This window comes from Thermus sp. CCB_US3_UF1, assembly GCF_000236585.1.
Classification (GTDB): Bacteria; Deinococcota; Deinococci; order Deinococcales; family Thermaceae; genus Thermus.
Window position 1 is genome coordinate 753,859 of record NC_017278.1, and the last position, 107,195, is coordinate 861,053.

Annotated in this window: 107 protein-coding genes, 1 tRNA gene and 1 pseudogene (1 of these 109 running past the window's edge); 39 read left to right on the forward strand and 70 right to left on the reverse strand. The window is 69.1% G+C overall.

Annotated elements, in window-relative coordinates; all coding sequences use genetic code 11:
* Positions 1-21 precede the first annotated feature (21 nt).
* Together TCCBUS3UF1_RS03795 and TCCBUS3UF1_RS03800 are read left to right on the forward strand one after the other, a co-directional pair.
* Positions 22-981, forward strand: a complete 960-nt coding sequence (locus TCCBUS3UF1_RS03795; protein WP_014515180.1) for a sodium-dependent bicarbonate transport family permease — start codon at positions 22-24, stop codon at positions 979-981.
* Positions 981-1,283, forward strand: coding sequence for a hypothetical protein (locus TCCBUS3UF1_RS03800; RefSeq protein WP_014515181.1), 303 nt, complete (start codon positions 981-983; stop codon positions 1,281-1,283). Before TCCBUS3UF1_RS03795 ends, TCCBUS3UF1_RS03800 begins: the two co-directional genes overlap by 1 nt.
* A gap of 4 nt (positions 1,284-1,287) precedes the next feature.
* On the opposite strand, the gene TCCBUS3UF1_RS03805 is transcribed toward TCCBUS3UF1_RS03800, so the two are convergent.
* Together TCCBUS3UF1_RS03805 and TCCBUS3UF1_RS03810 are read right to left on the reverse strand one after the other, a co-directional pair.
* Positions 1,288-1,806, reverse strand: a complete 519-nt coding sequence (locus tag TCCBUS3UF1_RS03805) for a VTT domain-containing protein (RefSeq protein ID WP_014515182.1) — start codon at positions 1,804-1,806, stop codon at positions 1,288-1,290.
* Position 1,807: 1 nt separating this feature from the next.
* Entirely contained in the window at positions 1,808-2,503 is a 696-nt protein-coding gene (locus TCCBUS3UF1_RS03810) for a membrane protein (RefSeq protein ID WP_014515183.1), read from the reverse strand.
* A gap of 158 nt (positions 2,504-2,661) precedes the next feature.
* Here TCCBUS3UF1_RS03810 and TCCBUS3UF1_RS03815 point away from each other — a divergent pair, with 158 nt between their 5' ends.
* From TCCBUS3UF1_RS03815 to gcvPB, 8 genes are all read left to right on the forward strand, one after another.
* Complete coding sequence (locus TCCBUS3UF1_RS03815) at positions 2,662-3,021, forward strand: metal-sulfur cluster assembly factor (RefSeq protein ID WP_014515185.1); 360 nt, start codon at positions 2,662-2,664, stop codon at positions 3,019-3,021.
* 58 nt (positions 3,022-3,079) lie between these two features.
* A complete protein-coding gene (locus tag TCCBUS3UF1_RS03820; protein WP_014515186.1) occupies positions 3,080-4,810 on the forward strand; it encodes an NAD-dependent malic enzyme in 1,731 nt (576 codons plus the stop codon).
* 4 nt (positions 4,811-4,814) lie between these two features.
* Positions 4,815-5,699, forward strand: a complete 885-nt coding sequence (locus TCCBUS3UF1_RS03825; RefSeq protein WP_014515187.1) for a DNA double-strand break repair nuclease NurA — start codon at positions 4,815-4,817, stop codon at positions 5,697-5,699.
* The gene (locus TCCBUS3UF1_RS03830; protein ID WP_014515188.1) at positions 5,700-7,424 is read left to right on the forward strand and encodes an ATP-binding protein; all 1,725 of its coding nucleotides are present in this window, start codon (positions 5,700-5,702) and stop codon (positions 7,422-7,424) included.
* Between the two features lie 15 nt (positions 7,425-7,439).
* Positions 7,440-8,489, forward strand: coding sequence for a glycine cleavage system aminomethyltransferase GcvT (gcvT, locus tag TCCBUS3UF1_RS03835; RefSeq protein WP_014515189.1), 1,050 nt, complete (start codon positions 7,440-7,442; stop codon positions 8,487-8,489).
* An 18-nt stretch (positions 8,490-8,507) separates the two neighbouring features.
* Positions 8,508-8,894 carry a glycine cleavage system protein GcvH gene (gene gcvH / locus TCCBUS3UF1_RS03840; RefSeq protein ID WP_014515190.1) on the forward strand — a complete coding sequence of 129 codons (387 nt, stop codon included), beginning with the start codon at positions 8,508-8,510 and terminating at the stop codon, positions 8,892-8,894.
* A 113-nt stretch (positions 8,895-9,007) separates the two neighbouring features.
* Positions 9,008-10,324, forward strand: a complete 1,317-nt coding sequence (gene gcvPA / locus TCCBUS3UF1_RS03845; protein ID WP_014515191.1) for an aminomethyl-transferring glycine dehydrogenase subunit GcvPA — start codon at positions 9,008-9,010, stop codon at positions 10,322-10,324.
* Positions 10,321-11,745: an aminomethyl-transferring glycine dehydrogenase subunit GcvPB gene (gene gcvPB, locus TCCBUS3UF1_RS03850; RefSeq protein WP_014515192.1), complete on the forward strand. Its 1,425-nt coding sequence runs from the start codon at positions 10,321-10,323 to the stop codon at positions 11,743-11,745. The genes gcvPA and gcvPB overlap by 4 nt, the downstream gene beginning before the upstream one ends.
* Positions 11,746-11,793: 48 nt before the next feature.
* Here gcvPB and TCCBUS3UF1_RS03855 read toward each other — a convergent pair whose 3' ends face one another.
* The 10 genes from TCCBUS3UF1_RS03855 to TCCBUS3UF1_RS03900 all read right to left on the reverse strand — a co-directional run bounded on the left by TCCBUS3UF1_RS03855 (position 11,794) and on the right by TCCBUS3UF1_RS03900 (position 20,657).
* Positions 11,794-12,237 (reverse strand): rhodanese-like domain-containing protein, encoded by a 444-nt coding sequence (locus TCCBUS3UF1_RS03855; RefSeq protein WP_014515193.1) that lies wholly within the window; start codon positions 12,235-12,237, stop codon positions 11,794-11,796.
* A gap of 37 nt (positions 12,238-12,274) precedes the next feature.
* Positions 12,275-13,036 carry a hypothetical protein gene (locus TCCBUS3UF1_RS03860; RefSeq protein ID WP_014515194.1) on the reverse strand — a complete coding sequence of 254 codons (762 nt, stop codon included), beginning with the start codon at positions 13,034-13,036 and terminating at the stop codon, positions 12,275-12,277.
* Positions 13,029-13,616 (reverse strand): 4Fe-4S dicluster domain-containing protein, encoded by a 588-nt coding sequence (locus TCCBUS3UF1_RS03865; protein ID WP_014515195.1) that lies wholly within the window; start codon positions 13,614-13,616, stop codon positions 13,029-13,031. The genes TCCBUS3UF1_RS03860 and TCCBUS3UF1_RS03865 overlap by 8 nt, the downstream gene beginning before the upstream one ends.
* Positions 13,616-15,913 (reverse strand): molybdopterin-dependent oxidoreductase, encoded by a 2,298-nt coding sequence (locus tag TCCBUS3UF1_RS03870; RefSeq protein ID WP_014515196.1) that lies wholly within the window; start codon positions 15,911-15,913, stop codon positions 13,616-13,618. The genes TCCBUS3UF1_RS03865 and TCCBUS3UF1_RS03870 overlap by 1 nt, the downstream gene beginning before the upstream one ends.
* Entirely contained in the window at positions 15,885-16,412 is a 528-nt protein-coding gene (locus TCCBUS3UF1_RS03875) for a molecular chaperone (protein ID WP_014515197.1), read from the reverse strand. The genes TCCBUS3UF1_RS03870 and TCCBUS3UF1_RS03875 overlap by 29 nt, the downstream gene beginning before the upstream one ends.
* A 121-nt stretch (positions 16,413-16,533) precedes the next feature.
* Entirely contained in the window at positions 16,534-17,130 is a 597-nt protein-coding gene (locus tag TCCBUS3UF1_RS03880) for a response regulator transcription factor (RefSeq protein ID WP_196793726.1), read from the reverse strand.
* Entirely contained in the window at positions 17,127-18,092 is a 966-nt protein-coding gene (locus TCCBUS3UF1_RS03885) for a sensor histidine kinase (RefSeq protein ID WP_014515199.1), read from the reverse strand. Before TCCBUS3UF1_RS03885 ends, TCCBUS3UF1_RS03880 begins: the two co-directional genes overlap by 4 nt.
* 38 nt (positions 18,093-18,130) lie before the next feature.
* A complete protein-coding gene (gene ribF / locus TCCBUS3UF1_RS03890) occupies positions 18,131-19,015 on the reverse strand; it encodes a riboflavin biosynthesis protein RibF (RefSeq protein ID WP_014515200.1) in 885 nt (294 codons plus the stop codon).
* Complete coding sequence (locus tag TCCBUS3UF1_RS03895) at positions 18,993-19,481, reverse strand: NUDIX domain-containing protein (RefSeq protein ID WP_014515201.1); 489 nt, start codon at positions 19,479-19,481, stop codon at positions 18,993-18,995. The genes ribF and TCCBUS3UF1_RS03895 overlap by 23 nt, the downstream gene beginning before the upstream one ends.
* A 60-nt stretch (positions 19,482-19,541) precedes the next feature.
* On the reverse strand, positions 19,542-20,657 hold the full coding sequence (locus TCCBUS3UF1_RS03900) for a cytochrome c3 family protein (protein WP_014515202.1): 1,116 nt from the start codon (positions 20,655-20,657) through the stop codon (positions 19,542-19,544).
* Between the two features lie 81 nt (positions 20,658-20,738).
* Between TCCBUS3UF1_RS03900 and TCCBUS3UF1_RS03905 the strand changes: the two genes are divergently transcribed.
* Positions 20,739-22,109, forward strand: coding sequence for an amidohydrolase (locus TCCBUS3UF1_RS03905; protein ID WP_014515203.1), 1,371 nt, complete (start codon positions 20,739-20,741; stop codon positions 22,107-22,109).
* A gap of 25 nt (positions 22,110-22,134) precedes the next feature.
* Positions 22,135-22,641 (forward strand): 2'-5' RNA ligase family protein, encoded by a 507-nt coding sequence (locus TCCBUS3UF1_RS03910; RefSeq protein WP_014515204.1) that lies wholly within the window; start codon positions 22,135-22,137, stop codon positions 22,639-22,641.
* On the opposite strand, the gene TCCBUS3UF1_RS03915 is transcribed toward TCCBUS3UF1_RS03910, so the two are convergent.
* The 3 genes from TCCBUS3UF1_RS03915 to TCCBUS3UF1_RS03925 are packed head-to-tail and all read right to left on the reverse strand — an operon-like array spanning position 22,625 to position 25,917.
* Entirely contained in the window at positions 22,625-23,446 is an 822-nt protein-coding gene (locus TCCBUS3UF1_RS03915; protein ID WP_014515205.1) for a DMT family transporter, read from the reverse strand. The genes TCCBUS3UF1_RS03910 and TCCBUS3UF1_RS03915 overlap by 17 nt on opposite strands.
* 18 nt (positions 23,447-23,464) lie before the next feature.
* On the reverse strand, positions 23,465-24,772 hold the full coding sequence (rpoD, locus tag TCCBUS3UF1_RS03920; RefSeq protein WP_014515206.1) for an RNA polymerase sigma factor RpoD: 1,308 nt from the start codon (positions 24,770-24,772) through the stop codon (positions 23,465-23,467).
* A 23-nt stretch (positions 24,773-24,795) separates the two neighbouring features.
* Entirely contained in the window at positions 24,796-25,917 is a 1,122-nt protein-coding gene (locus TCCBUS3UF1_RS03925) for a class I SAM-dependent methyltransferase (protein WP_014515207.1), read from the reverse strand.
* Between the two features lie 88 nt (positions 25,918-26,005).
* On the opposite strand from TCCBUS3UF1_RS03925, the gene TCCBUS3UF1_RS03930 reads away from it, so the two are divergent.
* Complete coding sequence (locus tag TCCBUS3UF1_RS03930) at positions 26,006-27,223, forward strand: aspartate kinase (RefSeq protein ID WP_014515208.1); 1,218 nt, start codon at positions 26,006-26,008, stop codon at positions 27,221-27,223.
* Positions 27,224-27,281: 58 nt separating this feature from the next.
* Here TCCBUS3UF1_RS03930 and TCCBUS3UF1_RS03935 read toward each other — a convergent pair whose 3' ends face one another.
* Genes TCCBUS3UF1_RS03935 through TCCBUS3UF1_RS03960 form a run of 7 tightly spaced genes read right to left on the reverse strand, consistent with a single transcriptional unit; the run spans position 27,282 to position 35,859 of the window.
* Complete coding sequence (locus tag TCCBUS3UF1_RS03935) at positions 27,282-28,265, reverse strand: malate dehydrogenase (RefSeq protein WP_014515209.1); 984 nt, start codon at positions 28,263-28,265, stop codon at positions 27,282-27,284.
* A gap of 39 nt (positions 28,266-28,304) precedes the next feature.
* Positions 28,305-28,703, reverse strand: a complete 399-nt coding sequence (locus tag TCCBUS3UF1_RS12420; RefSeq protein WP_369791724.1) for a hypothetical protein — start codon at positions 28,701-28,703, stop codon at positions 28,305-28,307.
* Positions 28,700-30,034: a DNA primase gene (dnaG, locus tag TCCBUS3UF1_RS03940; RefSeq protein WP_014515210.1), complete on the reverse strand. Its 1,335-nt coding sequence runs from the start codon at positions 30,032-30,034 to the stop codon at positions 28,700-28,702. Before dnaG ends, TCCBUS3UF1_RS12420 begins: the two co-directional genes overlap by 4 nt.
* Positions 30,013-32,601, reverse strand: coding sequence for an adenylate cyclase (locus tag TCCBUS3UF1_RS03945; RefSeq protein ID WP_041433747.1), 2,589 nt, complete (start codon positions 32,599-32,601; stop codon positions 30,013-30,015). The genes dnaG and TCCBUS3UF1_RS03945 overlap by 22 nt, the downstream gene beginning before the upstream one ends.
* Positions 32,602-32,603: 2 nt before the next feature.
* Positions 32,604-33,008, reverse strand: coding sequence for a hypothetical protein (locus TCCBUS3UF1_RS03950; RefSeq protein ID WP_014515212.1), 405 nt, complete (start codon positions 33,006-33,008; stop codon positions 32,604-32,606).
* Between the two features lie 9 nt (positions 33,009-33,017).
* Positions 33,018-35,219: a DEAD/DEAH box helicase gene (locus TCCBUS3UF1_RS03955; protein ID WP_014515213.1), complete on the reverse strand. Its 2,202-nt coding sequence runs from the start codon at positions 35,217-35,219 to the stop codon at positions 33,018-33,020.
* 16 nt (positions 35,220-35,235) lie between these two features.
* Complete coding sequence (locus tag TCCBUS3UF1_RS03960) at positions 35,236-35,859, reverse strand: GNAT family N-acetyltransferase (protein WP_014515214.1); 624 nt, start codon at positions 35,857-35,859, stop codon at positions 35,236-35,238.
* Between the two features lie 39 nt (positions 35,860-35,898).
* On the opposite strand from TCCBUS3UF1_RS03960, the gene TCCBUS3UF1_RS03965 reads away from it, so the two are divergent.
* Positions 35,899-36,975: a PIG-L deacetylase family protein gene (locus TCCBUS3UF1_RS03965; protein ID WP_041433957.1), complete on the forward strand. Its 1,077-nt coding sequence runs from the start codon at positions 35,899-35,901 to the stop codon at positions 36,973-36,975.
* Here the strand turns inward: TCCBUS3UF1_RS03965 and scpB are convergent.
* A complete protein-coding gene (scpB, locus tag TCCBUS3UF1_RS03970) occupies positions 36,922-37,443 on the reverse strand; it encodes an SMC-Scp complex subunit ScpB (protein ID WP_041433748.1) in 522 nt (173 codons plus the stop codon). The genes TCCBUS3UF1_RS03965 and scpB overlap by 54 nt on opposite strands.
* Positions 37,436-38,029, reverse strand: a complete 594-nt coding sequence (locus TCCBUS3UF1_RS03975) for an L-threonylcarbamoyladenylate synthase (RefSeq protein WP_014515216.1) — start codon at positions 38,027-38,029, stop codon at positions 37,436-37,438. Before TCCBUS3UF1_RS03975 ends, scpB begins: the two co-directional genes overlap by 8 nt.
* Here TCCBUS3UF1_RS03975 and TCCBUS3UF1_RS03980 point away from each other — a divergent pair.
* Positions 38,028-39,248, forward strand: coding sequence for a type II secretion system F family protein (locus tag TCCBUS3UF1_RS03980; RefSeq protein WP_014515217.1), 1,221 nt, complete (start codon positions 38,028-38,030; stop codon positions 39,246-39,248). The two genes, TCCBUS3UF1_RS03975 and TCCBUS3UF1_RS03980, sit on opposite strands and share 2 nt — an antisense overlap.
* On the opposite strand, the gene TCCBUS3UF1_RS03985 is transcribed toward TCCBUS3UF1_RS03980, so the two are convergent.
* The gene (locus tag TCCBUS3UF1_RS03985; protein ID WP_014515218.1) at positions 39,223-39,675 is read right to left on the reverse strand and encodes an EVE domain-containing protein; all 453 of its coding nucleotides are present in this window, start codon (positions 39,673-39,675) and stop codon (positions 39,223-39,225) included. The genes TCCBUS3UF1_RS03980 and TCCBUS3UF1_RS03985 overlap by 26 nt on opposite strands.
* Before the next feature lie 348 nt (positions 39,676-40,023).
* Here TCCBUS3UF1_RS03985 and TCCBUS3UF1_RS03990 point away from each other — a divergent pair, with 348 nt between their 5' ends.
* Positions 40,024-41,373, forward strand: coding sequence for an FAD-binding oxidoreductase (locus TCCBUS3UF1_RS03990; protein ID WP_014515220.1), 1,350 nt, complete (start codon positions 40,024-40,026; stop codon positions 41,371-41,373).
* A gap of 50 nt (positions 41,374-41,423) precedes the next feature.
* Positions 41,424-42,389 (forward strand): diguanylate cyclase, encoded by a 966-nt coding sequence (locus tag TCCBUS3UF1_RS03995; protein ID WP_014515221.1) that lies wholly within the window; start codon positions 41,424-41,426, stop codon positions 42,387-42,389.
* Here the strand turns inward: TCCBUS3UF1_RS03995 and TCCBUS3UF1_RS04000 are convergent.
* The 9 genes from TCCBUS3UF1_RS04000 to TCCBUS3UF1_RS04040 form a co-directional block, all read right to left on the reverse strand.
* A complete protein-coding gene (locus TCCBUS3UF1_RS04000; RefSeq protein WP_014515222.1) occupies positions 42,374-43,453 on the reverse strand; it encodes a prephenate dehydrogenase/arogenate dehydrogenase family protein in 1,080 nt (359 codons plus the stop codon). The genes TCCBUS3UF1_RS03995 and TCCBUS3UF1_RS04000 overlap by 16 nt on opposite strands.
* Complete coding sequence (aroF, locus tag TCCBUS3UF1_RS04005) at positions 43,450-44,484, reverse strand: 3-deoxy-7-phosphoheptulonate synthase (RefSeq protein ID WP_014515223.1); 1,035 nt, start codon at positions 44,482-44,484, stop codon at positions 43,450-43,452. Before aroF ends, TCCBUS3UF1_RS04000 begins: the two co-directional genes overlap by 4 nt.
* A 139-nt stretch (positions 44,485-44,623) precedes the next feature.
* Positions 44,624-45,391 carry a VOC family protein gene (locus TCCBUS3UF1_RS04010; protein ID WP_014515224.1) on the reverse strand — a complete coding sequence of 256 codons (768 nt, stop codon included), beginning with the start codon at positions 45,389-45,391 and terminating at the stop codon, positions 44,624-44,626.
* Positions 45,391-45,927 carry a YceI family protein gene (locus tag TCCBUS3UF1_RS04015; protein ID WP_014515225.1) on the reverse strand — a complete coding sequence of 179 codons (537 nt, stop codon included), beginning with the start codon at positions 45,925-45,927 and terminating at the stop codon, positions 45,391-45,393. The genes TCCBUS3UF1_RS04010 and TCCBUS3UF1_RS04015 overlap by 1 nt, the downstream gene beginning before the upstream one ends.
* 64 nt (positions 45,928-45,991) lie before the next feature.
* A complete protein-coding gene (locus TCCBUS3UF1_RS04020) occupies positions 45,992-46,804 on the reverse strand; it encodes a menaquinone biosynthetic enzyme MqnA/MqnD family protein (RefSeq protein WP_014515226.1) in 813 nt (270 codons plus the stop codon).
* Entirely contained in the window at positions 46,804-47,922 is a 1,119-nt protein-coding gene (gene mqnE / locus TCCBUS3UF1_RS04025) for an aminofutalosine synthase MqnE (RefSeq protein ID WP_014515227.1), read from the reverse strand. The genes TCCBUS3UF1_RS04020 and mqnE overlap by 1 nt, the downstream gene beginning before the upstream one ends.
* A 9-nt stretch (positions 47,923-47,931) precedes the next feature.
* Positions 47,932-48,597 (reverse strand): hypothetical protein, encoded by a 666-nt coding sequence (locus TCCBUS3UF1_RS04030; RefSeq protein ID WP_014515228.1) that lies wholly within the window; start codon positions 48,595-48,597, stop codon positions 47,932-47,934.
* 2 nt (positions 48,598-48,599) lie between these two features.
* Complete coding sequence (locus TCCBUS3UF1_RS04035) at positions 48,600-49,043, reverse strand: YqhA family protein (RefSeq protein WP_014515229.1); 444 nt, start codon at positions 49,041-49,043, stop codon at positions 48,600-48,602.
* A gap of 8 nt (positions 49,044-49,051) precedes the next feature.
* Positions 49,052-50,086, reverse strand: coding sequence for a substrate-binding domain-containing protein (locus TCCBUS3UF1_RS04040; RefSeq protein WP_014515230.1), 1,035 nt, complete (start codon positions 50,084-50,086; stop codon positions 49,052-49,054).
* An 87-nt stretch (positions 50,087-50,173) separates the two neighbouring features.
* Here TCCBUS3UF1_RS04040 and TCCBUS3UF1_RS04045 point away from each other — a divergent pair, with 87 nt between their 5' ends.
* Genes TCCBUS3UF1_RS04045 through purD form a run of 5 tightly spaced genes read left to right on the forward strand, consistent with a single transcriptional unit; the run spans position 50,174 to position 54,539 of the window.
* Positions 50,174-50,707: a glycerol-3-phosphate acyltransferase gene (locus TCCBUS3UF1_RS04045; protein ID WP_041433958.1), complete on the forward strand. Its 534-nt coding sequence runs from the start codon at positions 50,174-50,176 to the stop codon at positions 50,705-50,707.
* A gap of 9 nt (positions 50,708-50,716) precedes the next feature.
* Entirely contained in the window at positions 50,717-51,511 is a 795-nt protein-coding gene (locus TCCBUS3UF1_RS04050) for a fumarylacetoacetate hydrolase family protein (RefSeq protein WP_014515232.1), read from the forward strand.
* Positions 51,505-52,398 carry an MBL fold metallo-hydrolase gene (locus TCCBUS3UF1_RS04055; protein ID WP_041433749.1) on the forward strand — a complete coding sequence of 298 codons (894 nt, stop codon included), beginning with the start codon at positions 51,505-51,507 and terminating at the stop codon, positions 52,396-52,398. The genes TCCBUS3UF1_RS04050 and TCCBUS3UF1_RS04055 overlap by 7 nt, the downstream gene beginning before the upstream one ends.
* A gap of 3 nt (positions 52,399-52,401) precedes the next feature.
* A complete protein-coding gene (gene purN, locus TCCBUS3UF1_RS04060) occupies positions 52,402-53,292 on the forward strand; it encodes a phosphoribosylglycinamide formyltransferase (RefSeq protein WP_014515234.1) in 891 nt (296 codons plus the stop codon).
* Positions 53,289-54,539 (forward strand): phosphoribosylamine--glycine ligase, encoded by a 1,251-nt coding sequence (gene purD, locus TCCBUS3UF1_RS04065; protein WP_014515235.1) that lies wholly within the window; start codon positions 53,289-53,291, stop codon positions 54,537-54,539. Before purN ends, purD begins: the two co-directional genes overlap by 4 nt.
* Here the strand turns inward: purD and TCCBUS3UF1_RS04070 are convergent.
* The 10 genes from TCCBUS3UF1_RS04070 to TCCBUS3UF1_RS04110 form a co-directional block, all read right to left on the reverse strand.
* The gene (locus tag TCCBUS3UF1_RS04070) at positions 54,529-56,418 is read right to left on the reverse strand and encodes a 3'-5' exonuclease (protein ID WP_014515236.1); all 1,890 of its coding nucleotides are present in this window, start codon (positions 56,416-56,418) and stop codon (positions 54,529-54,531) included. The two genes, purD and TCCBUS3UF1_RS04070, sit on opposite strands and share 11 nt — an antisense overlap.
* Positions 56,415-56,774 (reverse strand): response regulator transcription factor, encoded by a 360-nt coding sequence (locus TCCBUS3UF1_RS04075; protein WP_041433750.1) that lies wholly within the window; start codon positions 56,772-56,774, stop codon positions 56,415-56,417. The genes TCCBUS3UF1_RS04070 and TCCBUS3UF1_RS04075 overlap by 4 nt, the downstream gene beginning before the upstream one ends.
* A complete protein-coding gene (locus TCCBUS3UF1_RS04080; protein ID WP_014515238.1) occupies positions 56,749-59,238 on the reverse strand; it encodes an ATP-binding protein in 2,490 nt (829 codons plus the stop codon). The genes TCCBUS3UF1_RS04075 and TCCBUS3UF1_RS04080 overlap by 26 nt, the downstream gene beginning before the upstream one ends.
* Positions 59,235-59,411: a hypothetical protein gene (locus TCCBUS3UF1_RS11880; protein ID WP_014515239.1), complete on the reverse strand. Its 177-nt coding sequence runs from the start codon at positions 59,409-59,411 to the stop codon at positions 59,235-59,237. Before TCCBUS3UF1_RS11880 ends, TCCBUS3UF1_RS04080 begins: the two co-directional genes overlap by 4 nt.
* Positions 59,408-61,156, reverse strand: coding sequence for a putative nucleotidyltransferase substrate binding domain-containing protein (locus TCCBUS3UF1_RS04085; RefSeq protein WP_014515240.1), 1,749 nt, complete (start codon positions 61,154-61,156; stop codon positions 59,408-59,410). Before TCCBUS3UF1_RS04085 ends, TCCBUS3UF1_RS11880 begins: the two co-directional genes overlap by 4 nt.
* Positions 61,110-61,481: a hypothetical protein gene (locus TCCBUS3UF1_RS04090; protein WP_014515241.1), complete on the reverse strand. Its 372-nt coding sequence runs from the start codon at positions 61,479-61,481 to the stop codon at positions 61,110-61,112. Before TCCBUS3UF1_RS04090 ends, TCCBUS3UF1_RS04085 begins: the two co-directional genes overlap by 47 nt.
* A 50-nt stretch (positions 61,482-61,531) precedes the next feature.
* A complete protein-coding gene (locus tag TCCBUS3UF1_RS04095) occupies positions 61,532-63,202 on the reverse strand; it encodes a sodium:solute symporter family protein (RefSeq protein ID WP_014515242.1) in 1,671 nt (556 codons plus the stop codon).
* 9 nt (positions 63,203-63,211) lie between these two features.
* On the reverse strand, positions 63,212-63,463 hold the full coding sequence (locus TCCBUS3UF1_RS04100; protein ID WP_014515243.1) for a DUF4212 domain-containing protein: 252 nt from the start codon (positions 63,461-63,463) through the stop codon (positions 63,212-63,214).
* Between the two features lie 191 nt (positions 63,464-63,654).
* Positions 63,655-65,538: an acetate--CoA ligase gene (locus TCCBUS3UF1_RS04105; protein ID WP_041433751.1), complete on the reverse strand. Its 1,884-nt coding sequence runs from the start codon at positions 65,536-65,538 to the stop codon at positions 63,655-63,657.
* Positions 65,516-68,068, reverse strand: a complete 2,553-nt coding sequence (locus TCCBUS3UF1_RS04110) for an AMP-binding protein (RefSeq protein ID WP_014515245.1) — start codon at positions 68,066-68,068, stop codon at positions 65,516-65,518. The genes TCCBUS3UF1_RS04105 and TCCBUS3UF1_RS04110 overlap by 23 nt, the downstream gene beginning before the upstream one ends.
* A gap of 127 nt (positions 68,069-68,195) precedes the next feature.
* Here TCCBUS3UF1_RS04110 and acs point away from each other — a divergent pair, with 127 nt between their 5' ends.
* Complete coding sequence (acs, locus tag TCCBUS3UF1_RS04115; RefSeq protein ID WP_014515246.1) at positions 68,196-70,142, forward strand: acetate--CoA ligase; 1,947 nt, start codon at positions 68,196-68,198, stop codon at positions 70,140-70,142.
* Between the two features lie 48 nt (positions 70,143-70,190).
* Here acs and TCCBUS3UF1_RS04120 read toward each other — a convergent pair whose 3' ends face one another.
* The 3 genes from TCCBUS3UF1_RS04120 to TCCBUS3UF1_RS04130 are packed head-to-tail and all read right to left on the reverse strand — an operon-like array spanning position 70,191 to position 72,275.
* Positions 70,191-70,577 carry a nuclear transport factor 2 family protein gene (locus tag TCCBUS3UF1_RS04120; RefSeq protein WP_014515247.1) on the reverse strand — a complete coding sequence of 129 codons (387 nt, stop codon included), beginning with the start codon at positions 70,575-70,577 and terminating at the stop codon, positions 70,191-70,193.
* Positions 70,578-70,580: 3 nt separating this feature from the next.
* Positions 70,581-72,125, reverse strand: a complete 1,545-nt coding sequence (locus TCCBUS3UF1_RS04125; protein WP_014515248.1) for a methylmalonyl-CoA mutase — start codon at positions 72,123-72,125, stop codon at positions 70,581-70,583.
* Positions 72,126-72,134: 9 nt separating this feature from the next.
* On the reverse strand, positions 72,135-72,275 hold the full coding sequence (locus TCCBUS3UF1_RS04130; protein WP_155983257.1) for a hypothetical protein: 141 nt from the start codon (positions 72,273-72,275) through the stop codon (positions 72,135-72,137).
* Between the two features lie 85 nt (positions 72,276-72,360).
* Between TCCBUS3UF1_RS04130 and TCCBUS3UF1_RS04135 the strand changes: the two genes are divergently transcribed.
* The 9 genes from TCCBUS3UF1_RS04135 to TCCBUS3UF1_RS04175 are packed head-to-tail and all read left to right on the forward strand — an operon-like array spanning position 72,361 to position 78,987.
* On the forward strand, positions 72,361-72,669 hold the full coding sequence (locus TCCBUS3UF1_RS04135) for a helix-turn-helix domain-containing protein (RefSeq protein ID WP_014515250.1): 309 nt from the start codon (positions 72,361-72,363) through the stop codon (positions 72,667-72,669).
* The gene (gene minD, locus TCCBUS3UF1_RS04140; protein WP_041433753.1) at positions 72,666-73,469 is read left to right on the forward strand and encodes a septum site-determining protein MinD; all 804 of its coding nucleotides are present in this window, start codon (positions 72,666-72,668) and stop codon (positions 73,467-73,469) included. The genes TCCBUS3UF1_RS04135 and minD overlap by 4 nt, the downstream gene beginning before the upstream one ends.
* Positions 73,469-73,690, forward strand: a complete 222-nt coding sequence (minE, locus tag TCCBUS3UF1_RS04145; RefSeq protein ID WP_014515252.1) for a cell division topological specificity factor MinE — start codon at positions 73,469-73,471, stop codon at positions 73,688-73,690. Before minD ends, minE begins: the two co-directional genes overlap by 1 nt.
* Positions 73,691-74,770: a rod shape-determining protein RodA gene (gene rodA, locus TCCBUS3UF1_RS04150; RefSeq protein WP_014515253.1), complete on the forward strand. Its 1,080-nt coding sequence runs from the start codon at positions 73,691-73,693 to the stop codon at positions 74,768-74,770.
* Positions 74,771-74,810: 40 nt separating this feature from the next.
* Positions 74,811-75,881 (forward strand): ABC transporter ATP-binding protein, encoded by a 1,071-nt coding sequence (locus tag TCCBUS3UF1_RS04155; protein ID WP_014515254.1) that lies wholly within the window; start codon positions 74,811-74,813, stop codon positions 75,879-75,881.
* Positions 75,874-76,734: an ABC transporter permease gene (locus TCCBUS3UF1_RS04160; protein ID WP_014515255.1), complete on the forward strand. Its 861-nt coding sequence runs from the start codon at positions 75,874-75,876 to the stop codon at positions 76,732-76,734. The genes TCCBUS3UF1_RS04155 and TCCBUS3UF1_RS04160 overlap by 8 nt, the downstream gene beginning before the upstream one ends.
* Positions 76,731-77,510, forward strand: a complete 780-nt coding sequence (locus TCCBUS3UF1_RS04165; protein ID WP_014515256.1) for an ABC transporter permease — start codon at positions 76,731-76,733, stop codon at positions 77,508-77,510. Before TCCBUS3UF1_RS04160 ends, TCCBUS3UF1_RS04165 begins: the two co-directional genes overlap by 4 nt.
* The gene (locus tag TCCBUS3UF1_RS04170) at positions 77,507-78,562 is read left to right on the forward strand and encodes a spermidine/putrescine ABC transporter substrate-binding protein (protein WP_014515257.1); all 1,056 of its coding nucleotides are present in this window, start codon (positions 77,507-77,509) and stop codon (positions 78,560-78,562) included. The genes TCCBUS3UF1_RS04165 and TCCBUS3UF1_RS04170 overlap by 4 nt, the downstream gene beginning before the upstream one ends.
* 35 nt (positions 78,563-78,597) lie before the next feature.
* Positions 78,598-78,987: a cytochrome c gene (locus TCCBUS3UF1_RS04175; RefSeq protein WP_014515258.1), complete on the forward strand. Its 390-nt coding sequence runs from the start codon at positions 78,598-78,600 to the stop codon at positions 78,985-78,987.
* Here the strand turns inward: TCCBUS3UF1_RS04175 and ilvD are convergent.
* Genes ilvD through leuC form a run of 6 tightly spaced genes read right to left on the reverse strand, consistent with a single transcriptional unit; the run spans position 78,984 to position 85,016 of the window.
* Positions 78,984-80,651 carry a dihydroxy-acid dehydratase gene (ilvD, locus tag TCCBUS3UF1_RS04180; RefSeq protein WP_014515259.1) on the reverse strand — a complete coding sequence of 556 codons (1,668 nt, stop codon included), beginning with the start codon at positions 80,649-80,651 and terminating at the stop codon, positions 78,984-78,986. The genes TCCBUS3UF1_RS04175 and ilvD overlap by 4 nt on opposite strands.
* Positions 80,648-81,382, reverse strand: a complete 735-nt coding sequence (locus TCCBUS3UF1_RS04185) for an SDR family NAD(P)-dependent oxidoreductase (RefSeq protein WP_014515260.1) — start codon at positions 81,380-81,382, stop codon at positions 80,648-80,650. Before TCCBUS3UF1_RS04185 ends, ilvD begins: the two co-directional genes overlap by 4 nt.
* Positions 81,379-81,912, reverse strand: coding sequence for a Uma2 family endonuclease (locus tag TCCBUS3UF1_RS04190; RefSeq protein ID WP_014515261.1), 534 nt, complete (start codon positions 81,910-81,912; stop codon positions 81,379-81,381). The genes TCCBUS3UF1_RS04185 and TCCBUS3UF1_RS04190 overlap by 4 nt, the downstream gene beginning before the upstream one ends.
* 38 nt (positions 81,913-81,950) lie before the next feature.
* A complete protein-coding gene (leuB, locus tag TCCBUS3UF1_RS04195) occupies positions 81,951-82,988 on the reverse strand; it encodes a 3-isopropylmalate dehydrogenase (RefSeq protein WP_014515262.1) in 1,038 nt (345 codons plus the stop codon).
* A complete protein-coding gene (gene leuD / locus TCCBUS3UF1_RS04200; protein WP_014515263.1) occupies positions 82,985-83,590 on the reverse strand; it encodes a 3-isopropylmalate dehydratase small subunit in 606 nt (201 codons plus the stop codon). Before leuD ends, leuB begins: the two co-directional genes overlap by 4 nt.
* A 10-nt stretch (positions 83,591-83,600) precedes the next feature.
* The gene (gene leuC, locus TCCBUS3UF1_RS04205) at positions 83,601-85,016 is read right to left on the reverse strand and encodes a 3-isopropylmalate dehydratase large subunit (RefSeq protein WP_014515264.1); all 1,416 of its coding nucleotides are present in this window, start codon (positions 85,014-85,016) and stop codon (positions 83,601-83,603) included.
* A 191-nt stretch (positions 85,017-85,207) separates the two neighbouring features.
* Here leuC and TCCBUS3UF1_RS04210 point away from each other — a divergent pair.
* The 3 genes from TCCBUS3UF1_RS04210 to TCCBUS3UF1_RS04220 all read left to right on the forward strand — a co-directional run bounded on the left by TCCBUS3UF1_RS04210 (position 85,208) and on the right by TCCBUS3UF1_RS04220 (position 86,999).
* A tRNA-Leu gene (locus tag TCCBUS3UF1_RS04210) sits at positions 85,208-85,294 on the forward strand.
* A 47-nt stretch (positions 85,295-85,341) separates the two neighbouring features.
* Positions 85,342-86,355, forward strand: coding sequence for a tryptophan--tRNA ligase (gene trpS / locus TCCBUS3UF1_RS04215; RefSeq protein ID WP_014515265.1), 1,014 nt, complete (start codon positions 85,342-85,344; stop codon positions 86,353-86,355).
* Positions 86,352-86,999 carry a chromosome segregation protein ScpA gene (locus TCCBUS3UF1_RS04220; RefSeq protein ID WP_014515266.1) on the forward strand — a complete coding sequence of 216 codons (648 nt, stop codon included), beginning with the start codon at positions 86,352-86,354 and terminating at the stop codon, positions 86,997-86,999. Before trpS ends, TCCBUS3UF1_RS04220 begins: the two co-directional genes overlap by 4 nt.
* Here the strand turns inward: TCCBUS3UF1_RS04220 and TCCBUS3UF1_RS04225 are convergent.
* The 6 genes from TCCBUS3UF1_RS04225 to TCCBUS3UF1_RS04250 are packed head-to-tail and all read right to left on the reverse strand — an operon-like array spanning position 86,996 to position 93,498.
* Entirely contained in the window at positions 86,996-88,141 is a 1,146-nt protein-coding gene (locus TCCBUS3UF1_RS04225) for a glycosyltransferase family 4 protein (RefSeq protein ID WP_014515267.1), read from the reverse strand. The genes TCCBUS3UF1_RS04220 and TCCBUS3UF1_RS04225 overlap by 4 nt on opposite strands.
* Positions 88,138-88,944, reverse strand: a complete 807-nt coding sequence (locus tag TCCBUS3UF1_RS04230) for a glycosyltransferase (RefSeq protein ID WP_014515268.1) — start codon at positions 88,942-88,944, stop codon at positions 88,138-88,140. Before TCCBUS3UF1_RS04230 ends, TCCBUS3UF1_RS04225 begins: the two co-directional genes overlap by 4 nt.
* Positions 88,937-89,848, reverse strand: coding sequence for a glycosyltransferase family 2 protein (locus TCCBUS3UF1_RS04235; protein WP_231291414.1), 912 nt, complete (start codon positions 89,846-89,848; stop codon positions 88,937-88,939). The genes TCCBUS3UF1_RS04230 and TCCBUS3UF1_RS04235 overlap by 8 nt, the downstream gene beginning before the upstream one ends.
* Positions 89,838-90,959 carry a UDP-galactopyranose mutase gene (glf, locus tag TCCBUS3UF1_RS04240; RefSeq protein WP_014515270.1) on the reverse strand — a complete coding sequence of 374 codons (1,122 nt, stop codon included), beginning with the start codon at positions 90,957-90,959 and terminating at the stop codon, positions 89,838-89,840. Before glf ends, TCCBUS3UF1_RS04235 begins: the two co-directional genes overlap by 11 nt.
* Entirely contained in the window at positions 90,956-92,176 is a 1,221-nt protein-coding gene (locus tag TCCBUS3UF1_RS04245; RefSeq protein ID WP_014515271.1) for an oligosaccharide flippase family protein, read from the reverse strand. The genes glf and TCCBUS3UF1_RS04245 overlap by 4 nt, the downstream gene beginning before the upstream one ends.
* Positions 92,173-93,498 (reverse strand): sugar transferase, encoded by a 1,326-nt coding sequence (locus tag TCCBUS3UF1_RS04250; protein ID WP_155983258.1) that lies wholly within the window; start codon positions 93,496-93,498, stop codon positions 92,173-92,175. The genes TCCBUS3UF1_RS04245 and TCCBUS3UF1_RS04250 overlap by 4 nt, the downstream gene beginning before the upstream one ends.
* A gap of 12 nt (positions 93,499-93,510) precedes the next feature.
* Here TCCBUS3UF1_RS04250 and TCCBUS3UF1_RS04255 point away from each other — a divergent pair, with 12 nt between their 5' ends.
* Positions 93,511-94,884, forward strand: coding sequence for an O-antigen ligase family protein (locus TCCBUS3UF1_RS04255; protein ID WP_155983259.1), 1,374 nt, complete (start codon positions 93,511-93,513; stop codon positions 94,882-94,884).
* Here the strand turns inward: TCCBUS3UF1_RS04255 and TCCBUS3UF1_RS04260 are convergent.
* The 9 genes and pseudogenes from TCCBUS3UF1_RS04260 to TCCBUS3UF1_RS04295 all read right to left on the reverse strand — a co-directional run bounded on the left by TCCBUS3UF1_RS04260 (position 94,816) and on the right by TCCBUS3UF1_RS04295 (position 101,385).
* Positions 94,816-96,396, reverse strand: a complete 1,581-nt coding sequence (locus TCCBUS3UF1_RS04260; protein WP_014515273.1) for an O-antigen ligase family protein — start codon at positions 96,394-96,396, stop codon at positions 94,816-94,818. The genes TCCBUS3UF1_RS04255 and TCCBUS3UF1_RS04260 overlap by 69 nt on opposite strands.
* A gap of 8 nt (positions 96,397-96,404) precedes the next feature.
* The gene (locus TCCBUS3UF1_RS04265; protein ID WP_050802035.1) at positions 96,405-96,689 is read right to left on the reverse strand and encodes a hypothetical protein; all 285 of its coding nucleotides are present in this window, start codon (positions 96,687-96,689) and stop codon (positions 96,405-96,407) included.
* A gap of 18 nt (positions 96,690-96,707) precedes the next feature.
* Positions 96,708-96,758, reverse strand: a pseudogene (locus tag TCCBUS3UF1_RS12425) (prepilin-type N-terminal cleavage/methylation domain-containing protein); the annotation flags it as partial.
* Between the two features lie 69 nt (positions 96,759-96,827).
* Complete coding sequence (locus TCCBUS3UF1_RS04270) at positions 96,828-97,187, reverse strand: type II secretion system protein (RefSeq protein WP_014515275.1); 360 nt, start codon at positions 97,185-97,187, stop codon at positions 96,828-96,830.
* Positions 97,188-97,403: 216 nt separating this feature from the next.
* Positions 97,404-99,071: a pilus assembly PilX N-terminal domain-containing protein gene (locus TCCBUS3UF1_RS04275; protein WP_014515277.1), complete on the reverse strand. Its 1,668-nt coding sequence runs from the start codon at positions 99,069-99,071 to the stop codon at positions 97,404-97,406.
* Between the two features lie 9 nt (positions 99,072-99,080).
* A complete protein-coding gene (locus TCCBUS3UF1_RS04280) occupies positions 99,081-99,785 on the reverse strand; it encodes a PilW family protein (protein ID WP_014515278.1) in 705 nt (234 codons plus the stop codon).
* Positions 99,782-100,390 (reverse strand): prepilin-type N-terminal cleavage/methylation domain-containing protein, encoded by a 609-nt coding sequence (locus TCCBUS3UF1_RS04285; RefSeq protein WP_014515279.1) that lies wholly within the window; start codon positions 100,388-100,390, stop codon positions 99,782-99,784. The genes TCCBUS3UF1_RS04280 and TCCBUS3UF1_RS04285 overlap by 4 nt, the downstream gene beginning before the upstream one ends.
* The gene (locus TCCBUS3UF1_RS04290) at positions 100,387-100,860 is read right to left on the reverse strand and encodes a GspH/FimT family protein (RefSeq protein WP_041433756.1); all 474 of its coding nucleotides are present in this window, start codon (positions 100,858-100,860) and stop codon (positions 100,387-100,389) included. The genes TCCBUS3UF1_RS04285 and TCCBUS3UF1_RS04290 overlap by 4 nt, the downstream gene beginning before the upstream one ends.
* 54 nt (positions 100,861-100,914) lie before the next feature.
* A complete protein-coding gene (locus TCCBUS3UF1_RS04295; RefSeq protein WP_014515281.1) occupies positions 100,915-101,385 on the reverse strand; it encodes a GspH/FimT family protein in 471 nt (156 codons plus the stop codon).
* A gap of 66 nt (positions 101,386-101,451) precedes the next feature.
* On the opposite strand from TCCBUS3UF1_RS04295, the gene TCCBUS3UF1_RS04300 reads away from it, so the two are divergent.
* Complete coding sequence (locus TCCBUS3UF1_RS04300) at positions 101,452-102,642, forward strand: thiolase family protein (protein WP_014515282.1); 1,191 nt, start codon at positions 101,452-101,454, stop codon at positions 102,640-102,642.
* Here TCCBUS3UF1_RS04300 and TCCBUS3UF1_RS04305 read toward each other — a convergent pair.
* Positions 102,639-102,947, reverse strand: coding sequence for a DUF503 domain-containing protein (locus tag TCCBUS3UF1_RS04305; RefSeq protein ID WP_041433963.1), 309 nt, complete (start codon positions 102,945-102,947; stop codon positions 102,639-102,641). The two genes, TCCBUS3UF1_RS04300 and TCCBUS3UF1_RS04305, sit on opposite strands and share 4 nt — an antisense overlap.
* 286 nt (positions 102,948-103,233) lie before the next feature.
* Positions 103,234-105,699, reverse strand: a complete 2,466-nt coding sequence (locus TCCBUS3UF1_RS04310; RefSeq protein ID WP_041433964.1) for an outer membrane protein assembly factor — start codon at positions 105,697-105,699, stop codon at positions 103,234-103,236.
* A gap of 45 nt (positions 105,700-105,744) precedes the next feature.
* On the opposite strand from TCCBUS3UF1_RS04310, the gene TCCBUS3UF1_RS04315 reads away from it, so the two are divergent.
* Complete coding sequence (locus TCCBUS3UF1_RS04315) at positions 105,745-106,572, forward strand: purine-nucleoside phosphorylase (RefSeq protein ID WP_014515285.1); 828 nt, start codon at positions 105,745-105,747, stop codon at positions 106,570-106,572.
* Positions 106,572-107,195, forward strand: the 5' portion of a protein-coding gene (locus tag TCCBUS3UF1_RS04320; RefSeq protein ID WP_014515286.1) for a YggS family pyridoxal phosphate-dependent enzyme. The gene runs 12 nt beyond the window's last position; only the first 624 of its 636 coding nucleotides appear in the window; it begins with the start codon at positions 106,572-106,574; its stop codon lies beyond the right edge, outside the window. Before TCCBUS3UF1_RS04315 ends, TCCBUS3UF1_RS04320 begins: the two co-directional genes overlap by 1 nt.

Consider the following 107,195-nt stretch of genomic DNA (forward strand, 5'->3'; position numbering starts at 1 on the left):
GCCCGTGGTAGAAGGCGGGGTATGGACGCCCTGGAGCTCCTGAGGCTCAACCTCCTCTCCCCCATGGTCCTGGCCTTCGCCCTGGGGGCCGTGGCCCGGCTGGTCAAGAGCGACCTCGCTTTCCCTGAGGCCATGTACACCGCCCTCTCCGTCTACCTTCTCTTCGCCATTGGCTTCAAAGGGGGGGTGGAGCTCTCCAAGACCCCTTTGGCCGTCCTCCTCCTTCCCGCCTTGGCCACCTTGTTCCTGGGCCTCTTCCGCCCCCTGGTAGCCTACGGGCTTTCCCGGCGCTTCCTACGGGTGGGGCGGGCGGACGCCGGGGCCCTGGCCGCCCATTACGGCTCGGTTTCCGCGGTCACCTTCCTGGCCGCCCTTACCTTCGCCCAAGGGGTGGGCCACCGCCCCGAGGGCTTCCTGCCCACCCTGGTGGCCCTCCTAGAGGTTCCGGGCATCGTTCTGGCCCTTCTTTTGGCCAAGCGGGGGGGCGGGAGCCTGGGGGAGGCCCTCCAGGAGGTGCTCACCGGCAAGAGCGTGGTCCTCCTCCTGGGGGGGCTATGCGTCGGGGCCCTTTCCGGGGAGGCGGGGATGGAGCGGGTCAAGCCCTTTTTCGTGGACCCCTTCTACGGGGCTCTCACCCTCTTCCTCATGGACCTCGGCATGGTGGCTGCCTCCCGCTTCGCCGCCTTGAGGCAGGTGGGCTTCCGCCTGGTCCTCTTCGGCACCCTCCTGCCCCTCTTCCATGGGGCCCTGGGGGTTTACCTGGGCCACCTGGTGGGGCTTTCCGTGGGGGGGGCCACGGTGCTTGGGGCCATGGCGGCCAGCAGCAGCTACATCGCGGCCCCGGCGGCGGTGCGCATCGCCCTGCCCGAGGCCAACCCCAGTTTGTACCTGGCGGCCAGCCTGGCCGTGACCTTTCCCTTTAACCTGGTCTTGGGCATTCCCCTGTACCATGCCCTGGCGGTCTGGATGGGAGGCCGGTGATGGACCTGGTGCCCTTGAAGCTGGTGACCATCGTGGCGGAAAGCCTTTTGGAGAAGAAGCTGGTGGAGGAGATCAAGCGCCTGGGGGCCAAAGGGTACACCATCGTCCCCGCAAGGGGGGAGGGTTCCCGGGGGATGCGCAGCGTGGACTGGGAGGGCCAGAACATCCGCTTGGAAACCATCGTGCCCGAGGAGGTGGCCCTGAAGATCCTGGCCCGGCTTCAAGAGGCCTACTTCCCCCACTACGCCGTCATCGCCTATGTGGAAAACGTCTATGTGGTGCGGGGGGAGAAGTACGTGTGAGGCCTCAAGGCCGCTTCCGCAGCAGGGGGAGGAGGGCCAGGAGGAGAAGGGCGGGCCATAGGAGCCAGGCCGGTACCTTTTGCCCCAGGACGTAGGCCAAAAGCACCAGGCCCTGGGTCCAAAGGAGGCTGCCCAGGGCGCTCAGGAGGAGGTAGGGGAGGAAGGGGAACCCCAAGGCCCCCAGGAGGAGGGGCAGGGCGGTGCGCAGGCCCGGCACGAAGGGGGCAAGGAGGAGGGCCGAGGGGCCAAAGCGGAGGAGGACCCGCTCCCCCCGTTGCCAGAGGTCCTGGGGCAGGCGGGGCTTGAGCCTACCCCCCAGAGCCCGTCCCAGGGCGTAGCCCAGAAGGTGGCCCAGGGCGCTTCCCAGGAAGAGGAGGGGCAGAAGGGGGAAAAGGGATAGCTTCCCCTCTCCCGCCAGGGCCCCCAGGAAGAGGAGGAGGGTATCCCCCCCGGGCACCAGGAAGCCCAGGGGGAAGCCCACCTCCAGGAAGAGGACCAGGGCGGGGAGGAGGTAGGCCAGCATCTCAGGAAGGCTGGGGCGCGGGCTTTCTCAGGGCCCAGAGGCTTCCCAGGAGGAGGACGGCCAGGATGAGGAGGCTAAAGGCCTCCTTGTCCAGGCCCAGGGCCAGCTCGGGCCGGTGCAGGGTTTCCTTGGCCAGCTTGTCCCAGCCGCCCAGGAGGAGCTTCACCCCTGCCAGGCCCACCACCACGTAGGCCAGGTGCTTGAACCGGGGGTAGCGATCCAGGAGGCTCACCACCAGGCTGGCCAGCATCCTCAGGGCCAGGATGCCCAGGAAGACCCCGGTGTAGATCACCCAGAGCTTATCGGAAAGGGCCACGGCCACCAGGACCGAGTCCACGGCGAAGGCCAGGTCCATGAGCTCCACCTGGGCCACCACCTTCCAGAACTGGGCGGCGCTGACCTCCAAGGGGGGTGGGGCGTGGGCCTCCTCGGGCTTGAGGAAGTGCCGTAGGGCGATGTAGAGCAGGTAGGCTGCCCCTAGGACCTGGACCCACCAGAGCTTGATCACCAAGGCGGCGAAGAGGAGGGCCAGGCCCCGGAGCACGTAGGCCCCCAGGATGCCGTAGAAGAGGGCCCTGCGCCGTAGGGAGGGGGGGAGCTTCTGGACGATCACCCCCAGGATGAGGGCGTTGTCCGCGGACAGGATGACCTCCAGGGCCACCAGGATGAGGATCACCGAGAGTACGCCGGCTTCCATGCTCTACCTCCAAAAGAAAAGGCCACCGCTCCTTGCGGTGGTCTTGCCCAGGACCCCTTGGGCCCTCCGGTCCCCCGGGGCCTCGTGCCCGTCCTGACGAGGGACCGGCTTGGGGCTACTCCCCAACCGGGGCCATTATACCAAGCCCGCAAAAGGAGATGGGCTTTCCCGGGTATACTGGGGCCATGGACGCGCCGGTGCAGGTGCCCACCAAGGAGCAGGTCCTCGAGGCCCTGAAGGTGGTCTACGACCCGGAGATCCCGGTGAACATCGTGGACCTGGGCCTGGTCTACGACGTGCAGGTACACGAAAACGGCGTGGTGGATGTGACCATGACCCTCACCGCCATCGGCTGCCCGGCCCAGGACGTGGTCAAGGCCGATGCCGAGATGGCCGTCATGCGCCTGCCCGGGGTGCAGGGGGTGAACGTGGAGTTCGTCTGGACCCCCCCTTGGACCCCCGCCAAGATGACCGAGGAGGGCAAGCGCATGATGCGCATGTTCGGCTTCAACGTGTGAGCCCCCCTGGGGCGTTCCTCCCCTGGCGGAAGGGCAGGGGCGGTGGGAGAATGGGGCCATGCCGGTCAGCCGCTACTACGACGTCAAGCGGGACGAGCGGGGCGAGCGTTACCTGGAGCCCTACGTGACGGGCTTCCTCCTCCTCAGGCTTCCCCTCCTCAACAAGGGCACGGCCTTCACCGAGGAGGAAAGGCGGGCCCTGGGCCTGGAGGGCCTTCTTCCTCCCCACGTGAACACCCTGGAGGAGCAGAAGGAGCGGGTCTACCGCCGCTACCGCCTCATCGGCACCCCCTTGGAGAAGCACATCTACCTGCGCCACCTCCAAGACCGCAACGAGGTCCTCTTCTACGCCCTCCTGGTGGACCACCTGGAGGAGATGCTCCCCATCCTCTACACCCCCACGGTGGGGGAGGCGGTGCGGGAGTTCTCCCACATCTACCGCTACCCCCGGGGCTTTACCGCCAGCACCGAGAACATCCAGCGGGTGGAAGAGGCCCTGGCCAACGTCCCCCTGGAGGAGGTCCGCCTCATCGTGGCCACCGACTCCTCGGCCATCCTGGGCATCGGGGACCAGGGGTACGGGGGGATGGCCATCAGCATCGGCAAGCTCACCCTCTACACCGCCGTGGGAGGGGTAGGGCCCGACAAGACCCTGCCCGTGGAGCTGGATGTGGGCACGGACCGGGAGGACCTCCTCAAGGACCCCCTCTACCTGGGGGTGCGGCACCGGCGGCTTAGGGGGGAGGCCTACTACCGTTTCCTGGACCGCTTCGTGGAGGCGGTGCGCAAGCGCTACCCCAAGGCCCTCATCCAATGGGAGGACTTCGCCAAGGAGGCCGCCTTCCACGTGCTGGAGCGCTACCGCAAGGTGGTGCCCTCCTTCAACGACGACATCCAGGGCACGGGGGCGGTGGCCCTGGCGGGGGTGCTCTCCGCCTGCCGCCTGAAGGGGGAGAGGCTTTCCGGCCAGGTGGTGGTGGTTTACGGCGCGGGGGCCGGGGGGATCGGGGTGGCCTGGGCCCTGGTGGAGGGGATGAGGCGGGAAGGGCTTTCCGAGGCCGAGGCCAAGGCCCGGGTGCTGGTCTTGGACTCCAAGGGCCTCCTGGTGGAGGGCCGCAGCATGGAGGCTTACAAGAGGCCCTACGCCCAGGCCCAGGAGCGGCTTGCGGGCTGGCGGTTCGCCGGACCTTACCCAAATCTATTGGAAACCATACAGAATAGCCGGGCCACCGTTCTCCTGGGCCTTTCCGGCCAGGGGGGAAGCTTCACCGAGCCCCTGGTGCGGGCCATGCTGGAAAACACCCAGCGCCCCGTCATCTTCCCCCTTTCCAACCCCACCTCGGCCTCCGAGGCCCTGCCCGACGACCTCGTCTACTGGACGGAGGGAAGGGCCCTGGTGGCCGCGGGAAGCCCTTTTCCCCCGGTGGGCTACATGGGCCGGACCATCCCCGTGGGCCAGGGGAACAACGCCTTCATCTTCCCCGGGCTGGGCCTGGGGGCGGTCCTGGCCCGGGCCCGGGAGGTGACGGACGGGATGGTCCTGGAGGCGGCCTACGCCCTTTACGACTACACCCGCACCCACTTCCCCGAGCTCCTCTACCCCCCTGTGGGGAGGCTGCGCGAGGTCTCCCCTTATGTGGCCGCCCGGGTGATGCGCAAGGCCCTGGAAGAGGGGGTGGCTGAGGAAGAGAGGGTGCAGGGCCTTTCCCTGGAAGGACTCCTGGCCTTTGTCCAGGGCCGTTTCTGGGAGCCCAGGTACCTCCCCTACCGCCCGGCCCCGGTAATCTAGGGGCATGGCCTGGCGGCTTTACACCCTGGGGCTTCCCCCCCTCGAGCCCAGGGAAGGCTTCCCGCAAGGGGCGGAGCCCGAGGGGTTTTTCCCCCTCGAGGCCCCCTGGCAGGCCAGGGCCGCCCCGCCTGTACCCTGGCCGGAGCCCCTTTACTTCCTGGATGGCCGGGAGCGGGCCGAGGCCCTGGTGGCCCAAGGGAGGCGGCTCGCCCTCCTGGGGTGTGTGGCCGCGGGGGCGGTGGTCTTCTCGGGGGGCAGGATGCGGCTTCTCTCCCCGGTGGTCCGCCGGGTGGGGGTGGGGCTCGAGGAGGCCTTAAGGGTGGGGGAACTCCTTTACGAGCCGGCTCCCCCAGCGGGGGAGGGCCTTGAAGGCCTGCAGGAGGGGCTTGGGCAGGCCCGGGCCGCCCTGGAGGAGGAGGTGGCCCGGGGCTTGGCGGAGGGGCTTTTGGTGGTGGATGGCCCCGTGCGCTTTACCCGGCCAGGGCCGGTCCTGGGGTACATCAAAACCCACTGGGCCCGCTACCTGCCCCAGGCGGAGGAGGCCCTCCTCCCCGCCCTGGGCCCTGGGGAACGCACCCCTGCTTTCCGGGTGCGCCGGCGGGGGTTGGAGCTGGCCAGCTGGTACCTGCGCCTTCCCCTGCCCCCCGAGGGGGTGCGCCCCCCCCAGGCGGGGCTTCTCCGGGTGGAAACCCCCTTGTCCGGGGATTTCCGGGCCTTGGCCGACCTCTCCTTGGCCCTGTTCCCGGCCCTGGCCTCCCATCCGGTCAAGGACCCCCGGGCCCCCCAGAACCTCCTGCCCGTGGGGGGGTTGGAGCGGGAGCTCTCGCGCCGCATGGGAAGCCCGGAAGTGGTGGGCCGTATCCTGGCGCGGCATCTGGGAGGTGGGTAGGTGGAGCGGATCGGTGTGGTCTTGGGTAGCCGCGAGGCCACCCCCCTGGGGTTCTGGGTGGGGGTGGCCGAGGAGGGGCTTTTGCGCCTGGACGATCTGGTGGTGGCCGAGGGCTTCCACCCCAGGCTGGGCCGGGTGCGCTACTTCGGCATGGTGGACCACGTGGCCAAGGTCCACGAGGGGCAAAGCTACGATACCGACGTCTTCCTGGCGGTGGAGGGCCGCATCCCCGTGAGCCTGGCCTATGTGGCCCACGTGAGCGTGACCCGCATCCTCCCCGAGGAGTACCTCCCCCCCGACCCTGGTTCCCCCGTCTACCTGGCCCAAGGGGCCGACCTGGAGCTTGCCCTCTACTACGAGGCCATGCGGAACCAGCGGGGGAGCACCAAGCTCCCCGCCGGCTTCCTCAAGAACGGGGAGGTGGCCTACCTCAACCTGGAGTTCCTCAACGGGGCCAAGGGGGGGCATGTGAACATCTCCGGCATCAGCGGGGTGGCGGCCAAGACCAGCTACGCCACCTTTCTCCTCAAGAGCCTCCTGGAAAGCGGGGTGCTGGCCGAGGCCCACCAGGCCAAGGTGCTCCTCTTCAACGTCAAGGGGGAGGACCTCTTCTTCCTGGACAAGCCCAACGCCCGCCTCACAGAGGAGGCCAAGGAGGAGTACCAGCGGCTTGGGCTTTCCCCCACCCCCTTCGCCAGCGTGGCCTTCCTGGCCCCGCCCAAGAAGGAGGGGTACCTGCCCGACCTGGATACCCGGCTGGAAGGGGTGCGGGCCTACCACTGGGACCTGGTGCAGTTCGCCCAGCGGGGCCTCCTCCCCTTCCTCTTTGCCGACAAGGGGCTCATGAGCAACCTGGGCTTCCTCCTGGTCCACGTGACGGAGAAGCTGAGGCGGCTTGCCAAGGACCAGCAGGGCCCCCATCTCCTGGTGGAGGACTGGCCGGGGGAGGACCTGCCCGAAGGGATGACCTTTGACGCCCTGGGGAAGGTGCGCCTGAAGAGCTTCCCCGAGCTGGTGAGCTACCTGGAGTACAAGCTCTTGGGCCCGGAAACCGGGGAGGGGGAGGGGGACAGGACCTGGACCGCCCGGCAGGCCCGCCCCACCCTCGAGGCCTTCCTCCGCCGCCTGCGGGCCAGCGTGGAGAACGTGGCCCACCTCATCCGCGGGGACCGGCCCGGCAACCCCCCAGACCCCCTCTCGGGGCCCCAGGTGCACGTGGTGGACCTGGCCAAGCTCTCCCCCCAGGGGCAGATGTTCGTGGTGGGGAGCCTGCTGCGCCAGATCTTTGAGCGGAAGGAGCGGGGGGAGTACAGGGGGCCGGTCTTCATCGTCTTGGACGAGCTCAACAAGTATGCGCCCCGGGAGGAGGAAAGCCCCATCAAGGACGTGCTCCTAGACATCGCGGAACGGGGCCGCTCCCTGGGGGTGATCCTTATCGGGGCCCAGCAGACCGCAAGCGAGGTGGAGCGCCGGGTGGTGGCCAACGCCGCCATCCGGGTGGTGGGCCGGCTGGATGCCGCCGAGGCCGAGCGCCCCGAGTACCGCCACCTCCTCCCCTCCTTCCGCCAGCGGGCCCTGATCCTGCCCCAGGGCTCGGTGATCCTCTCCCAGCCGGAGATCCCCGTGCCCCTTTTGGTGCGCTTTCCCTTCCCCGCCTGGGCCACCAAGCGGGAGGAGGTCTTGGAGGACAACTCGGCGGAAACCCTCAGGCGCGAACTCCTTTAGTAGGATGGCCTTGCCATGAAGCGGACCCCTCTTTACGAGGCCCACCTGCGCCACGGAGGGCGCATGGTGGCCTTTGCCGGCTACGCCCTGCCCCTGCAGTACACCTCCATCGTGGAGGAGCACCTGGCCGTGCGCCGGGGGGCGGGGGTGTTTGACGTGAGCCACATGGGGGAGTTCCTGGTGCGGGGGGAGGAGGCCCTGGCCTTTTTGCAATGGGCCACGGCCAACGATGCCTCCAAGCTCAGGGTGGGGCGGGCCCAGTACTCCATGCTCCTCAACGCCCAGGGCGGGGTGGTGGACGACATCTACCTCTACCGCCTCGAGGAGGCGGCCTACCTCCTGGTGGTGAACGCCGCCAACATCGCCAAGGACTGGGCCCACCTCCAGGGGCTGGCCCAGGGGTTCCGGGTGGAGCTTGAGGACCTTTCCGAGGGGACGGCCCTCCTGGCCCTGCAGGGCCCCAAGGCGGCGGAGATCCTCCAGGGCCTTACGGAGGCGGACCTCTCAAAGAAGCGCAAAAACGACGTCTTCGCCGCCCAGGTGGCGGGCCGGCCCGCCCGGCTTGCCCGCACTGGGTACACGGGGGAGGATGGGTTTGAGCTTTTCCTGGCCCCGGAGGACGCGGAGGCGGTCTTTGAGGCCCTGCTGGCGGCGGGGGCGGTCCCGGCGGGATTGGGGGCCCGGGATACCCTCCGCCTCGAGGCCGGCTTTCCCCTCTACGGCCACGAGCTCACCGAGGCCACCAACCCCCTCTGCACCCCCTGGGCCTGGGTGGTGAAAAGGGAGAAGGCCTTTTTCGGCAAGGAGGCGGCCTTGGCCCAGGCCTGCCAGGAGGAGGTGGTGGGCCTGGTCCTGGAGGTGGGCCTGCCCCGGGAGGGATACCCTGTGCTTTCGGGAGGCCGCCCCGTGGGCCGGGTGACCAGCGGCGGCTACTCCCCCCTCTTGGGAAAGGGCATCGCCCTGGCCTGGGTGGAGCGGGGGGCCCAGGGGCCCTTCTTCGTGGAGGTGCGGGGGAAACCGGTGGGGGCTTCCCTTAGCCCCTTGCCCTTTGTGCCGCTAAAATAGCGGGGGTTAGGAGGCGCTATGGACATACCCAAGGACCGCTTTTACACCAAGAGCCACGAGTGGGCCCTGCCCGAAGGGGACACGGTGCTGGTGGGCATCACCGACTACGCCCAGGATGCTCTGGGGGACGTGGTCTATGTGGAGCTCCCCGAGGTGGGACGGCGGGTGGAAAAGGGCGAGGCGGTGGCCGTGGTGGAAAGCGTCAAGACGGCTTCTGACATCTACGCCCCCGTGGCGGGGGAGGTGGTGGAGGTAAACGCCGCCTTGGAGAAGAGCCCGGAGCTCATCAACCAAGACCCCTACGGGGAGGGCTGGATTTTCCGCCTGCGTCCCGTGGACATGGGGGACCTGGACGAGCTCCTGGACGCGGAAGGCTACGGGGAGGCTTTGGCAAGCGAGGCCTAGGCGGGTATGGTCGGGTGGGGACCGGGCTTCCTCCCGCGGCCCTTAGCCGGGGAAGCGGTCCCTCTGTGGGCCCGGGCCAAATGACCCGGGCCTTTTGTTTGAAGGATAGACCTATGGACTATACGCCCCATACGGAAGACGAAATCCAGGAGATGCTGGCCAAGGTGGGGGCGGCGGGGCTGGAAGACCTCTACCGGCACCTGCCCGCCGGGATCCTGAACCCCCCCCTGCATCTGCCCGAGCCCATGCCCGAGTGGGCGGTCTTGGAGGAGCTGAGGCGGCTGGCCGAAAGGAACCGGCCCGCCTTCAAGGCCTTCCTGGGGGGCGGCATCCGCAGCCACCACACCCCGCCCGTGGTCCAGGCCCTGGCCTCCCGGGGGGAGTTCCTCACCGCCTACACCCCTTACCAGCCCGAGGTGAGCCAGGGGGTGCTGCAGGCCACCTTTGAGTACCAGACCATGATCGCCGAGCTCACGGGCCTCGAGGTGGCCAACGCCTCCATGTACGACGGCGCCAGCGCCCTGGCCGAGGGGGTCCTCCTCGCCCTGAGGGAAACGGGCCGGATGCGGGTCCTGGTCTCCCAGGGGGTCCACCCCGAGTACCGGGAGGTCCTCAGGGCCTACCTGGAGGCGGTGGGGGCCGAGCTCCTCCTCCTCCCCTTGCGGGAGGGCCGGACCCCTCTGGCGGAGATTCCTGAAGGCGTGGGGGCGGTGGTGGCCCAGAACCCCAACTTCCTCGGGGCCCTGGAGGACCTGGCCCCCTTGGCCGAGGCCGCCCACGGGGCGGGGGCGCTCTTTGTGGCGGTGGCGGACCCCCTTTCCCTGGGCCTCCTCAAGCCCCCTGGGGCTTATGGGGCGGACATCGCCGTGGGGGATGGGCAGACCCTGGGCCTGCCCATGGGCTTTGGCGGCCCCCACTTCGGCTACCTGGCCACCAAGAAGGCCTTCGTGCGCCAGCTCCCTGGCCGCCTGGTTTCGGAGACCCGGGACGCGGAGGGGCGAAGGGGGTATATCCTCACCCTCCAGGCCCGGGAGCAGTACATCCGGCGGGCCAAGGCCAAGAGCAACATCACCACCAACGCCCAGCTCACGGCCCTCATGGGGGCCATGTACCTGGCGGCCTTGGGCCCCGAGGGGCTAAAGGAGGTGGCCCTCAAGGGGGTAGCCATGGCCCACCGCCTCCACGCCCTTCTCCTGGAGATCCCCGGGGTTTTGCCCTTCACCCCCAAGCCTTTCTTCAACGAGTTTGCCCTGTGGCTGCCCAAGCCCGTGGGGGCGGTGCGCCGCGCCCTCTTGGAGCGAGGCTTCCACGCCGCCACCCCCGTGCCCGAGGAGTATGGGGCCAACCTGGCCCTCTTCGCCGCCACCGAGCTGCACGAGGAAGCCGATCTCCTGGCCCTGCGCCAGGCCTTGGCGGAGGTGTTGGCATGAACTACCCCACCCTGTTTGAGCGGAGCCGCAAGGGGCGGAGGGGCCTCCGCCTGGTAAAGGAGGTGCCCCAGGCGGAAGACTTGATCCCCAAGGCCTTTTTGCGGGAGACCCCGCCCCGCCTGCCCGAGGTGGATGAGCTCACCCTGGTGCGCCACTACACCGGGCTTTCCCGCCGCCAGGTGGGCGTGGACACCACCTTCTACCCCTTGGGCTCCTGCACCATGAAGTACAACCCCAAGCTCCACGAGGAGGCGGTGCGGCTTTTCGCCCACCTCCACCCCTATCAGGACCCGGGGAGCGTCCAGGGGGCCTTGGCCCTCATGTGGGAGCTGGGGGAGTACCTGAAGGCCCTCACGGGCATGGACGCCATCACCCTGGAGCCGGCGGCGGGGGCCCACGGGGAACTCACGGGAATCCTCATCATCCGCGCCTACCACGAGGACCGAGGGGAGGGGAGGGCGCGGCGGGTCGTCCTGGTGCCGGACTCCGCCCACGGTTCCAACCCCGCCACGGCCAGCATGGCGGGGTATGCGGTGAAGGAGATCCCTTCCGGGCCCGACGGGGAGGTGGACCTCGAGGCCCTCAAGCGGGAACTCGGTCCCCACGTGGCTGCCATCATGCTCACCAACCCCAACACCCTGGGCCTCTTTGAGAGGCGCATCCTGGAGATCGCCCGCCTCAGCAAGGAGGCCGGGGTCCAGCTCTACTACGACGGGGCCAACCTGAACGCCATCCTGGGCTGGGCCCGTCCAGGGGATATGGGCTTTGACGTGGTGCACCTCAACCTGCACAAGACCTTCACCGTGCCCCACGGCGGGGGCGGGCCCGGGTCGGGTCCGGTGGGGGTGAAGGCCCACCTGGCCCCCTACCTCCCCGTGCCCCTGGTGGAACGGGGGGAGGAGGGGTTCTACCTTTCCTTTGACCGCCCCAAGACGATCGGCCGGGTCCGGAGCTTCTACGGCAACTTCCTGGCCCTGGTACGGGCCTGGGTCTACATCCGCACCCTGGGGCTCCCCGGCCTCAAGAAGGCCGCGGCCCTAGCCGTCCTCAACGCCCGCTATCTGCAGGTCCTTCTCAAGGAGAAGGGCTACCGGGTGCCCTACGAGGGGCCCTGCATGCACGAGTTCGTGGCTCAGCCCCCCCAAGGTTTCAGGGCCTTGGACCTGGCCAAGGGCCTCCTGGAGCTCGGCTTCCATCCCCCCACGGTCTACTTCCCCCTGATCGTCAAGGAGGCCCTGATGGTGGAGCCCACGGAGACGGAGAGCAAGGAGACCCTCGAGGCCTTCGCCGAAGCCATGGGCGAGCTCCTGCAAAAGCCCAAGGCCTGGCTGGAAGGGGCCCCCTACTCCACCCCCGTCCGCCGCCTGGACGAGCTTCAGGCCAACAAGCACCCCAAGCTTACCCACTTTGACGAGGGCTAGATCCCAAGGGGGGCGGGGCCAAGGCCCCGCCCCCCTTGGGCCTGGGGGTTACTTCTCCACGGGCAACTTGGCGTCGCTCCAGGCCTTGAAGCCGCCGATGATATTCTTCACGTTGTAGCCTTGGCCCTTCAGGAAGACCAGGGCCATGCCGCCCCGGTGGCCGCTGCCGCAGTAGACGATGATGGGCTTAATGCCCTTGGGCAGCTCGCCCATCCGCTTGGGCAGCTCCCGGACGGGGATGTTGACCGCTCCGGGGATCCTGCCGGCCTGGAACTCGTTGGGCTCCCGCACGTCCAGGATGAACACCTCCATGGTGTCCATCATCTGCTTGGCCGCGGCGGGCTGCAGCCCGTAGAAGTCCGTGGGCAGGTTGGTCAGGAAGCTGCCCACCTCCCGCACCGTGAGGGCGGAGAAGGTCACCGTGGTGGCCTGTGCCAGAACCGGAAGAGCCAGGAGGAGACCGAACCAAGCCAGCTTCTTCATGCCTTTCATCGCGTACCTCCTTTGCATTCCTTAGGGGTTTCCTCCCCTAAAGGCCAAGACCTTGCCACTGGCCCACGAAGACCAGGAGGGCCCGCAGGCCAGCCGCCCCCAAAAGCCCCGCCCAGGGGGCGAAGCGCTCGTGCCAGAAGGTGCCAAGCCCCAGGAGGAGGAAGAGGCCATAGAGAAGCCCTCCCTCCTCCAGCAGATGCTCCCGGGCCTCCCCGGTAAGGGTGAAGGGGTAGAGGAGGGCCAGGAGCAAGGAGGCCCCCGCCAGAAGGCGCAAGGGGTAAAGGGCCCAGGGGCTTTGCAGGAGGGCCGCCAGGCCCAGGGCCAGGACCAAGGCGGTGAGGGGGAAGAGGCCGGCCATGAGCCCGTTCCACAAGGGACGGTTCAGGTTGACCGCCAGGGCCATGCCCGGGTAGGAGAGGGCCACCAGGCTGAAGAGGAGGAGGGCCCAACTGAGGATCCTCTGGGGCCCTTTCCCCAGGTAGAGGAGCCCCCCGGAGAGGAAGGCCAGGGCCAGCCCCCAGGCCCCCCACCAGATGGGGCTTTGGGGATGGAAGGAAAGGAAGAGCCAGACGTGGGTGAAGCGGAAGCGGGCCGGGGACTCGGCCCAGAGGACGAAGAGGTCCAAGGCGATGAGCCCAAGGGCCAAGAGGGTGTAGCGCCGGGCCTCCTCCTGCCCCCTTAGGTGGAGGAGGGCGGCCAGGAGGGCCACGCCTCCCGCCAACCCCACCAGGACGAAGTGGAGGGCGTTGGTCCAGTGCCAGAACTCGCCGGCGTTGGGGAAGCCGTAGAACTCAGTCATGGCGCACCTCGCTTTCCCGGGAGAGCCCCTTCTTGGAGGGGGCGTTGAGATAGAAGAGCTTGGGCCTTGTCCCTTGTTCGGGCCGGAGCACGTCTACCCGTTCCGCTGCCCGCAGGGCCTGGGAGACCGGGCTTTCTGGGTCGTCCAGGTCGCCGAAGGTGCGGCAGTAGGTTGGACAGGTCTCCACGCAGGCGGGCACCTTTCCCTGGGCCAGGCGGTGGGCGCAGAAGGTGCACTTGCTCACGTAGCCTGCCGGGTGGAGGTAGCGGGCATCGTAGGGACAGGCAGCGATGCAGGCCCCGCAAGCGATGCACTTCTTGGGATCCACCAGCACCAGGCCCTCCTGCGTCTGGTAGCTGGCCCCTGTGGGGCAGACGGGTACGCACGGGGGGGTTTCGCAGTGCAGGCACTGCTCGGGGCGGAACTCCACCACGGGGTGGGGGTAGCTTCCCAGCTCCCGTTCCCGGATCCAGAGGTTGAAGACCCCCGGGGGAACCTCGTTTTCCATCTTGCAGGCCACCGCACAGGCAGCGCAGCCCACGCAGAGGCTTAGGTCAATGGCCATGGCGTAGCGGGGCATCACATCCTCCTTTCGTCAAAGGGCCGCTTGGCCAAGGCGGTGAGGGCGGGCAGCTTGGGGCGCTCGGCCTTTTCCAGCTTCACGAAGTTCACCCGCAGGCCGGCGCCGCCCGAGATGGGATCCAGCTTGTACCGGGTCTGCAGGTAGCTATCCGAGGCCCCGCGGCCATGGGCGATCCGCATCAAGGGGGCCTTGTGGCCGAAGCCGTGGACGATGAAGACGCAGTCCTTGCGGATCCTCTCCGTGGCCTTCACCCGTACCGGCCCTTCCTTGGCCCCGTCCTGGTTCACCAACATCACGTAGTCGCCGTCCTTTAGGCCCAGCTTCCGGGCTTCTTCCCTGTGGATCCAGACCTCGTTCTCCGGATCCATCTCCATCAGGACCCAGTTGTTCTGGGTACGGGCAAAGGTGTGGACAGGGCTTCTGCCGTAGAGGAGCCGGTAGAAGCCTTCCGGAGGCTCCTCAGGCGGGGTGAAGACCGGCAGGGGTTGGTGGCCGGCTTCCTTGAACTTCTGGCAGTAAAGCTCGATCTTGCCCGAGGCGGTGCCGAAAGGCAGGCGGCCTTCCTTCTCCCAGTCCTCCAGCCAGGGCTTGCCCTTTTGCACCAGGGTGCCCATCCCCTTGAGGGTTTCCAGGTCAAACCCGACGCTCTGCAGGCGGGTGTTCAGGTACTCCTCGATGTCCTTCCAGGGGAAGTAGGGTTCCAGGCCCAGGCGCACCCCCAGCTCCCGGGCGATCCACCAGCCCGGCTTGGTGTCAAAGAGGGGCTGGTGGGCGGGGGCCCGGAGCTGGATGAAGGGGGTTTTGTGGGCGATGGCCACCAGGTCGTCGTAGCGCTCCAGGTAGGTGGCCTCGGGCAGGATCACGTCCGCCCACATGACGTGTTCCTGGGGCAGGATGTCGATGGCCACGTAGAGGTCCAGGTTCTTCAGGGCTTCCTTGGTGCGGGGCACGTTGGGGATGGAGTGGAAGAGGTTGATCCCGTAGGCGATGAGCCCCTTGATGGGGTAGGGCTGCCCCGTGATCATGGGCTCAATCAGCTCCTGAATGGCGGTGGTGCGGGCGAAGAACTTGCCCTTGTCCGCCCGGGGCTTGAAGCCTTCGGGCTCGTGGTCCCCGCCGGAAGGCCCCGAGCACCCGCCCGCTGCCGGCTCCAGGGGCAGCGGCGGGGTGGGGTACTTCTCCAGGTAGGGGCTTTGGGCGATGTAGAAGCCCCCGGGGCGGCCGTAGTTCCCCAGGAGGACGTTCACGTAGTAGAGGGCCATCATGCGGTAGGTGTCGTCCCCGTACCAGACGGTGTGCCGCGTGGGGGGAAGGACGGCCTGGGGCTTGTGGGCCGCCAGCTCCCGGGCCACCTCCCGGATCACCTGGGCGGGGATCTCCGTGTGCTTCTCCGCCCATTCGGGGGTGAAGTCCTTCACGTGGGCCTTCAGCTCCTCAAATCCCGTGGTGTACTTGGCCACGTAGGCCTTGTCGTACAGGTCCTCGTAGATGAGGACGTGGATCCAGGCCAGGAGGAGGGCGGTGTCGGTGCCGGGCTTGATGGGGAGCCAGCGGTGGGCCTTGGCGGCGGCGGTGGAGAAGCGGGGGTCCACCACCACCACCTTGGCCCCCCGCTTCAGGGCCAGGGCGAAGTCCTGGAGCTGGGTGTTGTGGGTGTCCTCGCCGATGTGGTGGCCGATGAGGACGATGTAGCGGGCGTTTTCCCAGTCCACGGGTTCGTGGCCGCCGATGGGCCTGCCAAAGACCCACTGGGAGGCCACCTCCCGGGGGGCGGTGCAGAGGGAGACCGAGGGCTTGGCGGCGTTGGGGCTGCCCCAGGCGGCGGGGAGGAAGTCCACGAACCAGGTGTCCCCGGTGCCGTGGCCAAAGAAGGCGATGGCTTCTGGGCCGTACTTTTCCCGGATCTCCAGCATCTTCTTGGCCACGTAGTCCAGGGCTTCCTCCCAGGTGGCCACCCGGTACTTGCCCTCGCCCCTGGCCGACCCCTCCACCCGGATGAGGGGCCGTTTCAGGCGGTCGGGGTCGTAGGTGGTCTGGGGCATCCCCTGGCCCCGGGGGCAGAGGCGGCCCCGGCTTTTGGGGTTGCCCTCGTAGCCTTCCACCTTGTACACCCGGTTGCCCACGGCGTGGGCCACGATGCCGCACCGCCAGAAGCACCCCTCGCAGATCTGGTAGACGGTGCGGACCTCCTGGGCGTGCCAGGGGGCCTTCACGGCCTTGGCGGGACCGCTGCCTCGCAGGGCCAAGGCTCCCGCGCCCAGGGCGCTAAGCTTCAGAAACTCCCGTCTTTGCATGGACAGCCTCCTCTAAAAGGGCCACCAGCGCAGCGTAGAAGCCGGTGGGATCATGGTCCTTTACCGCTTGGCCATAGCGTTCCAGCCAGGGCCTCAGGAACTCCTGGACCAGGCGGCGGGCGAGGTCGGGCCGCCTAGGGTTCAGGAGGGCGATGGCTTCCCCCAGGGCGGCCAGGTGGTCGGGGAGGTCGCGCCAGGTTTCCTGGACCTCGAGGCCCCCCTCCCGGTAGAGGGCCAGGAGGCGGTGGTAGGAGGGGCCGAAGAGCTCCCCGTCCAAGGCGTAGCCGGCGTAGGGCGGGGCGGGAAGCCCACGGGGATGGGTGACGAACAGGGTGGTGTAGGCCGCCTGGAGTTCCCCAGGGGCCACCTGGGGCAGGGCCACGGGGTGGCCGGTGAGTTCCTCTAGGGCCTCCTCCAGGGTGCCGGCGGCCAGCTCCCGGAAGAGGGCTTCCCCCGGTGGGGAGAAGAGGCTTGCCGCGACCCAGCCCAGGAGTTCCATGCTCCACCTCCTGGCCCTAAGGGTAGACCTTGCCCTTTCCCTCACGAGAGGGAAGGTTTCCTCGCCTCCTGTCGGAAGGCCTCCTAAGGCAAATGTCCTTGGGAAAAATGTCCCAAAAGGCCTAGGCCAGGCCGTGCTCCCGGGCCCAGCGGACCAGGTCCGGGGTGTCCAGGAGACCCAGCTTGTTGAGGGCCCGCTGCTTGTAGGTGGAGGCGGTTTTCACCGAAAGCCCCAGGCGCTCGGCGGCCTGGGAGAGGGTATACCCTTGGGCCAGGAGGGCCACCACGGCCCGCTCCCGCTCGGAGAGGGCCTCGGGGCCGGGCGTGCTCTGGCCGGCAAGGAGGGCCTCGGTGAGGCTAGGGTGCAGGTAGCGTAGGCCCCGCCCCAAGCGGTCCAGGGCCTCCAACAGGTCCTGGTCCAGGGCGTGCTTGGGCAGGTAGCCCCGGGCCCCCAGGGCAAAGGCCCGGGCCACGTAGGCGGGCTCGTCGTGCATGGAGACCACCAGGACCTTGGCCCGCTGGGCCAGCTGGGGGAGGGCCTCCAGGCCCCCCATCCCCGGGAGGTTCAGGTCCAAAAGGACCAGGTCCGCCTCCCAGGGGGAGGCCAGGGCCTCCTCGGCGGTGGCGAACTCGGCCACCACCGGGTGGCCGGCCTCCTCCAGGAGGAGGCGGAGGCCTTTGCGCACCAGGTGGTGGTCTTCCACCAGCACCGTCCTCACAGGGGCACCCCGAACTCCACCCGGGTCCCGTGGCCGGGGCAGGAGCGGAGGTGGAGGCTTCCCCCCAGGCTCTGGACCCGTTCCTGCATCCCCAAAAGCCCCACCGAGGGCGGGGTTTTTTCCGGGTCAAAGCCCATGCCGTCGTCTTCCACCACGCCAAAAAGCCGGTCCCCGTCCCGCCATAGCTCCACCCTGACCCTCTGGGCGTGGGCGTGGCGCAGGACGTTGGTCAGGGCCTCCTGGACCACACGGAAAAGGGCCACCTCCTTTTCCTTGGGCAGGGGGGGGAGGTCCAGCCTGGCCTCCACCTGTAGGCCGCTTTTGCCGTACTCCTCCAGATAGCGCTGGAGGGCCTCCTTGAGGCCCAGGTCGTCCAGGAGGGGCATGCGCAGTTCCCGGGAGAGCCGGCGCACCTCCTCCAGGGCTTCGGCCACCCGGGCCCGGGCCTCGGGAAGCTTCTCAGGCCGCTTCTCCGCCACCTTCAGGGTGAGGAGGGCAGCGGTGAGCAGGCTGCCCACCCCGTCGTGGAGTTCCCGCCCCACCCGGCGGCGTTCCTCCTCCTGGGCGGAAAGGAGCTTGCCGGCCAGCTCCAGTCCTGGGCGCCTCAGGGCCAGTTGCAGGAGGGCCGGCAGGGCCTCGGGGGGCTTTTGCCCCTCTTCCAGGCTCAGCACCAACACCGCCACCACCCGCTCCCCCTGGTGCACCGGCAGGGCCAGGAAGGGGCCTTCCTCCACGGCCTCCTTGCGCCGGAGGGCTTCTTGGGCCAGGTGGCGGGAGTGGGCCACCAAGGGGCAGGTGGTGCGGCAGGCCTGCATCTGGGAGAGGGTGAGGTTCTCCCCCACCCAGTAGGCCTCGCCGCAGCGGATCACCCCTGCCTCCTCCAAGGCCGCCAGGGCGCGGCGGAAGATCTCCTGCCGCCCCCTGGCTCCCGCCAGGGCCTCGGCCAGCCGGGCGCAGTCCATACCCTTAGCCTAGGGCTTCCGTCCGGGGAAAGGTGTCCCTATAGCCCAAAATAGGCCCGGGCCGCCGCCACGTCCTCCGCGATCTGGGCCTTCAGGGCCTCGAGGCTGGGGAAGCGCCGCTCCTCCCGCAGCCGCTTGAGGAACCGGACCCGCACCTCTTCCCCATAGAGTTCCCCGGCGAAGCCCAGAAGGTGCACCTCCAGCCGCCTCTCGCCCCCCCCTAGGGTGGGGCGGGTGCCCACGTTGGCCACCCCCTTGTGGCGGCCAAAGCCTCCCTGGGCCTCCACCGCATAGACCCCTGGGGGGAGGACCTTTTGCGGGTGCACCGCCAGGTTGGCCGTGGGGAAAGAAAGCCTCCTTCCCAGCTTTTCTCCCTCCACCACCACCCCGTAGGCCCCGTAGGGGCGGCCCAGGAGGTGGCGGGCTTCTTCCACCCGCCCTTCCTTGAGGAGCTGGCGGATGCGGCTGGACTTCACCGCCTCCCCCCCAAGGCTCAAGAGGGGCACCACCCGCACCGGGGCCACCTGGGCCAGGTCCTCAGGGCCTCCCCCCCTTCCCTGGCCGAAGCGGAAGTCCTCCCCCACGTGGATGCGGCTGGCCTCGAGGGCCCTTAGGTCCCCCAAGAACTCCTCCGCCGACCGCCGGGCAAAGGTTTCGTTGAAGGGTACGGCCAGGACGAGCTCGGCCCCCACTTCCCTTAGGGCCTCCACCTTTTCCGTCAGGTCCATGAGGAACCCCTCCCCCCGGGTGAAGACCTTGGTGGGAGGGTCAAAGGTGTAGACCAAAAGGGGCTGGTGCAGGGCCTTGGCCTCGGCCAGGGCCTGGCGCAAGAGGTACTGGTGGCCCAGGTGTACCCCGTCAAAGGAGCCCACGGCCACCACCTTGGGGCCCTTGGGGACGTCAGCGACCTCGGAGAAAAGCATGGTAGTAGAGCACCCCCACGATCCCCGTGGCGGAAAACTCCGCTTCCCCCCTCCGGTGCATCTCCAGGGCCTTTTCCGGCTCCAGCCAGACCACCTCTATGGCCTCGTCCTCGTCGGGGGCGGCCTGGGCCTCGCGCAGGTTTTCCGCCAGGAAGACGTGGGCTTTCTCGTCGGTGAAGCCGGGGGAGACGTAGAAGCTGAAGAGGTAGGTCAGGTCCCCCGTGAGCCCGGCCTCCTCGGCCAGTTCCCTTTTGGCGGCCTCCAGGGGGCTTTCCCCGGCTTCCATGAGGCCGGCGGGGATCTCCAGGGGGGCCAAGCCCACGGCGGGGCGGGGCTGGCGCACGAAGAGCATCTTCCCCTCCTTGAGGGCCAAGATGGCCACCGCCGGCTTGTGCTCCACGATCTCGTAACGGCCTTCCAGGGCCAGGCTAAGGATCCGGCCCCGGTAAAGGTAGGTGCGGCTCACGCCTCCCATGCTAAGGGAAAACCCCCGGGGTAGGCCCGGGGGCTAGGGCGCCTTTCCCCCTTAGCGCAGGGCCTCCGCTGCGGCCAGGAGGATGGCCCGGGTGTAGGTGGGGTTGTGGATGCCCTTAGAGCCGTCGTACTTCACCAGGATGTAGTTCCAGGCAGCCCGCACCACGGGGTCTTTGGTGGAGAAAACGGGCTGGCCCTTCTCGTCCCGGATGTCCCCCAGCTGGCTGTAGAGCACGGTCCCGTCGGTGAGGTCCATCTTGAAGGAGAGCTGGCCGCCGATGGTGGTGATGTCCACCCGGTAGACCGGGGCCTTCACCGCCACGTTGGGGGTGAACTGGCCGTTGTCGGGGTTGTAGGCCCGCACGGTCTTGATGCGGTCCCGCACCGCCAGCACCTTGGCGTTCACCAGGGTGCGCACCAAGGACATCAGGTACTCGGTGTTCTCCTGGACCATCTCCTTGGTGTACTTGGCCCCGTGGCAGGAAGCGCAGAGGTTTTCCGGGGTCTTGAAGGTGTGGCTGGTGTAATCTCCCTTGCCCGCCAGGCTCATGTGGCAGGTGGAGCAGGAGCCCCCCGTGAAGAAGGCGTGGGCGTTGTTCCACTCCCGGGTATCGTCCACGAAGTAAGCGTTCTTGCCCAGGAGGATGTCGGCCTCGGCGGAGTAGTGGGGGGAGGTGTACCGCCCGGCGTCGGCGGCGTTCCAGGTGATGCGGCCGTTGCGGGTGTTGTGGCAGGCGATGCACAGCGCCCCGCTACCCACGCCCACCGCCCGGAAGCCCGAGGGGAGCATGGGGGTGTCCTGGGCCAGGCGCAGGTCCCCATCCTCGTCGTGGCAGGTCTGGCAGGTGATGGGCTTCACCTGGCCTTGGGTGAGGCCCAAGGACTTCAGGTAGTCCACCGTGGCCGCCTTGCCGTCCGGGCCCACCAGGTTGCCTGGGTTCCCCTTCTTCAGCTGGGCCAGCCAGGCCACAAACCCCTGCTCGCTGTGGCAACGGGCGCAGTGGGCGGCGTTTTCCGCCCGCACCTCCACCGTGGCCTGCGGTAGGCTCTTGGCCCCCATCACCCCGTTGTTGTGGGCGCTGCCCTCCCACTCCTTTTGGATGGCCTCCTTGCTGGAAAAGGCCACCATCAGGCCGAGGGCCAAGAGGGCCAGTAAGGCTTTTTTCATAGGCGCCACCTCCTTACGGCTCTAGCTCACACCCCTACTATGACCTAAGTCAAGGGTAATATGTCCCGGTAAGCTTAGGGCATGTGGCTCACCGACGGCCGGCAAAGCCTGAAGCTCCAGGGGGAGAGGATCGCCCGGGTGGAGCCGGGGGCCAGGGGCCTCCGCCTCGAGGCCATCACCCCAGGCCTCCAGGACGCCCACGCCCACCCCCTCTACTGGGGGGTGGCCCTGCGGGGCCTGGACCTGGAGGGGCTGGCCGAGCCCGCCCGGGTGGCCGAGCGGGTGGCCGAGCGGGTGCGGCGCCTTCCCCCTGGGGCCTGGGTGGAAGGGCAGGGGTTTCTCTTTCCCGCCCCCCCGCCCCCTGGCCTCCTGGACCGGGCCGCCCCGGAACACCCCGTCTTCCTGCGCAGCCGGGACCACCACTCCGCCTGGATCAACCGCAAGGCGGCGGAGGTGGCGGGCCTGGGGCCGGCCTCGGAGCCCCCTTCGGGCGGCGGGTTCTTGCGGGATGGGGAAGGGGTGCCCTACTACCTCCTGGAAAGGGCCCAGGAGCTCCTCCTGGCCGTCCTTCCCCCACCTTCCCCGGAGGACCTCAGGCGGGGCCTTAGGGACTTTGCCCGCCGGGGGTACACCGCGGTCCACGCCATGGGCTACGAGCCCCCCGAGGCCCTGGACTGGGCCTTGGGCATGGAGCTTCCCCTTAGGCTTTGGTGGGCCCTTCCCCGGGGGGCCTGGCGGGGACGGGAGCCCGGAAGGTACGGGGAGGTGCACCTGGCCGCGGTGAAGTTCTTTGCCGACGGGGCCTTGGGCAGCCGCACCGCCTGGATGCACCAGCCCTACCCTGACGGCAGCTTCGGCCTTCCCTTGGACCCCCTGGAGGCCATCCGGGAGGAGGGGGAGGAGGCGCTGAGGGCCGGCTTCACCCTGGCGGTCCACGCCATCGGCACCCGGGCCGTGGAGGGGGTGCTTGCGGTCTTCCGGGACCTGGCCCCCCTGGCGCGGGCTAGGGGCCTTACCTTGCGGATGGAGCACGTGCAGCACGTGCGGGACGCCGCCTTGCCCGGCTTTGCCGGCCTGCCTGTGGCCCTTTCCCTCCAGCCCCTCCACCTCCTACAGGACCAGCACCTGGTCAGGGCCTATGGCCTTTCCCCCCGGGAGGCCTTCCGCTTCCAGAGCCTCAAGGCCACCGGCCTCCCCCTGGCCTTCGGCTCGGATGCCCCCGTGGCCAAGCCCGAGTACGCCCAGAACCTCGAGGCCGCCACCCGCCACCCCTTGGCCCCGGAGGAGAGCCTGGACCCCGGGGAGGTCCTGGAAGCCCATACCCTGGGGGCAGCCCGGGCGGCGGGCTGGGAGGATGTGGGCTTACGCCCGGGGGCGCGGGCCGACCTCACCCTATGGGAGGGCGGGCGGCCGGTGGGCCGGGTCTACCGGGGCAATCTGGAGCTGTTTTAGCCCTGGGGATGGGTATACTGGCGGCGTGTATGGGGTCTTGGTGTGGCCGCCGGAGAGGCTGGCCCGCTTCATGGAGGAACTTCAGGCTTCCCATGGGGTCAAGGGCTTCGGTCCGCCCCACCTCAACCTGCGCCAGCCCTTTGACTGGCCCTATGAGGAAGAGGCCTTGAAGATCGCCCTCAAGGGCATCCTCCGCGGCCACCCCCCCTTCCGCCTGCGCCTTGGGGGGTGGGGGTATTTCCCCCAGGGGGTGGTCTACCTGCGGGCCTACGGGGGGACTCCCTTTCGGCGGCTTTTTCACGCCTTGGAGCCCCTGGCCCCGCCCCTCAAGGAGATCGAGGGTCCCAGTTACCTTCCCCACCTCACCCTGGCCCTAGGCCTTGGCGAAGCCGAGGCGGCGGACTTGGCCCAGAGGCTTCCCCCCCCGCCCCAGCGCTCCTTTTGGGTGCGGGAGGTGGCCTTGGTCAAGGACCGGGAGGAGGAGGACCTCCTGGAGGTGGCGCGGTTTCCCCTGGCTAGCCTAGGGCGATGAACCCCAAGGCCAGAAGGCAGGTCAGCATCCCGAGTTTGCGGCCAGGGCCCAGGCGTTCTCCCAACAGGAGCCAGGCCAAGAGCACGGTGGTAGCGGGGTAGAAGGAGGAGGCCAAGGCGGCCATGTCCAGCCGCCCTGCCTGGGCGGCCAGAAGGAAAAAGAAGTTCCCCCCGGCATCCCCCAAGGCGGCGAGGAGGACCCAGGGGAGGGCGCCCCTGGGGAGGCCTTTGTGTGGGGGGGAGAGGAGGAGGACCAGGGCGAAGGCGGTGAGCTTGCCTAGGGCCGCGGGCCACAAAAGCCCTTCCACCCGGTCCATGAGGACGTAAAAACCGCCGAAGCCGAGCCCGGCCAAGAGGGCCCAGGGGAGGCCCACGGGGCTGGCGTGGCCTTCGGGCCTCGAGGCCAGCCACACCCCCACAAGCCCTACCCCCAGGCCCAGGGCGGGCAGGGGCCCGGGCCAGCCCTCCCAAAGGAGGCCCAGGGCCACAGGGAGGGCTGCCCCCACCACCCCGGCCACGGGAGCGGCCAGGCTCATGCTCCCCTGGGATAGGGCCCGGTAAAGGCTGTATAGCCCCAAGGTCCCCAAGGCGCCCCCCAGGAGGGCGAAGGGAAGGTCGTGGGGGCGGAAGGGCTCGGGGCCCAGGAGGGCTAGGGCCAGGAAGAGAAGCCCCCCAAGGAGGGAGGTCCAGAGGACCACGGTCTGGGTGCGGGCGGATCGGGAGGCCATCCCGCCCCCGAAGTCCCCCGCCCCCCAGGTGAGGGCGGAGAGGAGGCCAAAGCCCAGGGAAAGCCAGGCGGCTTCCATGGTGGGGCCTGAAGGCCCTTAGTCCAGGAAGTCCCGGAGCTTCCGCGTGCGGGACTCGTGGTACTTGAGCTTGCGCAGGGCCTTGTTCTCGATCTGGCGGATCCGCTCCCGGGTCACCCCGAAGAAGGCCCCCACCTCCTCCAGGGTGTGCTCCCGCCCGTCAATGAGCCCTTTGCGGAGCTTGAGGACCATGGCTTCCCGCTCGGAGAGCTTGGAGAGGGCCTTTTCCAGCTCCTCCGAAAGGAGGGTTTGGGCCGCGGCCTCGGAAGGGGAGGGGAGGTTCTCGTCGGGGATGAAATCCCCGTAGAAGCTGTCCTTCTCGTCCCCGATGGGGGTTTCCAGGGATACGGGCTCCTGGGCGATCTTTAGGGTTTCCTCCACCCGCTTGGCGTCCCAGCCGGGGCCCATGGCCTCGGCGATCTCCTCGTAGCTGGGCTCCCGGCCCAGCTCCTGCTGCAGTTGCCGGGCGGTGCGGGAGAGCTTGTTGATGGTTTCCACCATGTGCACCGGGATGCGGATGGTGCGGGCCTGGTCGGCGATGGCCCGGTTGATGGCCTGCCGGATCCACCAGGTGGCGTAGGTGGAGAACTTGAAGCGCCTTTTGTACTCAAACTTCTCCACCGCGCGGATGAGGCCCTGGTTGCCCTCCTGAATGAGGTCCAGGAAGGATAGCCCCCTCCCGGTGTACTTCTTGGCGATGGAGACCACCAGGCGCAGGTTGGCCTCAATGAGGTGCTGCCGGGCCGCCTCCCCCTCCCGGGCGATGTGCAGGTAGCGCTTGAGCTCCTTGGGGAGGGCCTTGAGCTTGGCGTCCACCTCCTCCACGGTCTTGGGGTCCAGCTTGTCCTTTAGCCCCGGGATCTGGGCCACCCGGGCCGAGCCCAGGATCTTGGCCCGCACCACCTCGCGGATGAGGTCCGCGTCCAGCCCGGTGGCCTCGGAGAGCCGCCGGATGGCTTCCATCCCCTCCTCCACCTTCCGGGCCAGCTCGATCTCCTCCTCCAGGGTGAGGAGGGGAACCTGCCCGATCTCGTGCAGGTACTGGCGCACGGGGTCGGAGGTGGCCACCTTGGGCAGGGCCAGCTCCTCTTCCTCCTCAAAGGCCTCCTCTCCCTCGGGGGAGGTGAGGAGAAGGTCGGGCTCCAGGTCCAAGGCCTCGTCCAGCTCCACCAGATCCGGGTCCCCTTCCAGGAGTTCGGGGTCGGGTTCGGGAAGGTCCCCTTCCGCCTCCGGGGGTTCTTCCACCCCGGGTTCTTCCAGGGTGGAGAGGGACTCCATGGCCTCGGGTTCCACCGCCTTGGTCTTTTTGCTCTTGGCCTTTTTCAACGCCGACCTCCCTCTAGGGTTCGCTACCGCTTTTGCGCGAAGAGCACCTTGTACTCCCGAACCAAAAGGGTCCTGAAGGCGCCGAAGCGCTCCTCCAACAGGGGTTCGTACTTGAGAAAGGGGTTTGCCACCAGGAAAAACCCACCGCCCGGCTTTAGCCGGGCTGCCGCCGCTTCCACGAAGGCCTGGGCCACATCCAGGATGACCGCACCCCCCACGTGAAAGGGGGGGTTCGTAACGATTATGTCAAACCCCTCCCCTTCCGTCAAGGCCTCGTCCACGTCGGAGTGGAGGACCCTGGCCGGGAGGGCGTGGGCCTCGAGGCTCCGCCTGAGGGAGAGGACGGAGACCAGGTCGTCCTCCACCGCGGTGACCTGGGCCCCTAGGCGGGCCAGGGGGAGGGTGAGGGCCCCGTAGCCCGCCCCCAGGTCCAAGACCGTCCGCCCCCGTACCCCCTCCCTTCCCACCTCCCCCACCAGGGCCTCCAGGAGGAGGAGGGAGGCCTTGTCCACCTTGCCGGCGGAGAAGACCCCGGGCAGGTGGTAAAAGGTGTAGGCCTCCCCCAGGATGGGGGCCTGGAAGGCCGCCCAGAGGGGCGGCAGGGGCGGGGCCTCCCGTTCCTTTTCCAGGAGGGCCACCCGCACCGGCCCTTCCCGCCAACGCACCTCCCCGTAGCCCAGAAGGGCCCGGGCCTCCTTGAAGTACCGTTCAAACCCCTTGTTCTTGTCCCCCGCCAGGTAGACCCGCCCCCCTGGCCTCAGGGCCCGGGCCGCGGCCCGCAGGGTGGCCTGGACGTAGGCCGTGCCCCGCCCTGCAGGGAGGGCCAGGGCCACCAGGTCGTAAAGGCCCTCCTCCGCTTCCCAGGGGGGGGCCAGGCGGGCCCGGAGGCCGCTGGCCTGTAGGCAGCGGAAGGCGGCCCTCGAGGTTTCCAGCCTTTCCACTGCCATCCTGCCCTCCAGGGGCAGGCTGCCCCAGCCCACCCCAGGGTTGGGGTCCAGGGCCCTTTCCCCGAAGGGTTCCACGGCCTTTTGCAGCAGATCGTAGACCGGGTCCCGGTAGCCCCGGGCCCCCGGCTTCACGTACAGGGTGCCCCCAGGGCGGGGTAGGGGGGTGAGGCGGTGGTAGGCCTCCAGGGTCAGGCTCACGTCTTCCCAGGATACGGGCCTGGGGGAGGAAGGGCAAATGGGATAGTATGCTTTTTCAAACCGCCCATGGGGCGGGAAGGAGGTGAGCGTGGCCCTGGTGGTACAGAAGTACGGCGGCACCTCGGTGGGCGATCTGGAGCGCATCCACAAGGTGGCCCAGCGCATCGCCCATTACCGGGAGAAAGGGCATAAACTTGCGGTGGTGGTTTCGGCCATGGGCCACACCACCGACGAGCTCATCGCCCTGGCCAAGCGGGTAAACCCCAGACCCCCTTTCCGGGAGCTGGACCTTTTGACCACCACGGGGGAGCAGGTTTCCGTGGCCCTCCTGGCCATGCAGCTATGGGCCATGGGCATCCCCGCCCGGGGGTTTGTCCAGCACCAGATCGGCATCCTCACCGACGGGCGCTTCGGCGATGCCCGCATCCTGGAGGTGAACCCGAGCCGCATCCAAAAGGCCCTGGAGGAGGGGTATGTGGCGGTGATCGCCGGCTTCATGGGCACCACCCGGGAGGGGGAGATCACCACCTTGGGCCGGGGCGGCTCGGACACCACCGCGGTGGCCATCGCCGCCGCCCTGGGGGCCAAGGAGTGCGAGATCTACACGGACACCGAGGGGGTCTACACCACCGACCCCCACCTGATCCCCGAGGCGAGGAAACTGGAGGTCATCGGCTACGACCAGATGCTGGAGATGGCGGCCCTGGGGGCCCGGGTCCTCCACCCCCGGGCGGTCTACTACGCTAAGCGCTACGGCGTGGTGCTCCACGTGCGCTCCAGCTTTTCCTATAACCCCGGTACCTTGGTAAAGGAGGTCAGCATGGAAATGGGCAAGGCAGTGACGGGCGCGGCCTTGGACCTGGACCACGCCCAGATTGGGCTCATCGGCATCCCCGACCAGCCGGGCATCGCCGCCAAGGTCTTCCAGGCCTTGGCCGAGCGGGGCATCGCCGTGGACATGATCATCCAGGGGGTCCCGGGCCACGACCCCTCGAGGCAGCAGATGGCCTTCACCGTGAAGAGGGACTTCGCCCAGGAGGCCCTGGAGGCCCTGGAGCCCGTCTTGGCCGAGATCGGGGGCGAGGCTATCCTCCGCCCCGAGATCGCCAAGGTCTCCATCGTGGGGGTGGGCCTGGCCTCGGCCCCGGAGATCCCCGCCCGCATGTTCCAGGCGGTGGCCGGCGTGGGGGCCAACATCGAGATGATCGCCACCAGCGAAGTGCGCATCTCCGTCATCATCCCTGCCCAGTACGCCGAGGCCGCCCTCCGGGCAGTGCACCAGGCCTTCGAGCTGGACAAGGGCTAAAAGAGCGCCCCCAGGGGGAAGGCGCCTTCCCCCTGGGGAAGGCCCGGCCCTGGGCCCCTTAGATGAGGCCTAGGGCCTTCACCTGTTCCATCTCCTCCAGGAGCTCTTGGGCCGTGATCTCCATCCGCTTGCGGGCGAAGGCGTTGACCTCGAGGCCCTCCACGATCCGGTACTCCCCGCCCTGGGCCGTGACGGGGAAGGAGTAGACGATCCCCTCGGGGATGCCGTACTCCCCTTGGGAGGGCACGGCCATGGAGACCCAGTCCCCTTCCGGGGTGCCCAGGGCCCAGTCGCGGATGTGCTCAATGGCGGCGTTGGCGGCGCTGGCGGCGCTGGAGGCCCCCCGGGCTTGGATGATGGCCGCCCCCCGCTGGGCCACGGTGGGGATGAACTCCTTCTCGTACCACTCCATCCCCACCCGCTCCAGGGCCGGCTGCCCCTCCACCTCGGCGTGGAAGAGGTCGGGGAACATGGTGGAGGAGTGGTTGCCCCAGACGGCGATGCGGCGGATGCGGCCCACGGGAACCCCCGTCTTCTTGGCCAGCTGGGCCTTGGCCCGGTTGTGGTCCAGCCGGGTCATGGCGGTGAAGTTCCGGGGGTTGAGGCCCGGGGCGTTCTTGTAGGCGATGAGGGCGTTGGTGTTGGCGGGGTTGCCCACCACCAGGACCTTCACGTCCCGCTTGGCCACCTCGGCCAGGGCCCGGCCCTGCTCGGTGAAGATCTTGCCGTTCATCTCCAAAAGGTCCCGGCGCTCCATCCCCGCCTTGCGGGGGGCGGCCCCCACCAGAAGGGCGTAGTCGGCATCCTTGAAGGCCACCTTGGGGTCATCGGTGGCCACCAGGCCCTGGAGGAGGGGGAAGGCGCAGTCTTCCAGCTCCATGATCACCCCTTCCAGGGCTCTCAGGGCCTGGGGGATTTCCAGAAGCTGGAGGATGATGGGCTGGTCCTTGCCCAGCATCTCCCCCGCGGCGATGCGGAAGAGAAGGCTGTAGCCAATCTGGCCTGCAGCGCCGGTGACGGCCACGCGAACAGGGCTTTTCATCCTTGCCTCCTTTGGGCTCGCGCCCAGGGCATTTTACCGCTACACGCCCCGGTAGATGCGCCTTTCCGCCTCGATGGCCTGGCTGAGCTCCTGGATTTCCTTTAGGAGCTCCAGGTCTGGCTTCTGCCCCAAGGCCTCCTTCAGCCGGGCCAGGCGCTCTTGGTAGTAGGCCTCCCGCAGCCGGGCCAGGGTCTTTTCCATCACCTCCGGCAGGCGGGGTTCCTCCACCGTGGGGGCCATTATCAGCCGCTCCAGGAAGATCCCCCCCGCCTCCTTGCGGCTGAGCACCTGGCGCAGGTAGTCCCGCCGGGGCTCCTTACGGGCCAGCTCCAGGAACTCCCCCAACAGGGAGCCCTCGGGGGGCCAGACGTGGTCGGAAACGTACCGAACCCATTCCAGGAAAGCCCCATCCCCCAGGGAGAGGAGCAGGGCCATCACGTCCAGCTCCAGGAGGAGGGTGCGGTTTTTGGGCTCGGCCTTGGGCGGGGGGGTGGGGGCGGCTTGCCCCGCTTGCGGCTCATGAGGTACTCCTCCAGCTGCCTGGGGGCCAGGCCCAGCCGCTCCACCACCAGGGCCTTGAGCCGCTCGGCCACGGGGTCAAAGGGCTCAGGGGAGAGCATCCTGGGGGTGAGGCGTTCCAGGACCTTCCGCTTGTGTTCCGGGCGCGTGAGGTCCAGGTCCCGGGCGGCTTCCTGGAAGCGGAAGGCCACCTCGGGCAGGGCCTCTTCCAGGGCCTTTTGGAAGAGGGCGGGGCCTTGGGGGTGGAGGAGGAGTTCCCCAGGGTCCTTGGCGGGCAGGCGCACGGCGTAAAAGACGAACTGGCGGGCCAGCTCCAGCTCCAGGCTCTGCAGGGTGGCCTTCTGCCCGGCCTCGTCCGCGTCAAAGGCCAGGTAGACCTCCCGCACCTCCTGGGCCTTGAGGAGGCGGGCCTGCTCCTCGGAAAGCCCCGAGCCCAAGACGGCCACGGTCTCGGCAAAGCCCATCTGGTGCAGGGCGATGGCGTCGAACAGCCCCTCCACCACGATGGCCCGCCCCTCCCGGAGGCTGGCCTTGGCCTCGGGGTAGGCGAAGAGGACCTCGCGCTTGCGGAAGAGGGAGGTTTCGGGGGAGTTCAGGTACTTGGGGGTTTCCTCCCCCAGGGCCCGGCCGGTGAAGGCCACGATCCGCCCCAGGTGGTCCCGGATGGGGAAGGTGATGCGGTGGCGGAAGCGGTCAAAGAAGCGGCCTTCCCTCTCGGCCAGGACCCCGGCCTTCAGGCCCTCCTCCGGGCTCACCCCGTGGCGGGAGAGGTAGACGAGGAGCCCGTCCCCCTTGGGAGGGGCGTAGCCCAGGCCAAAGCGGGCCACGCTGGCCTCGCTGAGGCCCCGGGCCTGGAGGTAGGCCTGGGCTTCCGGGGAGGCCCTAAGCCCTTCCAAAAAGTAGGCCTGGGCCAGCTTGAGGACCTCCAGGAGCTCCCGGCGGTTCTGCGCAGGGCCCCTTTGCGGCAACTCCACCCCGGCCTCCTCCGCCAGGCGCTCCAGGGCTCCCGCGAAGTCCAGGCCCTCCATGCGCTCCATGAAGGCGAAGAGGTCCCCCCCGGCCTTGCAGCCAAAGCAGTGGAAGAGGCCCTTTTCCTCGTCCACATAGAAGGAGGGGGTTTTTTCCTGGTGAAAGGGGCAAAGCCCCTTCCACCGTCCCCGGCCCGCGGGCTTCAGGACCACGTAGCGGGAAACCACCTCCTTAAGGGGGAGGCGGCGCTTGATGGCCTCTACCGCCTGAGCCGTGTCCATTCCGCCCTCCGCCTGCGCCAGAGCTCCCTAACCCACCTTCCCAGGATACCGTACCCCCGGAGGTTCCCCAAGGGGGCTTCCCCGGCCAGGACCGCCCGCCAGACCTGGGTGAGGGGGACCGAGGGGGCGAAGCCCAGGAGGTGGTCCACCCGCTCCCCCTCTTCCAGAAGGAGCTGGGCCCGGAGGAGCCGGGCCACCTCCAGGTGCACGGCGAAGCCCGTGCGGTGGGTCTGGTAGAGGAGGTGCTGGGAAAGGGCCTTGGCCCTCCTGGGGGCCTTGGGCCAGAGGTAAAGGGCCAAGGAGGTAAGGGTGAGGTGGTAGACGTAGGGGTTGCGGCGGTGGCGGGCTTCCCGCAGGGCCTCCTTGAGGAGGGGGGTGGGGTCATGGCCCTGGCGCCAGCGGTGGTGGGCCAGGGCCAGGAGGACCAGGCCCCGGCCGTCTGGGTGCCTTAGGGCCTCGTGGAAAAGGGGTTCGGGAAAGCGCCCCCGCAGGGCCCAGGCGCTCAGGAGGGCCGCGGCCAGCCAGGGGTGGGGGGTTTCCCGGTAGGCGGCCTCCCCCTCTGCCAGGGCCTCCTCCAGGCGGCCCGTCTCCAGGAGGAAGCGGATCCGGGTGGCTTGGAAGCGGGCGTGGGCCTCGAGGTCCCCCTCCCCCTCTTCCCGGAGCAAGGCCTCGGCCTCCGGGTAGTGCCCCAGGTCCATGAGGAGGCCGGCCCTCAGGCTGCGGAAGTGGAGCTTGAGGGCCTTGGGCACCATGGGGTGGGGCGTTTCCAGCACCTCCAGGGCCAGGCGGGGCTGGAAGGCCCGCCACAGGGCTCCCGCCAGGAGAAGCCGGGCCTGGGCCTCCTCCAAGGGGTAGGGCTTGAGGCCGGGAAGGAGGGGGAGGAGGTCCAAGGGGTCTGGGGCCTGCCTTAGGGCCTGGAGGATGGGGTCCTGGGCCCGGGGACCCTCCGGGGCCTCGGGGGCCAGGCCCAACGACGCCTGGGCGTCTTGGAGCTCCGCCCGGAGGGCGGGGCGCAGGGGCTCGGGGGCGGCCTCCAGGGCCTTGCGGTAAAGGGGGATGGCGGCCTCAGGGTGGCCCTGCCGCCAGGCCCGTTGCGCCAGGAGCCGCCAGGTGAGGGCCGCTTCCCGGGCTTCCCCGGCCCGTTGCAGGTGGTGGGCGAAGGCCTCCAGGTTTCCTTGCTCCCGGTGGAGGAGGGCGGCGCGCCGGTGCCAGGCCTTGGCCTCCCCCTCGGGCACCAGGCCTTGGGCGGCCAGGACCACCTCGGGGCGGGGCCTGCCTTCGGCCACCAGGCCTTCCTCCTCCAGCCGCGCCCAGGAGAAAGGACCCGCAAGCTCCTCCAGTAGGCCCTTGGGCGCCTCCTCCAGTACCCCGAGGACCAGCAGGGCCCGGCGCTCCTCGTAGGGCAGGGCATCCAAAGCCCCTTGCAGGGCCAAAAGGGGCGGGGCCCGCAGGCCGGAAACCTCCAGGGTGGGCGCAAACAGGGGGGTGCGGCTTTCCACCAGGAGCAGGGCCTGGGGCAGGGCTTCCTGCAGGAACCTCTTCAGGGTGGGGTCTGGGGCGTGCAGGTCCTTGAGGACCAGGAGGATGGGGTGGGGGAGGTGGGCCAAGACCTGCTGCCAGGCCTTCAGGATGCCTTCCTCCAGGGCCTGGCGCTCCCAGGGGGGGCGGGGCACCAGGCCTAGGCTGTAGCGCCAGGCCAAGGCCAGCTCCCCGGGCAGGGAGGCCTGGGCCAGGAGGTGTTCCGGCTCCCCAAAGGCCGTCTCCACCGCCTGGCGCAGGGTGGCCCGCAAGGGGGTTTCCCGGCCCATCCGCTCCAGGAGCACCACGGGGTAGGGGGGGTTTTCCAGGAACTTGTCCAGGAGGAGGCTTTTGCCGCTGCCCGGGGGGCCCACCAGGTTGAGGCGGGCCGGGGGATGGCGCAGGTGCTGGCGCAGGCGGTCCAGGAGGGGGCGGTTCTCCCCCAGGTCCAGCTCCACGGCCTCCACGGCCCAGACCTCGAGGCTTCCCAGGCCCTTGACCTCCCGGGGGCCCAGGGGGCTTGCCCGCACCCCGGGGGCCCAGGCCAGGGTCTCGCCCTCGGTGAGCACCTGCCCCGGGGAGGCCAGCTTGGAAAGGCGCTCGGCCAGGACCACCGGGGGGCCCACCGCGGTGGGTTCCCCGGCCTGGCCGCTTCCCAAGGGCGCCCAGAGCACTTCGCCGCTGGCCACCCCGGCCCGGCTGGGGAAGGAGGAGGCCCGGACCATTTCCAGAGCGGCTTCCAGGGCGTGCCAGGGTTCCTTGCCCCGGGCCCGGGGGGCCCCGAAGAGGGCCAGGATCCCGTCCCCCAAGAAGCGGTGCACGAACCCTCCCTTGGCCCGCACCCGGCGGGCGGCCTCCTCCAGGGCCTCTTGCAGGTGCTGGTAGGCGGTGTTGAGCCCTTCCTGGAAGCGGCGGCTGGAGTCCACCAGATCAAAGAAGACCACGCTAACCCAGCGCTTTTCTTGGGGCAGCACCCTTCCCAGGGCCCGGCCGCAGGCCATGCAGAACCGGGCCTCCGGGGGGTTTTTCTGCCCGCAGTCGCAGCGCATCCTCACTCCCGGAAGAGCATCAGGGGGGGCCAGAGGAGGACCTCGGCCTCGGCGGGGAGGGGGTTTGGGGCGTGGACCACCACCTGGACGGGGCCCTGCAGCAGGTAAAACCCCTCCCCCAAGGGGGTTGCCCGCCCCCCCAGGCGGTAGGCGGCCCCATCCCGTTCCACAAAGGGCTCCCGCCTGAGGGGCCGGGCCTCCCGCACCACCCCGTGCAGGAGGCCCAGCACCCTGCCCGCGGGCGCAGGGGGGAGTCCCCGGTCAAAGGCGTAGAGCACCTGCCCCTCCACCAGCACCTCCAGCACGGGGCTCCCCCAGGGCTCGGGGAAGAGCTGCACCGGGAGGGCGTGGGCTTGGAAGCGGGCGAAGAAGCCTTCGGGGGTCTCCTCCAGGGCTGGGGGTTGCATGAGAGGATTCTAGTGCACCCTCCTGGGGGGCAGGGAGAGGGTGAGGCTGGCGGCCAGGAGAAGGGCCGCTTCCTTGTCCAGGTACTGGTTGCCGTTGCCGCACTTGGGGGAGAGGACGCACCGGGGGCAGCCCTCCGCGCAGGGGCAGCCCTTCAGGAGTTCTAGGGTGGCGGCCATCCACTCGGGAAAGCGCCGGGCGGCGGCCCGGGCGTAGCCCACGCCCCCGGGGTAGCCGTCGTAGACGAAGAGGGTGGGCCCACCCCCTGAGGGCAGGGGCTGGGGGTAGAAGGGGTAGGAGAGGCCGCCGATGTCCTGCCTTTCCGCCAGGACGAAGAGGGGGAGGAGGCCGATCATGGCGTGTTCCAGGGCGTGGATCCCCCCGGGGATCCGGTGGGGTGGGACGGTCTGCGGGGGGTGGAACCATAGGGCCTCGGTGGGAAAGGTGATCTCGGGAAGCTCCAGGGGTACTTCCTCCAGGACGCTTCCGGTGAAGAAGCGCTTCTTCACGTAGGCCACCACCCGCTCCCTCAGCACCACCCGCCCCACCCAGACCCCGTGCCCCACGGGTTCCCCTTCCAGGACCTCCAGGTGGGTTTCCGCCCGGGGCTCGGTGTAGTAGTCCTCGAGGGCCGGCAGGAGCCAGACCTCCCGCCTTTTGGCGTCCACGTTGCGCACCAGGTAGCTCTCCCCCCCGTGCAGGTAGATCGCTCCCGGGTGGGCCTCCCAGTAGGCCTGGCGCTCGTCCAAGTACCCCAGGACCTCCCCTTCCGGCCCCCTCAGGGTGAAGGTGGCCCCCAGGCCCCTTAGGGAAACCTCCCGGTGGGGATGGCGTTTGGGCGTGTACCACCGCCCCTCCTTTGCCCGCAGCTCCGCCAGGGCCCCCGGGCAGAGGACCTCCTCCCGGGACAGGGGCATCTCCCAGGCGGCGGCGTGCAGGTGCAAGGGGCAAAGGACGGGGTTCGTTGGGTCGGCCACCGCTGCCTCCGGGGGGCTTCCCAGGAGGAGCTCGGGGCGGTGGAGGAAGTACTCGTCCAGGGGGTCTTCCCGGGGGATGAAGACCACCAGGGCGCGCCGCTCTCCCCGCCCCGCCCTGCCCGCCCGCTGCCAGAAAGCGGCCACCGAGCCCGGGTAGCCTACCAGGACCACGGCGTCCAGCTCCCCGATATCCACCCCCAGCTCCAGGGCGCTGGTGGAGACCAGGACCCGCACCTCCCCCCGCTTCAGGGCCTCCTCCAAGCGGCGCCTTTCCCGGGCGGTGTAGCCCGCACGGTAGGGGCGCACCGCGGGGTGGGCGGCGTAGCGGGCGATGAGCTCGGCGGACTTCCTTGCCCCCACGAAGACCAGGCCCCGCAAGCCCCCCTCCGCCAGGGCCCGGGCCAGGTAGGCGGCCTCCAGGAGGGGACTCCGCCGCCTTTCCCCTTTCTTATCCAGGGCCTTGGGCAGGAGGACCAGAACCTCCCGCTCCGAGCGGGCCACCGTTTCCCTAAGCTCCACAAAGGGGAGGCCGGTGAGGGTTTCCGCGTGCTCCCGGGCGTTGCCGATGGTGGCGCTGGCCGCGATCACCTGGGGGTTGGCCCCGTAGTGGCGGGCCAGGCGCAGGAGGCGGAAGAGGACCAAGGCCACGTGGGTGCCAAAGACCCCGCGGTAGGCGTGGAGCTCGTCCAGGACCAGGTAGCGGAGCCGGGAGAGGAAGGGGGCCCAGTCCCCGTGCCGGGGCAGGAGGCCGAAGTGGAGCATGTCCGGGTTGGAGAGGAGGACCAGGCCCTCTTCCCGCGCCTTGCGCCGCAGTTCGCCAGAGGTATCCCCGTCGTAAGGGTATACCCCCTTGACCCCCAGGGTCTCGGCCATGGCCCTAAGCCGCCGCAGCTGGTCGTGGGCCAGGGCCTTGGTGGGGAAGAGGAGGAGGCTTGTGGCCCCCTCCAGGGCCGCCTTGAGCACCGGGGCCTGGAAGACCAGGCTCTTGCCCGCGGCGGTGGAGTAGGCCATGACCAGGTTCCGCCCCGCCTCCACCTGGAGGAGGGCCTCCTTCTGGTGGGTGAAGGGCTTCAGGCCCAGGGCCTGGAGCACCCCGGCGAAGGCCCCCCCGTAGGCCTCCCGCCTGGGGGGTCTGGGGGGAAGGGTGCGGGCGAAGACGATCCGCCCCCGGAACTCGGGGTCTTCTTCCAGCCACTCCCGGTAGCTGGCAAACCCCTTCAGGGCCTCGGGCAGCACGCCCTCATTATGGGCCCTAAAGTTCCCGCACCCAGACCTCGTGGACCACGGGGTGGCCCCAGTAGGGGGCCCAGAAGGGGCTGGCCCGCTTGGCGTATAGGCGGAAGCCCAAGGCCCGGTAGAGCTTCCGGGCGGCGGCGTTGGCCCGGGTGGTGGAAAGCTGCACCCCCGGCACCCCCCTGGCCTTCAGGCACTCCAGGAAGGCCCCAAGGAGCACCTTCCCCACCCCCTGCCCCTGGGCCTTGGGGTCCACGGCGATGTGCAGGTGGGCGGGATAGCGGGCCCTTTGGGCCCGGGGGCTGGGGTAGAGGAGGAGGCGGAGAAGGTAGCGCAGGTGGGGCAGGGGGGGGCCGTAGGCCCCGAGGAGGAGCCTGAGGAGGAGAAGGGGCAGGCGGGGGAGGAGGTCAAGGGCCAGGGCCAGGTCGGCGCAGGCCCCCAGGATGTAGCCCACCACCTGGCCCTCGGCCTCGGCCACCAGGCAGCAGCATCCCCGCCTGAGGTAAGGGGCCACGAAGAGCTCCCCCCACAGCTCGGGGCTGGGGAAGACCCCGGACCCCTCCCGGCCCAGGAGAAGGGTGCGGTGGGAGAGGCAGGCGATGGCCGGGAGGTCTTCGGCCCGGGCCGGGCGCAGGTGGACCACAAAGCCATTCTAACCTTTCCCGGGATTAAAATGCCTTCCGTGCGCCGCTTGGCCCCGTGGCAGTGGCTTGTGCTCCTCCTTGCCCTCTACCTGGGGGTGGCCGAGGGGGTGCGCCTGTGGCTGGGCCTGGTCTGGGCTGAGCGGGTGGCCGTGCTGCTGGCGGTCCTGGGGGTGTGGGCCTTCGTCAACGGGCGCTTTGTCTTCGCCTACTACCACGCTTTCCTCACCTCCTTCCGGGTGCGGCGCCTGCCCGTGGCCCCGGAGCCCAGTGGGGAGCACCTCCTGGTCCTGGCCCCCCATCCCGACGACGAGGTGCTGGCAGCGGCGGGGCTCATGCGCCGCACCTTGCGAAGGGGCGGGCGGGTCAGCGTGGTCTACCTCACCTCGGGGGATGCCTTTGACCTGGCCGCGGGTAGTCCCCTGCCTTCCAAGGAAGCCATGCGCCGCTTGGCCCTGAGGCGGATGGTGGAGGCCTGGCGGGGCCTAAAGGTCCTAGGCCTTTCCCGGGAGGACGCCTACTTCCTGGGCTTCCCCGACCAGGGGCTTTTCCACCTTTTCACCACCCACTATTACCTGGCCTACGAAAGCCCCTACACCGGGCTCAAGGCCGTGGCCTACCCCGGGTGCTACCGCCCGGGGCTGCCCTACACGGGTAAGGCCCTCGAGGCCACCCTGGTGGAGCTCATGGAGAAGCTCCGGCCCAGCCGCATCCTCCTTCCTAGCCCCCTGGACGCCCACCGGGACCACCAGGCCACCGGGTATTTCGGCATGCAGGCCGCGGCCTCCTTGGGCCTGGAGGGGCGGCTGGAGTACTACCTGATCCACGGGGGGTACCAGTACCCCCTGCCCAAGGGCCTCCACCCCCGGCTGCCCCTCTACCCGCCCCCCCGGGGAAGGGGTCTTCCCTGGCGGCGCTTCCCCCTTTCTGAGGAGGAGGTGGGCCTGAAGGAGAAGGCCATAAGGGCCCACCGCAGCCAGATGCGGCTTCTTGGACGCTTCCTCTTGGCCTTCGTGCGCCAGAACGAGCTCTTCAGCCCCCTCCCCATCCCCGCCAAGGAGGTGCTAGCCGCGGAGGAGGAGGGGTGGGCCGTCCTCGAGGGGCGGGAGGTCTTCTAGGCTCTCCAGGCCGAAGACCTCCAGGAAGCGTTCCGTGGTGCCGTAGAGCTTGGGGCGGCCTGGGGCTTCCTTCTCCCCCACCACCCGGACCAGGTCCCGTTCCAGAAGGCTTTCCAGCACCCCCTCCACGCTCTTCCCCCGCATGGCCTCCAGCTCCGCCCGGGCCACGGGCTGGTGGTAGGCGATGAGGGCCAGGACCTCCAGGGCGGCCTTGGAGAGCCTTGGAGGGGAGGGCTTGAGGACCCGCTCCACCGCGGGCAGGGCCTCGGGGTGGACCAGGAGCCGCCACCCCCCCGCCACCCGCTCCAGGGCCACGCCCAGGTGCCCCTCCTTGAGGTCGGCCTCGAGGGCCTTCAGGGCCCGCAGGACCGCCTCCTCCGGGTGGCCCAGGGCCCGCAACTCCTTGAGGCTCACGGGCCTCCCCGCGGCGAAGAGCACCGCCAGGATCTCCGCCTTCAGGCTAGGCATCCCGAAGGTAGGGCCGCAGGGCCTCCTTGGGGATGGCCCCTTCCCGCAGGACCTCCCCCGTGCGCAGGTCCACCACGCTGGAGGCCAGCCCCCCGGCCTCCCCGGGGAAGACGTAGTCCACGGCGAAGGCCCGGGCCTCGGCCTCGGTGCGCACCGGGGGTTCCCCGCTCCTGTTGAGGCTGGTGGCCGCGGCGTACCCGCCCACCCGCCGCAGGAGTTCCCTCAGCCAGGGGTGGTCAGGCATCCTTAAGCCCACGGAGCCGTCCTGGCTGATCCACGGGGGGATGTTCCGCCCGGGAACCACCACGGTGAGCCCTCCGGGCCAGAAGGCCTCGGCCAGGCGGAGGAAGCGGTCCCTCAGCTCCCCCAGCTCCGTAAGCCCCAGGGCGCTTTCCAGGTCGGCCACCAGGACCTGGAGGGGCTTCTTCTCTTCCCGCCCCTTGAGGGCGTAGATGCGGCGGCAGGCGGCCTCGTCTTCCATCCGGGCCATCACCCCGAAGACCGTGTCCGTGGGGAAGGCCACGAGCCCTCCCCGCTTGAGGACCTCCGCCGCTTCGGCCAGCTCCTTCTGGTATACTTCTTCCATGCCAGTCTACCAGTATAAGGCCCGGGATCGGCAGGGCCGCCTGGTGGAGGCCACCATTGAGGCGGAGGACCTGCGCACCGCCGCCCGGCTCCTGCGTGACCGGGGCCTTTTCGTGGCCGAGATCAAGGAGCCCGGCCGGGGCCTGCAGGCGGAGGTCCGCCTTCCCGCCCTGGAGCGGGGTCCAGGCCTGAAGGACCTGGCCATCTTCTCCCGGCAGCTCGCCACCATGCTGGGGGCGGGCCTTACCCTCCTCCAGTCCCTGGCCATTCTGGAGCGGCAGACGGAGAACAAGAAGTTCCGGGAGATCCTCAAACAGGTGCGCACGGACATCGAGGGGGGCCTGGCCTTCTCCGATGCCCTGGCCAAGCACAAGCTCTTCTCCCGGCTTTACGTGAACCTGGTGCGGGCCGGGGAGACCTCGGGCGGTCTGGACGTGATCCTGGACCGCTTGGCCAGCTTCCTGGAGAAGGAGCTGGAACTCAGGGGCAAGATCCGCAGCGCCATGACCTACCCCATCATCGTCTTCGTCTTCGCCGTGGGCGTGGCCTACTTCCTCCTCACCGGCATCGTGCCCCAGTTCGCCCAGATCCTCACGGACCTCGGCTCGGAGCTCCCCCTGCTCACCCGCTTCCTGATTGCGGTTTCCAACTTCCTGCGGGCCGCCACCCTGCCCCTTCTCCTCTTGGCCGTGGTCCTCTTCTTCGTCTACCGCTGGTACTACGGCACCCCCCAGGGGCGGAAGGTCATCGACCGGATCAAGCTCCGCATCCCCGTCTTTGGCAACCTGAACCGAAAGACGGCCGTGGCCCGCTTCTCCCGTACCCTGGCCCTCCTCATGAGTAGCGGGGTGAACATCGTGGAGTCCTTGGACATCACCAAGGGCACCGCGGGCAACGTGGTGGTGGAGGAGATCGTGGAGGCGGCCAAGCTCCGCATCCAGCAGGGCGATCCCTTGAACCTGACCCTGGCCCAGCACCCCTTCGTCTTCCCCCCCATGGTGAGCTCCATGGTGGCCATCGGCGAGGAGACGGGGGCCTTGGACACCCTGCTCTCCAAGATCGCCGACTTCTACGAGCGGGAGGTGGACGAGGCCGTGGCCAGCCTCACCGCGGCCATTGAGCCCCTCATGATCATCTTCCTGGGGGTGATCGTGGGCCTGATCGTGGCCGGGATGTTCCTGCCCCTTTTCCGCATCATCGGCACCCTCTCCGCGCAATAAGCCTTTCCGCCACCTCCGGGGGAACCGGCATGACGGAAAGCCGGTTCCCCCGCCGCACCAGGGGGTGGTCTTGGGGGAAGCAGGGCCGGAGGGCTTGCAGGGGGATGAGGGGCCAGGCTTCCACGAAGGCCACCTCCACCGTGTACCAGCGGGGCTTTTCCCGGGTGGCCTTGGGGTCAAAGTAGGGGCTTTCCGGGTCAAACTGGGTGGGGTCGGGGAGGCCCGTCCGCACCACCCGGCACAGCCCGGCGATGCCGGGAGGGGTGGTGCTGGAATGGTAGAAGAAGCAGAGGTCCCCCTTCTGCATCCTGAGCAGGTAGTTCCGGGCCTGGTAGTTCCGCACCCCGTCCCAAAGGGCCCGGCCTTCCCTTTCCAGGTCCTGGATGCTGTAGACCTGGGGTTCGGACTTGAGGAGCCAGTAGGCCATGGGCCAAAGTCTAAAGGCTTAGGCGCTCTTGGGCGTGGGAGGCATGCGTACCGCCCTCCCGGGGCTTTTCCTTTTCGCTTGTGCCCTGGCCCTCTCGCATCCAGGGCCACCCAGGCCACCTCCTGCCAGACCGCTTTCCTTGGGGGATGTACGCCTTCTTCCTGGGGGGCGGCTGGACCGCCTGGGGTTCTCCTGGCTGGAGGGGGTTTCCCTCACCGCCCTCCGTGAGGGTGGAGCCCCCCTTGCCGGAGGCCGCCTGGGGCTTCGGGGCTTGACCGGGGCCCTGCCCGGGCCCCCAACCCCGTGCGCCCAGCCGCCTCCTGCGCCTCCCTTTGGTAGCCTTGGGGCATGGGGGTTTGGGAGAAGGCCAGGGAGGAGTTGCGCGGGCTTTTCGGGGGAAGGGCCCTCCTCGCCCGGGCGGAGAAGGAGGTCTACCGCTACGACGCCATCCTGGTGGGGCCCGAGCCCCTGGCCGTGGTCCTTCCCCAAAGCCGGGAGGAGGTCCAGGCCCTGGTGCGCCTGGCCCGGCGCCACAGCCTACCCCTGGTCCCCCGGGGGGCAGGAAGCGGCCTTTCCGGCGGGGCGGTGCCGGGGGAAGGGGCGGTGGTGGTGGCCTTCACCCGCATGACCCGCCTGGAGCTGGACCCCAAGGCCCAGACCGCCTGGGCCGAGCCCGGGGTGACCACGGCCCGCATCGGCGAGGCCGCCCGGCCCTTCGGCCTCTTCTACCCCCCGGATCCCGCCTCCTACCGCACCAGCACCCTGGGGGGAAACCTGGGGGAGAACGCGGGGGGGCCCCTGTGCTTCAAGTACGGGGTCACGGGGGATTACGTGTTGGAGCTGGAGTGGGTGGATGCCTGGGGGGAGGTCCACCGCCTGGACCGGAAGGCCTACGACCTGCCCGGCCTCCTCATCGGCGCCGAGGGCACCTTAGGCCTCCTGACCGGGGCCAGGGTGCGGCTTCTGCCCCTGCCCCCCCACCGGGCCACCCTTATGGCCGCCTTCCCCGAGGTGGGGGCCTTGGCGGAAGCGGTTTCCCAGGCCATCGCCCAGGGGGCGGTGCCGGCCAGGCTGGAGTTTTTGGACCCGGCCTGCGTGGAGGCGGTGGAGGACTACCTGGGGATGGGCCTGCCCCGGGGGCAGGCCCTCCTCCTGGCGGAAACGGACGGGGAGGACCTGGAAGCCGTCCTGGAAGAGCTTGCCCTCCTGGAGGAAACCGCCCGCTCCTTTGGCGCCCAGGTGCGGCGGGCCCGGGACGGGGCCGAGGCCGAGGCCCTCTGGCAGGCCCGGCGGGCGGTGAGCCCGGCCCTGGGCCGCATCCGCCCCAAGCGGGTCAACGAGGACATCGCCGTGCCCCGCTCCGCCCTGCCCCAGGTGGTGCGGGAGATCCGGGCCTTGGGGGAAGCCTTTGGCCTCGTGGTGGTCCAGTTCGGCCACATCGGGGATGGGAACCTGCACCCCAACATCCTCTTTGACCCCCGGCGGGAAAGCGAGGAACGGGTCTGGGCCCTGGCCCATGAGATCGCTCGCGTGGCCCTGCGGCACGGGGGGGTGCTTTCCGGGGAGCACGGCATCGGGCTCATGAAGCGGAAGTTCATGGCCGAGGCCTTGGACCCCGCCACCCTCGAGGCCCTGGAGGCGGCCAAGAAGGCCCTGGACCCCTGGGGGGTGATGAACCCGGGGAAGCTCCTCCCCTGAACCGGTTTATTTTTCACAGCGCTTTTACGGATCCCTCTTAGGCTGGTGGCATGGCGGACCTGGAGGGCCACCTGGCGCGGGGGCTTTACCTCTTCACCTGGGCCGGCCTTGCCCTGGGGGTGGGGCTTCAGGTGGCCGCCTTTCCCCCTCGCGGCCTGGCCCTTTGGGGGTACGGGGTCTTTGCCCTTCTCTTCCTCTTGGCCTTTCGCCAGGGCCCAAGGAAGGCTCCCCGCCTCCTCACCCACGCCCTGGGGGGGTATCTGGTCTTTGAGGCGCTTAGGGTGCCGGAAAGCGGCTACCTGGTGGGCTTTTGGAGCCCCGCGGTCTACCTCATGGCGGCCTTTGGCTACCGGATGGAGTGGGCCCTGGCCTACGGCCTGGGCTGGGGCACCCTCCTCCTTGGGGCTATTCTCCTCCGCCAGGGCCTCAGCCTCCCTTGGCTCCACCTGGCCCTGGCCCAGCCCATTCTCCTCAGCCTCGCCCTCCTCCTGGCCCGTTTCCGCGAGCTCAAAGGCCAGGTGCGCTTCTGGCAGGAGCAGGCCCTCACGGATCCCCTCACCGGCCTGCCCAACCGCCGGGCCCTGGAGATGGCCCTGCGGCGGGAGGCGGCCCGGGTGGAGCGGGGCGAGGCGGCTTTCAGCCTGGTCCTCCTGGACCTGGACGACTTCAAGAAGGTCAACGACCAGAAGGGCCACGAGGAGGGGGACCGCCTCCTAAAGGAGGTGGCCCGGTACCTGGTGGCCCACGTGCGCCAGGGGGACCTGGTGGGGCGTTGGGGCGGGGAGGAGTTCGCCCTCCTCCTGCCCCACACCCACGCCCTGCAGGCGGATCGGCTGGCGGAGAGGCTCCGCTTGGGCCTCGAGGCCTTGGGGGTTAGCGCCAGCTTCGGCGTGGCCACCTACCGGGGGGATTTGGAAGACCTCTTCCGCCGCGCGGACCGGGCCCTTTACCGGGCCAAGGAGGGGGGGAAGAACCGGGTGGTGCGGGCCACGGGGGAGGATCAGGGAAGCCGGTAGCCCGCCCCCAGCAGGACCCCCCTTGCCCTTTCCCGTTCCTCCCGGGTGGCGAAGGAGAGGCGCAAGGCCCCGGCGGCCTCGCGGATGGTCAGGACCTCGATGTCCTTGATATTCACCCCTGCCTCCCCTAAGGCGGTGGCGATGCGGGCGATCTCCCCCGGGCGGTCCGGCACCTGGACCACCAGGTCATGCATCTCGGGCAGGAGGCTGCGGCGGACGATGGGCAGGCTGTCCCGGGTGCGCTTGGCGGCCTCGGCGGCTTCTAGGAGGGCCTCGGGCGCCTCCAGGAGGCCTTCCAGCTCTAGAAGCACGGCCCGCAGCTCCTCTATGGCCTCCTTGAGGGCCTCCTTGTTCTCCACCACCATGTCCCGGCTCATCCGGGGGCTGCCCGAGGCCACCCGGGTGAGGTCGCGAAAGCCCCCCGCGGCCAGGAACATGAGGAGGTCCCGGTGGGGGTGCTGCGCCACCATGCGGTTTAGGGCCACGGCCAGGAGGTAGGGGAGGTGGGAGATGCGGGCCACCAGGCGGTCGTGGAGTTCCGGGGGCATCTCCAGGGGGTAGGCCCCCAGGGCCTCCACCAGGCCGCGCACGGCCTCTCGGGCCCGGGGGCTGGTCCTTTCCGTGGGGGTCAGGACCCAGACCGCGTTTTGCAGCAGGCCGGCGTGGGCGTTTTCCACCCCGGCCCGTTCGCTGCCCGCCATGGGATGCCCCCCCAGGAAGTGGGGGAGGAGGCCTTCCAGGATGGCCACCACCTTGCCCTTGACGCTTCCCACATCGGTCCAGAGGCTTTCCGGATGGGCCAGGGGGGCGAGGGCTTGGGCCAGGCCGGGAAGGGCCCCCACCGGGGCCGCCAGGACGCCCAGGGAAAGCTCCCCCACCCAAGGGCCCAGCTCCGCGTGCACCCGGTCCGCCACCCCCAGGAAGAGGGCCTTCTCCAGGGCCAGGGGGTCCTGGTCGTAGGCGTGGACCTCCTCGGCCAGAAACCGCTCCTTGAGCCCCAGGGCCACGCTTCCCCCCAGGAGGCCCACCCCGAAGATGCCTACCTTGGCGAAAAGGGGCTTCATCCTAGGACAGGGGCGGCCAGGGTCTTGTCCAGGGCCTGGACCAGGCGGCGTACCCGTTGCATGAGCTCGGCGAACTCCTCCTCATGGAGCTGCTGGGCGGCGTCGGAAAGGGCTTTTTCCGGCTCGGGGTGGGTTTCCACGATGAGGCCGTCGGCCCCGGCGGCCAGGCCCGCCAAGGCCAGGGGGATGACCCACTCCCGCCGCCCGGCAGGGTGGGAGGGGTCCACCCAGACGGGGAGGTGGGTCCAGCCCTTGAGGACGGGCACCGCCGAGACATCCAGGGTAAAGCGGGTGGCCTTCTCAAAGGTGCGGATGCCCCGCTCCACCAGGATGACCTGCATGTTGCCCCGGGAGAGGATGTACTCGGCGCTCATGAGGAATTCCTCCAGGGTCATGCTCATGCCCCGCTTGAGGAGAACGGGTTTCCCCGCCTCGCCCACCGCCTGGAGCAGGGCGAAGTTCTGGGCGTTGCGGGCCCCGATCTGGAGGACGTCGGCGTATTCCGCCACCAGCTCCACCTGCTCCGGGGAGAGGACCTCGGTCACCACGGGGAGGCCGGTTTCCTTGCGGGCCTCCGCCAGGATCCTAAGCCCCTCCTCGCCCAGGCCCTGGAAGGCGTAGGGGCTGGTGCGGGGTTTGAAGGCCCCGCCCCGGAGCATCCCCGCCCCATGGGCCTTGACGTACCGGGCCGCCCGCAGGGTCTGCTCCCGGGACTCTACCCCGCAGGGACCTGCGGCCACCAGCACGTGGTTCCCCCCGGTCTTGCCCGTGGGGAACTCCAAAACGGTGGGGAAGGGTTGGACCTCGAGGCTCGCCAGCTTCCAGGGCTTGGAGATGGGGATGACCTCCGCCACCCCCGGCAGGGCCCGGAAGTGCTCCATCAGTTCCGGCGTGGGTCCCTTGCCGATGGCCCCCACCAGGGTGGTCTCCACCCCCCGGGAGACGTGGGGCCGGTACCCCACCCGCTCCACTTCCCGCACCACCTCTTCCAGCTCGCCTTCCGTGTGTCCCCGCCGCATCACGATCAGCATGGCTCCCTCCCCAAAAACCTTGGGCGCCCCCCTTTGGGGGCGCCCTCTTGCGGTAAAGGCCTATGCGGACCGCAGGGCGCCCCCGGCGGGATAATAAAAGCCGAAGTGGCGCCCTAGCCTCCGCATATTGCCCCCAAGTTTAGGGGGTAGGGTTTCGGCCTGTCAAGCGCACCCGTGCCCCCACGGGGTCCAGCAGGGTTTCCTCCCGCCCCCAGGGGTCCAGAAGGGTGTAGCCGAGAAGCCCCGTGGCCCCTTGCCAAGCCCTCCGCTTCCCCGCCCAGGTGTTGGCCCCCACGTGGTGGTGGTAGCCATCCCAGGCGAAGAAGAGCGCCCCGGGGTGGGTGCGCAAGGTCAAGGCCATGCCCAGCTTGGCCGCGAAGAAGGCTTCGGCTTGGTCTAGGTCGGCCACGTGCAGGTGGAGGTGGCCGAGGAGGGTTTCCGGGGGCAAGGGGGTGGCCTTGGGGTTTTCCGCCAAGAGGCTTTCCAGGTCCAAGGGGGCGGTGAACATGAGGGGTTCCTGGGGCCATTCCCCTTCCGGGCGGTCCCGGTAGAGTTCCAGGCCGTTGCCCTCCGGGTCGCGGAAGTAAAGGGCCTCGGAAACCCCATGGTCCGCCGCACCCTCCAGGGGGATGCCGGCCTCGAGGAGCCTGCGCAGGGTGCCGGCCAGGGCTTGGCGGTCCGCAAGGCGCAGGGCCAGGTGGTAGAGGCCAAGGGAGGGGTAGGGCCTTAGGGGTGCCTGGGGGTCGTGGTGGAGTTCCAGGAAAAACCCCCTTCCCTGGGGGAACAGGCGGTAAAGGGGCGGGTCGGCCTCCACCCTTAGCCCCAGGAGGTCCCGGTAAAAGCCCAAGGCGGCCCCTAGGTCCCGCACCCTTAGGGCCAGGGAAAGGAGCCGCCTGGGAAAGGGCATTACCGGGCCACCGCCTCCCCGGCCTTCACCGCTTGGGTGTCCACGCTGAAGCGCACCTCCTCCCCCACCAGCACCCCGCCCATCTCCAGGGCCACGTTCCAGGTGAGGCCGAAGTCCTTGCGGTTCAGCCGGCCCTCGAAGTGGGCGGCCATGCGCTCCTGGCCCCAGGGGTCCTTGGCCGGTCCGGAGGTTTCCACCTCAAAGGCCAGGGGCCGGGTGACCCCCTTGAGGGTCACCTCCCCTTCCACCCGGTACCGCCCTTCCCCCAAGGGGAGGATCCGCTCGCTGCGGAAGAGGATCTCGGGGTGGCGCTCCGCGTCCAGGAAGTCCGCCGAGCGCAGGTGGGCGTCCCGGTCGGCCACCCCGGTGTGGATGCTCTGGGCGTCCAGCCGGGCCTCCACCCGCAGGGGCCTGCCGGCCTCGTCCGTCTCCACGTAGCCCTCCTTGAGGTTCAAGGTGCCCTTCACCGTGGCGATCATCATGTGGCGCACGGCGAACTCCACGCTGGTGTGGCTGGGGTCCAGGTTCCAACGCATCCCTGCCTCCTTTGGGCCCGGGGCCCAAAGGGATAATATCCAAAGCGATATGAAAAGTCAAGCGCTATTCGGGATAGTACGCAGGGGCAAAGGGCAAGCCCAGGGCCTGGGCGAAGGCCGCGAGGCCCAAGCGGTCCGGCTCCTCCAGGTGGTAGCGGAAGTTCCAAAGGTAGTGCTGCAGCAGGGCGGGGTGCACCCCCAGGCGCAGGGCTTCCCCTTCCGCCACCTCCTTAAGCCGGCCCAGCCCTTCCCGCCGCGCCCGCCTCAGGGCCCGCACCAGGGCCTTGGGGGGAGGGTGGTCCTTGCGGTAGGCCCAGACGGCAAAGACGAAGGGCAGGCGGGTGCGGGCGAACCAGAGGGTGGAGAGGTCCACCACCCCCACCTCCCCAAAGCGGGTGGGGAGGGCATGGGGGGTTTCGGGGATCTCCCCAAGAAGGCTGGCGTAGGCCCGGATGGCCCGGTCGCCGATGAGGAGGACGCCGTCGTAGGCCTCCAAAAGCTCCAACCCCCCCTCGGCCCGCTCGTACCGGGGGGCCAGGCCCTCCTCCCGGAAAAGGAGCTGGAGGAGGGCCACGCTGGTGGCGCTTTCCGTGGTCAGGGCCACCCGCTTGAGGTCCTGGAGACTTCCCCGGTGGAAGAGGTTCACCGAGTAGACCCGGCCCAGGACGGCCACGGAGAAGTCGGGGAGGAGGCCCAGGGCCTCCTGGTGCCTCAGGTAGAAGTAGCTGGACACCAGGGAAAGCCCCACCTCCCCCGAGAGGACCATGCGGTTCAGCTCCGCCGGGACCCCGTGGCGCAGGGCAAAGCCGTCCGGTTCCAGGAAGCGGTAGAGGGGGGCGGTGTTGGCGTAAAGGGGCACCCCCAGGACGTAGGCCATCAGGCTTCCACCCCGTCCCAGACCCGCACTTCCCGGTAAAGGGCATCCCGCTCCACGGGGATGCGCCCGGCCCTCAGGATGATCCGGGCCAACTCCTTCTTGGAGAGCCCCTCGGGGGTGGGGCTTCCCGCCATGTGCACGATCCGTTCCTCAATGAGGGTGCCGTCGATGTCCGTCACCCCCCAGTCCAGGGAAACCTGGGCCAGCTCCGGGGTCAGGGTGGCCCAGTAGCCCTTGATGTGGGGGATGTTGTCCAGGTAGAGCCGGGCCACGGCCAGGTTGCGGAGGTCGTCCAGCCCCGTGGTGAACTCCCGCTTGCCCAGCTCCCGGGCCAGCGGGTTCCCGTCGGGCTGGAAGGCCAGGGGGATGAAGCTCATGAAGCCCCCGGTTTCGTCCTGGAGCCGCCGGAGGCGGTCCATGTGGTCCAGGCGCTCCTCCAGGGTCTCCATGTGCCCGTAGAGCATGGTGGCGTTGGTGGGGAGGCCGAGTTCATGGGCCGTGCGGTGGATCTCCAGCCAGCCCTCCGCCGAAACCTTGGCCCGGGCGATCCGCCGGCGCACCCGTTCGGCAAAGATCTCCGCCCCGCCCCCGGGCATGGCGTCCAGGCCAGCCTCCTTGAGGGCCAGGAGGACCTCCCGGTAGGGGAGGCGGGCGATCTTGGAAAAGTGGTGGATCTCTGCGGCGGTCCAGGCCTTCACCTGCACCCCGGGGAAGTTCTCCTTTAGGGCCCGGACCAGGTCCAGGTAGTAGCGGAAGGGGCGCTTGGGGTGGTGGCCGGCCGTGAGGTGGATCTCCGTCAGGCCCGGCTGGTAGCGGGCCCTCACCCAGGCCACCACCTCCTCCACGTCCCAGTCCCAGGCCCCCTCCTCCCCGAAGCGCCGCTGGAAGGCGCAGAAGGTGCAGCCCACGTAGCAGATGTTGGTCTGGGAGACGCGGATGGAGTGGACGAAGTAGGTCTTGTGCCCGTGCTTCCGCTCCCGCACCCGGTTGGCCAGGCGCATGAGGGCGGGGAGGTCCTGGGTCTGGTAGAGGGTGAGGCCCTCGGCGAAGGTGAGGCGTTCCCCGGCCTCCACCTTCTCGGCGATGGGCAGGAGCTTAGGGTCCCGAATCCCCTTCACGGCGAGAGTCTACTCCCCTTCCAGGCGCCTGACCAGGGCCTCCACCTCCTTTTGCCGCCCTCCCACGCTCCTCACCGGAAGGAGGTTGCGCAGGTAGCGGTCGGTGAGGAGGAGGTCCACGTAGGGGTAGACCGTGGCCGCCATCACCGCGTCCAGGAGGTCGGAGGGGCGGGGCCGTCGCTCCCTTTCCGAGGCCATGCGGGCCAGGAGGTGGGCCAGGAGGCGGACAAAGGGCACCTCCTTGAGCCCGGTCCGCCCCCGGATCTCCCGGAGGGCCGCCTCGAGGGCCTCGGGGTAGGGAAGCCCCCGCAGGGCCCCGGGGAGGTCCTGGAAGGGGGCGAGGTCCGCAGGGGTTTCCCAATCCCCCCCGCGCCAGAGGAGGTCCTCCCGGAACACCCCCCGGGCCTGCCGCCAGGCCACCTCCGGCCAGGGGCGTACCCAGTAGCCCTCCGAGAGGGCGGCGAAGACCTCTTGCAGGGCCGGGAGGAGGTAGCCCGCCTTCTCCTCGGGCCCCCGGATGGGGTGGAGGGTTTCCAGGACGTGGAAGGGGCTTGGGGGGGCCAGGGCCCGGCCCCGGAGGGCGTGGTAAAGCCGGCCAAAGTGGGCATGCCCCCGCTGCCCCAGGAGGTGCTTGGCCATGCGGCTGGCGTGGTTTTGGTCCAGGTAGACCAGCACCCTCAGTCCTTGGCCCGGGTGAGCCAGAGGGCGGCGGCCAGGAGGGCCACGCCCCCGGCAAAGAGGAGGAAGTCCAAAGCGGTTTGCGGCTTGAAGGCCAGGGCCCGCTCAAAGAACTTGACCACCAGGATCATCACGATCACCTGGCCCAGCTTCTCCTTGAGGTCGGAGAGGCTTTCCACCACCAGCACGTTCTCCAGGGGCAGGTCCAGCCGGCGGATGAAAAGCTCAAAAAGCCCTAGGCCGAAGAGGAGGAAGACCGCAGCCAGCAAGGCCAGGTCCACCGCCCCCACCAGGGCGGGGAGGGCTTTCTCCAGGCCCTTTCCCAAGGCCAAGGCCGCCTCCCGGAGGGCGTGCCAGGCGAAGTACAAGGCCCCCAGGAGGAGGCCCAGCACCGGCAGGAGCATGGTCCAGCGGACCAGGTGGGCTAAGGTTTCCAGGCGCATCCCGCCCCCTAGGGCACGTAGGGCACCGCGGGCGGGGTGCCCGTGGAGGCCCGCTCCACCAGGATGGGCTCAAAGCGCACTTCCCGCGGGGCCCCGGCATAGCCCTGCAGCCTTTCCATGAGGAGCTGGGCGGCCCGGGCCCCCATGGCCTCCACCGGCTGGGCGATGGTGGAAAGCCCCACCTCCTCGCTGAAGGGGTGGCCGTCAAACCCCAGGACCCGCACCTCCTGTCCCACGGTGAGGCCCAGCCGCTTGGCCTCCTCCACCACCCCTAGGGCCAGCAGGTCGGCCCCGGCGAAGACGTTGAGGGGAGGGGAGGCCCTTTCTAGAACGTACCGCAGGGCCAGCCTTCCCCCCTCCTGGGAGAGGCGGGTGGTGTAGAGGTGTTCCCCGGGGAAGGGGCGGCCCGCGGCCTTTAGGGCCTCGAGGAAACCCGCCATGCGCTCGGTGAAGACGGTGTGGCGGAAGGCCTGGTCGGGCTCCTCCTCCACCTTGATGGCGAAGATGGGCCCGGGAAAACGGGCCAGGTACGCCCCTGCCATCCGCCCCCCCAGGCGGTTGTCCAGGTAGACGGAGTCGTAGCGGGGGTTTTGCGTGTCCACCAGGACCACGGGGCGGTCCGTGGGCAGCCTTCCCTCCTCAAAGTGCTCCGTAAGGTCGTAGGAGGCCAGGATCAGGCCGTCCGTCAGGTAGGCCAAGGTGGTGCTCTCCAGGTAGCGGCGCAGGCGGGCCTGGGAGAGGATGGGGAAGAGGGCCAGGTCGTAGCGCTTCTCCAGGAGGACGCCCTCAATCCCCTCAATGAGCCGGCGGTAGAACTCCGTGGCCACAAAGGGCAGCAGGACGGAAACCGTGTAGCTCCTCCCCCCGGCGATGCGGCGGGCGTGGGGGTTGGGGGTGTAGCCCAGCTCCTCCATGGCCCTAAGGACCCGGGCCCGGGTTTCCGGACGCACCGCCGGGTGGTTGTTGAGGACCCGGCTCACCGTGCCCAGGCCGACCCCGGCCCGGGCCGCCACCTCGTGGATGGTGGGTTTCTTCTTGCTCATGGTGGGTTCCTGTGGGATTGGAAGCGCTTCATGGAAACTTCCATCTTCAGGATAGGGCAAAGGGCCGCCTTCTGCAAGAATGGGGGCATGGGCTACCTGGTTTTGGCCTACCTGCTGGGCTCCCTGGTGGGCGGCCTCCTCTTCTTCCCCGAGGTGCGGGAAAAGGACCTCCCCGGGGGCTCGGGGGTTTTCCGCCGCAAGGGGCCTGGGGCCGCGGCCTTGGTGGTGGCCTGGGACGTGGCCAAGGGGGTGTTGGCCGCCCTCCTCACCCCCCCGGAGTGGCGCCCCTGGGCGGGGATGGCCGCGGTGGCCGGGCATAACTGGCCCCTCTTCTTCCGTTTCCGGGGGGGTGGGGGGATCGCCCCCTCCTTGGGGTATTTCCTGGCCTGGTTGCCCTGGGAAACCCTCCTGGGGCTGGGGGTGGGCCTGGGGGTGGCGGGGCTTTACCACCTCCTCTACTGGAGAAGGAGGCGGCGGGGAATCTACCCCATCCCCTTCGGGGCCCCCTTCGGCTACCTGGCCCTCCTCCTCCTGGCCCCAGGGGAGGGAAGGCTCGGGGCTTTGGGGGTGGCGGCCCTGGTGGCCCTGAGGGGTCTGCAAATCCTCCGGGGAAGGTGGTAGCTTTAGGGCATGAAGATCCTGCGCTTCAACGAGGGCCGATGGGGTTTCCTGGAAGGGGAGATGGTGGTGGAAACCGACGGGCCCGGGGGGAACCCCACGGGCCGGCGGTACGACCTGGCCTCGGTGCGCCTCTTGGCCCCGGCCACCCCCAGCAAGATCGTCTGCGTGGGCCGGAACTACAAGGAGCACATCCGGGAGATGGGACACGATTTCGGCCAGGACCTGCCCCAGGAGCCCGGCCTTTTCCTCAAGGGGCCCAACGCCCTGGCCCACCCCGCCAACCCCCGGGACCCCGAGGGCACCGGGGATGCGGTGCCCTACCCCTTCTTCACCCAGGAGCTCCACTACGAGGGGGAGCTGGCGGTGGTGGTGGGGGACCGCATGCGCAACGTCCCTCCGGAAAAGGCCCTGGACCACGTCCTGGGCTACACCATCGCCGTGGACATCACCGCCCGGGACGTGCAGAAGAAGGACCTGCAGTGGGTGCGGGCCAAGAGCGCGGACAAGTTCCTGCCCCTGGGGCCTTGGGTGGAGACCGATCTGGACCCGCAGAACACCTGGGTGCGCACCTACGTCAACGACCAGCTCCGCCAGGAGGGGCACACCTCGCAGATGATCTTCAGCGTGGCCGAGATCCTGGCCTACATCTCCAGCTTCATGACCCTGGAGCCCTTGGACGTGGTCCTCACCGGGACGCCCGAAGGGGTGGGGGCCTTGGCCCCGGGGGACCGGATTGAGGTGGCGGTGGAGGGGATCGGCACCCTGCACACCCGGATCGGCCCCAAGGAGGAAAGGCCGTGGTGAAGGTCCTGGACCTGGGTTTCCAAGGGGCGGAGCGGGTGATCGCCGCCTTCCTCCTGGACTCCCCGGAGGGGCCGGTGTTGATCGAGACGGGCCCCGAGAGCACCTTCCCCCGGCTGGTGGAGGGGCTTAAGGCCCACGGGGTGGCCCCGGAGGCGGTACGCCACGTCTTCGTGACCCATATCCACCTGGACCACGCCGGGGCGGCCTGGCGCCTGGCGGAGCTGGGGGCCACGGTCTACGTGCACCCCCGGGGGGCGCCCCACCTGGTGGATCCCTCGAGGCTTTTGGCCTCGGCGGAACGCATCTACGGGGCCATGCTGAAGCCCCTTTGGGGGGAGCTCAGGGGCATTCCCCCAGAGCGGGTCCGGGTCCTGGCCGACGGGGAGGTGGTGGACCTGGGGGGGCTTCGGGTGCAGGCGGTGGAGACCCTGGGCCACGCCTCCCACCACCACGCCTACCGGGTGGAGGAGGCCCTGTTCGCCGGGGACATCGCCGGGGTGCGCATCGCCCCGGGGCCGGTCCTGCCCCCCACCCCCCCTCCGGACATCCACCTGGAGAGCTGGTACGCATCCTTGGACCGCCTCCTGGCCCTAAGGCCAGAGGTCCTCTACCTCACCCATTTCGGGGCCTACCGGGACGTGGAGGCCCACCTGGGGGCCCTGCGCCAGGTGCTGGAGGACTGGGCGGGCTGGACCCTGAACCGCCTGCGGGAGGGCCTTACCCCAGAGGCCATGGCCGAGCGGTTTACGGCCTACTGGCGGGAGGGCCTGGCCCGCGCCGGGGTGGACGAGGCGGGGATGCGCCTCTATGAGCTGGCCGACCCCCCCTTCATGAACCTCCAGGGCCTGGTGCGCTACTGGGAGAAGCACCACCCGGAGGCCCTGTAGGCCATGCTCACCCCTTTTCCCTTGGGCCGTCCGGCCCGGATGGCGGTCCTGGCCTCGGGCCGCGGCAGCAACCTGGAGGCCCTCCTTGAGGCTTTTCCCCCAGGCCACCCCCTGGGGGAGGTGGTCCTGGTCCTCTCGGATAACCCAAGCGCCCAGGCCCTGGAGCGGGCCAGGCGGCGCGGGGTGGAGGCCTTGGCCCTTCCCTGGCGGGGCCGGCGGGCCTTTGAGGCCGAGGCCCTGGCCCACCTCGAGGCCCGGGGCGTGGACCTGGTCCTCCTGGCGGGCTTCATGCGCCTCCTCTCCCCGGGCTTCGTGGAGCCCTGGTATGGCCGCCTCCTCAACATCCACCCCTCTTTGCTCCCCGCCTACCCTGGCCTCCACGTGCACCGCCGGGTCCTGGAGGCCGGGGAGAGGGAAACGGGCTCCACCGTGCACTTCGTGGACCAGGGCATGGATACCGGGCCCATCCTCCTCCAAGGTCGCCTGCCCGTCCTGCCCGGGGATACCCCAGAAACCCTGGAGCGGCGGGTCCTTTTTCTGGAACACCGCCTCTACCCAAGGGCGGTGCGCCTCCTCCTCCTGGGCCTGGCCTTCCCCCCTTCCCCAGCCCTAAAGCCCCTCCTAGGGGAGGCCTTTCCCCTCTTCCAGGCCCTTCCCCCCCGGGAGAAGCCCCTCTACCTCCGGGCCCTGGCCCTCCTCCGCCGCTGGGGACAGGAGGCCTTGGCCCCCGCCCTCTTCCTGGGCCGGGCGGGGGAGATAGGCCGGGCGGCCTTCCTCGCCGCCCACCTCCTGGCCGAGGACCACCCGGCCCTGCGCCAGGAGCTCAAGGAGCTTCCCCTGGAGGTGCGCGCCCCGGCGGAGGCGGAGCTTGGGCGGGTAGAATCCTCTCCATGAAGGTGCTGGTGGTGGGTTCCGGGGGGCGGGAACACGCCCTCCTCTGGAAGGCGGCGCAAAGCCCCCTGGTGGAGCGGCTCTACGCCGCCCCCGGGAACGCGGGGATGGCGGCCCTGGCCGAGCTGGTCCCCTGGAGCGGGGACGTGGAGGCCCTGGCGGACTGGGCCCTGGCCGAAGGGGTGGACCTGACCCTGGTGGGGCCCGAGGCCCCCTTGGTGGAGGGGATCGCCGATGCCTTCTTGGAGCGGGGTCTAAGGATCTTTGGCCCTACCCAGAAGGCGGCCATGATCGAGGGCTCCAAGGCCTTCGCCAAGGGGCTCATGGAGCGCTACGGCATTCCCACCGCCCGCTTCCGGGTCTTCCAGGACCCCCTCTTGGCCCTGGAATACCTGGAGGCCGTGGGGGTGCCCATCGTGATCAAGGACTCCGGCCTGGCCGCGGGCAAGGGGGTTACCGTGGCCCTGGACCTTCACACCGCCAAGCAGGCGGTGCTGAACCTCCTCTCCGGGCCCGAGGGGGGGGAGGTGGTCATGGAGGAGTACCTGGAAGGGGAGGAGGCCACGGTCCTGGCCCTGACCGACGGGGAGACCATCCTCCCCCTCCTCCCCTCCCAGGACCACAAGCGCCTTTTGGACGGGGACCAGGGCCCCATGACCGGGGGGATGGGGGCGGTGGCCCCCTACCCCATGGACGAGGCCACCCTCAAGCGGGTGGAAGAGGAGATCCTCAAGCCCCTCCTCCAGGGCCTGCGGGCCGAGGGGGTGGTCTACCGGGGTGTGGTCTACGCCGGGCTCATGCTCACCCGGGAGGGGCCCAAGGTCCTGGAGTTCAACGCCCGCTTTGGCGACCCCGAGGCCCAAGCCCTCTTGCCCCTCCTGGAGAACGACCTGGTGGAGCTGGCCCTCAAGGTGGCCGAGGGGAGGCTTGAGGGGACGCGGCTTTCCTGGAAGGAGGGGGCCGCGGCCTGCGTGGTCCTGGCGGCCCCGGGCTACCCGGAGGCCCCCAGGAAGGGCATCCCCCTCCACATCCCCGAACCCCCGGAAGGGGTGTTGGTCTTCCACGCCGGCACCCGCCGGGAGGGGGAAGGCCTGGTGAGCGCGGGCGGGCGGGTCCTGAACGTGGTGGGCCTGGGGAAGGACCTAAGGGAGGCCTTGGGGAGGGCCTACGCCTTCCTCCCCCAGGTGGGCTTCCCCGGGGCCCTCTACCGCCGGGACATTGGCCGCCGGGCCCTGGGCCTCAGTACCTGAGCCGGGCCAGGGGAAGCCGGGCGCAGGCCCGGAGCACCGCCCCCAGGGTGGCGTACCCCCGTTCCTTGAGGAGGGGGACCATGCGGGCGAAGACCTCGGCGGTCATGAGGGCGTCCCCCAGGGCGGTGTGCCGCCCCAGGACCGGGACCCCGAAGCGTTCCGCCAGGTGTTCCAGCCGGTGGTCCTTCAGGTCGGGGAAGAGGAGGTGGGAAAGGAGCAGGGTGTCCACCAAGGGGGGCTGGTCCAGGCCGGCCCGGCGCAGGAAGGCCATGTCAAAGGCCCCGTTGTGGGCCAGGAGCACGGTGTCCTCCACGAAGGCGCGGAAGGCGGGCAGCACCTCCTCCAGCCTTGGCTTGCCCTGGAGCATCTCCCAGGTGAGGCCGTGCACCTCGGTGGCGGCGGGGGCGATGGGCCGCCCCGGGTCCAGTAGGGCCTCAAACACCTCCTGCCTCAGCACCCGCCGCCCCAGGAGGTGGACTGCCCCCAGGGCGATGATGGCGTCCTTTTCCGGGTCTAAGCCGGTGGTCTCCAGATCAAAGGCCGTGTAGAGGAGGCCTTCCAAGGGGGCTTCCTCCAGGTCCTCGGGAACCTGGAGAAGGGAGAGGTCAAAGACCTCGGCCCGGGGGGGAGGGCCCTCCGGGGCGGGGAGCCTGGGGGCCTTGAGGGCGGGAAGGAGGAGGTAAAGGCGCGCCCCTTCCCGCCAGAGGTTACCCCCGGCCCTGGCCACGGCCTGTTGGAGCAGGGGGTGGGGTTCGGGGGCGGGGTGGGGAAGGACCAGGGTAAGGCGGAAGAGGTTTCCTTCCCGTTCCCCTTGGAGGAAGACCTCCTCCTCCGCGGCCAAGGTGGCGGCCAGGCCCCGGGCCAGGGCGTAGGTGTCGGCCCGCACGGCCCAGCCGTGGGCGTTTTCCCCCAGGGACCAGCCGGGGGAGAGGCCGGCCTCCCGTTCCAGGGCCTCGGCCAGGAGGGGGAGAAGGTCTTGGGCCAGAACCTCGGCCACCTGGGGCTGGGCTTCCAGGCCCTGCACCAGCCCGGCCAGTTCCTGGGCCGCAGCCTTGGCCGTGGCCACGAGGGGGGCAAGGCCAGGCGGGACCTCCCCTTCCAAGGCCTCCACCAGGGCCTTGAGCCCCGAGAGCTTGTCCTTCAGGCGGTGGAGGGAGGCCTCCTCCGCCCCCTCGGCTTCCTTGGCCTCCTCCAGGAGGACCAAAAACCCCCCTTCGCCCTCGAGGGGCACCGCCTGCAGGCGCAAGGGCCCCTTGGGCCCCTGGGCCAGGAAGCGCTCCTCGGGGAGGGCCAGGGCGTGGACCAGAAGCCCCCGGTCCAGGAGGGCGAAGAGGCTTTTGCCCGCCCCCAACCCCTCCCCCAGGAGGCGGCGGGCCTGGGCGTTGTAGAGCAGGACCTGCCCCTTGGGGTTGGCCAGGACCACCCCTTGGGGCAGGTGGCCGATGAGGGCGGAAAGCCGTTGGCGTTCCCCCTCCAGAAGGGCCTTGGCCTCGGCCACCCGGGCGGCCACCTCCTTTTCCAGGGCCTCCTTTTCCGCGGCCAGGCGGTTGATGAGCCCCGCCAGGGCCTGGAGCTCAAAGGGCCCCCGGAGGCGCAGGCGGTGGCCGGGGTTGGCCAGGAGGACCTCGGCCTCCTGGCCCAGGGCCCGGGTGGCGGCCAGGTAGCCCAGGAAGAGGGGGTGGAGGAGGGCCGCCAGGACGGAGGCGAAGAGGAAGGCCAGGAAGAGGAGGAGGGGAAGCTTTTCCCGGGCCACCCGCAGAAGCTCCCGCCCCAGGGCTTCCTCCCCCTGGAGGAGGAGGAAGAAGCCCACCCCTAGGGTGCCCCCCACCAGGAGGAGGCCGAGGAGCAGGGCCCCCAAAAAGCGCCAGGCCTCCCTCATCGCCCCTCCAAGAGCGCCTCCACCTGGCGCAGGAGGTCCTCAATGCCGAAGGGCTTGGCCATGAAGGCCGCGGCCCCCAGGGCCAGGGCCTTGGCCCGGTCCGCCTCCCGGCCCCGGGCGGTGAGGACCAGGACCTTGGGGCCTTGCGGCAGGGCCTTCAGGCGCTCCAGGACGGCAAACCCGTCCAGCCCGGGGAGCATGAGGTCTAAGACCAAAAGGTCGTAGGGGGCTTTCTGCAACTTCTCCAGGGCCTCTTCCCCCGTCTGGGCCAGGTCCACCTCGTGCCCGGCCTTCTTCAGGAGAAACTCCAAAGGCACCAGGATGCTTTCCTCATCGTCCACCACCAGGATCCTCATGGTTCACCTCCAAGGGCAGGGTGAAGGCAAAGCTGGCCCCACCTTGGCCTTCCTCCAGCCAGATCCTCCCCCCCAGGCCTTCCACCAACCTACGGGCCAGGAAAAGCCCCAGGCCCGTGCCGCCGGAGAAGCTCTGGAAGGGCTCAAACACCCGGGCCCGGACCCCTTCCGCCACCCCGGGGCCATCGTCCTGGACGCGGAAAAAGGCCTCCCTTCCCCGCCTGGAGAGTTCCAGGCGCACCCGGTTTCTGGCATGGCGGAGGGCGTTGTGCAGGAGGTTTAGGAGTACCTGGAGGACCCGGTCGGGGTCGGTGGGGGCCTCTACCCCCTCCAGGTGGGCCTCCATCCCGACCCCCCGTTCCCGGGCCAGGGGGGCGGCCAAGGCCAGGGCCTCCTGGGCCAGGGCCCTTAGGTCCGTGGGGGTGCGCCGCAAGGGGAGGCCCGCCTGCAGGCGGGTATAGGCCAGCACCTCCTCCACCAACCGGGAAAGCCGCGCCGCCTCCTTGGCTAGAAGGGCGGTGAAGCGGCGCCGTTCCCCCTCGGGGAGGTCGGGGTGGGCCTCGAGGATCTCCGCCAGGGCTCGCACCGAGGTCAAGGGGGTCTTGAGCTCGTGGGACACCGCGGCCAGAAGCTCGTCCTTGGCCTGGTCCAGGGCCTTTAGCCGCTCGTAGGCCTCGGAAAGCTCCTTCCGGGCCGCCTCCAGGGCCCGGGCGTAGGCCCGCACCTCTTTGGACTCCCGGGCCGCCTCCTCCACCAGCTCCTCCGGGGGAACCTCCCGGGTGGCGGAGAGGAGGAGGAGGCGGGCGGTGGCCGGCCCCAGGGCCCCCGAGAGCCAGGCCTCCGCCAGGGCTGCGGCCTGTGGGCCCCTTAGGCTCGAGGCCTCCTTGCGGAAGGCCTCCTCGGCCTCCGGGCCCAGGACCCGGCGCAGGAGGGCGGAAAGCTCCGCCACCTCCCCGGTGCGCTCCCCGGGAAGGGCTTCCTTGCGGGTGAAGAGGGAGACCCCCACGGCCAGGGCCAGGTTCAGCCCCAGGCTGGCCAGGAAGCCGTGGGTCACAGGGTCTAGCCCCTCCACCCCCAAAAGCCCCTCGGGGCGGAGAAGGGGGTGGGGCCCTTGGAGGAAGCCCAAGGGAAGCCAGCCCGAGCGGGCCAGGGCGGGCAGGAAGAGGGTGTAGGCCCAGACGGCCATCCCCCCCAGGAGGCCGGCCAAGGCCCCTTGCCGGGTGGCCCCCGGCCAGAAGAGGCCGAGGAGGGCCGGGGGGGCCAGCTGGGCCACGGCCACGAAGGAGATGAGGCCCATCCCCACCAGGGCGTAGGCCTCCCCCGCCAGGCGGAAGTAGAGGTAGGCCAGGAGCAACACCCCCAGGATGGAAAGCCGCCGCCAGAGGAGGAGGCTGCCCAGGGCGCGGAAGCGCAGGAGGAGGGGGGAGAGGAGGTGGTTGGAGATGAGGATGGAAAGGGCCAGGCCCTCCACCACCACCATGGCCGTGGCCGCGGAAACCCCTCCCAAAAGGGCCAAGGCCGCCAGGAGGGGACCTCCCCCCTCCAGGGCCAGGGCCAGGACGTAGAGGTCCGGGTTTTCCCCCGGCAGGAGGAGGCGGCCCCAAAGGGCCAGGGGGAGGATGGGCAGGTTGATGAGGAGGAGGTAGAGGGGAAAGGCCCAGGCCGCCAGGCGCAGATGCCCCGGGTCCACGTTCTCCACCACGGCCACGTGGAACTGCCGGGGCAGGAAGAGGAAGGCCAGGCCGGAAAGGACCACCAGGCTCCCCCAGGCCAGGTGGCCGGCAAGGCCCGGCGGGGGGAGGAGGAGGGGGTTGAGCTTCCCTTGGGCCTGGGGGAAGGGGTTGCCCAGGTGGAGGAGGACCAGCCCCCCCACCAGGAGGAGGGCCAGAAGCTTGACCAAGGACTCAAAGGCCACGGCCAGGACCAGCCCCTGGTGGCGCTCCGAGGGGTCCAGGCGGCGGGTGCCGAAGAGCACGGTGAAGAGGGCCAGGAGCAGGGCGGTGAGGAGGGCCACGTCGGCCAGGGGGCCCTCCTCCCCGCTCAGGAAGAGGAAGCCCTGGGCGATGGCCTTGAGCTGGAGGGCCAGGTAGGGGAGGAGGCCCACCACCAGGAAGGCCGCCGCCAAGGGGCCCAGGAGGGGGTGGCCGTAGCGGAGGTAAAGGTAGTCGGCCCAGCTGGTGAGGCGGTGGGCCCGGGCCAGTTGCAACAGCCTTCCGTGGAGGAAGGGCCAGAGCAGGAGGACCAGGGTGGGGCCCAGGTAGATGGGCAAAAAGGTGGCCCCTTCCGTGGCCGCCCGGCCCACGCTGCCGAAGAAGGTCCAGGCGGTGGCGTAGACCGCCAGGGAGAGGGCATAGGCCCAAGGGCTTTGCGCCAGGGCCCGGGCCCTTCCCTCTCCCAGGAGGGCCACCAGGAAGAGGAGGCCCAGGTAGAGGAGAAGGGAAAGGAGGAGGAAAAGGGGGCTCATGGCCGGCGGAAGAGGAGGAAGGCCAGGAGGATCACCAAGGCCCAGGCGCCGTAGAGGTAAAGGTACAGGGGGGGAAGCCCCCAGGGGCCCTGGGCCTGGCGGAAGAGGAGGCCCAGGGGCAGGAGAAAGAGGCCGAGGGCCAGGAGAAAGAGGGCCAAGGCCTTTTCCCTCATCGCAGCTGGAAGCGGCTGGCGGTGCTTTCCTGGACTTCCTGGATGGCGCGGAACCCCTCGAGGGCCCGCCTCCTCTCCCCGGGGGAAAGGAGGGCCCAGGCCACCTTGTTGCCGATGGGCTTGCCCTCCCGCCAGGCCCGAAGCTGGTGGCCGAGGCGCAGGCCGAAGAAGAAGCGGTAGGCCTCCTCCAGCCGCTCCGCCCCCTCCTGGCTTAGGGTGCCCCCGGCCGCCGCCGCCCTGAGCCGCTCCACCGTCCCCTTGGCCAGGCTTCCCGCCATGAGGGCGTAGAGCCGGGCCAGGGCCACGATGGGGGCTAGGGCGTGCCGCTTCAGGTCCAGCATGCCCTCCTCGGTGCGCACCCGGCCAAAGAGGCCCAGGGGAGGGCGGAACTCCAGGCTGGCCCGGGCCAGGTGGTAGAGGAAGAGGCCCTTGCGGCTGCCCTCGAGGACCACCTCCTCCAGGGGGGCCAGGGAAAGGGTCCCGGCGGCGGAGCGCAGGTCAAAGAAGATCTGGGTTTCCAGGAGGGCCTGGGGTTCCGGGGCCTCCATCCACCTGCGGAAGGTGGCCATCCACTCCCCCAGGGGGAGCCGCCAGCGGGTGGCCATGTACCCTCCCCGGCACTCGGGGATACCGGCCTGCAGAAGCCCCACCACCACCCGCTCCGCCAGGGCCTGGAAATAGGTCTCGTGCCCCCCTTCCCCCAGGACCAGGGCGTTGTCCTGGTCGGTGAGGAGGGCCTGTTCCCGGCGGCCTTCCGAGCCGAAGACCATGAAGCTGTAGGGCACCGGGGGGTTCCCCAAGGCCGCCTCCGCCTCCTTGACCAGGCGGCGGATCAGGGCGTCGTTCAGGGAGGCCACCACCCGGCCGATCTCCACCCCCCCAAGCCCCCTCTGGAAAAGCCCCTCCACCAGCCCCGCCACCTCGGCGCTGTACCGCTCCAGCTCCAGGCGCTCGATCCGCCTCAGGAGGAGGAGGGGGCTTTGCGCCTGGTGGAGGAGGAGGTCGGTGTGGGTCACCACCCCTACCACCTTCTCCCCCTCCGTGAGGGGTAGGTGGTGGATGCCCCGCTCCACCATGGCCGCCACCGCCTCGTACAGGGGGGTGGTGGCGCTTAGGGCGAAAAGGGGGGCGCTCATCACTGCCCCCACCGGGGTGGTGGGGGGAAGGTCTTGGGCCAGAACCCGGTTCCTCAGGTCCCGGTCCGTGAGGATCCCCAGGGGTTCCCCCTGGACCAGGAGGCTGCTGATCCCCTCCTGGCGCATGAGGCGGGCCGCCTCCGCCACCGTGGCCGAGGGGGGCACGAAGACCGGGGGACGGCGTACCAGCCGCCCCACGGGGGCGAAAAGGGAAACGTCCGGGGCTGCCCGGAGCCTTATCCGCTCCACCAGGCCCTGACCGAAGAAGCGGGCGGCCTCCGCAAAGGCCATGAGCCTGCGGAAGGCCTCCTCGGGAAAGACGCAAAGCCGCACCGGGGTGCGGGCCACCACGCTCAAGGCCGGGGGCTCCCCGGAAAGCAGGGAGGGGAAACCGAAGAACTCCCCAGGCCCCAGGGTGCCCACCTCGGCCTCCCCCTCCAGGAGGGCCACCTCCCCCTCGAGGAGGAGGAAAAGGGCCTGGGCGGGCCTTCCCCCTTGCTCCAGGAAGCGGGTGCCCGCGGGGTGGGTTTCCTCCCGGGCTTCCCGGAGCAAAGCCTCCCGCTCAGCCTCGGGAAGGGCGTTCAGGGGCGGAACCGTCCGGGGGTCCATACGCGGGGGTGAGCCAGGCCAGAAGGGGGATGAGGAAGTGGAGGGCCGCCTGGGCGCCGAAGGCCAGGGTCAGGCCCATGCCTAGGACGAAGGCCGGGGGCAGGAGGACGAAAAGGCGCACCACCCGGCCCCATCCGGGGGCGGGCAGGGGCCAGAGGCGGTGGTAGAGGAGGCCAAGCCCCAGGCCCACCGCCACGGCCAGGGCCAGCTGGAGGAGAAGGCCTGGGGTGGGAAAGGGAAAGCCCAGGAGGTAGTGCCCCCCCAGGTAGAAGGCGAAGAGGGCGGCCAGCGCCCCCAGGTAAAAGCGCAGGTAACGTAGGGCCATACCTCACTCTACAAAAGCCCAAGGGCCCCCCTAGGGGGGCCCTTGGGGCGTTAGTGCTCCACGGCTTTCCCTGCCCCCTTAGGCACGCGGATATCGTCCACCAGCTTTTGGATCTCCGCAGGCGGGGGCGGGGTGGCCCGGGAGACCAGGTAGGCCACCAGGAAGTTGAGGAGCATGCCCACGGTGCCCACGCCCTCGGGGGAGATGCCGAAGAGGAAGCGGGGCCAGCCCAGGTAGCTGGTGCCCACGATGTAGGTGGCGGTGAAGACCAGCCCCACCAGCATCCCCGCCACCGCCCCCTGGGCGTTCATGCGCCGGTCAAAGATCCCCAGGAGGATGGCGGGGAAGAAGGTGCTGGCCGCCAGGCCGAAGGCGAAGGCCACCAGCTGGGCGATGAAGGCCGGGGGGTTGATGCCGAAGGGGGCGGCCAGGACCGTGACCAGGAGGATCACCACCCGGGCGATGGCCAGCTTGGTGGCCTCCGAGGCCTGGGGGTTGATGATGCGGGTGTAGAGGTCGTGGCTGATGGCGCTGGCCATGACGATGAGGAGGCCCGCGGCCGTGGAAAGGGCCGCAGCCAGGCCGCCCGCCGCCACCAGGCCCACCACGATGGGGGAGAGCTTGGCCACCTCCGGGGTGGAGAGGACGATGATGTCCCGGTCAATGGTGATCTCCGTGGTGTCCTTGGAGGCGGTGATCTGGTACACCCCGTCCCCGTTCTTGTCGTCCAGCTTCAGGAGGCCCGTCTTGCTCCACTTTTGCACCCAGTCGATGGCCTGGACCTCCTGCACGGGCTTGTTGGCCAAGGTGTTCAGGAGGTTGTACTTGGAGAAGACGGCCACCGCCGGGGCGGTGGTGTAGAGGAGGGCGATGAAGAGCAGGGCCCAGCCGGCGCTCCAGCGGGCATCGGAGGCCTTGGGCACGGTGTAGAAGCGGATGATCACGTGGGGCAGGCCGGCGGTGCCCACCATCAGGGTCAGGGTGATGAGGAAGACGTTGAGCTGGCTAAGGTTCTGGAAGGGCTTCACGTACTCCTGGAGGCCCAGCTCCACCTGCAGCTGGCTGAGCCTCACGGCGAAGTCGGAGAAGCTGAAGGCCAGCTGGGGGATGGGGTTGCCAGTAAGGAAGTTGGCCAGGGCGATGCCGGTGATGAGGTAGGCGATGATGAGCACGGTGTACTGGGCCACCTGCGTCCAGGTGATGCCCTTCATCCCCCCGATCACCGCGATGAAGGCGGTGACCAAGACCGCGGCCCAGACCCCGGTGGCCACGTCCACCCCCAGGTAGCGGGAAAGCACGATGCCCACGCCGCGGAGCTGGGGCACCGCGTAGGTGAAGGAGACGAAGATGGCCGCGATCACCGCCACCACCCGGGCCACGTTGGAGTAGTAGCGGTCCCCCACGAACTCGGGCACGGTGAACTTGCCGTACTTGCGCAGGTAAGGGGCGAGGAGGAGGGCCAGGAGCACGTACCCTCCTGTCCAGCCCATGAGGTAGACCGCCCCGTCAAACCCCAGGAAGGAGATGAGGCCCGCCATGGAAATGAAGCTGGCGGCGGACATCCAGTCGGCGGCGGTGGCGGCCCCGTTGGCCACGGGGGGTACGCCGCGCCCCGCCACGTAGAACCCCGCGGTCTCCCGCACGCGGGCCCAGTAGCCGATGCCTATGTAAAGGGCGAAGGTCAGGAGAACGATGATCCAGGTCCAGGTTTCCGCGCTCACGGCTCCCTCCTAGTCCTCAAAGCCATACTTCCGGTCCAAGGCCGCCATGCGGGAGGCGTAGTAGAAGATGAGGATCACGAACACGTAGATGCTCCCCTGCTGGGCGATCCAGAACCCCAGGGGCGGGCCGCCAAAGACCCGCACGGCGTTCAGGGGTTCCGCCAACAGGATGCCCAGCACATAGGAGACCAGGGCCCAAACGAGGAGCAGGTTTCGGATAAGGCTTAGGTTTTCCTTCCAGTATGCCTCCAGCGCGCTCATAACTCCCTCCCCCGCTCGGGAAGCGCCTTGCCTGCGCCTCCTCCCTTGGGCTTCCCTCGCGGTTGGCGGCTATCTTAGGGAAGGATGAGGAGGGTGTCAAGAAACCTTGGCTTTGTAGCCATGCGCAAAAGGGGCTTTTTCCCATAAGCAAGGGGGCGGGGTGCAAGGCCCCGCCCCCTTGGCGCCGGGGGTTACTCCTCGAGGGTGGAGAGGTCCCCGGGGTCCTTCCCCAGCTCCCGGGCCCGGAGCAGGCGGCGGAGGATCTTGCCCGAGCGGGTCTTGGGGAGCTTGTCCAAGAAGACCACCTCGCTGGGGGTGGCGATGGGGCCCAGTTCCCGGCGCACGTGGGCCACCAGGCTTTCCTTCAGGGCCTCCGAGGGTGCTTGCCCCAGGCGGAGCACCACGAAGGCCTTGATGGCCTCCCCTTTGAGGGGGTCGGGCACCCCGATCACCGCGGCCTCGGCCACCGCGGGGTGGGAGACCAGGGCGCTTTCCACGTCCGCGGTGCCGATGCGGTGCCCGGCCACGTTGAGGACGTCATCCGCCCGGCCCAGAACGCTGAAGTACCCCTCTTCGTCCCGGCTGGCCACGTCCCCAGCGGCGTACACCCCCCCGGGCACCTCCCGCCAGTACTGCAGGTAGCGCCCGTGGTCCCCCCAGACGGTGCGCATCATGTGGGGAAAAGGCCGCTTCAGGACCAGGAGGCCCCCTTGGCCGGGGGGGACGGGCCTCCCCTCCTCGTCCACCACCTCCGCCTCCACCCCGGGGAGGGCCACCCCGGCGAAGCCCGGTTTGGCCGGAAGGTTCAAGGGGGTGCCCAAGGTGGGCCCGCCCAGCTCCGTCTGCCACCAGTTGTCGGCCACAAACCCCCGCCGGCCCTCCTCCACCAGGTGGCGGTAGGCCCAACGGAGGGCCTCGGGGTTCAGGGGCTCGCCGGCCACGGCCACCAGGCGCAAGGAGGAGAGGTCGTACCGGGCCGGCCACTCGGGCCCGTACTTCATGAAGAGGCGCACCGCGGTGGGGGCGGTGAACATGATGTTCACCCGGTACCGCTCCACCACCTGCCAGAAGGCCCCGGGGTCGGGGTAGTCCGGGGCCCCTTCCCGAAGGACGGAGGTGAGGCCTTCCAGGAGGGGGGCGTAGACGATGTAGGAGTGGCCCACGATCCAGCCGATGTCGCTGGTGGCCCAGAAGACGTCCTCGTCCTTGGCGTCGAAGAAGGTGCGCAGGTGGTAGGTGGTGCCCACCATGTACCCCCCGTGGGCGTGGACCACCCCCTTGGGTTTGCCCGTGGACCCCGAGGTGTAGAGGATGAAGAGGGGGTGTTCCGCCTCCACCATCTCCGCCCGGGCCTCTGGGGGATTATTCCAGAGAAGTTCCTGGAAGTCGTGGTGGCCCGGGGGGAGTTCCGCCTTGTAGGCCCGCTGGAACCAGACCACCTCCAGGGGAAGGTCCTTGATGGCCTCCTCCACGATGGAGCGGAGGTCCACCCCCTTGCCCCGGCGGTAGCTCACGTCCCCGGCGATGAGGAGCTTGGCCCCGGCGTCCAGGATCCTCTCCCGCAGGGCGGAAACCCCAAGCCCGGCGTAGACCACGCTGTGGATGGCCCCCAGGTAGGCGGTGGCCAGCATGGCCATCACCCCCTCGAGGGTGAGGGGCATGTAGAGGACCACCCGGTCCCCCGGGCCCACCCCTAGGCGCTTCAGCCCGGTGGCTAGGCGGCGTACCCGGTCCAGAAGCTCCCCATAGGTGAGCTTGGCCTCCTGGCCGTCCTCTCCTAGGTAGAGGAGGGCCACCTTGTTCCTCAGGCCCCGGGCCACGTTCCTCTCCAGGGCGTTGTAGACCACGTTGGTCCTGCCTCCCAGGAACCAGCGGTGCTCGGGGAGGTTCCACTCCAGAACCTTTTGGAAAGGCGTTTCCCAATGGAACCGCCTGGCCCACTCCCCCCAGAAGCCCTCGGGGTCCTCGAGGCTCCGCCGGTACTCCGCCCAGAAGTCCTGCAGGTTGGCCCCTTGGCGCAGGGCCTCGGGGGCCCAAAGCCGCTCTTCCTCCTTAAGAAGCTTTTCCACCGCCATACGCTTCCTCCAACCCCGAGGTATCCCCGGGGTCCATGCCCAAGAGTTCCGCCTTTAGAAGGCGCCTGAGGATCTTGCCGCTACGGGTGCGGGGCAGGCTTTCCACGAAGACGATGCGGGGTGGGGGGACCGGCCCCAGGTGGCGGAGGAGGTGGGCCTTGAGCTTTTCCGCCAGGAGGGGTTTGAGCTCCTCGGGGAGTTCCTTGCTGCGGGGCACAGCGAAGACCACGATCTCCTCCCCCTCCTCCCCCGGCACCCCGATGGCCGCGGCCTCGGCCACCTGGGGGTGGCTGAGGGCGGCGGCCTCCACCTCGGCGGTGCCCAGCCGGGCCTCCCCCACCTTGATGACTTCCTCCGAGCGGCCCAGGATGCGGAAGTACCCCTCCTCGTCCCAGGTGGCCAGGTCCCCGGTCCAGTAGAGCCCTCCCTGCCAGGGGCTCTCCCCGCCCAGGAGGTCCACCATCTGGGCTGGCCCGGCCCGGAGAAGGACCAGGTGGCCCTTGCTCCCCGGGGGGAGGACCCGGCCTTCCCCGTCCACCACCCGGGCCTCCACCCCGGGCAGGGGCACCCCCACGAAGCCGGGTTTGGCGGGAAGGGCCAGGGGGGTGGCCAGGGCCGGGGCCCCCAGTTCCGTCTGCCACCAGTTGTCCAGGGGCCAGGCCAGGTGCTCCCGGGTCCAGCGCCAGACCTCGGGGGCCAGGGCCTCCCCCACGCTCCCCACCAGCCTCAAGGAGGTGGGCCTGGCCTCCCCGTGCCGCCTCAGGGTGCGGAGGACCGTGGGGGAGGTGAGGAGGATGTCCACCCCTAGGCGGGCGAGGCGCCCGTAGAAGGCCGAGGGGCTGGGGTGGTCGGGCCGGTCCTCCACCAGAAGGCTCGTCCCTCCCAGGAAGAGGGGGGCGTAGAGGCCAAAGGAGTGGCCCACCACCCAGAAGAGGTCGGCGGTGGTGTGGAGGACCTCCCCCGGCTTGAGGTCCAAGAGGTAGCGGAGGGCCCAGGCCACCCCCACCATGTACCCCCCGTGGCCATGGACCACCCCCTTGGGCTTCCCCGTGGAGCCCGAGGTGTAGAGGACGAAAAGGGGGTGGTGGGCCTCCACCGGCACCGCCTCCACCGGCTTTCCTTCCGAGGCCCTTTCCAGAAACTCCGTGGTGCCCCGGGCGTGCCAGAGCACGGGAAGGTCCAGCCCGGAAAGGGCCGCCTCCACCACGGGCTTCAAGGGGAAGAGCTGCCCCCGGCGGTAGTAGCCATCCGCGGCGATGAGGAGCCGGGCCTGGCTTTGGACCAGGCGCTCCCGCAGGGCCTCAGGGCCCAGGCCCACGGGCAGGGCCACGTGGACCGCCCCCAGGCGGGCCAGGGCCAGGAGGCTTAAGGCCGCCTCGAGGCCCGTGGGCAGGTAGAGGGCCACCCGGTCCCCCGGGCCCACCCCCAGGCCCCGCAGGACCCCGGCCAGCCGGGCCGAGAGTTCCCAAAGCTCCCGGTAGGTCCACTTTTCCAGGTGCCCTTCCCCGTCCAGGGTGAGGAGGGCCACCTGCTGCGCCCGCTCGGGCAGGTGGCGGTCTAGGGCGTTGAGGGCGGCGTTGGTGCGCCCGCCCGCGAACCAGCGCCGGCTTTCCCCCTGGTAAACCTCCTTCCACGGGGCCTCCCAGGCAAACTCCCGGGCGAAGCCGCCGAAGAAGGCCTCGGGGTCCTCGAGGCTGGCCCGGTAGGCCTCGGCGTAATCCCGCAGGTTGGCCTTGGCCTTCAGGGCGGGAGGGGGCTCCACCACCTCCACCCGGGGGCTGGCCTCCGCCGGCGGGGGCAGGGGAGGGGGGGCAGGAGGGGAGAGGTGGGGGGAGACCTGGGCCACCTCGGAAAGGGCCCGGGCCAGGCGGCTGAAGGCGAAGGGGAAGCGGCGGGAGGGCACCACCACCCCCAAGGCCCCTAAAACCTCCCCCCCTGGCCCCAAAAGGGGGGCGGCCAGGGCGGAAAGCCCAGGGGCATACTCCTCCATCTCCGCCGCCAGGCCCGATTCCCGCACCCGGGAAAGCTCCTCCTCCAGGGCCACGGGGTCGGTGAGGGTGTAGGGGGTGCGGGGGCGCAAGGGGGGGAGGGGCAGGGCCCCGTAGGCCAGGAGCACCTTGCCCAGGGCCAAGGCATGGGTTTCCTCGGGCAGGGTTTCCCCCAGGGGATGGGGCTGGCCCTGGCGGCCCCGGGTTTTCAGCCGCACCCCCTCGGGGGTGAGGAGGGCCAGGTAGCACCGCTCCCGGGTGCGCAGGTAGAGCTCCTCCAGGGCCTCCACCAGGTAGGGGCTACGCCCGGAGGAACTCCCCGGGATGGGGGCCAGCCCGGCCTGCCCAAGCCGGTAGCCCCGCTCGGTCTTCACGGCAAACCCCTCCTCCGCCAGGCTGTTCAAAAGGGCGTAGGCGGTGGAGAGGCTTTTCCCCAGGAGGCGGGCCACCTCCTTCACCTCCACCCCTTCGGGGTGCTCGGCCAGGTAGGCCAGGATGCGCAAGGCTGCCTGCACCGTGGAGAGGCTGCGCCTTCGGGCCATCTGGGCCCATATTCCGCAGGGGGGACGCCCCCTGTCAAGAAAGGGGGCCTTTGGCAAATGGTGAGAAACCCCCCTTTTCTTGACCCTGCCCTGGCCGCACCCTATCCTCAAGGCCAAAGGAGGGCGTATGGACCGGATTGAAGGGGTTTTGAAGGAGGAGCGGGTGTTCTACCCCAGCGAGGCCTTCCGCCGGCAGGCCCACATCGCCAGCGAGGAGGAGTACCGGCGCCTCTACGAGGAAAGCCTCCAGGACCCTGAAGGCTTCTGGGGTAGGGTGGCCTCGGAGCTTCACTGGTTTACCCCCTGGCAGAAGGTGCTGGAGGGGGACCTGCCCCACCCCAAGTGGTTCGTGGGGGGGACCACCAACCTCTCCTACAACGCCCTGGACCGCCACGTGCAGGGCTGGCGCAAGAACAAGGCCGCCCTGATTTGGGAAGGGGAGCCGGGGGAGGAGCGGGTCCTCACCTACCACGACCTCTGGCGGGAGGTGCAGAAGTTCGCCAACGTCCTGAAGCGCCTGGGGGTGAAGAAGGGGGATAGGGTCACCATCTACCTCCCCATGATCCCCGAGGCGGCCATCGCCATGCTGGCCTGCACCCGCATCGGGGCGGTGCACTCCGTGGTCTTCGGCGGTTTCTCCAGCGGGGCCCTGGCCGACCGCATCAAGGACGCCGAGGCCAAGGTCCTCATCACCGCCGACGGCGGGTACCGCCGGGGGCAGATCGTGCCCCTGAAGCAGAACGCGGACGAGGCCCTGCGGGAGACCAGCAGCGTGGAGCACGTGGTGGTGGTGCGCCGCACCGGGGAGGAGGTGCCCTGGACCCCGGGGCGGGACCACTGGTGGCACGAGCTCATGGAGGCAGCCTCCGACCGCTCGGACCCCGAGCCCATGGAGGCCGAGGACCCCCTTTTCATCCTCTACACCTCGGGGTCCACGGGCAAACCCAAGGGGGTGCTCCACACCACGGGCGGGTACATGACCTACGTCTACTACACCACCAAGATGGTCTTTGACCTCAAGGACGAGGACGTCTACTGGTGCACCGCCGACGTGGGCTGGATCACCGGCCACTCCTATGTGGTCTACGGGCCCCTCCTCAACGGGGCCACCACGGTGATGTACGAGGGGGCCCCCAACTGGCCCGAGCCCGACCGCTTCTGGCAGATCGTGGACAAGTACGGGGTGACCATCCTCTACACCGCCCCCACGGCCATCCGGGCCTTCATGAAGTGGGGGGAGGGCTGGCCCCTCAAGCACCGCCTGGAAACCTTAAGGCTTTTGGGCAGCGTGGGCGAGCCCATCAACCCCGAGGCCTGGCTCTGGTACTACAACGTGATCGGCAAGGGCCGCTGCCCCATCGTGGACACCTGGTGGCAGACGGAAACCGGGGGGATCATGATCACCACCCTGCCCGGGGTCCACCCCATGAAGCCAGGGCATGCGGGCAAGCCCTTCTTCGGCGTGAAGCCGGAGATTCTGGATAGCGAGCACAAGCCGGTGGAAAACCCCGACGAGGGGGGGCACCTCTGCATCACCCGGCCCTGGCCCAGCATGCTCCGCACCGTCTGGGGGGATCCTGAACGCTTCTTGCAGCAGTACTTCAGCCAGCACCCCGGGGTGTACTTCACCGGGGATGGGGCCCGCCGGGACCCCCAGGGGTACCACATGATCCTGGGCCGGGTGGACGATGTCCTGAACGTGGCGGGGCACCGGCTGGGCACCATGGAGATCGAGTCGGCCCTGGTTTCCCACCCCGCGGTGGCCGAGGCCGCGGTGGTGGGCCGCCCCGACCCCTTGAAGGGGGAGGCCATCGTGGCCTTCGTGACCCTCAAGGAGGGGCACGGCCCCACCGAGGCCCTCCGAGACGAGCTCAAGGCCCACGTGGCCAAGGTCATCGGGCCCATCGCCCGCCCCGACGAGGTGCGCTTCACGGACGCCCTGCCCAAGACCCGTTCGGGGAAGATCATGCGCCGCCTCCTGCGGCAGATCGCCGCCGGGGAGAAGGAGATCAAGGGGGATACCTCTACCCTGGAAGACCGCTCCGTGGTGGAGCGCCTGAAGGAAGGAGCCTAAGGCTAGGCCCTTGGGGAGGGCCGGGAGGTTCCCGGACCTCCCCGCTCTTCACTGGGCCGGGCTTTTGTGCACGTGCACCACCTTCCAGCCTTCGGGGAAGCGCACCGCCACCCGGCTTTCGTTCACCGCCCGGTGCCGTAGCCCCTCCTCCCCTTCCACGGTGAGAAGGAGGGTGTAGCTGAAGATGGCCACGTCCCCGTAGCGCTGGAGGCGCTTTTCCAGGAGGTCTATCCGGTAAGGCCTTCCTCCCGTGGCCCAGCGCCTTTCCGTCATGAAGAGGTGGAAGGGGAGGCCGTCCAGGCGGTGGGGGGTGACGAACCACTCGTAGAGGGAAAGGTCCTCGTGGGTGGTGGCCCGGTAGCCTTCGGGATCCCCCTCGTAGATGCTCTTGAGGTGCCCCTCCAAAAAGGCCCAGAGTTCCGCCTCGCCCTCCACGCTTCACCTCCCCGGCTGGTACTCCCCCCACTCCTCCCGCAGGACCCCGCAGACCTCCCCCAGGGTGGCCCGGCGGCGGAAGGCCTCCAGCACGTAGGGGAAGAGGTTCTCCTCCCCCTTGGCGGCCCGGCGCAGGGCCTCGAGGCCCACCCGCACGCTTTCCCCATCCCGCCTTTCCTTGAAGGCGGCCAGCTCCCGCTTGCGCCTTTCGTGGAGCTCGGGGTCGATGCGCTGCACGGGGGTGGGCTCGTTCAGGGGGCTTTGGGGGTCGGCGAAGCGGTTGACCCCCACGATGACCCGCTTCCCCTCCTCCACCTCCTTCTGGAACTGCCAGGCCGACTCCTCAATGGCCCGGCTGAAGTAGCCGCTTTCCACCGCCGCCACCGCCCCGCCCAGGGCATCGATCTCGCGGATCAGCTTTTCCGCCTCCGCCTCCAGCTGGTCCGTGAGGTGCTCCACGTAGAAGCTGCCCCCCAAGGGGTCAATGGCCCGGGTGACCCCGCTCTCGTAGGCCAGGATCTGCTGGGTGCGCAGGGCGAGGAGGGCGCTTTTTTCCGTGGGCAGGCCTAGGGCCTCGTCGTAGGCGTTGGTGTGCAGGCTCTGCGTCCCCCCCAAGACGGCGGCCAGGGCCTGGTAAGCGGTGCGCACCACGTTGTTCAGCGGCTCCTGGGCGGTGAGGGTGGAGCCCCCGGTCTGGGTGTGGAAGCGCAGGGCCCAGCTCCTCGGGTCCTTGGCCCCGAACTCCTCCCGCATGATGCGGGCCCAAAGCCGCCTGGCGGCGCGGAACTTGGCGGCCTCCTCCAGGATGTCCCCGTGGGCGGCGAAGAAGAAGGAAAGCCTGGGGGCGAAGGCGTCCACGTCCAGGCCCCGTTCCAGGGCGGCCCGCACGTAGGCCTTGCCGTCGGCCAGGGTGAAGGCGATCTCCTGGGCGGCGGTGGCCCCGGCCTCGCGGATGTGGTAGCCGGAGATGCTGATGGTGTTCCACTTGGGCACGCGCTGGGCGCAGAACTCAAAGATGTCCGTCACCAAGCGCATGGAAGGCCCTGGGGGGTAGATGTAGGTGCCGCGGGCGAAGTACTCCTTGAGGATATCGTTTTGCACCGTGCCCGAAACCTTGTCCCAGGACACCCCCTGCTCCTCGGCCACCAGGAGGTAAAGGGCCAGGAGCATCATGGCGGGGGCGTTGATGGTCATGCTGGTGGACACCCGGTCCAGGGGGATGCCCTGGAAAAGCCTCTGCATGTCCTCCAGGGTGGCGATGGATACCCCCACCCGCCCCACCTCGCCCACGCTCATGGGATGGTCAGGGTCCAGGCCCAGCTGGGTGGGTAGGTCAAAGGCCACGCTGAGGCCGGTCTGGCCCTGGGCTAAGAGGTAGCGGTAGCGGGCGTTGGACTCCTCGGCGGTGGAGAAGCCCGCGTACTGCCGCATGGTCCAGAGCCGGTCCAGGTACATCCTGGGGTAGATGCCCCGGGTGAAGGGGTATTCCCCGGGGCGGCCCAGCTTCTCCCGGTAGCCTTCGGGCAGGGACTCAAAGAGGCCTTCCATGCCTTAGTTTTACAGGAAAACCCGCACGAGGAGGAGGAAGAGGAAGAGGGCTCCCAAGATGAGGAACAGAGGGGGCAGGAGGAGGCTGTAGACCGCCAGCACCAGGGCCAGGAAGTCCTTCCAGTCGGGTTTGGGATCCTTAGGCCGCATGCCTATCCCTAGGCTAGGATCCACGCCTGCCTCCCGCAAGGCTTCGCCCCTTCATAGCTAGGTTGCTTTTTGCTAGCATTGGGCCATGGCCCTAACCCGCAACGCCCGAAAGGTCCTCAAGGTTCTGGCCCGGCGGGGGGCTCCGGAGGTCCTCTTGGCCTTAAGCCGGGGGGCTTCCCGCTTCTCCGACCTGGAGAGCTCCCTCCTCCTCTCCCCCCGCACCCTGGCCGAACGCCTGCGGGAGTTTCACCTTCTGGGTCTGGTGGACCGCAGGGCCTTCCCGGAGGTGCCGCCTCGGGTAGAATACACCCTGACCCCGCGGGGCAGGCGGGTTTTGGATTTCTTGCACGGATTGGAAGAGGTGTTGGATATGGCCCAGGAGGAGGTACGGTGAAGGCGAGAGCCATTGTGATCACGTCGGGTAAGGGGGGGGTGGGGAAGACCACCACCACCGCCAACCTGGGGGCGGCCCTGGCCAAGCTGGGGGAGAAGGTGGCGGTGGTGGACGTGGACGTGGGCCTGCGGAACCTGGACGTGGTCATGGGCCTTGAGGGGCGGGTGGTCTTTGACCTCATCGACGTCCTGGAGGGGCGGGCCAAGCCCCGGCAGGCCCTCATCCGGGACAAGCGGGTGGAAAACCTCTACCTCCTCCCCGCTTCCCAGACCAAGGACAAGGAGGCCCTGGACCCTGCCAGGTTCCGCGACCTCATCGCCTTCCTCCTGGCCGAGGAGGGCTTTGACCGCATCCTCATCGACTCTCCCGCGGGGATTGAGAAGGGTTTCCAGACCGCCGCCACCCCCGCGGAAGGGGCCTTGGTGGTGGTGAACCCCGAGGTGAGCAGCGTGCGGGACGCCGACCGCATCATCGGCCTCCTCGAGGCCCGGGAGATCCGGGAGAACTACCTCCTCATCAACCGCCTCCGCCCCAAGATGGTGGCCCGGGGGGACATGCTCTCCGTGGAGGACGTGGTGGAGATCCTGGGCCTCAAGCCCATCGGCATCATCCCCGAGGACGAGGGGGTCATCGTGTCCACCAACCAGGGGGAGCCCCTGGTCCTAAAGGGGACGGGCCCAGCTGCCCAGGCCTTCATGGACACCGCCCGGCGCCTAAGGGGAGAGGAGGTGCCCTTCCGCCAGCTGGAAGAGGCCCAGGGCTTCCTGAGCGTCATCCGCAGGCTCTTCGGAGGGGGCTGATGTGGTGGCGTAAGCGGAGCAAGGAGACCGCCAAGGAAAGGCTCAAGCTGGTCCTGGCCTACGACCGGGCCCGGCTTTCCCCAGGCCTGGTGGAGAGCCTGAAGCGGGACCTTCTGGAGGTTCTCCGCCGCTACTTCCCCGCCCAGGAGGAGGGGCTTTCCGTGGCCCTGGAGGAGCGGGGGGAGAAGATGGTCCTGGTGGCGGACATCCCCCTCAAGTAGATGTTCCGGCGCCGGGTCAACCTCCTGGCCTACGACTGGGGCCTCATCCTCCTGACCCTGGCCCTCGCCGCCTTGGGCCTCGTCAACCTGCACAGCGCGGCCCCAGACCCAAGCCTCCTCCCCCGGCAGGCCGTGGCCCTAGGGCTCGGCCTCCTCCTGGCCGTGGGGGTACAGTTCCTTTCCCGCCGGGCGGTCTTCGCCTGGGCCTACCCCCTTTACGCCCTCTCCCTCCTCCTCCTGGTGGCGGTGCTCCTCTTTGGACGGGAGATCAACGGGGCCAAGGCCTGGTTCGTCCTGGGCCCCTTGCAGTTCCAGCCCCTGGAGGTGGCCAAGCTGGGCCTGGTCTTGGCCCTGGCCCGCCTTTTGCAGGGCCGGGCCGTGCGCCGGGTGGGAGACTACCTCCTTCCCGGCCTCCTTACCCTGCCCGTGGCCGCCCTCCTCCTCCTCCAGCCCGACCTGGGGGGCACCCTGGTGGTCCTCTTCGGGGCCTTCACCGTCCTCTTCGTCCGGGGCCTTCCCGCCAAGCACCTTGGGGTCGGGGTCCTGGCCCTGGTCCTCCTGGTGCCCACCGTGGTCTGGCCCAACCTCAAGCCCTACCAGCGGGAGCGGGTCCTGATCGTGCTGGACCCCTACCGGGACCCCCTGGGCCAGGGGTTTCAGGTGATCCAGTCCACCATCGCCATCGGCTCGGGGGGGCTCTTGGGCAAGGGGTACGGCCAGGGTACCCAGACCCAGCTGGGCTTTGTGCCCTTCCGCCATACGGATTTCGCCTTTGCCGTCTGGGCCGAGGAATGGGGTTTTGTGGGGGCGGTGGCCCTGATTGGGCTTTACGCCCTCCTCCTGGTGCGCCTCTTCTCCTTGGCCTTGGAGTGCCCGCAGCCTTCGGACCGCCTTTTCCTGGCGGGGGTAGGAGGGATGCTGGGTTTCCAGATCCTGGTCAACCTGGGGGTGGCCTTGGGGGTGATGCCGGTGACCGGCCTTACCCTGCCCCTCTTTTCCTATGGGGGGTCTAGCCTCATGGCCACCCTCCTTTCCCTGGGTCTGGTCTTGCTGGTCCACCGGGACCGGGCGGAGCCTTAGGGTCCTTGCCCACCTGGGCCCACCTGCTAAACTAGGCCCCGTGGCCAGGGACGTGCTGGTGCGGCTTTCCGGGGTGCGCAAGCGCTTTGGCAACGTGGCGGCCCTGGACGGGGTGGACCTCGAGGTCCACCGGGGGGAGTTCTTCAGCCTCCTGGGCCCCTCGGGGTGCGGCAAGACCACCCTGCTTAGGCTCCTGGCGGGGTTTGACACCCCGGATGCGGGGCGCATTGAGATCGCGGGCCGGGACATGGCCGGGGTACCCCCCTACGCCCGCCCAGTCAACACCGTCTTCCAGAACTACGCCCTTTTCCCCCACATGACCGTGGAGGGGAACGTGGCCTTCGGCCTGCGCATGCAGGGCCTGCCCCCGGCTGAGGTGCGCAGGAAGGTGGCCTGGGCCCTGGAGCTCGTGGACCTTTTGGGCCTGGAAAGGCGCTATCCCCGGGAGCTTTCCGGCGGGCAGAAGCAGCGGGTGGCCCTGGCCCGGGCCTTGGTCCTGGAGCCGGAGGTCCTCCTCCTGGACGAGCCCCTTTCCGCCCTGGACGCCAGGCTGCGCCAGGAGCTTCGGGTGGAGCTCATGCAGCTCCAGAGGCGGTTGGGTAAGACCTTCATCTTCGTCACCCACGACCAGGAGGAGGCCCTGGTGATGTCGGACCGCATCGCGGTCATGCGGGCGGGGCGGATTGAGCAGCTGGGCCTGCCCGACGAGGTTTACGAGCGGCCCAGAAACCGCTTTGTGGCCGAGTTCCTGGGCCGCTCCAACTTCCTCCCCGCCCGCCCCCACCCCATGGGGGCGGAGACCCCCTTGGGGCCTTTGCGCCTGCGGGAGCCCTTGCGGGCGGAGGGGCACCTGGTCATCCGTCCGGAGAAGATCCGCCTCTACCCTGCGGGCAACGGGGCCCCTGCGCGGGAGAACCTGGTGCGGGCCCGGGTGGAGGAGATCGTCTACACCGGGGCGGAGAACCAGTACTACCTGCGGGCGGGAGAGGTGCGGCTTCTGGCCTACACCCTGAACCAGGACCTGCAAGAGCCGGGAGCCGAGGAGTTTGCCTACGGGGAGGAGGTCTTCTGCTACCTTCCCCCGGAGAACCTGGTGGTGGTCCATGAATGAGGCGGCCACCCCCTTCCAGCGCCTCTTCCGCATCCTGGTGACCGTGGGCCCCGGGGGGCTTTGGCTTTTCCTCTTCGTCCTCCTGCCCACCCTTCTGGTCCTCCTGGCCTCCTTCCTCACCCGGGGGCCTTACGGGGAGCTGGGGGGGCCCTTGGGGGTACACAACTACGCCCGGGCCCTGGAGCCCGTCTACCTCGAGGCCTTCGCCCAAAGCCTCCTCATCGGGGTCCTGGCCACCCTCCTTTCCGCCCTTCTGGGCTACCCCTTGGCCTTTTACATCGCCCGCCACCCCCGGCGGAACCTCCTTCTCTTCCTCCTCCTCCTCCCCTTCCTCACCAACTTCCTCATCCGGGTCTACGCCTGGCTGGTCCTCCTGCAGCGGGAGGGGCTTCTCAACGCCTTTCTGGGGGCTTTTGGCCTTGGGCCTTACGCCTTCTACCCCTCCTTCCTCGCCGTCCTCCTGGCCACGGTCTACACCTTCTTGCCCTTTTTCGTCCTCCCGGTCTACGCCAGCGTGGAGCGCCTGGACTGGCAGCTTTTGGAGGCGGCCTACGACCTGGGGGCCAGGCCCTTTAGGGCCTTCCTCCACGCCGTCCTCCCCCAGACCTACCCGGGGGTTTTCGCCGGGAGCGTGTTGGTCTTCATCCCCGCCATGGGCACCTTCGTGGTGGCGGACCTCCTGGGGGCGGGGCGGGTGGTCCTCGTCGGCAACCTCATCCAGCAGCAGTTTGGCCTCACCCGGGACTGGGCCTTTGGGGCGGCCCTGAGCGTCTTCCTCATGGCCTTTGTCCTCCTGGCCCTTTACCTTTACGCCCGGATCCAGGGGGAAAGGGGGCTGGAGGAGCTGGTATGAGGCGGTGGCTTTCCCTGCACGCCCTTCTGGTCTACCTCTTCCTCTACCTCCCCCTTTTGGTCATCGTGGCCCTCTCCTTCAACGAGAGCCGCCGGGGGGTGCGGTTCACCGGCTTTACCCTGGACTGGTACCGGGCCCTCTTCCAGGACCCCAGGGTCTTGGAGTACTTCCTCAATACCCTGGTGGTGGCCCTGGGCTCTACCCTGGTCTCCACCCTCCTCGGCACCCTCCTGGCCCTGGGCCTGGTGCGCTACCGCTTTCCCGGAAAAGGGGTGTTGCGCTACCTCCTCTACATCCCCGTGGTGGTGCCCGACGTGGTCATGGGGGTTTCCCTCTTGCTCCTTTTCGCCTTTAGCCGGGAGCTTTTCGGCTTTCCCAAGCTCTCCCTCCTTACGGTGATCCTGGGGCACATCACCTTCCAGGTGGCCTTTGTGACCCTGGTGGTGCGCTCCAGGCTCCTCCTCCTGGACCCTGGCCTCGAGGAAGCCGCCCGCGACCTGGGAGCCCGGGGCTTCCAGACCTTCTGGTACGTGACCCTGCCCCTGGCCTGGCCGGGGGTGGCCGCGGGGGCCCTTCTGGCCCTCACCCTCTCCCTGGACGACTTCGTGGTCACCTTTTTCACCGCCGGGCCCGGGGCCACCACCCTACCCCTTTACATCTATTCCAGCGTGAAGCTGGGGGTAAGCCCCAAGGTCCATGCCCTCTCCACCCTCATCGTGGGCCTCAGCGCCTTTTTCCTGGCCTTGGGGTATGCTCTAACCCGGAGGCGGGTATGAGGCGTGCGGGCATCCTGCTCCTTCTCCTGGCCCTGGTGGGCCTGGGCCTTTTCCTGCTCCGCCCCAAGCCGGCCCCTGGGGCGGGCACCCTGTACTTCCTGAACTGGGCGGACTACATCCCCGAAGAGCTCCTGCAGAAGTTCAGCCAGGAAACGGGGGCCAAGGTGGTCCTGGATACCTTTGAGTCCCCCGAGGCCATGCTGGCCAAGCTGAAGGCGGGGGCCGACCAGGAGTTCTCCCTGGTGGTGGCCCCGGACTACTACGTGCTCCAGATGGCCCGGGAAGGCCTCCTGGCCCCCCTGGAGAAGTCCAGGCTGAAGAACCTGGCCAACCTGGACCCCTTCTTCCAGAACCCGCCCTATGACCCTGGCCTCGGCTACTCCGTCCCCTACCTTTGGGGCACCACCGGCCTTGCCTACCGGGAGGACCTGGTGCAGGGGCCGGTGGACTCCTACGCCGTCCTCTTTGACCCCGCCCGCCAGGTGGGGCCCTTCCTCCTCCTGGACGAGATGCGGGAGACCATCGGAGCGGCCTTGAAGTACCTGGGCTTCTCGGTGAACACCACCGACCCCCAGGCCTTGGAAAAGGCCAAAGGCCTCCTCCTCGAGGCCAAGGGCCGCTCGGTGGGCTTCGCCGGGGGGATTGAAGGCCTGAACCGCATCCTGGCTGGGGATGCGGCCGTGGCCTTGGCCTACTCGGGGGATGTCCTCCAGGCCCGGCAGGAGGATGCCCGCCTGCGCTACGCCCTCCCCAAGGAAGGGGCTACCCTGTGGACGGATGCCCTGGTGGTCCTGAAGCGGGGCCCGGCCCAGGACCTGGCCTACCGCTTCATAGACTTCCTCCTGGAGCCGGAAAACGCCGCTACCCTTTCCCGCTACACCCGCTACGCCACCCCCGTGGCCCGGGCCCTCCCCCTCCTCCCCGAGGAGATGCGCACCGACCCCACCATCTTCCCCCCGGAGGCGGTGCGGGGGAAGCTGGAGTACCTGAAGGACCTGGGGCCGGAGATCGCCCTCTTTGACCGGGTCTGGACCGAGGTGAAGGCTCGCTAAAGGCCAGGGGTGGGGGCGGGGGCTATACTGTTTTCATGAAACGCCTCTTCCTGCCCTTCCTGACCCTGGCCTGGGGCTCCTTCCCCGCCTGGGGCCAGGGGGTGGAGGCCCTTTGGGCCCGCGCCTGCGCCCAGTGCCACGGGGAGAAGGCCCTGGGGGTGCGCCCTTACCCCGGCCTGCAGGGCGCGGCCCCCCTCTTCGCCACCCCGGAGGGGCGGCGCTACCTGGTCCTGGCCACCCTTTACGGCAAAAAGGGGGAGGCCGGGCTCATGCCCGGCTTCGCCCAGCTGAAGGATGAGGAGCTCGCCGCCCTGCTCAACCACCTCAAGGCCCTCCTCGGGGCCAAGGGGGAGGCCTTCACCCCCGAGGAGGTGCGCCGGGGGCGGGGCCTGAACCTCACCCCCGACCAGGTCAAGCGCCCCTAGGCGGGGTCGGCCAGGACGGCCCCCTCATCGGCCTGGCCCACCAGGGCGGCGTAGCGGGCGAAAAGCCCCTTGGCGAAGCCGGGGGGCCGGGGTTGCCAGCGGGCCTGGCGGCGGGAGAGCTCCTCCTCGGGGAGGAGGACCTCCAGGAGGCGGTTTTCCACGTCAATGCGCACCCGGTCTCCCTCTTCCAGGAGGGCGATGGGCCCGCCGATGGCCGCTTCGGGGGCGATGTGCCCCACCATCAGGCCCCGGGTACCCCCGGAGAAGCGCCCGTCGGTGAGGAGGGCCACCTCGGGGCCCAGGCCCTCGCCCACGATGGCGCTGGTGACGGAGAGCATCTCGGGCATCCCCGGGGCGCCCTTGGGGCCCACGTAGCGGATGACCACCACGTCCCCGGGCCGGATCCGGCCCTGGAGCACCGCCTCCATGGCCGCTTCCTCGGCGTCAAAGACCCGGGCCGGCCCCTCAAAGAAGGTGCGTTCCGTGCCGGCCAGCTTCAGGACCGCTCCCTTGGGGGCCAGGTTCCCCTTGAGGACCACCAGCCCCCCTTGGGGCTTGAGGGCCTTCTCCACCGGGAAGACCACCCGCTGCCCCTCGGCCTCCCGGTAGGCCCGCTCCACCTCCTCGGCCAGGGTGCGCCCGGTGAGGGTCTTCTCCTCCCCGAAGAGGAGGCCGGCTTCCAGAAGGCGCTGGAAGACCAGGGCCGTTCCCCCGGCCTCATAGAGCTCCCAGGCGGTGTAGGTGCCCCAGGGGCGCAGGTCGGCGATCACCGGGGTCTTGCGGGAAACCCGGTCAAAGTCGTCCAGGGAAAGCTCCACCCCCGCCTCCTTGGCCAAGGCCAGGAGGTGGAGGACGGCGTTGGTGCTCCCTCCCGTGGCGGCCACGGCGGCCACGGCGTTGAGGAAGCTTTTTCGGGTGAGGAAGTCCCGGGGCTTCCAGTCCCTGGCGATGGCCTCGGCCAGGATCCGCCCCGCCTCCCGGGTGGCCTTGGCCTTTTCCGGGTGGACGGCGGGGATGGCGTTGTAGCCCAGGGGGGAGAGGCCTAGGGCCTCGAGGGCCATGGCCATGGTGTTGGCCGTGTACTGGCCGCCGCAGGCCCCGGGCCCGGGGATGGCCCGCCGCTCAATCTCCCCAAGCTCCTCGTCGGAGATCTTCCCCGCGGCCCGCTGCCCTACGGCCTCAAAGACCTCCACGATGGTGAGCTTCCGTCCCCGCCACTCCCCGGGGGCGATGGTGCCCCCGTAGAGGACCATCCCCGGCACCCCGCTGCGGATGACCCCCATGGCCCCTCCGGGGATGGTCTTGTCGCAGGCGGAAAGGGCCACCATGCCGTCGTAGAGGTAGCCCTGGGCGATGAGCTCCACGCTGTCGGCGATGACCTCGCGGCTTACCAGGCTTGCCCGCATGCCCGGGGTGCCCATGCTGATGCCGTCGGAGATGGCGGGGGCCCCGAACTCAAAGGGGAAAAGCCCCGCCTCCTTGAGCCCAGCCTTCAGGTCCAGGGCCAGCTGCCTTAGGTGGAGGTTGCAGGGCATCCCGTCGGTGAAGGTGTTCACCACCCCCACGAAGGGCTTCCGGAAGTCCTCGTCCCCCACGCCTACCGCCCGGAGCATGGCCCGGGCCGGGGCCTGCTTCAGTCCCTCCTTGATGCGATCCGATCTCATGCCTCCCTCCAGGTGGCGATTTTGCCGTGGAACTGACGGGCCCGGGGCAGAAGGCGCACCAGGGCCTTGGCCGCCGCCTCCGGGGTGAGGAGGCGGCCTTCCTCCTTGTAGCCGCGGAAGACCCGGTGCAGCACAGGGGCGGCGCTCCCCTGGGCCTCCCGGGCCGCCTGCTGCATGCCGGTTTCCACCACCCCCGGGCGGTAAATAAAACAGGCCACCTCGGGCACCTCCGCGGCCAGCTGCCGGGCCAGGTGCTCCTCGGCGGCCTTGGCCACCGCGTAGGCCCCGATGCCGGGGAGGTTGCTCTCCGCCGCCCCCGAGCCCACGAAGACCGCCACCCCCTCCCCCCTCTGCCGCAGGAGAGGGTAGGCGAAGCGGGCAAGCTGGTACCCCGCCAGGAGGTTGGCCTCCAGCACCTCCAGGAAGAGGGGCTCGGCCAGCTCGTAGAGGAGGGGGCCGGGGTGGAGGACCCCGGCGTTGTGGATGAAGCCCTCCAGGGGGCCCAGGGCTTGGGCCCGCTCCACCAGGGCCTGGGCCACCTCGGCCTTGCCGGCGCTACCCGCCACGGCCTCGGCCTTGGCCCCTAGGGCCCGCACCTCCTCCAGCACGGCCCGCAGGGGGGCTTCCGAGCGGGCGTTCAGCACCAGGTCGTAGCCTGCCTTGGCCAGTTCCAGGGCCAAGGCCTTGCCGATGCCCCGGCTGGCCCCGGTGAGGATCAGGGTTTTCCTCATAGCAAGGCCTCCACCGCCGCCTTCTGCCCCAGGGCCTCGAGGGCCTCCCCGGGGCCCAGGACCGCCACCTGCCCGTAACCTTCCCCTTGGGGCTCCCGGTGGACCAGGACCCTCTGCCCCCCTAGGTCCACCACCCAGACCTCCGCCACCCCGGCCCGGGCGTAGAGGGGGAGCTTCACCCCCAGGTCGTGGTCCAAGGGGGTGTCCGCCACCTCCACCACCAGGAGGGCATCCCGGGCCCGGGGTAGCTCGGCCTCGTAAAAGTCCTCCCGGGGCCTGAGGAGGGCCAGATCCGGGTAGAGTTCCGACCCCCCCACCGCCAAGGGGCTTTGCACAAAGAGGATGGCCTTTTCCGGCACCAAGGGGGCAAAGAGGGCGGTGAGCCGGGCCACCTTGGCCGCATGGCGCTTGCCGATGGGGCTCATCTCCAAGAGTTCTCCTTCCACCAGCTCCAGCCTCAGGTCCTCGGGGAAGACCCCGGCCTCCACCATGCGGTGGAACTCCTCCAGGGAGATCCGGTGCCGGGTCACGGGAGCACCTCCTTCCGCCGGGGTTGCCGGCATCCCCCTCATTGTAGGCGGCTTAGGACCGCCTGGGTGAAGGCCGCCGTGCCGGCGCTTCCCCCCAGGTCCGGGGGCGGGGTTTCCCTTAGGGCCTGGGCCACGGCCCTTTCCACCCCGCGGGCCAGCTCCACCAGGCCGAAGGCGTGCTCCAGCATCATGGCCGCGGAGAGGATGGCGGCGGTGGGGTTGGCGATGCCCTTGCCGGCGATGTCCGGGGCGGAGCCGTGCACCGGCTCAAAGACCGGGGTGCCCCGGCCCAAGGAGGCGGAGGGGAGAAGCCCCAAAGAGCCGGGCAGGACCGAGGCCAGGTCGGAGAGGATGTCCCCGAAGAGGTTCCCCGTGACCACCACGTCGAAGCGGGCGGGGTTGCGCACCAGGTGCATGGCCATGGCGTCCACGTACTGGTGCTCCAGGGTGGTGTCGGGGTAGTCCCCGTGGACCTCGGCCACGGTCTTGCGCCAGAACTCCCCCACCTCCAGCACGTTGGCCTTGTCCACGCTCACCACGTGTTTCCGCCGCTTCCTGGCGGCCTCAAAGGCCACCCGGGCCACCCGCTCCACCTCGGGCTTGCTGTAGCGCTCCGTGTTCCAGGCCTCCGCCTCCGACATCCCCCGGGGCTCGCCGAAGTAGATCCCCCCCGTGAGCTCCCGCACGATGAGCACGTCCACCCCCCGGGCGATCTCCTCCTTGAGGGGGGAGAGGCGCTCCAGCCCGGGGAAGACCTTGGCCGGGCGCAGGTTGGCGAAGAGGTCCTGGCCCTTGCGCAGGGCCAAGAGGCCCGTCTCTGGCCGGAGCCTCCGGGGAAGGGCATCCCACTTGGGCCCGCCCACGCTTCCCAAAAGCACCGCCTCCGCGGCCTCCACCCCCTTGCGGGTCGCCTCGGGGAAGGGTTCCCCGTGGGCCTCGATGGCCGCCCCCCCAAAGGGGAAGACCTCGTAGGCCAGGCCCAGGCCGTGGGCCTCGTCCAGGGCCTTGAGCACCTTCAGGGCGGCCTCGGTTACCTCGGGACCGATCCCATCCCCGGGCAGCACGGCCACCCTCATTCCGCCCTCCTGGGGTAGGGAAGCTTCCGGTCAAAGGCGTCCAGGAGCTCCCCTGCTTCCAAAAGCTCCCCGATGGGGTCCCAAAGCCCCTGGGTGAGGGCCTCCCGGGCCGCCTCGGGCAGGGAAAGGGGGGCTTTATGCCCGGCGAAGCGCACCTCCTTGGCCACCAGGTCCACCTCCACCTCGAGGCCCGGCTCCTCCTCCACCCTTTGGAAGAGGGCCTTCAGGTCCTCCGGGGCCAGGGTCACGCAGGGCAGGCCGATGGCCGTGGCGTTCCCGAAGAAGATCTCGGCGAAGCTCTCCCCCACGATGGCCCGGAACCCGGCCCGCTTGATGGCCTGAGGGGCGTGCTCCCGGCTGGAGCCCGAGCCAAAGCCGGCCTCCACCAGAAGGATGCTGGCCCCCTGGTACCGGGGGTCGTTCAGGGGGTGGGGTTTGGGGTTCCCCTCCTCGTCAAAGCGCTCGTCGTAAAAGAGGTACCGGCCCAGGCCCTCAAAGGTCAGGGCCTTCATGAACCGGGCCGGAATGATGCGGTCGGTGTCGATGTCCTCGCCCCGTAAGGGCACCGCCTTGCCGCGGATCAGGGTGAACTTCTCCAGCATGGCTCACCTCCTAGCGCACCGCAATGCCAAAGACCTCGCGGGCGTCGGCGATCTCGCCCGCCACCGCCGCCGCCGCCACCATGAGGGGGCTCATGAGCACCGTGCGCCCCCGGGGGCTTCCCATCCGCCCCTTGTAGTTGCGGTTGGAGGAGCTGGCGGCCAGCTCATCCCCCTCCAGCCGGTCGGGGTTCATGGCCAGGCACATGGAACACCCGGGGTTCCGCCACTCAAACCCCGCCTCGCGGAAAACCTCGGCGATGCCCTCCTCCTCGGCCTTCCTGGCCACCCACTCCGAGCCCGGCACCACCAGGGCCCGCACCCCCTTCTTCACCCGGTGCCCCTTCAGGAAGCGGGCCACCTCCCGCAGGTCGGAAAGGCGGGCGTTGGTGCAGCTGCCGATGAAGGCCACCTGGACGGGTACCCCCTTGATGGGCTGCCCCGGCCTGAAGCCCATGTAGGCCAGGGCTTCCTCGGCCACGGGGCGTTCCTCCTCGGGAAGCTCCTCCAGCAAGGGGATCCGCCCGTCAATGGGGATGGCCTGCCCGGGGTTGATGCCCCAGGTCACCGTGGGGGCGATGGCCTCGGCCCGGAAGGTGACCACGTCGTCGTAAGGGGCATCGGGGTCGGAGCGGAAGGAAAGCCAGCGCCGCTTGGCCTCCTCCCAGGCCTCCCCTTGGGGGCTGTAGGGACGGCCCTCCAGGTAGCGGAAGGTGGTCTCGTCGGGGTTCACGTACCCCACCCGGGCCCCGCCCTCAATGGACATGTTGCACAGGGTCATGCGGCTTTCCATGTCCATGGCCTCCACGGCGCTGCCCCCATACTCGTAGGCGTAGCCCAGGCCCCCCTTCACCCCCAGGTGGCGGATGATGTGCAGGATCACGTCCTTGGCGTAGACCCCGGGGGCCAGCCGGCCCTCCACGTTGATGCGCCGCACCTTCAGCTTCTGCGCCGCCAGGGTCTGGGTGGCCAGCACGTCCCGCACCTGGCTGGTGCCGATGCCGAAGGCCACAGCCCCAAAGGCCCCGTGGGTGGAGGTGTGGGAGTCGCCGCAGGCGATGGTCATCCCCGGCTGGGTGAGGCCCAGCTGGGGCCCGATCACGTGCACGATCCCCTGGTTCCCGCTCCCCAGGTCAAAGAAGGTGATGCCGTGCTCCCGGGTGTTGGCCCTAAGGGCTTCCAGCATGCTCTGGGCCAAGGGGTCCTGGAAGGGCTCCCTGCGGTCGTGGGTGGGGACGATGTGGTCCACGGTGGCGAAGGTGCGGTGGGGGTAGCGCACCTTAAGCCCCAAGTCCTTCAGCATGCCGAAGGCCTGGGGGCTCGTCACCTCGTGCAGGAGGTGCAGGTCAATGAAAAGCTGGCTCTGCCCGTTCCGCAGCTTGCGCACCTCATGGGCTTCCCATACCTTCTCGTAAAGCGTCTTCCCCATGCTCCCTCCCTAGAAAAAACCCCCCGGACCTTTGGGCCCGGGGGAAAGCGGTAAGGGCTTTCCTAAGCCGGGCCCGCCCGGCCTAGGTCTAGCAGGATGCCCCGCCGCATTGCCCCCTAGCCTAAGGCCAAAGGGCCCGTGGGTCAAGCTTGACGAAAAGGGAGAGGCCCTCTACAATGACCCTTGCGTCTGCCGGGGTGGCGGAATTGGTAGACGCGCACGATTCAGGGTCGTGTGTCCTCACGGACGTGCGGGTTCAAGTCCCGCCCCCGGCACCAGAAAGGCCCCCGGAAGGGGGCCTACGCCTTTTGCTACACTAAGGCCCATGACGCGGGTCCTCTCCGGCATCCAGCCCTCGGGGGAGATCCACATCGGCAACTACCTGGGGGCCATCAAGCAGTGGGTGGAGCTGGGGGAACGCCTGGGGCGGGAGGCCTTCTTCTGCATCGTGGACTACCACGCCCTCACCAACCCCCTGGCCTACGACCCCCAGACCCTGGCCCGGCGCACCTTTGAGGCGGCCCTGGTCAACATCGCCGCCGGGCTCAACCCGGAAAGGGTGACCCTCTTCGTCCAGTCCCACGTGCCCGAACACACCGAGCTCTCCTGGGTCTTCACCACCCTCACCCCCTTAGGGGACCTGACCCGGATGACCCAGTTCAAGGACAAGGCCGCCAAGCAGGAAGCCATATGGTCGGGCCTCCTCATGTACCCCGTCCTGCAGGCGGCGGACATCCTGGTCTACAAGGCGGATACCGTGCCCGTGGGGGAGGACCAGGTGCAGCACATTGAGCTCACCCGGGAGATCGCCCGCCGCTTCAACGGCCTCTTCGGGGAAACCTTCCCCGAGCCCCAGGCCCTCCTGAACCCCGAGGCCCCCCGGGTGCCGGGCATTGACGGCAAGGCCAAGATGAGCAAGTCCTTGGGGAACACCATCGGCCTCCTGGAGCCCGAGGAGAGCATCTGGCACAAGATCCAGCACCTACCCGACGACCCCCAGCGCATCCGCCTCTCCGACCCCGGGGACCCGGAGCGCACCGTGGTCTTCACCTACCTCTCCTACTTCGCCCCCAAGGAGCTGGTGGAGGCCCTGAAGGCGGAGTACCGCCGGGCGGGCATCGGCACCCTGGCGGTGAAGCGCATCCTCTTTGAGGAGATGATGAAGGCTTTAAGGCCCATCCGCGAGCGGGCCGAGGCCCTCAAGCGGGACCCCGACTACGTGATGGATGCCCTTCTGGAAGGGGCCAAACGGGCCCGGGTTGTGGCCCAGGCCACCATGGAGGAGGTGCGGGAGAAGGTGGGCCTCCTCCTGCCCCGGAAGCGTCCGGTGCGCACGTGATCCGCCTGGCCTTTCCCGGTTTTTCCGGTACCCCGGAGGCCCTGCGGGAGGCCCTGAGGCGGGGGCGGCTTTCCCCCAAGGCCCTTCCCGTTCTCCTCCTGGTGGAGCAGGCCCTGGCCCAGGTGCCGGAGGACCTGAGGGCCCGGGCCGAGCTTCTGCCCCTGTTGGCCGAGCTTTTGCTCCTGAAGCTGGCCCCGGAGAAGGCCCTAACCCCCAAGGAGGAGGGGGAGGAGCTGCCCCTGGTGCGGACCCTTCTGGACCTCTCCGATACCGTGGCCTTTTTGGAAGAACGCCTGAGGCGGCGGGCCCGCCTGGTGCCCGCCAAGCCGCCCCCGGTACCTAGGGCTCCCTTGCGCCTTTCCCCCAGGGCCCTGGCCGAGGCCGCCCGCCCCTTCCGGCGGGCAGTGCTCCAGCTTCCCCCGGAGGGGTTCGGCCTGCAGGAGGCTTGGCGCCGCCTGCGTGGCCTCCTAAAGGGGCGCATGCCCTTCCACCGCCTGCCCCTCAGGGGCTGGGAGGAAAAGGCGGTGGGCTTTGCCGCCCTTCTGGAGGCCCAGCGCCTGGGCCTGGTGGGGCTTTGGCAAGAGGAGAACTTCGGCCCCCTGTGGGTGGAGGCCGAGGAGGGGCTGGCGGAGCGGTTGGCCTAGGGGGCGAGGGCCGACCTTGCAGGGAGGCTTCGGTATAGGCTTAGGGTTTCCCTGAACATCCTCTCCAGGTTCCGTTCTTCCGTCCAGGCCCTTCCCCGGGCACGCAGGCTCGCGCGGCGGTGGGGGTCCTGCTGGGCCTCGAGCAGGGCGGCGGCCAGGGCCTCTGGGGTGGGGGCCTCGGCCACCAGGGCGAGCCCTTCCTCCCCAAGCCACTCCCCTAGCCCCGGGGTAGGGGCGCTCACCACGGGCACCCCGGCGGCGAAGGCCTCGAGGAGCACATAGGGCATCCCCTCGTAGGCGCTGGTGAGGAGAAGCCCGTCCAGGGCGGGCATGAGGAAGCGGGTATCCCTCCCGGGGACGAAGCGGACCCTCCTCCCCAAGCCCCTTCGCCGGACCACCGCCTCCACCTCTTCCCTCAGGGGGCCTTCGCCCATGAAGAGGAGGACCCCTTCCCCCCCTCCTTCCAGGAAGTGGGCAAAGGCCTCCAGGGCCAGGAGGGGCCTTTTCTGCAGGTCTAGCCGCCCCACGAACCCCACCGCAAACTCCCCCTCCAAGCCCAAGGACCGCCTGGCCGCTTCCCGCGCCCCCTGGGGGTAGAGGGAGGGGTCCACGCCGTTGGGGATGAGGGCCACCCTTCCCTCGGGGTAGCCAAGCCTTAGGAGTTCCTCCCGCTCCCAGGGGGAGACGGCCACGGCAAGGCGGGTGAAGCGGGCGAGGGTCCTTTCCGCTAGCCCGTAAAGCCACCTTTCCCAAGGGAGGAGGAAAGGGGAGAGGGTGATGGGGGCATGGGGGGTGTAGATCACGGGCACCCCCAGGAGGGGGCCGAGGAAGCGGGCCAAGGCCCCGCCCTTGGCGCTATGCCCGTGCACCAGGGCGAAGGGGCCTTCCTTCCGGGCGTAGGCCAGGAGGTGGAGGAGGGCACCCAGGTCCGAGGGGTGGGGGGCGCGGCGCATGGGAAGGGGGAAAAGGCGCACCCCGGCCCTTGCCAAGGCGGGAAGGGCCGAACGCAAGGGCTCGGCCAGGCGCAGAGGGGAGTAGGCCAGGTGGACCTCCACCCCTTCCCGGAGGAGAAGGGGGGCCAGGTCGGCCACGTGCCTTCCCGCCCCGCCCCCGCTGGCCTCGAGGACCCACAGGACCCTCAAAGCCACCCCCTCCTCCCCGGCAGGCGCCGCTTCAGCCACCCCACCAAGGGGGTGGGGGTAAAGAAAAGGGCGCCGTTTTTCAGGAGGCCAAGCCAGCTCTCCTTGAGGCCGGGGTCAAAGTTTTCCAGGAGGATGCGGAGGCGTGTTAGGAGTTGCCTGCGCCGCCCCTTGCCGCTTATCCCTTCAGGGTTTAGCAGCACCTCCACCACGGGCTCGTCCAGGTTGGCCACCTTGAACCTCTTGGCCAGGCGGAAGAAAAGCTCGTAGTCCTCAGCGGCAGGGTACCTTTCCGAGTAAAGGCCCACCGCCCTAAGGGCCTCGGTGCGCAGGGTGACGGCCGGGTGAAGGAAGGGGTTCCGGGCGTGCATGACCCGGCGGATCTCCCCGTCCTCGGTGGGGAAGCGCTCCCGGTGGGTTTCCCTTCCCGTGGGGTCCACAAAGCGGGCCTGCCCGCCCACCAGGGCGTACTCGGGGTGCTCTTCCAGAAAGCGGAGTTGCTTGGCGAACCGCCCCGGCAGGGCCACATCCCCGGCATCCAAGCGGGCCACATAGGGGTAGCCCCGCTCCAGGACGAAGCGGAGCCCCTCGTTCAGGGCCCCCGTGATCCCCCGGTTTCCATCCAGGCGCAGGAGGAAGGCCCGGTGGGGTGGGGGGAGTTGGGGGAGGGTGATGGGGGGTTGGCTTCCATCGTCCACCACCACCACGTCCAGGGGGATTTCGCCCGGAAGGTGGGCAAGGGTTTCCTCCAGGCCTTCTTGGTCGTTGTAAACCGGGATGAGCAGGGCAACCTTCCTCTCAGCCACGGAATGCCTCCTCGTAGGGAAGAAGCTTACCCTGGAGCCCCAGAAAGGCTGCCCGGGCCCATAAGCGGAAGCCCCTCAGGTCTCCCCGGCGTACCAGGAGGAAGAACCAAGCGTGCCGGAAAAGGTCTAGAAGGGCCCACAAGGGCCAAGCCCTGCGGTAGGTGCGGAAGACATACATCCGATTGCGGTAGTTGTAGTAGTCCTTCCGGGGATTACCGGAATACCCCACCACCAACCGTTTGCCCAAGAGGATGGTCAGCTCTTTACGGAAGCTGGGGTGGCGTACCCGAACTTCAGGAAGAACCCCCAGCTGGACTCCCCTGGCCCGGAGGCGGTGGTTGTACTCCACCTCGTCTCCCCGAATGAATAGCCGTTTGTCGGGAAGACCCCCTTTGTCTATAACTTCCCGCCGCAGGAGTACCCCCAGGAAGAAGGAGGCTTCCCCCCGGATAATCCCTGGGCGAAGCCCATCGGAGCGCCAGGTGAGGCCCAGGGGGCCATGGTGAGGGTAGGCGAGTTCTCCCTCGTCGTGGAGAGCCACGGGAAGAGGTCCAACCGCTTCCAGCCCCTCCTTTCGCGCCCCCTGCAGAAGACCCTCCAGGGTGTCGGGGTAGGGAAAGGTATCGTCGTCCATGACCCAAATCCACCCATACCCCGCTTCGTAGGCCCGCTTCATCCCCTCGTGGAACCCCCCGGCACCCCCCTGGTTCTCCGGCAGACGGAGGACCTCCACCTCTCTAAACTCCTCCCGGAGCATCTCCCCGGTGCCGTCGGTGGAGGCGTTGTCCACCACCAGCACATGGTCAGGGGGGCGGGTCTGGGAGAGGACGGCCTTCAGGCACTCCCTGAGGAGTTCCTTGCGGTTATGGGTCACGATCACGGCGCAGACTCCCTCATTCACCACGGACCACCTCCTCAAAGAGCTTCAGGGCCCGGGCCACCGCCTGGTCCATGTTGTAGTAGCGGTAGTCCCCAAGCCTCCCGGCGAAGTAGACTCCTTTAAGCCCCTTGGCCTCCTCCAGGTAGCGGCGGTAGAGGGCCTCGTTCTCCTCCCTGGGGACAGGGTAGTAGGGCTCGTTCCGCCCGGGCTCGTAGGCCTCGGGGTACTCGTAGGCCAAGGTGGTGTGGGGCAGGTAGCCCTGGCCCGTGAGGTGCTTGAACTCGGTCACCCGGGTGTAGGGGTGCTCGTTGGGGTAGTTCACCGTGCCCACCTCCTGGAACCAGGGCACGGGATGCCCCTCCAGGCGGAAGCGCAGGGAGCGGTAGGGCAGGGGCCCATGGGCATGGCCGAAGAACTCGTCGATGGGCCCGGTGAAGATGAGGCGGCGGAAGCGGACCTCGCCTTCCACCTCCTTCCAGTCCGCCCCCAGGAGGACCTTGATGTGGGGGTGGCGGAGCATGCGCCGGAAGAGGGCGGTGTACCCCTCCTTGGGCATGGCCTGGTAGGGGTCCTGGAAGTAGCGCTCGTCGTAGGAGACCAGGACGGGGACCCGGGCGGTGACCGAGGGGGAAAGCTCCTCAGGGCGCAGGCCCCACTGCTTGAGGGTGTAGCCCTCAAAGACTTGGCGGTAGACGTAGTCGGCCAGGAACCGCAGGTCGGGGTCCTCTTCTTCCTTGAGCCTCAGGATGGGCACCCGGGCCCCGTAGCCGTAGCGGGCCAGGAGCTTTTCCTCCAGGCGATCGGCAAGCCTTGGGGAGAAGAGGGCCCTTAAGGAGGCCAGGCTGAAGGGGAGGGGGATGGGCTTCCCCTCCACCACCGCCCGCACCCGGTGGTAGTAGGGGCGCCACTCGGTGAAGCGGGAAAGGTAGTCCCAGACCTTCTTGCTGGCGGTGTGGAAGATGTGGGGCCCATAGCGGTGGACCAGGACCCCCCGTTCATCGGGCTCGTCGTAGGCGTTGCCCCCGATGTGGTCCCGGCGTTCCACCACCAGGACCCGCTTTCCCGCCGAGGCCAGGCGCTCGGCCAGGGTAGCCCCGGTGAAGCCCGCCCCCACGATGAGGTAGTCCACCCTCATCGGGCCACCTCCCAGGGGAGGAGCCCCCTCCGCCCCAAGTAGAGGAGCATCCCCCCCGTGACCGAGGCTTCCGCCAGGACCACGGCCCAGGCCAGGCCCGGGGCCCCGAAGAGGAAGGCGAACAGGCTTCCCAGGAGCAGGTTCAGGACCCCTGCCCCCAGGATGATGGCGTTGAAGGGGCGGTCCAGCCCCAGGGCCAGCATCCACTGCAACCCCAGCAGGTTGGAGAGGGCCACCAGGGGGAGGAGGAGGGCCAGGATGCGCATGAGGGGCACAGCCCCCTCGTACCCCGGGCCGAGGAGGAGGGAAAGGAGGAGAGGAGCAGAGAGAGCCCAAAGGGAGGCCCCCAAGAGGGCTAACCCCCCCACCTTCCAGAGGAGAAAGGTAGCGAACTTCCCTGCTTGCTTCCGGTCTTCTTCCAGGAGGCGAACGAAGCGAGGGAAGAAAGCCCGGTTGAGGGGTTCCAACAAGGCCAGGACAGCCCTGGTGAGGCGCTCGGCCCCAACGTAAAGGCCCACCTGGGCAGGCGGGGTGAAGAAGCCCAAAAGCAAGGGTCCGCTTCCTGCATAGAGGAGGGTACCCAAGCGAGCGAGAAAGAAGGGAAGGCCCCATTGCAAGTAGAGGAGGGTTGCTTTGAAGGTAGGTTTTTCCTTTATTTCCCTGAAAATCCGCCAGCTCCCAAAACCGAGAGCCATTAGGGCCCATGATCCCTGCAGTATGAGGGGCATATGGGGTTGGCTTTCCTGTACCAAGAGGAAGATGCTAAGGGTGGCGAGGGCCCGCGGCAAGATCTCCAAGAGGGCCACTTCCGCCATGCGCTCCAGCCCCTGGAAGAACCAGACCGGGCTCAGGCCCCAGGCGGCGGCCCAGAAGAGGGCGGAAAGGGCTACCTCCTCCTGGCCCCGAAGGGCGGGGAGGACCAGGTAAGCCAGGAGGGCCAGGAGGGAAGCGGGCAGGAGGAGAAGAAGCCTAGCCCCTGTGACTCCCCAGTAGATGGAACCGAGCCTCTTCCCCCCGGCCTGGACCACTCTCCGCACGCCGAGGGGGGAGAGACCCCAGTCCACCACGGCCTGCAGGTAAAGGGCCAGGGATTGGCCCACGGCCAGGAGCCCAAACCCCTCCGGGCCCAGGACCCGGGAGAGGTAGGGGAGGGTGAGGAGGGGAAAGAGGTAGTTGGCCCCCTGGACGGCGTAGAGGTAGAGAAGACCCCTTTTCACCCCGCTCCCTCCCCCCTCAGGGCGGCCCAAAGGGTGCGGGCCAGGATGTAGAGGTCAAGCCAGGGGGACCAGTTCTGCACGTAGTAGCGGTCCAAGGCCACCCGGCGCTCGTAGGAAAGGCCATTCCGCCCGGAAACCTGCCACAGGCCCGTGAGCCCGGGCTTGACCTTGAGGTAGAGGGGCAGGGCCTCGCCGTAGCGGGGGAGTTCCTCCTCGGTCACGGGCCTCGGCCCCACCAGGCTCATCTCCCCCTTGAGGATGTTCACCGCTTGGGGAAGCTCGTCCAGGGAAAACTTCCTGAGCCACCGCCCCACCCTTAGCACCCGGGGGTCCTCCTTGAGCTTCCGGTGCCTTTCCCATTCCTCTTTGGCCCCAGGGTGGGCCTCGAGGTGGCGCTTCAGCACCTCATCCCCGTCCTTGCGCATGGTGCGGAACTTGAGCACAAAAAAGCGCTTCCCCCCCTGGCCCACCCGGGGGTGGCGGTAGAAGAGGGGCCCGCCGTCCTCCAGGTAAAGGGCGAGGGCAATGGGGGGCAGGAGGAGGAGAAAGAGGAGGAAAAGCCCCGCCCCGCCCAAAAGGTCCAGCCCCCGCTTGAGGAGGAGGTTCCCGGGGAGGAGGCCGTTTTGCCGCACCTCCAAGGCCCCCACCCCGCCCAGGTCCCGCACCTCGGCCCAAAGCAGGCCTTCCCCCACCTCCGGGAGGAGGAGGACCCGGGGAAAGCGCTCCAGGAGGGCCAGGGCTTCCTCCTTGGGCAGGCTTCCCGCCACCACCAGGGCGTAGGCCCCTTCGGGGGTGGGGGTGGGTTTCAGGCCCAGGCCGGGGGCTTGCCGGAGGAGGGCCTCCACCTCCTCCCCCCTTGCCCCCACCACCAGCACCTTGCCCCCCCACCAGGCCTTACGGGCAAAGAGGTGCCGGAGGAGGGCCCGGCCCAAGGGGACGAGGAAGAGGGCCAGGGCGAAGGCCAGGAGGAAGGAGAGGCGGGAGTAGAGGGGCCCGCTTTTGGAGAGGAAGGCCCCGGCGGCGAGGAGGAGGAACCCCAAGGCCGTGCCCCCGCTTAGGCGCTTGAGTTCCAGGGCCGGGTGGACCCCAAGCCCGGGGTAGAGGCCGAAGGCCCCGTAGAGGAAGGGGAAAAGGGCCAAAGCGGGCAGGAGGCGCAGGTAGAGGGACGGGTCTATGCTTCCCCCTGTTCCCGCCCGGAGGGCCAGGGCCAGGGCCCAAGCGAGGAGGAGGCAAAGGAGGTCGGAAAGGAGGAGGGCCATGGCCGTTAGCCCAGGGAGGGGCCGGGCCCGGATGTAGGTGCGTTGTTCCCCGAGGGTGCCCATATGATGGTTCCCATGATACTGAAGCTCCTTTGGCCCACCTTTGCCTTTCTTTACCCCTTTGTGGTCCTTCCCTGGCTTCCCAGCCATGCCGGGGTGGTCCTGGCCAAGCACGGGTTTGTGCTCCTCTTCGTCCTCTTAGGGGCCTTGCTGGAGATGCTGGCCCATCCGGCAACCCGCCTGGGCCACCTCCTCCACCTGCCGCGAAAGCTGCGTACCCAGCCGGTTTTGGCCCTCCTATTCGCCTTGGCCTTGGTGATGGTCCTGGCGGCCCTGTTCTCCCCCGAGCGGGCGGTGGCCCTTACGGGCTCAACCCACAACTACGCGGACGGCCTGGTCTGGAGCCTGATGATGCTGGCCGTGGCCCTTTTGGTGTACCTGCGCACCCGCGAGGACCCGGAAACCCCCAGGCGGGTGGCCTTTGGGCTGGTCCTGGGGGGAAGCCTTCTGGCCCTTCTTGCCCTGGCGGAGGTGCTCATGGGCCGCCCCCTCTTTTACGTCCGCGCTACCCCTGCCGATCTGCCCCTAGTGACCTTTCCGCAGAAGGGGCACCTCTCCGGCTACTTTGTCCTGACCGCGGGGGTGGCCCTGGGCCTTCGGAACCCTTGGGGCCTTTTCCTGGGGGCCTTGGGAATAGGCCTGGCCTTCAACCGGGCCGGGCTTTTGGCCCTTGCGGTCCTTGCCCTTCTGGCCCTTTGGCGGGCCCCCCGTTATGGCCTTCTGGCCGGCCTGGTTCTGGCCTTGGGGGTGGGGACGGGCATGGGGGCCGTCTGGCTGGCCTCCCGGGGGCCGGTGGAAGGCGGGGGGACGGTGCGGGAGGTGGCCAGCCCCAGCACCTTCCTCACCCGCCTCTACTACTGGAAGGCTGCCCTGGGGGGCATGGCCGCCAGGCCCCTCTTGGGCTGGGGGGGAGGGGTGTTTGAACAGCGCTGGCCCCAGTTTTTGCATAAGGAGGATTTGGAGGCTTTTTTACGCACTGAGTTTGGATATACGGATGCTTCACTCGTGGAAGTAGCCAACGCACCCGGGGGTGACCCCGTGTTTTTGCTTAGAAAGGATGATGGAAGCTTTGTAAGGTTGCGGCTTTACCTCTTCCGTGCCCACAACCAGTTTCTGGAGGTGGGCCTCAAATGGGGGCTTTTAGGGCTTGGCCTCTACCTGGCCCTTCTCCTTTGGGGCCTTAGGGGTCTTGCTGGGCTCCATCCTGCCGCCACGGGATTGCTGGCCGTTCACGCCTTCTTCCTTTTCTGGTTTGCCCTTCCCGATGGGGAAGGGGCCCTCTGGGCCCTTTGGGGGGCGGGGCTGGGCGCCCTCGGGCCGCTAATGGCCAAGAGCGGGCAGGGAAGCCCGGAGGGCCATCAGGCTGGGCGAACCGGGGAAGTGCCTTAGGCCAAGCTCCAGCGCCCTTTGGGCCTCCTCCAGGTGGCCTGCTTCCAGGGCGGCTTGGGCCCAGAGGAGGTAGAAGCTTTCCCGGGCGTAGGGGAAGCGTTCGGCAAGCTTCCTGGCCAGGTCCAGGCGCGCTTCTTGGCCCTGGGCATGGCCTAGGGCCAGGGTGAGGGGCCAGGGGGAAAGGGGGTAGTGCCTTTCCGCTTCCCGAAGGAGCTGGGCCCGTTGGGCTGGGGCTGCGGCCTCCACGGCCTTGGCCGTGTGGGCAGGGAAGTACAGGTGCCTGGCCGCGCAGGCAGGGCCCTGGCAGGGCCAGTACCAGAAGAGGGTTAGGGCTGCCGCCGCCAAGGTGCCTAGAAGGCCCACAGGGCGGGCTGCGGGGGCTGGTGCCAAGGCCCCCAGGGGGAGGAAGGCCAGGGCCAGGTAGCCCGGGTAGTAGCCGGAAACGTCAAAAAGCATAGGGGTCCAAAGCCCAAGGACGCTCAGGGCCCAGGGCCAGTCCTTGCCCCGAAGGGCGGGCAGGGTGGGCCATAGGAGAAGGAGGAGGAGAAGCGTCCGCACCCATCCCCCGGTGGCCAGGGTTTCCAGGAGGTAGTTGTGGGGGCTCCGGGACCACACCCCGGATAGGCCGGGGTAGTCCATGTAGGCCTCAAAGACCTGGCTATAGCTTCCGTTTCCCGTGCCTAGGGGGTGGTCCCAGGCCATGCGCAGGGCCAGGCGCCACATGAGGAGGCGGGCTTCCACGTTGCCGATGCTGGGCGTATCCCCTGCCTTGGCCTCCCCTCCCAAGGCCTCCCCTTGGGTGAGGGTTGCCTTGAAGGCCAGGGCGTTGAGGATGGCGTTCCCGGGTACGAAGGCTTCCAGCAGGGCCACGCCCCCGGCAAGGCCCAGGGCCAGCCCCAGGGCCCGGGCCCAGCCGCCCTCCTGGGCTAGGCGAAGAAGGGCCAGGGGCAGCAGGATGAGGAGGGGCAGGTACACCGCCCGCGCCCCGGAGATGAGGGCGGCGTACAGGGCCAGGGCCGCCAGGAGGAAGGCGGCTACCCGGTAGCCGCCTTCCCGGGCGGCATGGGCCCCCAAAAGGGGCAAGGCCCCCAGGGCCAGGGCCCCCAGAAGGTAGTGGTGGGAGCCGGAAACGTAGCTGACCAGCCCGGCCTGCCACAGGGCCAAGGCGGTGTAGACCCCTTCCAGGAGGAGGAGGCCCAAAAGGACCAAGACCCCAGCCCGCCACCGGCCCGCCCCCAAAGCGGCCAGGGCCCAGACCTCCCACAGGGAGGCCACCAGGGTGTGCCCGGGGGCCAGGCTCCAGAGAGCCGTGAGGAGCCCCCATCCCCACCAGAGCCAGGCCGCAACGGGTACGCCCCAACGGGATAGCCCCAGCAGGCCTACCAGGCCCAGGGCCAGGCCGGCTAGGGGGAGGGGAGGCTCGTGAAAAAGGTGGTGGGGAAAGCCTTGGAGAAGGTAGAGGCCCCCCAGGGCGAGGGCTGGGGCTAGGGGGAGGGGGAGCCTGGGGGGCATGGGCCCGTTTAGGGAAGGCGGTGGGTGCGGCCGCTCTGGCTTACGACTTCCACCTCGGGGGTGCCGTCCCCCCGGTCGCGCACGGTGCAGGAGCGGACGCTACCCCCCGGGTTGGGGACGGAGTAGCTTCCTGCCGTGTAGCCCGCGGCGCAGTCCCCGGTCACCAGGGCGCGGCCAGGCGCCTCGGCCACGTAGGCCCAGGCGGCCTTGAAGACGTTGTGACCGTGGGCCAGGGCGGCCCGGTCCCGGGTGGCCTGCCAGGAGCCAGACAAGCTGGCTACACCGGCGGTCATAACGAGCCCAAGTATTAGGATGACAACCAGGAATTCCAGGAGAGTAAACCCCTTGGTATAGGCAGACATGGGGTTTGCGTTCCGCAGGTTGAACAAAAACTTTGGGGCCCCCGTGTAGGGGGCCCCACGTCGAGGCGATTATGGCACCTTGAAAGAGGTGCCGTTAGAGCTCTTAACCGTAACGGTAGGCTCGGTACCGCTCCCACCCACTGTGCACTCTACTACTGCGGCTCCCGGATCCGGCACGCTGTACTGACCTGCAGAGAAGCCCCCCTGCTTGCAGTTCGTATCGGTGATGCTGGCCACATCGCGGGAGGTATCCTCGGCGATATAAGCGTAGGCGGCCTTGTAGACGTTTTGGGCGTGGGCCTGGGCTGCCCGGTCGTTGGCTGCCCGGCGGGCCTGGAGCAGGTTGGGCACCAGCACCGCAGCCAGGATGCCGATGATGGCGATGACGATCAGGAGCTCAATCAGGGTAAAGCCTTTGGCGTTCCGCATATTTCCTTATCTCCTTTAGGTTTTCCGCGCCCTTGATCTATGTGCGCGGCCATGAGTGCCTGTTGCCGCAAATCCCCGAAACCGAGCTTGGGTTTGTATACCTGCCTCCCACCTCCTTTCCCCCTTCTATCTTCCCCCGGGGCCTTAGGGCTGTCAACGGGGTTTCCGGGGGAGCCACCTTCAGGATGCCCTAGGGGTGTGAAGGCGGTGTGAAAGCTAGCGCCGCTCATAGGAAAGGATTTGGAAGACGGGGGTGCCGCCCCTGATGGCGGGCAGGAGGACGGGGCGGTTTTCCTGGGGGATGCGGATGTACACCACCTCGGCCTTCTGCCCGGCGTTGCAGTTCGTCTGGTTGCCTGCGCTGGTGGTGCAGAACTCGTTGCTGATGACCGAGCCGAAGAGGACGTTATCCTTCACCACGCGGAACGTGCCCCCGGCATACACGGGAGCCATCACGTACTGGCCCCTTTGGTAGATGTCGTCTTCCGCCACCAGGCCCAGGGCGTGGTTGGGGAAAAGCCCGTGGTTGGTCTGGGGGAGAAGGTTGTCGTTCAGGTCCACGTTGCCGCCTTGGTTGTTCTTGGCCAGCACGGCGAAGGTGGCGTTCTTTTCGTTTCCGGAAAGGGCTTTGTACTCCGTGGGCTGGTTGAAGACCACGTTCAGGCCTTCCAGGACCACGTCCCCGTAGATTTCCAGAAGCCCCTGGTTGCTGGCGTAGGTGTACTTGAAGCCGCCCTGGGAGCCGTCCAGCCGGGTGTAGGTGCAGTCCACGGTGCTCTTATCCAGGGTCAGGACCCCCGAGTTGTTGATGGCGTTGAAGCAGGAGGCGTTGAGGGTGACGCTCAAGGGATAGGCCAGGCTCACGGTGTTGCTCACGCGCTGGATGCGCAAGGCGGCCCTGTCCTGCAAGCAGGCCCGCCAGGTGCTGTAGTCCTTGCAGGCTTCGGAGTTGAGCCTGGCGTCCAGGGTGGGGAAGGCCGGGGGGTTGGCCAGGTCAAAGGGGCCCATGGCCTCGGTGCAGACCCCCTTGTTGTTCTGGCAGACGTCCACGTTCTGCCCGGTGATGTCCTGGCCGCCCCGGCCCACAAAGACCCCTTTGAGCTTGTTGCTGGGTTCCCCCAAGCGGGTGCTGCCGCCCACGGAAATCTTGCCGTACTGCACCCGCAGGCTGGCGCAGAGGTCGTTGGCTTGGCGGTAGGCGGTGTCCACCCGGGCGGCGATGCCGCTGTAGCTGCTCAGGTCGTACCAGTTGAGCAGCTCAAAGTTGCCGTTGGCGTCTATGACCGTCTGGTTGGGGTTGCTGGGGCTACCCACGATGTAGATGCCCCCGCGGATGGTGGCCCCGCCGTTCAGCCACTTGTTGGCCTGGCCGGTACCGGCAAAGATGGCCTGCTCCAGGTAGCCCGTGTTGCTGAGGCGGACCGTGGCCTGCACCGTGGCCTTGGCCCCGCCCGAGGTGCCCTGGGAAACCAGGGTAAAGAGCTGGCCGTCGTTGGCATCCCGGTAGAGGGTTACGGTGTAGCGGCCGATGGGGCGGTTGTCCGCGTCCACCACCACCTCGTTGGTGGCCAAGGTGATCTGGTTGTTGACGAAGGTGAGGAGGTTGCCGTTGCGGTCCAGGTCCAGGCCCGTGACCAAGGAGGTAAAGCAGCCGCTACCCCCTCCCGTCTGGCCCTGCTGTTCCCGCCATACGTACTGCTGGAAGAGAACGGCCTTGTACTTTTGCAGGCCGGCTTCGGCGGCGTAAAAGGCCTGGACCGAGGTGGTGTCGTTGCGGGTTACCCAGAGTTCTATCTGGGTTCGGAAGAAGGTGCTGAAGACCAAAAGGCCGATCAGCACCATCAGGGCCAGGGTGGCTACCAGGGCAATGCCTTTAGACCGCATGGCTTCCTCCTATTGGGGCAAGGGCTTGAGGTTGGGCATCAAGACCTCCTGCCTCAGGGCGTAGCAGGCCCTGCCCTGGGGGCAGGAAACCGATTGCCCGGTGTGGGTGGTGAGGGTGGCGGGGCCGGGGCCTTGCACGGGGCTTAGGGTGTATCCCACCACCTCCACGATGGCCGAACGGGGGTAGGCGGCGGCGCCGCAGTCGGGGGTGTTCTTGGCGGTGCCGTCGCTGCACACGTACTGGATGTCCAGGGCCAGGATACCCTCGGCCAGGGGCTGGGGGCTGGAGGCGGGTTCGGTGCAGTCGTTGCCTGTGGTAGGGGTGGCGTTCACGTCGCTTCGCCGCAGGGTGTCGCCCTGGAAGTCGTAGCCCACCCGGCGGCAGGCCTCGTTCTGGCCCCGCAGGCTGGTGACGTAGTAGAGGCTAAGGGTGTCCTTGGCCCCGCCATCGGTGCCCAGGAGTACCTTGCCTAGGGGCAGGGTGAAGGCCCGGTTGGCGGTGCCCGCGTTCCAGTAGCGGGCCCCGGCCATCTGCAGGTCCCCGGTTGCCACCTGCATCACCATCCGCACCCGGTCCTGGAGTTCGCTTTTGGCCTGGGTATTCCGCCCGAGCTCGGCGGTGCTGGCGAAGTACCGCACCGCCACCCCCAGGAGGACCACCAGGATGGCCGCGGCCACCAGGACTTCCACCAGGGTGAGCCCCTTGCGCTTCACGGCCTACCACCTCCCGGCGGGGGGCAGGGGGCGGGTTTGTCCTGGGTGGGGGAAGGGTAGACGTCGTAGCAGGTGACCCGGCGGCCCATGGTCACCCGGGCCCCGCGGGGGTGCTGGGCGGTGACCACCACCGTCACCACGCCTTCCCCGCGGATGCCGCTTTCGCCGAAGATGCGCCAGTCTACCTCAATCCCCCCTTGCTGGACCGTGCCCACGCAATCCACCTGGCGGAGGCGGTTGGCGTTCCCGCCCCGCAGGGCCGGAGGGGGGGTGACGGGGGTGGGGCAGCGGTAGTAGTAGTCCACGAAGTAAAAGCTCCGCCCGGTGGTGGGGTCGTCCACCTGGGCGCACCGGGTGTCGCTGGGGTTGGTTTTGCAGAAGTCGGAGGCTAGACCGGCCAGGTCACTTGGGATCTCGCTGCGCAGCACCTGGGCCGAGCGGTCTTCCAGGACCCGGACGGCCGCCGCCTTGGCGTCGGTGGCGTAGCGGCTTTGCGCCGAAGCCCGCAGGTTGGAAACCTGGCTCAGGAGGAGGGCACCGAAGGCGATGCCCACCACCGCCAGGGCGACGAGGGTTTCCACCAGGGTGAGGCCTTGGGTTCTCATTGCACTTGCGCCCTCCCTTGCGCGGAGATGCTTACGGTCCGGGTGTAGGTGCCGCCGCGGTCGCTTAGGGTGAGGGTGACCGGGGCCAGGCTCGGGGGGATGCCCCGGGTGTCAAAGACCAGGGTGGAGCTGCCGCTCACGCCGGTAAGCCGGACACGGGCCCATTCCCCCTGGCCGAAGGTTACGGTCTGGATGGTAGGCTCCCCCGCGTCCTGGCTGGTGTTGCGGTTGGTGTCCACGAAGATGGTGTAGCTTCCAAAGCCCTGGGTACTGAAGTTGATGACCACAAACTCGTTGCGCCGGATGGCTTCCAGGCGGGCCCGGGTCACTTGGGCGGCCAGGGACTGGGCGGCCTGGTTCACGGCGATGCGGTCGGAGCGCAGGAAACCCGTCCCCAAGGCCAGAAGGATCCCCAGCACGGCCACCACCACCACGAGTTCCAGGAGGGAAAGGCCCAGGGGCTTCCTCATGCCTCCATAAGGGTAGACCCGGGGGTGGGGTGGGTGCATCCCCCGAATGGGGGGTTAGTCCAGGCGGGGGCGGCCCTGCTGGCTGAGGATCACCTTGCGGGTGGCCGGACCAGAAGTGAGGGCGATGGTGGCGGTGATGGGCTTGGCGGGGATGCCGCGGGGGTCGAAGAGGAGGGGAAGGTTGCCGAGGGCGCTCTGCCCGGGGTCCAGCCGCACCCGGGCCCAGGCCCCTTCCCCGAAGCGCACGGTCTGGAGCTCCTCCCCTGGCGTGGGGCGGCGGTCCCCGTCCCGGTCCAGGAAGACCACGTACCCTCCCGCCCCTTCCGTGAACACGTGGAGCCCGGCGAAGGCGTTATGGCGGATGGCCTCCAGCCGCGTCCTGTGGACCTGGGCGGCCAGGGTCTGGGCTGCCCCGTTCAGGGCCAGGCGGTTGGGGGAGAGGAGGGGTAGGCCCAGGCCAAGGAGGACCCCCAAAAGGCCCAGAACCAGGAGAAGCTCCAGCAGGCTAAACCCCGGTTGCCGCATTTACCTGGGAAGTATACCACTTTCTTGGCTCACCCTGCGGGCATTGGACCCTGGTATGATGGCCCCATGCGCGAGGTCTACATCGTGGCGGCGGTGCGCACCCCCATTGGGCGGTTTGGCGGGGCGCTGAAGGACATGAGCCCGGTGGAGCTGGGGGCCCACGCCATGCGGGCGGCCCTGGAGCGGGCGGGGGTGGAGGGGAAGGCCCTGGACCTTTACGTCTTCGGCAACGTCCTGCGGGCGGGGCACGGGCAGCTTCTGCCTAGGCAGGCGGCCCTGAAGGCCGGCATCCCCAAGGAGGTGGACGGGTACGCGGTGGACATGGTCTGCGCCTCGGGGATGATGGCGGTGATGAACGCCGCCCAGTTCCTGCGCACGGGGGAAGGGAATCTGGCCCTGGCGGGGGGGATGGAGTCCATGAGCCAGGCGGGCTTTTTCCTCTCCCACCGGGCCCGCTGGGGGTACAAGTTCCTCATGGGGGCCCCGGAGGGCCTACAGGACGTCCTCCTGCGGGACGGGCTTTCCGACCCCTTCACCGGGGAGGCCATGGGGGAGCAGGCGGAGAGGCTGGCCCAGGACCTGGGGGTAAGCCGCAAGGAGGTGGACGAGGCCGCCTTCCTCTCCCACCAGCGGGCCGCCGAGGCCACGGCCAAGGGGCTTCTGGCCCGGGAGATGGCCCCCATAGAGCTTCCGGGGAAGAAGGGCCCGGTGGTGGTGGACAAGGACGAGGGGATCCGGCCCGAGACCACCCTCGAGGCCCTGGCCGCCCTGAAGCCGGCCTTCAAGAAGGAGGGCGTCCTCACCGCCGGCAACGCCAGCCAGATCTCCGACGGGGCGGCGGCCCTCCTCCTGGCCTCGGAGGACGCGGTGAAGGCCCATGGCCTGAAGCCCCTGGCCCGCATCCTGGGCGGGGCCTGGGCGGCGGGGGAGCCCTGGCGCTTCCCCGAGGCCCCCATCCCCGCGGCCAAGCGGCTTCTGGACCGGCTGGGGATGAAGGTGACAGACTTCGGCCTCTTTGAGAACAACGAGGCCTTCGCCCTCAACAACGTCCTCTTCCACCGCCTCCTGGGGGTGCCCTACGAGCGGCTCAACGTCTTCGGCGGGGCGGTGGCCCTGGGCCACCCCATCGGGGCCAGCGGGGCCCGGATCCTGGTCACCCTCCTGAACGCCCTGGAGGCCAAGGGGGAGGCCCGGGGCCTGGCCGCCATCTGCCACGGCACCGGGGGCTCCACGGCCTTGGCGGTGGAGCGGGTTTAGACCAGGCCGTCCAGCTCAAAGGCCTCGAGGCGGAACTCCTCCAGGGCCACCCGGAAGGCCCCCTGGTAGGCCAGGAAGCGGGCGGCCTCCCGGAGGGTGACCTCCACCCAGGCGGGGTCGTTGCCCAGGAGGCTCAGGCCCACCACCTCAAAGCCCCACGCATCCAGGCCGTACAGCCGGGCGGCGGACACGGGGAAGCGGGCCTTGACCCGCTCCAGGGCGGGCTTGATGAGGGCCCGCTTCTCCTTGAGGCTCCGGGCTGGGGTTTCCAGCCGGGCGGTGTAGAGGCCGAGGTAGGCTTTCATGGCCACGTCAAGACCAGTCTGGGGCAGGAGGCCCCTTTGGGCAAGCCGTCCCCTTGGCCGGCCCTGGGGGCTAGGTCCCCGCCATAGGGGCCACGGTCCAAGGGTCTTGGGGGCGTGGGGGCCCACCCCTTCTCCAAGGGGCCTAGGGGTTCTTCGGAAAGGGCCCAGGTCGCTTCCCTCCCCGGCCTCCCCCTGGGCCATGGAACCGAAGCCCAGGAGGCGGCGCACCCCATAGGGGTGGCCCGCCTCCTGGTGGGCTTGGGGTTGGGGAGCCAGGGGCCCGATTTCAGAACATGGGCCCGATGCGGAAGTGGAGCCGGCCCGTGGGGCTTTCCGGGCTGAAGGCGTAGTCCAGGCGCAAGGAGGGGAGGAGGGCCCCAAAGAGGTCCAGGTCCAGCTGGAAGCCCACCCCCGCCCCCCACTTGACCCCGGCGGTGTTGTCGGCCACCCCCAGGTCGGCGAAGAGGATGCCGTAGAGGTTGGTCCCCCCCTGGGGGGAGAGGTTGAAGTTGTAGCGGTACTCCACGCTTCCCGTGGCGAAGGAGAGGCCCCCGTACTTGCGGTCCTCGTAGCCCCTGAGGAGGAAGGCCTCCGAACCGCCCCCGGAGAGGTAGAAGCGCTCGCTTTCTGGGGGGAAGCCCAGGAGGGTGCCCGTGGAGAGGCGCAGGGCCAGGGCCTGGCGGCGCTCGGCGTCCAGGCCGAAGTAGGTCTTGCCCGTGGCCACCAGGGGGACGAAGAAGCTCCGCCCGCCCGTGTCGGGAAGGGCGAGGCCGAGGCCCGTGGCGAGGCCAGCCTCGTACCCCCGGGTGCGGAAGCGGGGGTCGTCCACGTCCAGGTAGGTGGCCCCGGTGTCCAGGCGCACGGTCCAGCCCGGGGTGGGGAGGAGGCCCTGGGCGGTGGCCACGCTCTTGTAGCCCGCGCCGTCGCAGAACTTGGGGTCGTTGGGGTCGCTCACCGCCGGGTTGCAGGGGGCATTGGGGTCCAGGGTTTCCAGGGCGTAGCCCGAACGGCGAAGGGAAAGGCCTAAGGAGAGGCGGAGGTTTTCCAGCTCCTTGGAGAGGGGGCGGGAGAGGCTGAAGCCCCCACCGGTGCGCCTTTCCGTGTACTCCCAGCCGGTGTCGGTGGTGCCGTCAAAGAGCTTGTTGTTGCCGATGGGGGTGGAGAAGAGGCTAAAGGCTAAGGCGGTGCGCACCTCCTTCAGGTCCAGGTAGTCCAGGTAGAGCCAGGGGATGGTGTAGCTGGCGGAGAAGGAGAAGTTGTCCCGGGCCTCGTTTTGCACGAAGGCCAGGTCCACCCCCACCTGGTGGGCCAGGCCGAAGAGGTTGGTCTCCTTGAAGGCCAGGGTACCCGACCAGCCCTCGAGGGAGCTCCAGCCCAAGGCCGGCTGGAAGAGGCCGGTGCGGGCCTCCTTCAGGGAGAGGACCACCACCACCCGGTCGGGGGCCTCCCCGGGGGCCAGGCGCACCCCAGGGGGCTCGGCCAGAAGGCCGGTGGCCATGAGGCGGCCAATCCCCTGGCGCAGGGCCCCCACGCTAAAGAGGCTTCCCGGCTTGGGGAGTTCCCGCAGGATCACCTCCTCCTGGGTGCGGTGCCCTCCCTGCCACTCCAGGCGGTACCCCCCGATCTTGAGCTCCACCACCTCCAGGCGGAAGACCCCGTCGGCGAAGCCGTAGCGGATGTCGGCCACCTCCAGGCCCTTTTCCCGGTAGAAGGCGGCCAGGGCCTGGGCGTCCTCCTGGGCCAGGGCGGGGGTGTAGACCTCCCCGGGCTTCAGGCGCAGGAGGGGGAGGAGGGTTTCGTTGGGAAAGGCGGTGTGCCCCTGGAGCTCCACCCGCTCGATCCGCCCCCCGGGGGGGCCCACCTCCAGGCGCACCACCACCCCTTCCCCTTCCGCGGCCAGGCCGAAGTTCACCACCCGGGAAAGCCGGCGGGAAAGGGCCTGCACCCCTTCCAGGAGGCGGTCGTAGCGCAGGTAGTCCCCAGGGCGCAAGGGGAAGCCGGAAAGGTCCAGGCCGGGGGCCTCGAGGCGCACCACCTTAAGCTCCCGCACCCGCACGGTGAGAACCCCGCCTACCAGGGCGCTTTCCTCCACGCTGGGGCCGCTAAAGCGGTAGCCGGCCCCCTCGTAGCGCGCGGCGATCCCCCTTAGGGCCTCCTGGTACTTGGCGAAGTCAAAGGGGCCCTTGAGGGGGTCTAAAAGCCGCAGGAGCTCGGCCTGGGGGAGGAGGCTTGCCCCTTCCAGGCGCACCTCCTTCACCTCGGGGGTTTCCGCCACCCGCAGGCTGAGGACCATCCGCCCCCCCTGCTCCTTGGCCTCCACCTCCACCTTGGGGAGGAAGGGGAAGCCGTTTTGCCGGTAGGCCTGGGCCAGCCCCCCTGCGGCCTCCTGGGCCCGCAAGGGGTTGTAGGTGGCCCCGGGGCCCAGGGCGTAGTTCTGCTCCAGAAAGCGCAGGAGGGCCTCCTGGGGGAAGGCCTTGGCCTCCACCCTCACCTCGGCGATGGCGGGGTAGGGGGTGAGGACCACCCGGAGCACCCCGCCCTCCAGGCGCACCTCGGCCTGGCGGAAGTAGCCCGTGGCCAGGATGGCCTTCCGGGCGTCCTCGAGGTTGCCGGGTTCATCCCCCACGCCAAAGGGCAAGGCGGCCCGGGCCAGGGCCTGGAGCACCGGGTCCCCTCCCTCCACCACCACCTCCCGGATGGGGGCGGCCAGGCTCACGAGGCCGAGAAAAAGCAAGGCTAGAAGGCGCTTCATGGCTAGGAGCATACCGGGGCCAGGTGAAGGGGAAGTGAGAGTAGAATGGCCGGCATGGGGGTCTACGAGAAGATCCAGGAGGCGCTGGCCTATATCCGTTCCAAGACCGAGTTCGTCCCCGAGGTGGGCATCGTCCTGGGCTCGGGGCTTGGCCCCTTGGCCGAGGAGGTGGAGCGGGTGGCGGAGATCCCCTACGGGGAGATCCCCCACTTCCCCCGTTCCACCGCCCCTGGGCACGCGGGGCGGCTGGTGCTTGGGCATCTTGAGGGGAAGCGGGTCCTGGTCTACCAGGGCCGGGTGCACTACTACGAGGGCTACGCCCCGGAGGAGGTGGTCTTCCCCGTGCGGGTGGGCTTCTTCCTGGGGGCCAAGACCTTCTTCCTCACCTCCGCCGCCGGGGGGCTCAACCCCCGCTTCCACGCCGGGGGGATCATGCTCCACCTGGACTACCTGAACTTTGCCGGGGCCAACCCCCTAAGGGGTCCCAACGACGAGCGGCTTGGCCCCCGCTTCCCGGTGATGTTTGAGGCCTACGACCCGGGGCTCCAGGACCTGGCCCGCAGGGTGGCCCGCCGGCAGGACCTGCACCTCCTGGAGGGGGTCTACGCCTGGTTCATGGGGCCCAGCTTCGCCAGCCGGGCCGAGCTCAAGATGCTGCGGGACCTGGGGGCGGACGCCATCGGCATGTCCACGGTGCCCGAGGTCATCGCCCTGCGCCACCTGGGGGCCAGGGTTTTGGGGCTTTCCACCATCACGGACATGGCCGTGCCCGAGCGGGAGCACCACGCCACCGAGGCCGAAGTCCTGGAGGTGGCGGCCAAGACCGGCCCCCTGTTCCGCCGCCTGGTGCGCGGCATCCTGGCCGAGCTCTGATGGGGCTTTTGCAGGTGCTGGAGGCCATCGCCGCCGCTTGCCGCCGCGCCCACAGGCGGCCTGAGGAGGTGCGGCTGGTGGCGGTGACCAAGGGGCGCACCCCGGAGGAGATCCGGGAAAAGGTCCTCCGCTACGGGGCCTTTCCCTTGGGGGAAAGCCGGGTGCAGGAGGCCTTGCGCAAGATGGAGGTCCTCGAGGCGGAGTGGCACCTCATCGGCCCCCTGCAGCGCAACAAGGCCAAGTTCGCCCCCCGCTTCGCCCTGGTCCACTCCCTGGACTCCTTGCGCCTGGCCGAGGCCCTGGAACGGGTGGGGGAGAGGGCGGGGGTGCGGCTTCGCGTCCTCCTGGAGGTCAACCTGGGGCGGGAGCCGCAGAAGCACGGCTTTCTGGAGGAGGAGCTTCCCGAGGCCCTCTTCAGGGTGCGGGAGATGCCCCACCTGGAGGTGGTGGGCCTGATGACCGTGCCCCCCATGGGCCCCGAAGGGGTGGTGCGCCCCCTCTTCCGCAGGCTTTCAGAGCTCGCGGACCGCTTCGGCCTGCCCGAGCGCTCCATGGGGATGTCCGACGACTTCCCCTGGGCCGTGGAGGAGGGGGCCACCCTGGTGCGGGTGGGCCGGGCCCTT

Coding starts and splice junctions, on each gene's coding strand:
- TCCBUS3UF1_RS03795 (WP_014515180.1), top strand. CDS start 22: ATGGACGCCCTGGAGCTCCTGAGGCTCAACCTCCTCTCCCCCATGGTC.
- TCCBUS3UF1_RS03800 (WP_014515181.1), top strand. CDS start 981: ATGGACCTGGTGCCCTTGAAGCTGGTGACCATCGTGGCGGAAAGCCTT.
- TCCBUS3UF1_RS03805 (WP_014515182.1), bottom strand. CDS start 1,806: ATGCTGGCCTACCTCCTCCCCGCCCTGGTCCTCTTCCTGGAGGTGGGC.
- TCCBUS3UF1_RS03810 (WP_014515183.1), bottom strand. CDS start 2,503: ATGGAAGCCGGCGTACTCTCGGTGATCCTCATCCTGGTGGCCCTGGAG.
- TCCBUS3UF1_RS03815 (WP_014515185.1), top strand. CDS start 2,662: ATGGGCTTTCCCGGGTATACTGGGGCCATGGACGCGCCGGTGCAGGTG.
- TCCBUS3UF1_RS03820 (WP_014515186.1), top strand. CDS start 3,080: ATGCCGGTCAGCCGCTACTACGACGTCAAGCGGGACGAGCGGGGCGAG.
- TCCBUS3UF1_RS03825 (WP_014515187.1), top strand. CDS start 4,815: ATGGCCTGGCGGCTTTACACCCTGGGGCTTCCCCCCCTCGAGCCCAGG.
- gcvT (WP_014515189.1), top strand. CDS start 7,440: ATGAAGCGGACCCCTCTTTACGAGGCCCACCTGCGCCACGGAGGGCGC.
- gcvH (WP_014515190.1), top strand. CDS start 8,508: ATGGACATACCCAAGGACCGCTTTTACACCAAGAGCCACGAGTGGGCC.
- gcvPA (WP_014515191.1), top strand. CDS start 9,008: ATGGACTATACGCCCCATACGGAAGACGAAATCCAGGAGATGCTGGCC.
- gcvPB (WP_014515192.1), top strand. CDS start 10,321: ATGAACTACCCCACCCTGTTTGAGCGGAGCCGCAAGGGGCGGAGGGGC.
- TCCBUS3UF1_RS03855 (WP_014515193.1), bottom strand. CDS start 12,237: ATGAAAGGCATGAAGAAGCTGGCTTGGTTCGGTCTCCTCCTGGCTCTT.
- TCCBUS3UF1_RS03860 (WP_014515194.1), bottom strand. CDS start 13,036: ATGACTGAGTTCTACGGCTTCCCCAACGCCGGCGAGTTCTGGCACTGG.
- TCCBUS3UF1_RS03865 (WP_014515195.1), bottom strand. CDS start 13,616: ATGCCCCGCTACGCCATGGCCATTGACCTAAGCCTCTGCGTGGGCTGC.
- TCCBUS3UF1_RS03870 (WP_014515196.1), bottom strand. CDS start 15,913: ATGCAAAGACGGGAGTTTCTGAAGCTTAGCGCCCTGGGCGCGGGAGCC.
- TCCBUS3UF1_RS03875 (WP_014515197.1), bottom strand. CDS start 16,412: ATGGAACTCCTGGGCTGGGTCGCGGCAAGCCTCTTCTCCCCACCGGGG.
- TCCBUS3UF1_RS03885 (WP_014515199.1), bottom strand. CDS start 18,092: ATGGACTGCGCCCGGCTGGCCGAGGCCCTGGCGGGAGCCAGGGGGCGG.
- ribF (WP_014515200.1), bottom strand. CDS start 19,015: ATGCTTTTCTCCGAGGTCGCTGACGTCCCCAAGGGCCCCAAGGTGGTG.
- TCCBUS3UF1_RS03900 (WP_014515202.1), bottom strand. CDS start 20,657: ATGAAAAAAGCCTTACTGGCCCTCTTGGCCCTCGGCCTGATGGTGGCC.
- TCCBUS3UF1_RS03905 (WP_014515203.1), top strand. CDS start 20,739: ATGTGGCTCACCGACGGCCGGCAAAGCCTGAAGCTCCAGGGGGAGAGG.
- TCCBUS3UF1_RS03915 (WP_014515205.1), bottom strand. CDS start 23,446: ATGGAAGCCGCCTGGCTTTCCCTGGGCTTTGGCCTCCTCTCCGCCCTC.
- TCCBUS3UF1_RS03935 (WP_014515209.1), bottom strand. CDS start 28,265: ATGAAAAGCCCTGTTCGCGTGGCCGTCACCGGCGCTGCAGGCCAGATT.
- dnaG (WP_014515210.1), bottom strand. CDS start 30,034: ATGGACACGGCTCAGGCGGTAGAGGCCATCAAGCGCCGCCTCCCCCTT.
- TCCBUS3UF1_RS03945 (WP_041433747.1), bottom strand. CDS start 32,601: ATGCGCTGCGACTGCGGGCAGAAAAACCCCCCGGAGGCCCGGTTCTGC.
- TCCBUS3UF1_RS03950 (WP_014515212.1), bottom strand. CDS start 33,008: ATGCAACCCCCAGCCCTGGAGGAGACCCCCGAAGGCTTCTTCGCCCGC.
- scpB (WP_041433748.1), bottom strand. CDS start 37,443: ATGCCTAGCCTGAAGGCGGAGATCCTGGCGGTGCTCTTCGCCGCGGGG.
- TCCBUS3UF1_RS03980 (WP_014515217.1), top strand. CDS start 38,028: ATGCCAGTCTACCAGTATAAGGCCCGGGATCGGCAGGGCCGCCTGGTG.
- TCCBUS3UF1_RS03975 (WP_014515216.1), bottom strand. CDS start 38,029: ATGGAAGAAGTATACCAGAAGGAGCTGGCCGAAGCGGCGGAGGTCCTC.
- TCCBUS3UF1_RS03985 (WP_014515218.1), bottom strand. CDS start 39,675: ATGGCCTACTGGCTCCTCAAGTCCGAACCCCAGGTCTACAGCATCCAG.
- TCCBUS3UF1_RS03990 (WP_014515220.1), top strand. CDS start 40,024: ATGGGGGTTTGGGAGAAGGCCAGGGAGGAGTTGCGCGGGCTTTTCGGG.
- TCCBUS3UF1_RS03995 (WP_014515221.1), top strand. CDS start 41,424: ATGGCGGACCTGGAGGGCCACCTGGCGCGGGGGCTTTACCTCTTCACC.
- TCCBUS3UF1_RS04000 (WP_014515222.1), bottom strand. CDS start 43,453: ATGAAGCCCCTTTTCGCCAAGGTAGGCATCTTCGGGGTGGGCCTCCTG.
- aroF (WP_014515223.1), bottom strand. CDS start 44,484: ATGCTGATCGTGATGCGGCGGGGACACACGGAAGGCGAGCTGGAAGAG.
- TCCBUS3UF1_RS04010 (WP_014515224.1), bottom strand. CDS start 45,391: ATGCCCTTTCCCAGGCGGCTCCTTTCCCTGGCCCTAAGGGTGCGGGAC.
- TCCBUS3UF1_RS04015 (WP_014515225.1), bottom strand. CDS start 45,927: ATGCGTTGGAACCTGGACCCCAGCCACACCAGCGTGGAGTTCGCCGTG.
- TCCBUS3UF1_RS04020 (WP_014515226.1), bottom strand. CDS start 46,804: ATGGCCTACGTCCTGGGGGTGCCCCTTTACGCCAACACCGCCCCCCTC.
- TCCBUS3UF1_RS04035 (WP_014515229.1), bottom strand. CDS start 49,043: ATGCGCCTGGAAACCTTAGCCCACCTGGTCCGCTGGACCATGCTCCTG.
- TCCBUS3UF1_RS04040 (WP_014515230.1), bottom strand. CDS start 50,086: ATGAGCAAGAAGAAACCCACCATCCACGAGGTGGCGGCCCGGGCCGGG.
- TCCBUS3UF1_RS04045 (WP_041433958.1), top strand. CDS start 50,174: ATGGGCTACCTGGTTTTGGCCTACCTGCTGGGCTCCCTGGTGGGCGGC.
- TCCBUS3UF1_RS04050 (WP_014515232.1), top strand. CDS start 50,717: ATGAAGATCCTGCGCTTCAACGAGGGCCGATGGGGTTTCCTGGAAGGG.
- purN (WP_014515234.1), top strand. CDS start 52,402: ATGCTCACCCCTTTTCCCTTGGGCCGTCCGGCCCGGATGGCGGTCCTG.
- purD (WP_014515235.1), top strand. CDS start 53,289: ATGAAGGTGCTGGTGGTGGGTTCCGGGGGGCGGGAACACGCCCTCCTC.
- TCCBUS3UF1_RS04070 (WP_014515236.1), bottom strand. CDS start 56,418: ATGAGGGAGGCCTGGCGCTTTTTGGGGGCCCTGCTCCTCGGCCTCCTC.
- TCCBUS3UF1_RS04075 (WP_041433750.1), bottom strand. CDS start 56,774: ATGAGGATCCTGGTGGTGGACGATGAGGAAAGCATCCTGGTGCCTTTG.
- TCCBUS3UF1_RS04080 (WP_014515238.1), bottom strand. CDS start 59,238: ATGAGCCCCCTTTTCCTCCTCCTTTCCCTTCTCCTCTACCTGGGCCTC.
- TCCBUS3UF1_RS11880 (WP_014515239.1), bottom strand. CDS start 59,411: ATGAGGGAAAAGGCCTTGGCCCTCTTTCTCCTGGCCCTCGGCCTCTTT.
- TCCBUS3UF1_RS04085 (WP_014515240.1), bottom strand. CDS start 61,156: ATGGACCCCCGGACGGTTCCGCCCCTGAACGCCCTTCCCGAGGCTGAG.
- TCCBUS3UF1_RS04090 (WP_014515241.1), bottom strand. CDS start 61,481: ATGGCCCTACGTTACCTGCGCTTTTACCTGGGGGCGCTGGCCGCCCTC.
- TCCBUS3UF1_RS04100 (WP_014515243.1), bottom strand. CDS start 63,463: ATGAGCGCGCTGGAGGCATACTGGAAGGAAAACCTAAGCCTTATCCGA.
- TCCBUS3UF1_RS04105 (WP_041433751.1), bottom strand. CDS start 65,538: ATGGCGGTGGAAAAGCTTCTTAAGGAGGAAGAGCGGCTTTGGGCCCCC.
- TCCBUS3UF1_RS04110 (WP_014515245.1), bottom strand. CDS start 68,068: ATGGCCCGAAGGCGCAGCCTCTCCACGGTGCAGGCAGCCTTGCGCATC.
- acs (WP_014515246.1), top strand. CDS start 68,196: ATGGACCGGATTGAAGGGGTTTTGAAGGAGGAGCGGGTGTTCTACCCC.
- TCCBUS3UF1_RS04125 (WP_014515248.1), bottom strand. CDS start 72,125: ATGGAAGGCCTCTTTGAGTCCCTGCCCGAAGGCTACCGGGAGAAGCTG.
- TCCBUS3UF1_RS04130 (WP_155983257.1), bottom strand. CDS start 72,275: ATGCGGCCTAAGGATCCCAAACCCGACTGGAAGGACTTCCTGGCCCTG.
- TCCBUS3UF1_RS04135 (WP_014515250.1), top strand. CDS start 72,361: ATGGCCCTAACCCGCAACGCCCGAAAGGTCCTCAAGGTTCTGGCCCGG.
- minE (WP_014515252.1), top strand. CDS start 73,469: ATGTGGTGGCGTAAGCGGAGCAAGGAGACCGCCAAGGAAAGGCTCAAG.
- rodA (WP_014515253.1), top strand. CDS start 73,691: ATGTTCCGGCGCCGGGTCAACCTCCTGGCCTACGACTGGGGCCTCATC.
- TCCBUS3UF1_RS04160 (WP_014515255.1), top strand. CDS start 75,874: ATGAATGAGGCGGCCACCCCCTTCCAGCGCCTCTTCCGCATCCTGGTG.
- TCCBUS3UF1_RS04165 (WP_014515256.1), top strand. CDS start 76,731: ATGAGGCGGTGGCTTTCCCTGCACGCCCTTCTGGTCTACCTCTTCCTC.
- TCCBUS3UF1_RS04170 (WP_014515257.1), top strand. CDS start 77,507: ATGAGGCGTGCGGGCATCCTGCTCCTTCTCCTGGCCCTGGTGGGCCTG.
- TCCBUS3UF1_RS04175 (WP_014515258.1), top strand. CDS start 78,598: ATGAAACGCCTCTTCCTGCCCTTCCTGACCCTGGCCTGGGGCTCCTTC.
- ilvD (WP_014515259.1), bottom strand. CDS start 80,651: ATGAGATCGGATCGCATCAAGGAGGGACTGAAGCAGGCCCCGGCCCGG.
- TCCBUS3UF1_RS04185 (WP_014515260.1), bottom strand. CDS start 81,382: ATGAGGAAAACCCTGATCCTCACCGGGGCCAGCCGGGGCATCGGCAAG.
- leuB (WP_014515262.1), bottom strand. CDS start 82,988: ATGAGGGTGGCCGTGCTGCCCGGGGATGGGATCGGTCCCGAGGTAACC.
- leuD (WP_014515263.1), bottom strand. CDS start 83,590: ATGCTGGAGAAGTTCACCCTGATCCGCGGCAAGGCGGTGCCCTTACGG.
- leuC (WP_014515264.1), bottom strand. CDS start 85,016: ATGGGGAAGACGCTTTACGAGAAGGTATGGGAAGCCCATGAGGTGCGC.
- trpS (WP_014515265.1), top strand. CDS start 85,342: ATGACGCGGGTCCTCTCCGGCATCCAGCCCTCGGGGGAGATCCACATC.
- glf (WP_014515270.1), bottom strand. CDS start 90,959: ATGAGGGTGGACTACCTCATCGTGGGGGCGGGCTTCACCGGGGCTACC.
- TCCBUS3UF1_RS04250 (WP_155983258.1), bottom strand. CDS start 93,498: ATGGGCACCCTCGGGGAACAACGCACCTACATCCGGGCCCGGCCCCTC.
- TCCBUS3UF1_RS04255 (WP_155983259.1), top strand. CDS start 93,511: ATGATACTGAAGCTCCTTTGGCCCACCTTTGCCTTTCTTTACCCCTTT.
- TCCBUS3UF1_RS04260 (WP_014515273.1), bottom strand. CDS start 96,396: ATGCCCCCCAGGCTCCCCCTCCCCCTAGCCCCAGCCCTCGCCCTGGGG.
- TCCBUS3UF1_RS04265 (WP_050802035.1), bottom strand. CDS start 96,689: ATGACCGCCGGTGTAGCCAGCTTGTCTGGCTCCTGGCAGGCCACCCGG.
- TCCBUS3UF1_RS04270 (WP_014515275.1), bottom strand. CDS start 97,187: ATGCGGAACGCCAAAGGCTTTACCCTGATTGAGCTCCTGATCGTCATC.
- TCCBUS3UF1_RS04275 (WP_014515277.1), bottom strand. CDS start 99,071: ATGCGGTCTAAAGGCATTGCCCTGGTAGCCACCCTGGCCCTGATGGTG.
- TCCBUS3UF1_RS04285 (WP_014515279.1), bottom strand. CDS start 100,390: ATGAGAACCCAAGGCCTCACCCTGGTGGAAACCCTCGTCGCCCTGGCG.
- TCCBUS3UF1_RS04290 (WP_041433756.1), bottom strand. CDS start 100,860: ATGAGGAAGCCCCTGGGCCTTTCCCTCCTGGAACTCGTGGTGGTGGTG.
- TCCBUS3UF1_RS04295 (WP_014515281.1), bottom strand. CDS start 101,385: ATGCGGCAACCGGGGTTTAGCCTGCTGGAGCTTCTCCTGGTTCTGGGC.
- TCCBUS3UF1_RS04300 (WP_014515282.1), top strand. CDS start 101,452: ATGCGCGAGGTCTACATCGTGGCGGCGGTGCGCACCCCCATTGGGCGG.
- TCCBUS3UF1_RS04305 (WP_041433963.1), bottom strand. CDS start 102,947: ATGAAAGCCTACCTCGGCCTCTACACCGCCCGGCTGGAAACCCCAGCC.
- TCCBUS3UF1_RS04310 (WP_041433964.1), bottom strand. CDS start 105,699: ATGAAGCGCCTTCTAGCCTTGCTTTTTCTCGGCCTCGTGAGCCTGGCC.
- TCCBUS3UF1_RS04315 (WP_014515285.1), top strand. CDS start 105,745: ATGGCCGGCATGGGGGTCTACGAGAAGATCCAGGAGGCGCTGGCCTAT.